Genomic DNA, 115,343 nt, shown 5'->3' with positions numbered 1-115,343 from the left:
CATCGGCAGCTCGCCCCGCCCACACGGGAACAGAATGCTAAATATGGGGCATGAGGGAAAATTTCCGGCGGAACGGTGGCGGGTCGCAGGGCTCGTCGTCGTCCGCCGGGGGCCGCCTCCGGGCGCTGCTGACGGCGCACAGCGTGGCGGGCCAGGTGTTCGTGGTGCAGTTCGCCCTCGTGCTGCTGTTGATCGTCGCCGCCGTGGTGGCGATGGTCCTCCAGGCGCAGAGTGCGGTGATGGACGATGCGCGGCAGCGTTCACTCGTCGAGGCGGAGAGCTTCGCGCACACACCGGGCACCCTCGCCGCCATGAAGTCCACGGATCCGAGCGCGGTGCTGCAGCCCCAGGCGGAGGCGACCCGGAAGGCGACCGGGGTCGACTACATCGTGGCGTTCCGGCCCGACGGGGTCCGCTGGACGCATCCCGACCCCCGGCTGATCGGGAAACGCGTGGCCGGCCCCGGCTTCAAGGAGGCGCTGAAGGGCAAGACGCTCACCGCCACCTTCACCTCCGCCGTGGGGCCCACCGTGGCCACCGTGGTGCCGGTCGAGGACACCGACCGATCGGTGGTGGGGCTGGTGTCCGTGGGGATCCGGGCCGAGCGGGCGAACCAGCGGGTGGAGCACCAACTGCCGCTGCTGCTCGGGTCCGCCGCGGGGGCGCTGCTGCTGGTCGGCGCCGGGGCGGTACTGGTCAACCGCCGGTTGCAGCGGCAGACGCACGGCCTGGACCCGGCCGAGATGCGGCGGATGTACGACCACCACGACGCGGTGCTGCACGCCGTACGGGAGGGCGTGCTGATCATCGACAGTGACGGGCGGCTGGTGCTGGCCAACGACGAGGCGCGGCGGCTGCTCGATCTGCCCGCGGACGCGGACCAGGAACGGCGGCCGCTCGCGGAGCTGGGACTGGAGCCCCGGCTCGGCGCCCTGCTGGCGTCCGGCCGGAAGGCCACCGACGAGGTGTATCTGGCGGGTGACCGGCTGCTCGCGGTCAACGTCCGGCCGACCGCGCCGTTCGGCGGTCCGGCCGGGTCGGCGGTGACGCTGCGGGACACCACCGAACTGCGGGCGCTGGCCGGGCGCGCCGAGGTGGCCCAGGAGCGGCTGAGGCTGATCTACGACGCGGGGCTGCGGATCGGTACGACGCTGGACGTCGGGCGGACCGCGGCGGAGCTGGCCGATGTGGCGGTGCCGCGGTTCGCCGACGTGGTCACCGTCGAACTGCTGGAGCCGGTGCTGCGCGGCGACGAACCGGAGGCCGCGCTGACCACCGAACTGCGGCGGATGGCGGTCCGGGGCGTGCCGGAGGGCTCGGCGATCTACCGGGTCGGGGAGGTGCTGCGGTTCGTGCCCGGTACGCCGATGGCGACGAGCCTGGCGAGTCGCCGGACCGTGCTCGTGCCCGATCTGCGCCGGTCGGAGGAGTGGCGGCGGCAGGACCTGGAGGGCAGCCGGCGGGTGCTGGACGCCCGGATCCGCTCGCTGATCAGCGTGCCGCTGCAGGCACGGGGCGTGGTGCTGGGGGTGGTCAGCTTCTGGCGCTCGGACGACTCCGACGACTTCGAGGACGAGGACCTGACCTTCGCCGAGGAGCTCGCCGCACGGGCCGCGATCTCCATCGACAACGCCCGCCGCTACACCCGCGAGCACACCACGGCCGTCACCCTGCAGCGCAGCCTGCTCCCGCAGGCCCTCCCCGAGCAGTCCGCGCTGGAGGTGGCCCACCGCTACCTGCCCGCGCAGGCGGGGGTCGGCGGCGACTGGTTCGATGTGATCCCGCTGCCCGGCACCCGGGTCGCGCTGGTCGTCGGCGACGTCGTCGGGCACGGGCTGCACGCCGCCGCGACCATGGGCCGGCTGCGCACCGCCGTGCACAACTTCTCCGCCCTCGACCTGCCGCCCGACGAGCTGCTCAACCATCTGGACGAGCTGGTCAGCCATATCGACACGGACGAGGCCCGGGCGGCGGGCCGGCGGCTCGGGGACACGGACGGCGACGCGGTGGCCTGGCCGGGCATCGGCAGCGACACGGAAGGGGTCCGGCCGGACGGCGGCGGGACCGGGATCACCGGCGCCACCTGTCTGTACGCCATCTACGACCCGGTGGCCGGCCGGGCGACCGTGGCCCGGGCGGGGCACCCGGGGCCGGCGCTGGTGCACCCGGACGGGTCCGTCACGTACCCCGACGTGCCGGTCTCGCCGCCGCTGGGGCTGGGGGCGAGCGTGCCCGTGGAGACCGCGGAACTGACGCTGGCGGAGGGTTCGCGGCTGGTGCTGTACACCGACGGGCTGGTGGAGGACCGCGACCGCGACATCGACACGGGGCTGGCGATGCTGCACACCGCCCTGGAGTCCGCTGGCCGGCGGGACCCGGACCAGATCTGCGCGGCGGTCCTCGACGCGATGCTGCCCGAGCACCCCAGCGATGACATCGCCCTGCTGGTGGCCCGTACGCGGCTGCTGGGCCCCTCCCGGGTGGCCGAATGGGACGTGCCCTCCGACCCGGCCGCGGTGGCGCCCATCCGGGCCGCCTGCATGCGGCAGCTGGAGTCGTGGGGGCTTGCGGCGATCGAGTTCACCACCGAGCTGATCCTCAGTGAGCTGATCACCAACGCCATCCGGTACGGCGCCCAGCCCATCCGGGTGCGGCTGCTGCACGACCGCGCGCTGATCTGCGAGGTCTCCGACGGGACCAGCGCCTCGCCGCACCTGCGCCGGGCCGCCACCACCGACGAGGGCGGCCGCGGGCTGTTCCTCGTCGCCCAGTTCGCCCAGCGCTGGGGCACCCGTTACACCCCGGGCGGCAAGGTCATCTGGACCGAGCAGTCCCTCGACGGGCAGCAGGAGGGCGGCCCGGACTCGGCCGAGGACGTCCTCGACCAGTGGGACGACGTACCGGCGCTGTGACCCGGGGGACGGACGGCCCGGCAGGTGCCCGGATGCCCGTCCGTGGGCCCGTGGCTAAGCTCGGTCGGGGGGCCGACGACCCGATCACGGAGGCTCCGATGGTGCTGCTGCCCGACGTGCGTGATGTGGCCCCGCGCCTGGCCACCGGCGCGTTCATCCTGAATGCCGGGCTGACGATGCTGAAGGCCGACCGGGCGACCGCCGAGGGCCTGCACGGAATGGCCTGCACCGCGTACCCCTTCCTGCGGAGGATTCCCGCCGAGCGGTTCACCCGGCTGCTGGCGTGCTCGGAGGTCGCGGTCGGCGGTGCGCTCCTGGCGCCCTTCGTGCCCACCCGGCTGGCCGGGCTGGCGCTGACCGGGTTCTCCGGCGGGCTGGTCGGGATGTACCTGCGCACCCCGGGGATGCACGAGCCGGGCAGCCCGCGGCCGACCGACGAAGGGCTCGCGCTGGCCAAGGACGTCTGGATGCTGGGGACCGGGCTTGGGCTCCTGTCCGCACCGGGCAAGCGGCGGCGCGCCGCCCGGGGCCACCGCTGCGGCCACGGCCACCACCGCTACGGCCACAAGGCGGCACGCCGGCACGTCCGGTGCCGCTGCTGGTGACGTCCCCGGCCCCCGCCCACGGGTGCCGTCGTACGGCCCGCGGCACGGCGGCGCGGCCCGCGCCCGCGAGCGCGGTGAGCAGGCGGACCAGCAGGCCGGCGTGACCGTCCTGCTGCTGACCGGCGGCCTGCTGGCCCACCCCCGCGGTCGCACGGGCCTGCCGCCGGCGTGCGCGCCGGAGCAGAGATGAGACCGCCGTGTCGGGTGCTTTGACGCCGTGTCTACGGGCCGCGGCAGCATATTGACGCGTTCCTGACGCCGGGTTGGCGTACCGGGCGGGCAGAAGTGGCCAGGGTGGCAGAAACGGGCGATAGCCGGTGATGCATACTCGCTCCTCGTTGCCCGAACCGACGACCGATGGATGACAGGACGACCCGCATGAGCACGCGTACCGAGGCGGAGCCCCCGCCTGCCGCCCCGGCCGTCCCCGGCCCGCGGTGGCGCAGCTGGCTGCTGGACGGGCTGAGCAGCCGGACCGCCCGCCACCCCGGGCCGCACGGCACGCCGCCGGCCGAGCACAAGGGGCACCACTGGTGGCGGGTCATGTGCCTCACCGGTGTCGACTACTTCTCGACGCTCGGCTACCAGCCGGGTATCGCCGCGTTGGCGGCCGGGCTGCTCTCGCCGTTCGCCACCCTCGTGCTGATCGCGCTGACCCTGCTCGGTGCCCTGCCGGTGTACCGCAGGGTGGCCAAGGAAAGCCCGAACGGCGAGGGTTCGATCGCCATGCTGGAGCGGCTGCTGCCCTGGTGGGCGGGGAAGCTGCTGGTCCTGGTGCTGCTGGGGTTCGCCGCCACGGACTTCGTCATCACGATGACGTTGTCGGCCGCCGACGCCTCGGCGCACGTGGTGGAGAACCCGTTCGCGCCGTCGGCGTTGCACGGTGCGAACCTGTGGATCACCTTGCTGCTGCTGGCCGCGCTGGGCGCGGTGTTCCTCAAGGGTTTCCGCGAGGCGATCGGCATCGCGGTCGGGCTGGTCGGGCTGTATCTGACGCTGAACGTCGTCGTGCTGTCCACCGCGGCCTGGCATGTGCTGGCGCACCCGGTGGTGGTCGGTGACTGGTGGGGGGCGATGTCCGCCGAGCACTCCTCGCCGCTGGCGATCGTCGGAGTGGCGCTGCTGGTCTTCCCGAAGCTGGCGCTGGGCATGTCCGGCTTCGAGACCGGTGTGGCGGTGATGCCGCAGATCCGCGGTGAGGCCACCGACACCGCGGCCAAACCGGCCGGCCGGATCCGCGGCACCCGCCGGCTGCTGACCACCGCGGCGCTGATCATGAGCGGCTTCCTGCTGCTGTCGAGCCTGGCCACCACCCTGCTGATCCCGCAGAAGGAGTTCGAGTCCGGCGGTTCGGCGAACGGCCGCGCGCTGGCCTATCTGGCGCACGAGTACCTGGGCGAGGCGTTCGGCACGGTCTACGACATCTCCACCATCGCCATCCTCTGGTTCGCCGGGGCCTCGGCGATGGCCGGGCTGCTGAATCTCGTACCGCGTTACCTGCCGCGCTACGGCATGGCCCCGGAGTGGACCCGGGCGGTGCGCCCGCTGGTGCTGATCTTCCTGGCCATCGCCTTCGGCATCACCGTCGTCTTCAACGCCAGCGTCGACGACCAGAGCGGGGCGTACGCGACGGGTGTGCTGGTGCTGATGCTGTCGGCGTCGTTCGCCTCCACCGTCGCGGCCCGGCACCGGCGGCACCGGGCGGCCGCCGTCGGCTTCGGCGCGATCACCCTGGTCTTCGGCTACACCCTGGTCACCAATGTCATCGAGCGGCCGGACGGTCTGAAGATCGCGTTGCTGTTCATCCTCGGGATGCTGCTGACCTCGTTCGCGTCCCGGGTGCACCGCGCCTTCGAACTGCGCGCCGTGCAGGTCGACTTCGACGAGACCGCGACCCGGCTGATCGACACCGCGATCGCGGCCGGACCGCTGCGGGTCATCGCGAACGAGCCGCAGGAGCGGGACGCGCAGGAGTACCGGCAGAAGGAGTACAGCCAGCGCGAGGAGACCCACATACCCGACGGGCGGCCGGTGCTGTTCCTGGAGGTGACGGTCACCGACTCCTCGGACTTCACCGCGAACCTGCATGTGCGGGGCGCGGAGGAGTACGGCGCGCAGATCCTGCGGGTGGAGGGTGCGGGCGTGGCGAACACCATCGCCGCCGTGCTGATGCAGCTGCGCGAGCGCACCGGTGAGGTGCCGCATGCGTACTTCAACTGGACCGAGGGCCATCCGCTGAGCCATCTGCTGCGGTTCCTGGTCTTCGGTGACGGTGAGGTCGCGCCGGTGACCCGCGAGGTCCTGCGCCGCGCCGAGCCGGACCCGCGCCGCCGTCCGCGGGTCCACGTGGGCTAGCGGTCGCCCGAGGAAACGTCTGACGCCCGGCCCTCATGCACCATGGGGCCGGGCGTCTGGCATGACGGCACCGTCAGCCGCGCCGGCCGAGGGCCTTGGCGCGGGTATGGGACCAGCCGGTCAGCAGCAGGCCCACCGCGACGAGCAGCCCGTGGGCGGCCAGCGTGCCGCCGAAGCCGGTGCCGAGCCAGCCGAGCAGTCCGGTGTTCCGGTGGTCGACGAGCAGGCGGATCGCGCCCTGCGTGAACACCACCGTCACGGGCCCCGCGGCCGGCGCTGTACTGCTCCCGCAGCTGCCAGGCCAAGGCGTACCGGCGGCGCAAACAGCCGCCCGCTCCCCCGGCCGCGCCGCCGGCCGGTTCCGCCGCACACGCCCGGCGCCGCCGGCAGACGGCCGAGGCGCTCTGGCGGACCGCCGCCGGGCTCGACCCGTGGCGCGAGGCCGATCTGCTGGTCTCGGGGGCGATCGGGCTCGGCGGCGACGTACTGCACCGCCGCCGCTCGCTGGCGGACGTCCGGCGCACCCTCGACTACCACCTGGACCGGATCTTCGCCGGGGACCGGGCACCTGCGGCGCAGGTCCCCGGCGGAGGTCCGGGAGAGGGCGGTCAGCGTGCCGCGGCGGGCTCGGGATAGAACTCGCGCGGCCGTCCGCGGCCGTCCTTGAGCCGGCCGAGCAGGCTCGCCGGGTACTCGACGAGCCAGTAGCTCGCCGCGGCCACCGGCAGCGCCGCGAGGAACACGATCAGCAGGGCGGGCCAGAAGCCCGCCTGCCCGCCGGGCAGCAGCCCCGCGTGGTGCAGTTGGAGCATCACCGGTTCGTGCCAGATGAACAGGCTGTAGCTGACCAGTCCGACGGCGGTCAGCCAGCGGGCGGTCAACAGGCGGTGCCAGAACGGGGGTTGGCGTACATGGAGGGTGCTGAAGATCAGCACCACCCACAGCACCGAGGCGATCGGGTGGTAGAAGGTGAAGGTGAGGTTCTCCGGACCGGAGTCCAGGGAGAGCGCGAACAGTCCGGCCAGCGCGAGCCCGGCCGGCAGCAGCGCGGCGCGCGGGCCGAGCCGCCCCCGGTCACCGAGCGCGGCCGTCGCGACGGCCAGCCCCATCCCGGCCGCGAACCCGCCGAAGCGGGCCTGCGGCCCGAAGTACACCACCCAGTCGGTGTGCGGCACCCCGAACCCGTAGTGGGCGACGGCGATCCAGGCGAGCGGTGCGGCGTAGAGCACCGCGCAGCCGGCCGCGCACAGCGCCACCCGGCTGCCGCGCCGCCGCAGCGGCCGGCAGGCCCGTACGGCCAGCGGCCCCAGCGCCACCAGCACGGCGTAGAACAGCACCTCCAGCGACAGCGACCAGGTGGGGCCCAGGGTGTAGAAGATCCGCTGCTGGTCGAAGACGTGGGTGAAGGTGAGGTGTTCCACCAGGTCCCGCCAGTTGCCCGGGAGGGACGGGTTGCGGCTCGCCCAGACGACCAGGACCGCCAGGACGTACAGCGGCAGGGTCCGGATGGCGCGCCGGAAGAGGAACAGCCGGGCCGGGCGGAGCGAGCGCCCGTCGATCGCGGCCCGCGCGTACGACAGCGTCAGCAGGTAGGCGGACAGCACGAAGAACAGGTCGATGACTTCGAGCGAAAGGGCCGCGCCCACCAGCGGGTTGTCGACCGGCGGGTGACTGCCCCCGGCGTCGTGGCGGACGTACTGCTGCCAGACGTGGAAGGCGACGGTGCTCAACGCGGCCAGTCCGCGGAAGCCGTCGATGGCGCCGGCCCGGTTGCGGGGCGGCGCGGCGGCCGTGCTGCTCATCGGGGGGCCACCGCCTTGGCGGCGGCGCGCGGGGTGACCCGCCACTGCCGGTCCCCCAGCGCCTCCTTGAGGTGCGCCTGCCGGGCCACCATGTTCTTGAAGTGGCTGTAGAAGACGGTCGACACGAGGAGGTACGACCAGAACCAGCCGCGGCGCGACCGGAGTTCGGGCACCGCCAGCCGCCACGCGAAGAGCGCCTGCACGGGGCCGGCCGCCAGGGTGAAGAGCACGGCCAGCACGCACACCGGCACGGCCCAGTCGAGGTGCGTGAAGCCGCCGGCCTTCCACGCCGAGTACAGCAGGATGGGCAGGATCTGCAGGGTCAGCCAGGGCTGCACCTCGCGCCAGCCCAGCAGCACGAACAGGCCCAGCTTCTGGCGGGCCGTGAACACCGGTGACCGCAGGCCCCGCCACAGGTGTTTGAGGGAGACCTGGAGCCAGCCCTGGGCCCAGCGGGAGCGCTGGTTCCACAGCGCCTTGAGGGTGGTGGGCGCCAACTCGCGGGAGATCAGGGTGCGGTCGACCGCGAACCGGGCGCCCTCGCCCAGGGCGCGCAGTGTCGAGTCGATGTCCTCGGTGAGCATCGAGCCGTGCATCCGGGTGCGGGCGAGCAGGTCGGTGCGCCAGAAGCCGTTCGAGCCGCCGAAGACGCCGAAGCCGTAGAGCCGGGTGCGGCCCGGGTGGCTGACCGCGTAGATCGCCTCGAACTCGACCGCCACCAGTTCGGCGACCCGGGAGCTCTCGCCGTTGCGGATCACGCAGTGGCCCTGGACCACGTCGTGGCCGTTGGACAGCCAGTGCCAGGCGTCCTTGAAGGCGGTGGGCGCGGGGTGGTGGTCGGCGTCGAAGATGCCGACGAACTCACCGCGGACCCGGGTGACCGCGGCGTTGATGTTCTGCGCCTTGGAGGTCGAGCCGGCGACCGGCAGCAGCACCAGCCGCGGGTCGCGGGCGGCGATCTCGCGCAGGGTGTCCTCGACGGGCAGCGGGTGCGGCGTGTTGTACGCCAGCACGATCTCCAGCTCGTCGGGGTAGTCGAGGCGGAGGAACGACTCGACGGTGTCGACGATGGTGGCGGCCTCGTTGGGCAGGTACGCCGCGATGACCGCGCTGGCCGGCGGGTAGGGTGCGCCGGGTTCCTCCGGCCGGCCCGCCGCGTCGAGCGAGAAGAGGCACTCCAGGACGATCAGTAACGCGGAGAGCACGAGTCCGGCCACCACCACCCAGTACATGCCCGAGCCCAGGTCCCAACCGAGCGTGTACGCCTGCCGGTAGAGCACGAACGGCACCGCGACGCCGAGCAGCAGCGCCAGGACCGGGGAGAGCGCCGAGAGGGCGGGCCGGAGCAGGGTGCCGAGCGGCGGCCGGCGGCGCCGGTGGGGTGTGCCGCGCATCCAGGGCGCGTACCGCACCGGCCGCAGGTCCCGGTGGCGGAGCGCTTCCTGTACGGCATCGAGGGCGTGGGCGGTGGCCTGGGTGCCGGCCGCGCAGCCGGTGAGCGGCAGCCAGCCGATGGCCGGGGTGAGGCGGACGTTCTCGTCGGCGACGATGAAGCGGGTGCCGGCCACGGTGGCGGCGAACTTCGTCAGGCCCCGGTGGGCGGTCTCCTCGTCGACGCCGGGCAGCAGCATCAGCAGATGGCCGTCGTCGTCCCAGCCGAGCCGGTCGCAGAAGCTGCCGAGCCGTTCGGCCACCCCGGCCAGCCGCTCGGCGACCTCCCGGCGGACCCGCGGTCCGAGCCGGGCCTCCAGGGCGGCCATCTCGGCGACCCCGACGACGGCGAGCACCCCGCCGTGCCGGGCGGCCTCCGGCCGCTGGAGCTCGCGGTCGAGCTCGTCGAGGAAGTGCGGCTGGGAGTAGAGGCCGGTGCGCGGGTCGCGCAGCAGGTTCTCGACGGGCACCGGGACGCGGCGGAGCTTGGCCTCGATCCGGGCGGAGAGTTCGACCGGGTCGGAGGCCTCCGGTATGCAGTCGTCGGCGCCCTGGCGGAGCATGTCGACGACGTCGGCGGGCTCCGGGGTGGCGGTGACCATGAGCAGCGGCAGCGCCCGCCCGGCCGGGGCGGTGCGGACCTCGCGGATCACCTCCAGGCCGGTGTCGAGGTCGCCGACCACACCGGGGCCGGCGTACCCGTCGGGGGCGTCGAGGGCGACCACGGCGTCCGGGTGGGCCTGGCCCATCCGGCGGTCGACGTCGCCGGGCGGGGCGTGGGTGACGGCGTGGCCGGTGGCGCGCAGGGTCCGGGTGAGGCGCTCCAGGCGCGGTCCTGGGGCGCCGACGACGAGTACGTGCGTCGTCGGGTCGAGTGCGTCGTCGAGCAGGGCCGTGGGTGAGCCCTGGTGGTTGTCGTGGTGCGAAGTGAGCACCTGGGATGTCCTTTCGTGCAAGGAGACATGCGAAAGCGGGCCCGGGCGCCGTACGTGCGGCGGTCCCGGACCGTCAGCCGGTTCAGTCGGCCGTCAGATGCATGACATGCGCAGCGCCGCGGTCGTTCTGGTCGTCCGTCTCTCCGCGGGACGGACGACGACGCGCGGACGCACGGCTGCTGACGCAGCCTCCAAGCCTCGGAACGCAGCACGGCGTTCCTGCAGTGATCGCATATGAAGGGTCCCATCCTGATCGGATTGTGGGGGAGGACCGGATGTCAGGTGTGCAGCCGGCCGGCCCGCCATGCGGTCCGGTCGGCAACGCCAGCCTCGGGGTTCACTGTGACACCCCACCCTCATCCGCGTAACGCTCTTATTACGCCGCACCGTCCAAGCCGATTCATTGTGCGCTACCACCCGGTAAGCACCGGCCTATCGGCTATACCCGGTAAGCGAGTTGATGGGGGAAAGGGGACAGATCGTGCGCATCTGATGCATCGACGCCCCGCACGGTTCCGGCACCTTCGGGTCGAAGGGGAAATGGAGCTTCGTACCTATAAACGATCTGTTAATCTGCCCGCTCCTGGATGTTCCTCCATCCCTTCTCCCCCCAAAGCACCCTCCAGCGCCGGTGCAGCGAGGTGTCCCGTTCGTGTACAGCACTCCGTTTTCCCCCGCCGAGGCCAGATCCGCGCGGGCCCGGGTGGGCCTGACGACGGTTCAGGTCGCCCAGGCCATGACGGCCTGCGGTGCACCGGTCCGGCCCGAGCTCATCGAGGCCTGGGAGTACGGCTCCCAGGTGCCCACCGAGGCACAGCTGTTCGCCCTGGCGGACGTCCTGTGGTGCCCGCCGACCGTGCTGATGGGCGTCGAGCCGCGGACCCTGGCCGAACACCGGATGGCCCGACAGGTCGGGGTGGAGCGGCTGGCCCAGCTGATCGGCATGGACCCGGCGGTCTACCGGGCGGCGGAGGCCGCGAACCGGTGGAACGGCGACTACCGGCAGACCAAGGCGCTGGTGGAGGCGCTGGGACTGTCGCTGCGGAAGCTGATCGGTGTGATGGGACGGGACGAGGAACTGGCCGGGCACCTGCGGTCGGCCATCGAGGGCCGCTGGAAGGCGCACGTCGGACCGGTCATCGAGATCACCACGCTGAACAAGACCCGGGTGAGCGACGCACTGCGCACCATGCACGCGGAGTTCGCGGAGTTCTCCGAGCGCTACATGGGACATCTGGTGGCGCGCAACGACGACTCCCGCCTCAAGGAGGTCGCGGCCGAGCGGTCGGCGTATCTGCGCCGGCTGGCCGACCACTTCTGGGAGCTGATCGGCGAGGCCGGCGAGGCGCCGCCGTTCAACACCGTGTCCACCTACTAGACGGCTCCGGGGGCGCGGCGGGCGGGCAGGGGTGCGGGCCCTTCCCGCCCGCCGCGCCCCCGGCGGCCGTGCTCAGCGGGTCGGCGTGCCCCAGTGCGGATCCTGGGGGTCCTGCGGGTACTGCGGGCCGCGCGGGAAGTGCCGGCCCGGGCCGGGCGGGAGATGCGTGGTCGGTCCGGGCGGGAAATGCGGGGCCGGGCCCTGCGGGTCGTACGGGGCGCCCGCCGGGCCGGGGACGCCCAGCGGGTCGGCGGCGGCCACCGGCTCCGGGTCGGCCGGCGACGGGTACCCGGCGTCCGCCGGCTCCGCCTCGTCCTCGATCTCGTCCCAGTCGATCTCCACCGAGTTGCGGCGGGTGAAGACGTTGAAGAGCAGGTTGAGCAGGATCGCGGTCAGACCGCCCAGGGTGATCCCGCTGTTGAGGACGGCCCGGAGGCCCTCCGGCATCCGCTCGAAGAACGGGGCGACGGCGGTCGGCAGCATCGCGGCACCGAGGCTGACCGCGAGGATCAGCGCATTGCGCTCCTCGCGCAGGTCCACCTTGCCGAGGATCTGGATGCCGACGGTGGCGACCATGCCGAACATGGAGATCGCCGCACCGCCGAGCACCGGATGCGGGATGGCGGCGACCAGACTGCCGACCTTCGGCAGCAGACCCAGGGCGATCATGAAGACACCGGCCGCGACCACCACGAACCGGCTCATGACCTTGGACATCCGCACCAGACCGATGTTCTCGGCGAATGCCACGTAGGGGAAGGAATTGAAAAGGCCGCCGAGGAGGGTCGCGACACCGTCGGCGCGCAGCGCGCGGGCGACCGTGTCGTTGTCCACCCGCTTCCGGGTGATCTCCCCGATGGCATAGACGTCACCGGTGGTTTCCACCATCGTGATCAGCATGACGACGACCATCGCGATGATGGGGAACGGCTCGAACTTCGGCATTCCGTAGTGGAACGGCGTGCTGACCCCGAACCAGTCGGCGTTCTGCACCGCGCTGAAATCCACATCGCCGAAGGCCCAGGCGACCGCGGTGCCGCCGACGAGGCCGAGCAGCACGGCGAGACTGCTCAGGTACGGCTTGCCGATCCGGACCACGGCGAGGATGAACAGCAGGGTGCCCAGCGCGTATCCGAGGTTCTTCAGGTCGCCGTATTCCGGCTTCCCGATCAACTGCGCACCGCCGGCCGCGTCCTGCAGGGCCTGCGGTATCAGCGTCATGCCGATGATGGTGAGGATGGTGCCGATGACGACCGGCGGGAAGTACTTCACCAGCTTGCTGAAGAACGGCGCGAAGAGGAAGGTCGCGATGCCCGCGGTGATCACCGCGCCGTAGACGACGAGCAGCCCCGCGGTGCCGCCGCCCGCCCCCTGGCCGATGGCGATCATCGGGGAGACGGCGGTGAAGGTGACGCCCTGCACCAGCGGCATCCTGGCGCCGATCTTCCAGACGCCGAGCGCCTGGATGATCGAGGCGATGCCACAGGTCAGCAGGTCCGCGTTGATCAAATAGACGAGCTGTTCGTGGGAGAGTTCCAGGGCGTTCCCGAGCAGGATCGGGACGATGACCGCGGCCGCGTAGAAGGCGAGGACGTGCTGGAAGCCGTAGAGGGAAAGTTTGCCGACGGGGAGCACCTCGTCGACCGGATGCGTTGCCTGGTTCGGGAACTGCGCGTGATGCTGTCGGGAGACTCGTACCATCTCTGCCTTGCCTTCACGAGGTAGGTGAATAAGAAGGACCGGCGCCGTCGCGCCCCGGTGGGCGGACGGGCCGGCTGGGTCTTACAAAGCCGACGTTGACCGGTGTTGCCGACACCACGTAGACCTGCGCGCACATTGGTCCTGGTTCGGCAGGACTTCCTTCGATCGGCGCAGCAAAGTCCGGCATTTCCTTGGAATTTGCGGGTGGCGGCCCATCGGATCGCTCACCTTAGTTGACCTTCGGCCTTCCTCGCGAGTAACCGACGGCGTTCGCTCGCATAAAGCCCCCATAAAGGCCGCCTTCGCGGATATAAAGCGGGATCACCGGGCGAATTACCGTTTTGGGCGGCCGTCTTGCCGGGTTTTTTGTGGGTGAGGGCGGCGATATGGGAGGAGGGGCGCGGAGGTGCGTGGACGGGCGGGGCCCGGGCCGCCGCCGTAAGATTCTGGTATGGCTGAGCGGCCGGAGACGCCCACCGCGCCCGAGCTCGTCGTCGAGTCCGACGGCGGCACCCAGGTCATGAATCCCGGCCGGGTCTACCACGTGGGACGGGACCCGCAGAGCGAGGTCGTGCTCAGCGACGCCCGGGTCTCCTGGCACCACGCGGTGCTGCGGGCCGATGAAGGCCACTGGACGGTACGGGACGAGGGCAGTACGAACGGCACCTTCACGGACGGGCGGCGGGTCCAGGAGTCCGGGGTCGGGCCGGGCAGCGTGATCCGGTTCGGCAACCCCGCCGACGGTCCGTGCGCGGTGCTGTCCCCGGTGCCCCGCCCGGAGCCGGTCGAGCGGCCGTCCGCCGTGTCGCACCCCGCCGGCACCCGCACCTTCCGCAGCCCCAGTTCCGTACGGCCGCTGCCGGCCGCCCGGACCACGCGGATCGGGCGCGCACCCGACAACGACCTGATCGTCGACGATCTGACGGTCTCCCGCCGGCACGCCGAGCTGCGGGCCGGCCCCGAAGGCTTCGAGATCGTCGACCTGGGCAGCCACAACGGCACCTACCTCAACGGCCAGCCGGTCGACCGGGCCCCGCTGATCCCCGGTGACATCGTCGGCATCGGCCACTCCGCGTTCGCGCTGGTCGGCGACGAACTGCAGGAGTTCATCGACACCGGCGAGGTCTCGCTGGACGTCCAGGACCTGACCGTCCGGGTCGACGGCGGCCGGCGGCCGGAGAAGACGCTGCTGGACCGGGTGTCGTTCCCGGTCGGTGAGAAGACGCTGCTCGCCGTGGTCGGTCCCAGCGGCGCGGGCAAGTCGACGCTGCTCAACGCGCTGACCGGGCTGCGGCCCGCGGACGACGGCACGGTGCTCTACGACGGCCGCGACCTCTACCGGGACTACGCCGAGCTGCGCCAGCGCATCGGACTCGTACCGCAGGACGACATCCTGCACCTGCAGCTGACCGTGCGCCGGGCGCTCGGTTACGCCGCGCAGCTGCGCTTCCCCGAGGACACCGCGAAGGCCGAACGGCAGGCCCGGGTGGACGAGGTGATCCACGAACTGGGCCTGGACGCCCGGGCGGACCAGCCGATCCACAGCCTCTCGGGCGGACAGCGCAAGCGGGTCAGCGTGGCGCTGGAGCTGCTCACCAAGCCGTCGCTGCTCTTCCTCGACGAGCCGACCTCCGGGCTCGACCCCGGGATGGACCGGTCGGTGATGCACATGCTGCGCGGCCTGGCGGACGACGGCCGGACAGTCATCGTCGTCACCCACAGCGTGCTCAGCCTGGACGTCTGCGACCGGCTGCTGGTCCTGGCGCCGGGCGGCACCATCGCGTACTACGGACCGCCGGAGGAGGCGCTGCCGTACTTCGGGTTCAGCCAGTGGCCGGAGGCGTTCGAGGCCTTCGAGAACGAACAGGACCGGGACTGGGCGAGCACCTACCGGGCCTCGCCGCAGCACCGCCGCTACATCGCGATGGACACCCACCAGCCGCCGCGCGCCCCGGAGGCGCCGGCCGGGTCGGTGGCCGCGCACAAACCGCAGAGCTGGGGCGCCCAGCTGCGCACGCTGGTGCGCCGGTACGCGGCGGCGCTGACCGCGGACCGGACCTTCCTGATCATCATGGTCGCGCTGCCGTTCGTGATGGGCGCGATGGCGCACGCCCTGGCCGGCTCCGAGCTCACGCCGGACACCGCGCTCAACGCCCTGCTGATCCTGTGCGTCGGGGCGGTGCTGACCGGCGCCGCCAACGCGGTGCGCGAACTGGTCAAGGAACGGACGATCTACCAACGGGAGAGAGCCGTCGGCCTGTCCCGCTCGGCGTATCTGATGTCCAAGGTGCTGGTGCTCGGGCTGATCACGGTCGTCCAGGCGGTGGTGCTGACGCTGGTCGCACTGACCGGGGTGAAGCTGAACGTGCCCGGCGGAAAAGGGGTGTTGCTACCGGCCCTGGTCGAAATCATCCTCGCGGTCGCGCTGTTGGCGTTCACCGCCATGATGCTCGGCCTGCTGGTGTCCGCGCTGGTGCGCAAGGAGGAGGTCACCATGCCGCTGCTGGTCCTCCTCGCGATCGTGCAGGTCGTGTTCTGCGGTGCGCTGCTCAAGCTGAACGGCGTACCGGGGCTGGAGCAGCTGGCGTGGCTGGTGCCCTCACGGTGGGCGCTGGGCGCCATGGCGGGCACCATCGACCTGCACCGGCTGCTGCCGGACTCCAGCACCGCGGACCCGCTGTTCCGGCACACCGCCGGGATCTGGCTGCTCGACATGGGCATGATGGTCGTGCTCTCGCTGGTCGCGGGCTTCGTGGTCACCCTGCTGCTGCGGCGGCACGAACCTGAGATCATGCGCAAGTAGCAGCGAGGAGCCGCCTGTGACCGCCCCCGTGTTCCTCCCCAGCCATGTCGTCCCGCCGGAGGGTATGGCGACGTGGTCGGCCCCCGACGCGACGATGCCGAGCGCACCGCTCGACCCGCTGCTGCCCGTCCAGGTCCTGGAGCGGCGCGGCGACTGGGCGCTGGCGCTGTGTTCCAACGGCTGGTCGGCCTGGGTGGACGGGCGGCTGCTGCTGTCGATCCCGCGCGATCCGCCGTCCGCCACGCAGCCCGCCGCCCGGACCGCGGACCCGCGGCCACTCCTGGGCGCGGCCGAGGGCGCACTGGTCCGCTACCGGCGGCTGGTCGAGGAGTTGGCGTCCGGCCAGCTGGACGGGGAATCGTTCGCCGAGCGGACCCGGGGCCACCGGATCGGGGTGGTCGTGGACGGTGACGCGATCTGGCTGTACGACGCCCGGCACGAGCGGTGGTGCTACTGCGACGGTGTGTCGTTGCAGACGTACGCGGTGGGTTCCCGGCCCTCGTCGCGGGGCAGCGGGGACGACACCCCGGCCACCTCCCAGTCGACCACTCCCCCGCCGGGTGAGCACCTGTGAACGGCGCACCGGGCGAGCGGGACCGGTCGCGCACCACCGCGCCCGACTCGTCGGGGCTGCGCGGGCGCCGGATCGCCGAGTACCTGCTGCAGGACGAGATCGGCCGGGGCGGAATGGCGGTGGTCTACCGGGCGGAGGACCTGCGGCTGGGCCGGACCGTGGCGGTGAAGCTGCTGGCGCCCGAGCTCGCCCGCAACGACACCTTCCGGCAGCGGTTCGTGCACGAGTCGCGGGTGGCCGCGGCGATCGACCACCCGCACATCGTGCCGGTCTTCGAGGCCGGTGAGACCGAGGGCATGCTCTACATCGCCATGCGGTACGTCCAGGGCAGGGACCTGGCGGCGCTGCTGGCCCGGGACGGGCCGCTGTCGCTGGAGACCGCGTGCCGGATCGGCCTGCAGGTGGCCTCCGCGCTGGACGCCGCGCATGCGCACGACCTGGTGCACCGGGACGTCAAGCCGGGCAACATCCTGATCGCCGAGGGGACCGACAGCGACCGTCCCGAGCACGCCTATCTGACCGACTTCGGGTTGACGAAGAAGTCGCTGTCGCTGACCGGCTTCACCAGCGTCGGGCAGTTCGTCGGCACGCTGGACTACGTGGCGCCCGAGCAGATCTCGGGCCGTCCGGTGGACGGCCGGTGCGACGTCTACAGCCTGGCCTGTGTGGTCTTCGAGATGCTGACCGGGGCGCCGCCGTTCCGGCGGGAGGACGACATGGCGCTGCTGTGGGCCCACCAGTACGACCCGCCGCCGGTCCTCACCACGATGCGGCCGGACCTGCCGCCGGCCGTCGACCCGGTCTTCGCCCGCTCGCTGGCCAAGACGCCGGACGACCGGTACGAGACCTGCCGGGGCTTCGTGGCGGCGCTGCGGGCGGCCGGGCGGACCGAGCGCCCCGCCCCGGAACCGCAGACTCCGCAGAGTCATCCGCTGACCCAGGTGGACACCGGCGCCGCCGCGTCCGGCGGGCAGCCGGCACCGGTCGGCCGGCGCAGCGCGGCACCGCCGCCCCCGCCGCGCTGGGCGGCCCCGGTGTTCCGGGGCCGGACGCCCTAGCGGCCCGAAGGGCGGCGTCCCTGGCCGTCGTCCGCTACCTCGCCGCGGTGCCGTACGCCGCGGGCCAGGAGGCTGCCGAGGAAGCCGGTGACCAGGCCCCAGGCGAGGCCCACGCCCACCAGCCGGAGGAGCTGGGGCTGCAGGGTGACCTCGCCGCCCAGGTTGCCGCCGAGGTCGCCGATGCCGATCAGGGAGAGCCCGTAGTGGGCGTAGATCCGGGTGAGCATGCCGACGGTGAACAGGGTCAGTGCGAGGGCCACCGCCAGCTCCACGGCGTGCCGCCAGGCCGGCAGCCGGGCCGGGGAGCGGACCGCGGCCAGGAACGCGGCGGTCAGCAGGACCACCGCCGCCACCACCGGCAGCCACCAGACGCGGCCGTCCTGTTCGGCGAGCGAGCCGAGGTCGACGGTGCCCTGCTCGTGGGTGCGCAGCACCCGGTCCAGGACCTCCGGCAGGGGCAGCCCGATCGCTTTGTCGACATGCCCGGTCCAGCCGCCGCCGGTCCCGATGCCGAGTGCCATCCAGGCGAGGTTGGGCAGTCCGAGGAAGAGCACCGCGAGGGTGGCCCCGGGGTGGTCGCCGGTGATCAGCTCGATGACGACGACGACCAGCGCGATCGCCACGTAGACCAGCAGGGTCAGCACCATGGCGAAGGCGGGCGGCCGGAGCGAGTCCTGGTAGTGCAGCAGCGGGGAGGAGAGCGGGGCGCGGCGGGAGACCAGGAAGGTCAGCACGAGCACCGCCAGCACCCACAGCAGCCCGAAGCCCAGGGTCGCGCCGAGGTCGGGGCGGAAGCCGACGGTGGGGGTGGTGCCCAGTTCGGCGCCGATTTCGTCGGCGAGCTCGTTGCCCACCGAGATCCGGAAGCCGTGCCGGGCGGCGAGCGCGATCAGCAGCAACAGGACCAGCCAGCACACTGCCGTACGGGCGACCCGGGCGAGCAGTTCCGCGGTGCCGGCCACCGCCCGGTGGCGCAGCGGCAGCAGGAAGACGGCGGCGGTCACCAGCGCACCGGCCAGGGTGACGGAGAGCGGTACGACGTCGAGCGCGGCGGCCGCCTCGGCGAGGGCCCCGGCGTCCCCGGTCAGTTCGATCGAGCCGCCGGCGGCCACCACGACGGTGGCCGCGACCACCGAGGGGAACGCCCCGCCCGGCAGGTTCGTGGCGCCGGCCGCCCACAGTCCGAGCGCGGCGACCACGAGCATGGTCACGAGGCCGGCCGCGGCCGCACCGAGGGCCTGCGCCCAGGCCCGGAGGGCGGGCGGTACGCCGCCGGGGCGGACCGGTCCGGGACCGGCCGGGGCGGGGCCTCGGATCTGGCTCACGCGCTGCCTCCTCACCTTCCCCGGCGTTCCGTCATCGCGACAACTGCCGCAATTACCTCATCAGTCGAACCCGCCCGCCACCGTAGGCAGGCCCCCGCCGGCCCCCGGTCGCCCGTGAGCCCTCCCGCCCCGCTTGCGGACGACGCCGACCTGATGCAGACAATTGCCTATAAGGGGAACAAACAGCACCACATCGGGAACAAAAAGCACCACCTCTGCGTGGCCGGATGGCCCTGTGCCGGAAGAGGGACCCGTGACATCTTCACCGCCGCCCGACAGCCACCCCACGGGGCCGCCCACGGGCCCGCTCTCGGGCCGGCCGTCCGGTCCCTCGCCCGAACCGACGCAGGTGGGCTCCGGGGGCTGGCGCCCCCAGCCACAACCCAGCGGACCGGAAGGGCCCAGGCCCCCGGGCGGTCGCGGCCGGGGCGGCGGGGGCGGCGGCTGGGGCGGCGGAACCGGGGGCGGCGGTCCCTGGTGGCGCTCCGCGCCCCGGGTCGCCATCGTGGCTGCCGCCGTCGTCGCGGCAGTGATCCTCACCATCGTCCTCACCCGGCCGGGCGGCGGCTCCGCCCCGGCCGAGGTGTACGCCCAGCCGGCCGCCACGACCGGCCCGAACCCGGTCACCAAATCCACGGCGATCGAGTCCAGCGCGGCCCCGTCGGTCCGCCCCGCGAGAACCTCCCAGGGCACCAACAGTCAGATCCCCGGCTCGATGCCGGGCCTGTACGGCGGGACCGAGCACACCGCGAGCTGCGACGTCGAGAAACAGATCAAGTACCTGCAGGACCAGCCGGCGAAACGGCAGGCGTTCGCCGAGGTGCTGGACAAGGCACCCGGTGACATCCCGTCGTACCTGCGGTCGATGACGCCGGTACAGCTGGGTTACGACACCCGGGTCACCAACCACGGCTACAAGGACGGCAAGGCGTACCCCTTCCAGGCGGTCCTGCAGGCCGGTACCGCCGTCCTGGTCGACAGCTACGGGGTCCCGCGGGTGCGCTGCAAGTGCGGCAACCCGCTGACCGAGCCGGAGCCGCTGGCGCACGACGCCAAGACGACCGGGCAGACCTGGCCCGGCTACCGGCCCACCAACGCGGTCGTCGTCAAGCCCGCCAATGCCCCGGTCAAGGAATTCACCCTGCACGACCCGAAGACCGGCCAGTGGTTCAAGCGGCCCAAGGGCGACACCGCCGCGGCCGGGGACCACCCGTCGGCGCCGCCGAAGGAGACGCCCAGCGGCCCGCCGTCCTCGATGCGCCCGTACGGACCGCCGTCACCGGGCGAGACGGCGCCGGGCTCCCCGACGACGGAACCCGGCACGCCGCCCCCAGGTGGTTCGTCACCGCCGGAGAGCAGCACCGGCGGCTCCAGCTCCGAGGGCGGGACGACGCCCGAGACACCGAGCGCCCCCAGTGAGGGCACGATCGGCGGCGAATCGTCCACGGGCGGCGAGACGCCCGGCGGGTCCTCACCGGGCGGCTCCACCCCGGGCGGTTCCTCCACCGGTGGCGGATCGTCGGGCAGCGAGTCCCAGCCCGGCGGGAGCGGACAGACCCCGGCCCCGGCCTCCTGACGCGGCCACCGCACACCGCTCGATATCGAACCGTGTCCTGAAAATCACGGCGCGACGGACAACCTCCACAGCGGACACACCCTCTGCATAGGCGGCGGGTGCATGGGCAGCCTTTGACGGTTCCCCCCTTCCCAGGGCCGGGCCCCGCCACTGTCAGCGTTCTGCTTTGGAGGGACCCCCGTGCACTCCGCACTCCGCCGCCACCCCGCCCGGTTCATACCCGCCCTCGCAGCGGCGGCCGGTCTGCTGACCGCGTGCGGCGGCGGCGCCGGCGCCGGCGCCACGAAGGCCGACGAGCCGCCGGCCAAGGTGACCGTCACACCGGCCGCGGGCAGCAAGGCGGCCAAGCTCGGCTCGGCGATATCCGTGCGGGCCGCCGGCGGCAAGCTGACCTCGGTCGAGGTCAAGGACGACAAGGGCGGCACGGTCGACGGCCGGATCTCCGGTGACGGCACGTCATGGACCTCCAACGGCAAGGTCAAGCCGGCGACGACCTACACCGTACGGACCCGGACGACCTCCGACCAGGGCCGGAAGGCCGCGGCCAGCTCGACCTTCACCACCGAGAAGGCCGACAAGATCAACAAGCTCACCAACACCCCGGGCGGCGGCCAGACCGTCGGCACCGGAATGCCGATATCGATCCTCTTCGACCACCCGATAGCCCAGGACCGGCGGGCCGAGATCGAGAAGGCGCTGAAGGTCACCACCCAGCCGAAGGTCACCGGCGCCTGGGGCTGGGTCAAGGACTACTCCGGCAAGGACCGGATCGACTGGCGCCCCAAGGACTACTGGCCGAGCGGCACCAAGGTCTCGGTGAAGGGCGGGCTGTCCGGCATCAACTCGGGCGACGCCGGCGGCTGGTTCGCCCGCGACTACGACTTCGGCTTCACCATCGGCAAGGACCGCAAGGCCGTCATCGACGTACCGGCGCACCGCCTGACGATGTACGAGGACGGCAAGAACGTCGGCAGCATCACCGGCTCGGCCGGCTCCCCGCAGGACCCGACCCGCGGCGGCGTGCACACCGTGCGCAGCAAGAACGCCGCCGAGACGATGGACTCCGCCACCATCGGCCACGGCGACGAGTGGATGCTGGACTCGCAGTGGGTCACCCACCTCACCGCGTCGGGGACCTTCCTGCACTCCGCCCCGTGGAACAAGTCCCTCGGCGTCGTCAACAACAGCCACGGCTGCTTCGGCATGACCACCTCGGACGCCAAGAAGGTCTACGACTTCCTGACCATCGGCTCCACGGTCGAGGTGAAGGGCACCTCCAACCCCAACAAGACCGACGTCGGCAACGGTCTGGAGGTCTGGCAGGAGAGCTGGCAGCAGTGGCAGCAGCGGAGCGCCCTGAAGTAGTCACGGGGGACACGGTGCCTTCCGGCCTCGGCCGGGCCGGAAGGCGGGCCGGTCAGCGGATCCCGTCGGCCGTACGGCGGTAGGTCGAGCGCCGGTCGTCGATGGCCGGCCAGCGGTCGCCGTACACGGTGTCCAGGATGCCCGGCTCCCGGAGGAAGTCGTGCGGGAAGCCCAGCGGCACCGCGCTCACCCGGTCGAGCCAGGCCCGGGCGTCCGCGTCCAGCTCGACGTCGACACTGGCGAGGTTGTCGGCGAGCTGGCTCTCCTTGGTGGCGCCGATGATCGGGATGATGTTGCCGGGCCGGCCGCGCAGCCAGGCCAGCGCCACCTGCGCCGGGCTCCAGCCGCCCCGCTCGGCGACCTCCAGCACCGTGCCGACGGTCTCCTCCTCGTTGTAGTCGCGGGTGACCTCGGAGTCGACGGTGGTGAGCCGGCCCTCTTCGCCGCGGCGGTACTTGCCGGTGAGCTTGCCGGCCGCCAGCGGCGCCCAGGCCAGTACGGCCAGGTCGAAGGCGCGGGCCTGCGGCAGGAGTTCCCGTTCGGGGGTCCGCTCCAGCAGGTTGTAGCGCAGCTGTGAGCCCGCGAAGGCGGTCCAGCCGCGCAGTTCGGCAAGGGTGTTGGCCTGGGCGATCTCCCAGGCCGCCCAGTCGGAGACGCCGACGTAGAGCACCTTGCCGGCCCGCACCACGTCGTCGAGCGCCCGCATGACCTCCTCGACCGGGGTGAAGTTGTCCCGGGCGTGCACCCACAGCACGTCGAGGCGGTCGGTCCGCAGCCGGGCGAGGCTGGCCTCCACCGAGCCGATCAGGTTCTTGCGGTGGTTGCCCGCCGCGTTCGCGTCACCCTTACGGGTGACACAGGTGTACTTGCTCGCCAGGACGAAGGCGTCCCGGCGGCCCTCCAGGAGTTCCCCCAGCATCCGCTCGGAGGAGCCCCCGGTGTAGTTGTTGGCGGTGTCGAGGAAGTTGCCGCCCGCGTCGGCGTAGGCGTCCAGGATCCGGGCGCTGGTCTCCTTGGGGGTGCCCCAGCCCCATTCCTCGCCGAACGTCATCGTCCCCAGGCTCAGCTCGCTCACCCGCAGGCCGGTCCTGCCGAACAGTGTGTAGCGCACGTGGCTCCCTTCGGTCCGCTCTGGCCGCTTGTGGTCGCCACGCTAGGAGCTGACGGTCCGTCGGGGGCAGGCCATCGGCGCGTACGGGCCCGCGTGTCACCGTGCGTCGCCCCGGTGGACGGTGCCGTGCCGGGGCGCCCGCGCGTGCGGCGGGCGCCCCGTCCGGGTTTCGGTCAGCCGGTGATGATGGCCGGGTCGCTGACGCCGACCTCGCCGTTCTCCACATGGCCGGCGAACCGGCGCAGGAAGGTCTTGTCGGTGTCGGAGGTGATCGACAGGTCGTACCAGCGCTTGCTGGCCCGCAGGTCGATCTCCTGCTTGACGGTGGCTCCGGCGCGGACCGGGTAGGTCTGCGAGGCTCCGCCGTAGGCGTTGGTGACCGTGAGGTGGACGTCGGTGCTGCCGTGGTTGGTCAGGGTGAGGACCAGGCGGCCGGCGGTCCCGTCATGACGGGCGGTCACCTCGGGGCCGGTCTTCTTGCCGTCGCCCTTGAAGGTGCGCAGGAAGCCGTTCGGCCCGAAGACGGACAGGTCGTAGACGCCCTTGGAGTAGGAGGTGTTCCAGGTGTCGGAGATCTTCTTGCCGGCCTCCGTGGTGTACGTCCAGGGGCCGTCGGTGCGGTTGCCCGCGGTGACGGTGAAGCATGCCCCGGCCCGGTCGCCGGCGCTGAAGGTGAGCGTGTAGCGCCCGGTGGAGGCGGTGCCGGCGCCGTCGACGAGCGGTGCGTACGGCAGCGGGCGGGACGGCCGGGAGCCGGGCTCCTGCTTGGGCAGCACCGGGTTGGCGGGCGGCTTGGGGACGTAGCTTTCGTGCCGGTTCTTGTCCGGCGGCTGGTAGCCGTCGGTGTCCGGGAGGGTGGCGGGCTTGGTGTTCTCCAGGGAGAAGTCGAAGGCCGAGGTCAGGTCGCCGCAGATGGCCCGCCGCCAGGGCGAGATGTTGGGCTCGTGCACCCCGAAGCGGCGCTCCAGGAACCGGATGATGGAGGTGTGGTCGAAGGTCTCGGAGCAGACGTAACCACCGGTGCTCCAGGGGGAGACGACGAGCATCGGCACGCGCTGGCCGAGTCCGTAGGGGCCCGCCGAGTAGGAGGCGTTGCCGCCGAAGTAGTCGAGCTTGGTGTCCACGGTGGACAGGCCCTGGTCGGCGGAGGCCGGCGGGTAGGGCGGGATGATGTGGTCGAAGTAGCCGTCGTTCTCGTCGTACGTGATGAACAGGGCGGTCTTGCTCCACACCTCGGGGTTGGAGGTGAGCGCGTCCAGGACCTGGGAGACGTACCAGGCGCCGTAGTTGGCGGGCCAGTTGGGGTGCTCGGAGAAGGCCTCGGGGGCGGCGATCCAGGAGACCTGGGGCAGCTTGCCGGCCTTGACGTCGGCCTTGAGCCGGTCGAAGTAGCCGTCGCCCTGCTTGGCGTTGGTGCCGGTGCGGGCCTTGTCGTAGAGCGGGTCGCCGGGCTTGGCGTTGCGGTACTGGTTGAAGAAGAGCAGCGAGTTGTCGCCGTAGTTGCCGCGGTAGGCGTCCTCGATCCAGCCCCACTTGCCGTTCGCGTCCAGGCCGTCACCGATGTCCTGGTAGACCTTCCAGGAGATCCCGGCCTTCTCCAGCCGCTCCGGGTACGTCGTCCAGCTGTAGCCGGCCTCTTCGTTGCCCAGGACCGGGCCGCCGCCGGAGCCGTCGTTGCCGACGTGGCCGGAGAACATGTAGTAGCGGTTGGGGTCGGTGGCCCCGATGATCGAGCAGTGGTACGCGTCGCAGATGGTGAACGCGTCGGCCAGCGCGTAGTGGAACGGGATGTCCTTGCGGGTCAGATAGGCCATCGTGCCGGTGCCCTTGGCGGGGATCCAGCTGTCGTAGTTGCCGTTGTTCCAGGCCTGGTGGCCGCCCGCCCAGTCGTGGTTGAGGCCCTCGATGAACTGCATGCCGAGGTCGTCGGCGTCGGGGTGGTAGGGCAGGACGTCCTTGCCGCCGTCCGGCTGGTGCCACACGGACTTGCCGCTCTCCAGGATGACCGGGCGCGGGTCGCCGAAGCCCCGGACGCCCTTCAGGGAGCCGAAGTAGTGGTCGAAGGAACGGTTCTCCTGCATGAGCACCACGACGTGCTCGATGTCCTTGATGGACCCGGAGCTGCGGGTGGCGGGGATGGCAGCGGCGCGGGCGATGCTGCTGGACAGTGCCGAAATACCCGCGGTGGCGCCGGCGATCTGAAGGAATCGCCGCCGATTGAGTTCAGGCATGAGTCTGGGGACCTCGCGATACGTGGGGTGCTGCTAATGGGGGGACGGTGCTGTTCGGTTGTGTGAGGTGCTGTGCGATGACAGCGTCAGCAGAGTGTTCCAAGAGGAACGAGCATCAGGGAAGGGGGGGTGTCGGATGTGTGACGGATCGCCGTACGGGCAGCGAACTCCCAGGTGGGAGCGGTCGGGTGAAACGGCGCAAGACCCGTTCGGTGAACGCCGCGAGGCCTCTTCGGTGCACGGCCCCGGTGGCCGCCCGGTCCGTACCGGGAGACGGGCGGCCACCGGCGTTCCTCAGCCCGGCAGCACCGCCGGGCAGCCGTGGCGGGTCAGCCGGCCGGTGCGGTGCGGCCCGAGGAGGACCGCGCCGCACGCCGGGCCCGGCGCGGGGAGGGTGAGCCAGGGCAGTGCGGGCAGTCCGGCCGGCCGGGACGCGTCCAGGGCGGCACGGTCAACACCTTGCTCAGGGTGATACCGATCCCGCAGAAGGTGTTGTGGAGCCCGTCATGCGTGGCGGCGAGGCGGTCACCGGAGAGCCGGACGACGGTGTCCCTCTCGAACGGGTAGGTCCGGAAATGCCCGGAATTCAGACCTGCCGCACCACGGAGGCGGGGCGCCGCCGGGTCGCGGAAGGGCGGCGGGGCGCCGGAAAGGCGGCCGCCGTGGACCGGTACCGGCGCGGGGTGGGACGGGCCGGTCAGCGGGCGGGCGCACGGGGAGGCCGGGGCGCCCTGCCGGGGCCGGCCGGAGAGGCAGAGCTCGTCGGAGTGGTGGCCGCCGGGTGGTGCGGATGCTCCGCAGGTCCGGCGGCTTCGGGCGCGAGCCGGGTGCCGGGACCGGCGGTCGCGGAGGCCGCGACCGGCACCGCGGTCACCGGTCGGCCCTCGGGGGCTCTCCGCCCGCGCGCCGTGCGCGACGAGCACGCCGAGCCGCAGCGCGGCCAGCCACAGCAGCCGGAACGGGACCGCCGAAGGGCGGTGCCGTCGCCCGAAGTTGAGGCTCCGGGCCGTTGCCATGCCGTGAGCGCAACCGCAGCGGACGGCCGGCGTCCGGGGCAACGGCCCCTAAAGGGGCGGATATCGGCCGATGGGCGAGGCGTGCCGGGGCGTGCCGGGGAGGACACCCCGCCGGGTTCGGTGACCGGGGCCCCGCCCTGTCGCGGCCGTATCAGGCGAGGCGGGCGGGCTCGGCGAGCGGTTCGGCGGGTACGGCCGGCACGGCGGGTACGGCCGGCGGGACCGCCGGCTGGCCCTTCTCGTCGGGCACGCTGCGCAGCGGGGTGCGGCCGGTCAGCCGCGTCTTGCGGGCCGCCTCGATGCGCCGGGTGAACCAGATGACCTTGCCGTCGGGGGTACCGCAGGTGCCCCAGCTGTCGCTGAGCGCGGCGACCCGGGAGAGCCCGCCGCCGGCGGCGCTCATCAGCTTCGGCAGCCGCGGGCCCTCGTCGGCGACGGAGGTGGTCAGATTGCGGCCGGACCAGCGGAGTTCGACGACGCAGCGGGCCTCGGGGCCGATGTGGCGATGGACGTTGGTCAGGAGTTCCGCCACTCCCCGGCATACGGGCGGGATATGGAGCTCAAGGTCCCAATACCTCAGGTGCGCGGCCAGGATCCGCTGGATCTGCGGCACGCGTTCCGCCGAAGCATGCAGTTCGACCGTGTAGTGCCGGTCGCTGGGAAGTGTCATGTCGTGGCTCCTCACCGCGAGAGGCTCACGTCCTTCACCTCGTTGGACCAACGAACCCCGAACACGAAGAGTGAGCATCTGGTACGTATGGGTCATCTGTCATGCTGGCCCGGCCACCCGGGGCCCGCAACAGCTCAGCAGCCCCGGAGCCCCCGGCGCTCACCTGATACGGCCCTCTCACAAGTGGGGCAGCACCTTGTCGGGGGTGAGCGGGATGTCGCGCAGCCTTACTCCAGTCGCGTGCCAGACGGCGTTGGTGACGGCCGCCGCGGTGCCCACGATGCCGATCTCGCCGATGCCCTTGCTGCCCATGGGGTTGAGGTGCGGATCCTCCTCCTCGACCCAGTAGGCCTCGATCCGCGGCACGTCGGCACAGGCCGGCACGTGGTAGCCGGCCAGATCGCACCCCGCGAAGCCGCCGAACTCCGGGTCCACCTCGCTGCCCTCGGTGAGCGCCATGCCCAACCCCATGGTCATCCCGCCGATGAACTGGGAGCGCGCGGTACGGGGGTTGAGGATCCTCCCGGTCGCGAACACGCCCATCAGGCGCCGCACCCGGACCTCCCCGGTGACCGTGTCGACCTGCACCTCGGCGAAGGTGGCGCCGAAGGAGTGCCGGGCGTACGGGGACCGCTCGGAGGTCTCCTGGCGGGTGTCCGCGGCGACCGTGAACCCGTCGGCGGGGAGCGGCCCGACATGGTCCCGCAGCCGCGCCCGCAGCGCCGTGCACGCCTTGTGGACCACCCAGCCCCAGGAGCCGATGCCGGCCGAGCCGCCGGCCAGCATCGCGGGCGGCAGATCGCTGTTGCCGATCTCGATCCGCACCCGGTCCTCGGGGACCATCAGCGCACCGGCGGCGATCTGGGCGAGGACGGTACGGGCGCCGGTGCCGATGTCGGTGGCGTTCACCCGGATCCGGAAGGTGCCGTCGCGGTCGGCGTGCGCCTCGGCGTCGGACCCGGCGATCAGGACCGGGTAGGTGGACGCGGCGACTCCGGTGCCGAGCAGCAGATCGCCCTCGCGGCGCACGCCGGGCCGCGGGTCGCGCGGCAGCCAGCCGAACCGCTCGGCGCCGTCGCGCAGACAGCCCACGAGGTGCCGGCTGCTGAAGGCCCGGTCGCTGTCCGGCTCGGTGTCCGGTTCGTTGCGCATCCGCAGTTCGAGGGGGTCCATGCCCAGTTGGACGGCGAGTTCGTCCATGGCGGACTCCAGGGCGTACATGCCGGGGCACTCGCCCGGGGCGCGCATCCACGAGGGGGTGGGCACGTCGAGCGGGACGACGCGGTGCACGGTGCGGCTGTTCGGCGAGGTGTACATGACGCGGGCGGGCACCGCGGCCTGCTCGACGAACTCCGCGACGGTGGAGGTGTGGGTGGCGCTCTCGTGGGACAGCGCGGTGATCACGCCGTCGTTGCCGGTGCCCAGCCGGACCCGCTGGATCGTCGGGGCGCGGTGGCCGACCACCGCGGGCATCTCCCGGCGCGGCAACGAGACCTTGACCGGCCGCCCGGTGTGGCGCGCGGCCATCACGGCGAGGACGACCTGCGGGCGCGGCGTCCCCTTGGAGCCGAAGCCCCCGCCGACGTGCTCGGAGACCACGGTGATCTCGCTCTTGTCCAGCTTGAAGAGGGCGGCCAGGTCCTCACACACCTTGGTGGCCCCCTGGCTGGAGTCGTACACCGTCAGATGCCCCTCGCTCCAATGGGCGGTCGAGGCGTGCGGCTCCATCGGGTGGTTGTGCAGCGGGGGCACGTGGTAGGTCGCGTCCACGGTGACCGGCGCGGCGGCGAACGCCTCCTCGAAGTCGCCGCGTTCCCGCGTCCCCGGATACCCGCCGTTGGCCTTCTCCGGCTCGTACAGCCGCGGGTGGTCGGCCCGCAGCAGGACGTCGCAGCCGTCGTCGGTCTCGTACGTCACCCGGACGGCCTCGGCGGCCGCGCGGGCCGTTTCGATGGTGTCGGCGACCGCGAGCGCCACGTACCAGCCGCGGTGCGGCACCCGGTCCTCCTGGAGCAGCGACAGCGTGGGGTCCTCGGCGGCGGCGAGCCGGGGCGCGTTCTCGTGCGTCAGCACGGTGATCACACCGGGCAGTGCGAGTGCCTCCGCGGTGTCCACGGCGGCGACCCGGCCGCGCGGGATGCCCGCGGCGACCGGCCAGCCGTAGGCGCAGCCCGGCGGCGTGTGTTCGGCCGCGTAACGGGCGGCACCGGTGACTTTCTGCCGGCCCTCCCGCCGGACGAGCGGTTCGCCCAGAGGGTACGGGGGTGGGCCGAGCGGGAAGGTGTGGGGGCTCATGAGCGGGTCCTTCGGACGAGCGGGGGATGGGACGCGGTGACGGGGAGGTCAGCCGCGGGCGGGTGGGGCCGCCAGTTCGGTCAGGACCGCGACGGCGAGGTTGCGGGCCAGCGGGACCTTGAAGCCGTTGTCGCGCAGCGGCTCGGCGGCCGCGAGTTCCGCCTCGGCGGCGCGGGCGAAGGTGTCCTCGGTGGCGGGGGCGTCCCGCAGCACCTCTTCGGCCGCGCGGGCCCGCCACGGCCGGTGCGCGAGCCCGCCGAACGCCAGCGCGGCCCGCCGTACGACACCGTCCCGGACGTCCAGTACGGCCGCGACGGAGGCGAGCGCGAAGGCGAACGACGCGCGGTCGCGGGCCTTGCGGTAACGGGACCGCACTCCGCCGTCCGCGGGCGGCAGTTGCACGGCGGTGATCAGTTCACCGGGCCGGATCACGGTGTCCTGTTCGGGGTGGTCGCCGGGCAGCCGGTGGAACTCGGTCACCGGCACGCTCCGCTCGCCGTCCGGGCCGTGCAGATGGACGGTCGCGTCGAGTGCGGCCAGCGCCACCGCCATGTCGGAGGGCTGGGTGGCGACGCAGTGCGCGGAGTGGCCCAGTACGGCGAGGTCGCGGTGGATGCCCTCACGGGCCGGACAGCCGGTTCCCGGCTCGCGCTTGTTGCAGGGCTTGGAGACGTCCTGGAAATACAGGCAGCGGGTGCGCTGCAGCAGATTGCCCCCGGTGGTCGCGGTGTTGCGCAGCTGGCCCGAGGCACCGGACAGCACCGCCTGCGACAGCACCGGGTAGCGCTCCCGCACGGGGACCGCCGCGGCCAGGGCGCTGTTGCTGACCATCGCCCCGATGCGGAGCCCGCCGTCCGGCAGTTCCTCGATGTGGTCCAGCGGCAGCCGGGTGACGTCGATGAGCAGACCGGGCTGCTCCACGCCCAGTTTCATCAGGTCGACGAGGTTGGTGCCCCCGCCGAGGAAGCGGGCTCCCGGTTGCCCCTCGGCGGCCCGTACGGCCTCCTCGACGCTGGTCGCCCGCACGTATCCGAACGGCTTCATGACGTCACCCCCTGGTCGGTGGACACGTCATGGACCGCCTCGACGATCCGTGGGTACGCCCCGCAGCGGCACAGGTTCCCGCTCATCCGCTCGCGGATCTCCTCGGCGGTCAGCTCCACCGGCCCGCCCGAGGGCGCGTCGGCGGGGGTGACGTGGGACGGGAAGCCGTCGGCCGCCTCCTGGAGCACTCCGGCGGCCGAGCAGATCTGGCCCGGGGTGCAGTAACCGCACTGCAGCGCGTCCCGCTCCACGAAGGCCTCCTGGAGCGGATGCAACCGCTCCCCGTCCGCGAGCCCCTCGATAGTGGTGATGTGCCGCCCGTCCTGGGCCACGGCCAGCATCAGACAGCTGTTGGCGCGCCGGCCGTCGACGAGCACCGTGCAGGCGCCGCACTGGCCGTGGTCGCAGCCCTTCTTGGCCCCGGTGAGACCGAGGTGCTCACGGAGCACGTCCAGGATCGTGGTCCGGTGGTCCAGGGTCAGCTCGTAGGCGGTTCCGTTGACGTGCAGAACCAGCGCGGAGCGCTGCTCGGCCGCCGCTTCGGCGGGCCGCTCGGACGGGGCGGGCCGGGCGGTGGCCGTCCCGGCGTGCGTTCCGGCACCGGTCCCGGAACGCGCGGCGCCCGCCGCCCGCGCCCCTCCGGCATCCGCCGGTCGATTGGTGGGCTGCACTCGCTTCTGCCTTTCCTCGCTCCGTTCCCCCCTTGCGTGTCCCCCGGTCCCCGGTCCTCCGGTCCCCCGGTCCCCCGGTCCCCCGGTCCCCCGGTCCCCCGGTGACGTACACCCGGGGCGTTGCCCTGCTGGGGTGCCCCCTTGCTGCCGGGTCCTGTTTTGTTGCCGGGTCCTGTTTTGTTGCCGGGTCCTGCTTTGTTGCCGGTCCCGTTGTTGCTGGGTCCTGTTTTGTTGCCGGCTCCCGTTGTTGTGGGCTCTCGCTACGGGGTTCCGCTGGCGCTTGGCCTCCTTCTCGGCCCGCTGGCGCTTGCCCCTCTTTTGGTTTTCCCCGCCGCCCACCCCCCTTCGGGGGGTGGGCGGGTGAGGACGGCCGGTCGCCCCACCAGCGGGGCCAGTCGCCCCACCAGCGGGGCCAGTCGCCCCACCAGCGGGGCCAGTCGCCCCACCAGCGGGGCCGGTCGCCCTTGCCCGGGCGTTCGGGCGCCGTCCCGGCCTTCGGGCTCCGCCCTGGGCTCCGGGTGACGTCCTGAGCTCCGCATGCCGCCCTGGACTCCGCATGCCGCCCTGGGCTTCGGATATCGCCCTGGGCGGGCCCGGTGGCCGGGCTAGCGGGACTCCAGGCGGAGTTCGACCTCCTTCTCCTGGTCACCGGCGGCCATGCCGAGGATGTGCACGGTGAACGCCGGCTCCAGGCCCTTGCACAGCTGGTCGACCGCCCAGTAGCCGCCCTGGAGGCTGACCAGCACCGGCGCGGTCAGTCTGCGGGGCTCGGCCTCCGCCTTGTGTGCGCTCACGTCGATGGTCGAGGTCCACACCGTCGGCCCGGCCCCCGCCACTTCCTCGGGCACGTCGTCGGCGGCCCGGTCGGAGGCGAAGGTGGTCCGCAGGGCGCTGAAGACGGCGTGCGCGTCCTGCGTCGCGCAGCTTTCCAGCTCCACCACCACCTCGGCCGATACATGTTCCGCGTGTGACGCCTGTTCCGCGCTGTTCACTGTGGGGCCTTCCTCTGTGGGCCTTCCTCTGGGAGCCGAACGCTTCCAGGCTCGCCCCCCGGCTCGCTCTGTGCGACCCGAGGCTCGAACGAGTGGTTTAAACGGGCGCAACGGCGCGGCGCGCACCAGGGGAATTACGCTGAGTAATCACAGCGAGCATTCTGTAACCGCCCACGGCCGCCGGCGCCGCGCACCCCTTGTTCCCGCTGCCTCTTGTTTCCCGTTGCGCTGCCGGCAATCCACCGCAGTCCGTCCCCGAGCAGTCCAACGGTCCAGCAGAAGTCCCTGAGCAGCCCCTAAGCAGTCGACGAGCACTCCCTGAGCAGCCCCTGAGCAGTCCGGGAGGGCGTCCGTCCTCTGTCGGCTTCCTCGATCCCTCTCCCAAGGAGCCCACGTTGACCAGCACCGTCATCGACCAGAAGGTCACCAGCTACAGCGTCCGCCATGCGCTCTGTATGGCGCGCGCCGCCGAGCTCGCGTACAAGGATGAGCCGGCCATCGACGAAGCCGCCCGGAATTGGGGCTTCGAGCGGGTGCGCCACCACCACACCACGTTCCGCCCGCCCTTCCCGCTGGAGGACACCCAGGCGTACACCCTGGGCGGCCGCGACATGATCATTACTGCCTTCCGGGGCACCGATCCGGCGAACATGCGCGACTGGCTGTCGGACACGACGACCCCGCCCTGGCCGGGCCCCGGCGGCAAGGGGTACATCCACTACGGCTTCGGCGAGGCGCTGGCGTCCGTATGGCCGCAGGTGCACGCCGCGATCCACGAGTTCCGCGACAACGGCCAGACCGTCTGGTTCACCGGCCACAGCCTGGGCGGCGCGCTGGCCATGCTGGCCGGTGCCCGGCTGCATTTCGAAGAGCCGTATCTGACGGCCACCGGTGTCTACACCTTCGGTCAGCCGCGGACCTGCGACCGGCTGCTGACGGAGGAGTTCGACGCGGCCTTCACCGACCGCATGTACCGCTTCGTCAACAACAACGACATCGTGCCCCAGCTCCCTCCGGAGCCCGCGTTCCACCACGTGTCCGCGCCGCGCTACATCGACTCCAAGGGCAAGATCCACACCGGTATGCCGGTGATCACCGGCCTCTTCGACCACGCCAAGGGATACATCGCCGACCTGCTCGCGCCCACGTCCGACGGTGTCCGGGACCACTTCATGGCCGCGTACATCACCGCATTGGAGAAGAACCAGAACTGATCACCGCGCTGGAGAAGAACCAGAAACAACGGCGGCTCCTCGGCGCGGAGCCCGCCCCGCCAGGTCACCCGCCCCGCCAGGTCACCCGCCCCGCCAGGTCACCGCTCCCTACGGGCCACCTGTCGCACCGGCCACCGCTCCCTACGGGCCATCCGTCGCGCCGGTCATCGCTCCCTACGGGCCATCCGTCGCACCGGTCATCGTTCCCGGCGGGTGCGGGCCGGAGCGGTGAACGGGACGTCGGCGGCGCGGGCGACGATCTCGACCTCGTCGCCCAATGCCCATTCGGCGGCGCGGGAGTTCATCGCGGCCGGCACGACGTCGCTGATGCCCGGGGCCGCGGGGATGTCGTAGGTGGCGTGTGCGTCGTGCGGCAGGACCACGCGGTAGTCGTGGGCCAGGGCCGTACGGGCGGTCGCGCTGACGCACATCTCGGAGAGCACCCCGCAGATCGCCAGCCCCTCGACGTCCGCCGCCTCCAGCAGGTCGCCCAGTGCCGTGCCCTCGAAGCCGTCGTCCTGCGTCTTGCGGACCACGGTCTCGCGTGGCCCCGGCTCGACGGGGAGGTGGAGTTCCCAGCCGGGGGTGTGCGGGGCGTCGACGGTCCCGGGCTCGCCGTCGTTCTGGAGGTGGATGACGAGGGCCCCGGCCGCCCGGGCCCGGGCGAGCAGGTCACGGCTCCGGTCGAGCACCCGCGCCGCGTCCGGCACCGCGGCCTCGCCCGCCACGAAGGCCGACTGGATGTCGACGAGGATCAGCGCCTCGACGGCGCCGACCGGCGCGCCGGCGGCCGCACCCCCGCCGCCCTCCAGGGTGTCGGCGTCGCCCGTGGTGCCGGCGCCCGTGGCGGCGTCGTCAATGGTCCTGGTGCAGGTCTCGTCGGCCGCGTCGGCAGTGGTGGTCATGATGACCATGGTGTGGGGGGAGCGTGCCCGTCCGTACCGGCGGGGGCTCGATCCGGCCACGGGCCGCCTCCCCGGCGTCCCGGTTTCCCCCGGCCTCTCCGCCTTTCTGACACGCCGCCCTCAGCCGTCCGGACCCATATGGTTGCCACGGGCATCGAACCGGGCGGATCATCCCATAGGGACGCCGTTTCGCAGGTACAGGAGTACGTACGTTCACCCCTGCGTACGGGACGGAGCGCACCGGGCGACGCGAGAAGAGGCAGCCGTGGGACCAGCCAGCGTCAACGTCAAGGGCCACTGTGCACCGGAGTTCGCGGGCGTGCAGGAGGCTTTCGAGCGGAATTTCCGGCGGCACGGAGAGGTCGGGGCCGCGGTCACGGTGACCCTGGACGGGGAGCCGGTGGTCGACCTGTGGGGCGGCCACCGGGACGCGGACCGGACGCAGGACTGGGAGCGCGACACCCTGGTCAACGTCTACTCGACGTCCAAGGGGATGACCGCGCTCTGCGCCCATCTGCTCGTCGACCGCGGGGAGTTGGACCTCGATGCGCCGGTCGCCCGATACTGGCCGGAGTTCGCCCAGGCCGGCAAGCAGGACGTGCCCGTCCGCTGGCTGCTCAGCCACCGTTCCGGTCTGATCGCCCCGCGCACGCCGCTGCCACCCGGCCGCGCCTACGACTGGGACGAGGTCTGCGCGGTGCTGGCGGCGACCGAGCCGTGGTGGGAGCCGGGGACCGCGCAGGGCTATCACGCGGTGACCTTCGGCTATCTCGTCGGCGAGGTCGTCCGGCGGATCACCGGGCAGTCGCTGGGCTCGTTCCTGCGCAGCGAGATCGCGGAGCCGCTGGGGGCCAGGGTGTTCATCGGGACCCCGGCCGAGGAGCACGCCTCCTGCGCGGACATGGTCGGGCAGTTGGACGAGGCGCTGCTCGCCGAGCGGCTCCCCGGTGCGCCGAGGCCGCCGTTCCGGTCACTGGACGACCATCCGCTGGCGGTCGTGCTGCTCTCCCTGATGTCCATCCCGACCGGCGACGTCAACAGCGCGGCCTACCGCTCGGCGGAGCTCCCGGGCGGCAACGCGCACGCCTCCGCGCACGGGCTCGCAACGGTGTACGGGGCGCTTTCGGCGGGCCGGCTGGTCGGCGCCGCGACGCTGGAGGCGATGCGCCGGTCGCAGAGCCGGCCCGGGGAGCCCGATCTGGCCATAGGGACGCTCGCCCCGCCCGGCTTCGAGCTGCGCTGGGGCCTCGGTTACATGCTCAACCACCAGTGCCGGCTGGGCCCCAACCCGCGGGCGTTCGGGCACGGCGGGGCCGGCGGCTCCTACGCCTTCGTGGACCCGGAGAACCGGCTGTCGTACGCGTACACCATGAACAAGTACGGCGGCGGGACGGCGGGCGACGACCCGCGCAACGGCGGTCTGGTCAGGGCGGTGTACCGGGCGTTGGAGGGCCGGCGCGGCTGAGCTGGGACGGGACGGACAGGGACGTGGGGTGCACCGCCCCGCGGCGCCCGGCCCGCTAGGGAGCGGCCGGTTCCGGCGGTGGCGCCGGCCGGGGCGGCACCATCGGTTCGTCCGCGGCGTCGGCGAGGGCGCGCAGCGAGCGGACCAGCCCGGCGCGCTGGCCGGCCGGCAGCCGGGCCACGATCTCGGCGATCTCGGAGTGCCGGTGGGCCAGGACCTGCGCGACGAGGTCCCGGCCCTCGGCGGTCAGTTCCAGGACGACCTCCCGGCGGTTGCCGGGGTTGGCTCTGCGGGTGACGCTGCCGGCCGCCGCCAGCCGGTCGACCATCCGCATCGCGGTGGACGGATTGACCCCGAGCGCGGCGGCCAGGGCGGCGAGCTTGACCGGGCCCTGGCTGTCGAGCACGACCAGGGTGCGCAGCTGGGGCAGGGTGAGCGAGGGGTCGATCCGGGCCAGCGCCCGGGCCGAGATCGCGACCAGCAGGCGGGAGGCGGTCAGCACCGCGGCGATGACCTCTTCGACGTCCTGGTCGAGGTCCTGGCCGTCGTCCGGTGCGCGCTCGTCACCGGGCACGGCCGACTCGCCCGGTCGCATGATGCGGTGTGCCTCGTTCCCCATGGCGCCTTTATACCTGTCCCGGCATCATGCCTGGTCACGGCCGGTACGGACGGACGCGGACCGGTCGGCGCCGCGGCCCGGCGCGGCCCGGAAATCCGGCCCCGCGCTTCCCTTTGCACGGCGCAATAATGGGAGGTACGGCATGGCCGGGACCGGCGTGCATCCGGCGCTGCCGCCCGCGCGGCGGGGCCGGGGAGAGGGCGTGGTGACCATGGAACGGGACACCGAGACGGTTCACGAGGCGTACTCATTCGTCTGTCTGCACTGCGGACACGGCTGGGAGGAGGAGTACGAGATCCGGCACACCACGGATCTGGCGGGCCACCGACGGGCCGACTATTTCTCGCGCGGTGCCCGGGTTCCGTCCCCGCTGACCCGCAACGAATGCCCGTCCTGCAACCTCGGCCCGATCCGCATCCTGCGCCCCGGCCGGGTGAACTCGGCAAGGACGTATCTGGCCTGACGGCCTGACGGTCTGCGGCCTGACGATCTCCGGCCTGACGGTCTCCGGCCTGACGGGGCCGCTCTGCGGGGGCTGCGGCCGGGATGCTTCCGGCGCGCCGGTCCGCGCCGTCACCAGCCGGTGTACAGCAGGTGGTTGACCAGCAGCGGCAGCACGGCCTGGGCCGTGAGCCAGGGGCGGCGGTGGGCCGCGGGCAGCAGGGCGCAGGCGGCCAGCAGCCAGGGCGCGAAGGGGAGCCAGATGCGCTCGGTCTCCGCCTTGCTCATTCCGGAGAGGTCGGCCACCAGAAGGGCGAGCAGCGCAGCCAGGACGAGCACGGCCAGGCGGTCGGCGGGCATGGCCGGCGGGCCGGTGGGCGCGGCGGAGCGCGGGCGGAGGCGTCGCAGGGCGGCCGGGGTGGCCGCGAGGGTGCGTCGCAGCGCGGCGACGGTGGCGAGACCGGTGATCAGCACGGCGCAGGCCAGGTTGCCCCACACCCAGTACGCGTACGGGCGGACCGCAGCGGCGCCCTGGTAGTAACGCCGGACCAGCAGCCGGTACCCCTCCCACCAGTCGAAACCGGAGAGCGTGAAGGCCACCGCAACCGCCGCCGCCCCGGCCGCCACGAACGGCAGCGGGCGGGCGCTCCGGGCGAGCAGCAGGACCGCGGCGCCGATCAGGACGATCAGGGTGAGGCCGTAGGAGAGGTAGCAGGTCAGGCCGAGGAGGAGCCCCGAGCCGAGGGCGGCGGCCACGGGGACGGGGTCACTCCCCCGCCTCCCGCCCGGGGCGCTCCCGCCCAGCGGGCGCCGGGGGAGGGTGCTCCGGGTGGCGGCGAGCGCGAGCAGGGCGAGTGACCAGGCGGCGACCGCGGCGAAGTAGCCGTCGGCGGAGGTGCCCATCCATACGGCGGCGGGGGCCAGGACGAGGTAGGGCGCGGCCCGGCGTGCGGTGGGCTCGTCGGTGAGCGCGCGCAGGGCGATGAGGACCGCGGCCGCGGTGGAGGCGCCGGTGACCAGGCACCAGACGCCGGCCCAGGCCCCTCCGCCCAGGCCGAGGCGGTCCAGCCCGACGAAGGTGAGGATCGCGGCCGGCGGGTGCCCGGCGACGTGGGCGGGCCAGTGGTCCGGGGCGTTGTTGAGGATGTGTCCGGTGAAGCCGCGCAGCGCCGGGCCCAGGTCGTCGAAGCGGTGGATGACCGTCAGGTACTCGTAGGCGGTGGTGAGCCGGCCGGCGACACCGGTGTGCCAGCCGTCGATCAGGGCCAGTGCGGTCGTCCAGGCGAGGGAGGCCGCCCAGCCGGTGAGGAGCAGGGCCCGCCAGGGCAGCCGGGCGGCGAGCGGTGGACCGTAGGCGATCACGAGGACGGCGACGGTGAGGGCGGCGGGGGTGCCGGGGCCCAGGTGCGGGAACCACGAGGCGTACAGCGGCGGCCAGTTCACGTGCAGGCTGCCGTTGGCGTGCTCGATGACCCTGCCGACGGCGGCGGCGAGCGCGACGAGGAGGGCGCCGGCCGCGGCGGCCAGCAGATCGGCGCGACGCTCGGCGCGCTCGTCGGGCTCCGGACGGAAGGCCGCCCGGCCCGGCCGGATCTCACGGTGGGTCACCCCGGCACGCTAAGCCGCGGCGGGTGGCCCGGGGCGGCGCCGTTCCGCCGACGTCAGACTTTCGTCATGCGTTGCGGTCCGCTCGGGGCGCCGGTCCCGGCATACCGTCGCCGCATGGACGCATCCCGCCCGGTTTCGCCCACCTCACCGTCGTTCTGGCGCAGTCCGCTGCGCGGCCCGCGGCTGACCGCGCTGCTCGGCGTGGTCCTGCTGGCGGGGATCACCCTGCTGTTCGTCACCGGTCTGCTGTCGTACGCCGCGTACAACCCCGACCTGGCCGGTGGGGTCAACGACCAGACGCCGGGGAAGGGCCTGCTGGGGTTCTACCTCTTCAGCTGGCCCACCGGCCCGCGCTGGCTCTACCGCCTGACCCAGGGGGTGCACGTCACCCTCGGCGTGGTCCTCGTGCCCGTGTTGCTGGCGAAGCTGTGGTCGGTGATCCCGAAGCTGTTCCGGATGCCGCCGGCACGGTCGGCGGGGGATGCGCTGGAGCGGCTGTCGTTGCTGCTGCTGGTCGGCGGGGCACTGTTCGAGTTCGTCACCGGGCTGCTCAACGTCCAGCTGGCGTACCTCTTCCCCGGGTCGTTCTACCGGCTGCACTTCTACGGCGCGTGGGTGTTCATCGGCGCGTTCGTGGCCCATGTGGTGCTGCGGCTGCCGCGGACGGTACGGGCGCTGCGGGAGCGGGCCGATCCGGCGGCACAGGAGGACGAGACCGGGCTGGTGGCGGCCCGTCCGGACCGGCCGACGGTGAGCCGGCGGGGCGCGCTGGGGCTGGTCGGCGCCGGTTCGCTGCTGTTGCTGGTGACGACGGCGGGGCAGAGCCTGGGCGGGTGGTGGCGGCGCACCGCGCTGCTGGCGCCGCACGGGGGCGCGGATCCGGGCCCCGGTCCGAACGGGTTCCAGATCAACAAGACCGCGGCGGCCGTCGGCATCCGGGCGCGGGACACCGGTGACGACTGGCGGCTGACGGTGGAGGGCGGCGGGCGCCGGGTGCGGCTCACCCGCGCCGACCTGCTGCGGTTGCCGCAGCACGAGGCGGCGCTGCCGATCGCCTGTGTGGAGGGCTGGTCGACGGACGACCAGTTGTGGAGCGGGGTGCGGTTGCGGGAGCTCGCCGCGTTGGTGGGCCTCGGCGACCGGCCGCCGGGCGTGCTGGTGGAGTCGCTCCAGTTGCACGGCGCGTTCCGCCGGGCCGCGCTGAGCGGCAGCCAGGTGCGCGATCCGCGGTCGCTGCTCGCGCTGCGGGTGGGCGGTGCGGAGCTGTCCCTGGACCACGGCCGTCCGGCGCGGATCATCGTGCCGGCGGCGCCGGGGGTGCTCAACACCAAGTGGGTGGAGCGGCTTTCGTTCGGGGAGGAGTGAGCGGCGTGCGACGGGTACGGATGCCGGGGCGGGACGCCGTGGTCCGCGGGTGGCGGCGGCTGCGCCGGCACCGCTGGTACGGCGAAGGGCCGTTGCACCTGGTGCTGATGCTCGGGTCGTTCGCGCTCACCGGTTATGCGGGGGTGCGGCTGCTGGCCGGCGGGCGGTGGCCGCTGGTGGTGGTCTGGTTCGCGGGGGCGGCGCTGCTGCACGATCTGGTGCTGCTGCCGCTGTACGCGCTCGCCGACCGTGCGGTGGTCCGGTGCACGGCGGGGACCGGTCGGCACCGGCCCTGGACGGCCTTCGTACGGGTCCCCGCCGCGCTGTCGGGGCTGCTGTTGCTGGTGTGGTTCCCGCTGATCGCCTATTCGGCGGGCGGTGCCTCGGCGGAGCATTACGCGCTCGCGACCGGGTTGCCGGCCGGGGTGTTCCTGGGCCGCTGGCTGCTGATCACCGCGGTGCTGTTCGCGGTCTCCGCCCTGTGGTTGCTGTGCCGTGCGGTTCAGCCCCGGCGCGCGGTGGGGAGGCTGCGGCGCCGCCGCAGGGCGACGAAGCAGCGCACGGCCGACGGTGACTGACCGGCCGGGCCGGTGACGGTCCACCGCTCTACAGGTGTCCAGCCCGTGGCGTCGGCGTACCGCAGCAGCGCGGGCGTCCCCACCCGGGCCCAGGGGAACGGGTCGGCGCTGTGGTGGCCCGCGTACGGGTCACCGGCGACGCTGACCCGGGCCCGTTCGTCGACGTCCGCGGGGACGGTCTCCACGACGAGCAGCCCGGTCCGGTGGACCAGAGTGGCGGCGCGGGCGAGCAGGGCGCGGGGGTCGCCGCCGATGCCGATGTTGCCGTCGAGGAGCAGCGCGGTGCCCCAACTACCCTCCTCGGGAAGGGGATCGAAGACCGAGCGGCGCAGTGCGGCGCCCCCGGCCGCGGCGGTCCGGGCGACCGCTGCCGGGCTGACGTCGATGCCGAGCACCCGCCTGCCCTGTGAGGTGAGCGCGGCGACCAGCCGTCCGGGGCCGCAGCCGATGTCCAGGACGCCGCCCTCGCAGCGGCGCAGCGCCGCGAGGTCGGCGGCGTCCGCCGCGGCGCACCAGCGTTCGACGTCCAGCGGCAGCAACCAGCCGTCGGTACGGCGCAGATAGAGCGGTCCGCGGCCGCGGTGCAGCGCCTCGGCGTAGGCGTCCGCGCCCCAGGCCGGCGGCTGCGGCGGGGCGGCCGGGACGGTGGTGCTCATCGGTCGGTCACCGGTGTCAGCCGGGCGAGGGTGGCGGCGAAGCGGCCGGTGGGAGCCTGGGCGGCGACCCGGTGGGCGTCGGCGGCGGTGTCGACGTCGCGGAGGGCCGGCAGGTCGCCGATCCGGAGGCCGGCCGCGGTCAGGCGGGCGCGCTGGGCGGCGCCGGTGCCCGGGGTGGACATCGGGACGCCGCGCAGCAGTCGGGGGTCGGGGTCGGCCAGGCCGAGCGCCCAGAACCCGCCGTCCTCGGCCGGGCCGAACCAGGCGTCACGGTCTTCCCAGGCGGTCGACTCCAGTGCGGGGGCCAGGAGTTCGGCGGTCACCTGGGGGGTGTCCATGCCGAGGAGCAGGGTGGGGCCCGGGCTGGCGGCGAAGGCCGCGGCGAGCCGTTCGTCGAGGCCGCCGGCGCACTGCGGCCGGATCTCGAAGCCGTCCGGCAGCCAGTCCCCGGCCCGCCCGTCGAGCACCACGATCCGCCGCCGGGCGGGCATCGCGCGGACGGCGAGGAGGGTGTCGTGCAGGGCCGCGGCGGCCAACCGGGCGGCCTCCTCGGGGCTGTAGGGCGGGGTCAGCCGGGTCTTGACCCGGCCGGGCACCGGTTCCTTGGCGATGACCAGGACCGCGGTCGGTCCGTTCGGGGGCGGCGTACGGTCCGCTGGGCGGGTCATCGGGCCGTCCCCCGCGCCGGGGCGGTCAGCGGAGGCTGGCTGAGGACGGCCCGCATGTCGCGGACCGTCTGCCAGGTGCCCCGCCAGGTGCCGGTGACCTTCGAACGGCCGGTGCGCGGCCGGTAGGGCACCGGGCGCTCCTCGATCCGCCAGCCGGCGTCGGCGGCCCGCACCACCATCTGCAGGGGGTAGCCGCTGCGGCGGTCGGTGAGGCCGAGCCCGAGAAGGTCGGTGCGCCGGGCGGCGCGCAGCGGGCCGAGGTCGTGCAGCCGCAGTCCGGTGCGCCGGCGCAGCAGGTGGGCCAGGGCGAGGTTGCCCGCCCGGGCGTGCGGCGGCCAGGCGCCGCGCCCCTGGGGGCGTCGGCGGCCCAGCACCAGATCGCGGTCGCCGTCGCGCACCGCACGGACGAACGGGACGAGCAGCGCCGGGTCCAGGGAGGCGTCGCAGTCGCAGAAGCAGACGATGTCCGCGTCGGCGGCCAGCAGTCCGGCGTGGCAGGCGGCGCCGAAGCCGCGGCGCGGTTCCCGGACGACGGTGGCGCCCAGTTCGCGGGCGAGCTCGGCGGAGCCGTCGGTGGAGCCGTTGTCCACCACGATCGCGCGCCAGCCGGCCGGGATGCGTGCCAGCACCCATGGGAGCGCGGCGGCCTCGTCCAGGCAGGGCAGGACGACGTCCACCGGGGCGGGCCGGGGGGCGACGGGGAAGGGTGTGCTCGGCCCGGTGGGTGCGGTGGCCCGCATCTCCTCCCGGGCGAACTCGGCCATTCCCTCCTCGAATCCGGTCGCCGCCCGCCAGCCGAGGTCCTCGGCGATCCGCTGCGACGACGCGGTGATGTGGCGCACGTCGCCGAGCCGGTACTCCCCCGTCACCACCGGCTCGGGTCCGCCGTACGCGGCGGCCAGCGTCCGGGCCATCTCGCCCACGGTGTGCGGGACGCCGCTGCCGGTGTTGTACGCGGTCAGGGTGGCGGCCGCCCGGTCCGGCAGGGCGGTCAGGGCCAGCGCGTTGGCGGCCGCGACGTCCCGGACATGGACGAAGTCCCGCCGCTGGCCGCCGTCCTCGTACACGGTCGGTGGCTCGCCGCGGGCGAGGGCGGAGCGGAAGAAGGAGGCCACCCCGGCGTAGGGGGTGTCGCGCGGCATGCCGGGCCCGTAGACGTTGTGGTAGCGCAGCGCGACGGCCCGGCCGCCGGTCGCCCGGGCCCAGGAGGCGGCGAGGTGCTCCTGGGCGAGCTTGGTGGCCGCGTAGACGTTGCGCGGATCGGCGGGCGCGGTCTCGTCGACGAGGCCGGGCCGCAGTACGGAGCGGCAGTGCGGGCAGCGGGGTTCGAACCGCCCGGCGTCGAGGTCCGCCACCGCGCGCGGGCCCGGGCGTACCGCCCCGTGTGCGGGGCAGGTGTAGCGGCCCTCCCCGTAGACCACCATGGATCCGGCGAGGACCAGGTGCCGCACCCCGGCCGTGGCCATCGCCGCCAGCAGGACGGCGGTTCCCAGGTCGTTGCAGCCGACGTAGTCGGGGGCGTCGGCGAAGTGCTTGCCCAGGCCGACCATGGCGGCCTGGTGGCAGACCGCGTCGATGCCGCGCAGGGCGGACTCGACGGCCGGCCGGTCCCGTACGTCGGCGACGATGCGGTGTGTGCCGGGCCGTGCCGGCGGGGGTTCGCGGTGTGCCGTGGACAGCAGTGCGTCGAGGACGACGGGCTCGTGGCCGCGGGCCAGGAGGGCGTCGACGACCTGCGATCCGATGAATCCGGCGCCGCCGGTGACCAGTACGCGCATGCCGGTCACGCTAAGCGCGGCGGGGCGGCGCGGCCCGCGCCACGACGGCCGTGTCATGGGTCCGTAAGATCCGGGCCTTTGTGACCGGCGGCTGCCCGCGCCGCTGCGATTCGGTAACGGGCCCGGGCGAGGTATTTCGATACGGCATATGTTGCATATGCTCAGGTCGGGGGTCTGGGGGCCGTTTTCGGACAGTCCGACGGCCGACGGCCCCCACCCGATCACTCACACCACACCGTCGGAGAACCCCTTGGCCGTGGAGAACGGGGAGCGCTGCACCGGCTCCCGTGTGTTGTCCGTGCTCCCCTACACGGTCATGGCCGTGGTCACCGCCGTCGATCTGACCGCGGGGCCCGGTGTGGGTTTCCTGCCGCTGGTGTCCCTGGGCCCCGCGTTCGCCGGGCTGGTCGGCGGCTGGCGGCGGACCGCGCTGGCCGGGCTGACCGCGTTCGTGCTCTGCCTCGGGCTGGGCGTCTACAACGGGGTGTACGAGAGCCGGCGGGGGCTGACCGCGCTGTTGTCGGTGGCCGGGGTGACCGCCGCCGGGGTGGTCGCCGCGGTGATGCGGCAGCGCCGGGAGGCCGAACTGGCCAGTGTCCGCTCGATCGCCGAGGTGGCCCAGCGGGTGCTGCTGCGGCCGGTGCCGCGCAGCGCCGGCCCGCTGCGGATCGCGGTCTCCTACACGTCGGCGCTGGCCGAGGCCCGGATCGGCGGGGACCTGTACGAGGTGGTGACCTCGCCGGCCGGTGTCCGGATCATCGTCGGGGACGTCCAGGGCAAGGGGCTGGAGGCCGTGGAGAGCGCGGCGGTGGTGCTCGGCGCGTTCCGCGAGGCGGCGTACGACGAACCCGATCTGCCGGCCGTCGGCGAGCGGGTCGAACGGGCCCTGAACCGCCATCTGTCCGGCGATCGCTTCGTCACGGCCGTGCTCGCCGAGATCGGTGACGGCCCGCACGCCACCCTGCTCAACTACGGCCATCCGGCGCCGCTGGTCGCCCGCCCCGCCGGCACGGTCGGTTTCGCCGCCCCGCCGGAGCGGTCCCTTCCGCTCGGCCTCACCTGGCACGCCGCGGACGCCCCGCTTCCCTACGAAGTGCCGTTCAGCCCCGGCGACCAGCTGCTCTTCTACACCGACGGGGTCAGCGAGGCGCGCGACGCGTTCGGCCGGTTCTATCCGCTCGACGACCGGGCGGCGCTGCTCAAGGACGCCGACCCGGAGGCGGCCCTGCGCGCGGTGCGCGAGGACCTGGTCGAGCACGCCGAGGGCCCGCTGCACGACGACGCGGCGATGCTGCTGGTCCGCTACCGCGACGAGCGGCCCGCCGGGATCGCGGGGAGCGGCAGTCCGGTGTAGTTCTCGGCGAGTTCGGCCGCGGCGTGCGGTGCGGTGGCGATCCGGTCGAGCTGGGCGAGCTGCAGCCGGGTGTCGAACGGCGACTGGTCCGGGGCGGTGTGCAGGGTCGTCGTCATGAAGGCCGAGAAGTGTTCGGCACGCCAGACCCGGCGCAGGCAGGTGGCGGAGTAGGCGTCCAGCAGCTCCGCCGAGCCGGTCGTGTGCAGGTGGTCGAGGGCGCGGGCGAGGACGGTGACGTCGGCGACGGCGAGGTTGAGGCCCTTGGCCCCGGTGGGCGGCACGATGTGCGCCGCATCGCCCGCCAGCAGCAGCCGCCCGTACCGCATCGGTTCGGTGACGGAACTGCGCATGGGCAGGACGGACTTGGCGGTGATCGGCCCGCGCGCCAGCTTCCAGGGGGCGGCGCCGGTGGCCGGGTCGACGGCCGCGCGGGTCTCCAGTTCCTCCCAGATCCGGTCGTCGGTCCAGTCCGCCGGGTCGGTGCCGTTGGGCACCTGGAGGTAGAGCCGGCTGACGGTCGGGCCGCGCATGCTGAACAGGGCGAAGCCGCGCGCGGAGTGGGCGTAGATCAGTTCGTCGGCGGAGGGCGGGACGTCGGCGAGCACACCGAGCCAGGAGTACGGGTAGCCGCGCTCGTAGGTGCGGCGTTCGCCCTCCGGGACCGCCCGGCGTGCCACGCCGTGGAAGCCGTCGCAGCCGACCACGTAGTCGCAGTGCAGGGTGTGCACGCGGCCCCGGTACCGGTAGTGGACGGCGGGGCGGTCCCCGTCCGCCCCCTCGACGGTGAGTGCCTCCGCGCCGAACAACAGCGGTGCACCGTCCGCGAGTTGGAGAGCGATGAGGTCCTTGACGACCTCCGTCTGGGCGTAGACCGTCACCCGGCGGCCGCCGGTGAGCGACGGGAAGTCGAGGCGGTGGGACCGCCCGGCGAAGCGCAGCTCGATGCCGTCGTGGACCAGGCCCTCGCGGTCCAGCCGTGCCCCGGCTCCGCAGCCGCGCAGCACGTCGACGGTGCCCTGTTCGAGGATGCCGGCGCGCTGCCGCCGCTCCACGTAACCGCGGTCGCGGCTCTCCAGGACGGCGCAGTCGATGCCGGCACGGTGCAGCAGACGGGCCAGCAGCAGTCCGGCGGGGCCGCCGCCGATGATGCCGACGGTGGTGCGGCGGACGGGCGGTGGGGGTGTCACGGCGCGGTTCCTTCCGAGGGGTACGGGACGGGGACGCGGAGCGCCCCCGGGGCGTCCGGCGGTGCGGTGAGGTGGCCGAGGAGGGCGGCCAGGACGGCGGCGGGACGTTCGACGTTGGCGAGGTGCGCGGCGCCGGGCAGTTCGAGGAGGCCGGCACCGGGGATGCCGTCGACGAGTTCCCGGGCGTGCGGGGGTGGGGTGGCCGGATCGGTGCGGCCGGCGACGACGAGGGTGGGGGCGGTGATGCGGGCGAGGTCGCCGCGCAGGTCGTAGCCGGCGAGGGCGTCGCAGCAGGCCGCGTAGCCGGCGGGGGCGATACGCCGCCGCAGGGTGCCGAGCAGCGCGGCGGCCTCCGGGGAGGCCGCGAAGTCCGGCGTGAACCAGCGGCCGGCGGCGGTGTCGGCGACCGGCCCGAGCCCCGACTCCCGCACCAGCGCGGCCCGTTCGCGCCAGGCGTCCGGTTCGCCGAACCGGGCGGAGGAACAGATCAGGACGAGCGAGGCGACCCGCTCGGGGTGGTGGGCGGCGAGCCAGGCACCGACCGCGCCACCGAGCGAGATCCCCGCGTAGCGGAAACGGCCGATGCCGAGGCCGTCGGCGAGCGCGAGGACGCCGCGGGCGAGGGCCGGGACGGTGGTGGTGGCGACGGAGGGTGCGCCTCCGTGCCCCGGGAGGTCCCAGCGAACGACGCGGAACCGCCGTGACAGCGCGTCCAGTTGAGGCTCCCAGACGGCGAGTTCGGTACCGAGGGAGGGCCCCAGGACGAGCGGTGGAGCGCCGTCCGGACCGTCAAGGGCGTGGTACGGCGGCGGGCCGGCGGGCGGACGGGTCATACGGGCTCCTGCGGGGTGTGCACGGTACGTTCCAGCGCCCGGTCCACGAGGACACCGGCGGAGCCCAGGTAGGCGGTCGGGTCGAGGAGTTGGTCCAGTAGGTGAAGCTGGTCGAGGTCTTCCGGCAGCCGGTCCGGCGGCGGGGCGTCGCGCAGTGCCCCAGCCAGGGGGACGCCCCGCTCGGCGGCGCGGCGGGCCGCGGCGTCCAGGAGGCGGCGGGCCTCGGCGCGGCCGGTCCGGGCGGTGAGGGCCGCGACCAGCCGTTCGCTGACGACCAGACCACCGGTGGCGTCGAGGTTGTGCCGCATGCGGTCCGGATGCACCCGGAGGTCACCGGTCAGCTCGGCGGCGTCCCGGGCGGCGCCGCCCACCAGCCGCAGGGCGTCCCGCAGCGGCTGCCACTCGGCGTGCCAGGCGCCGGCCGGACGCTCGTCCTCCGCGGCCAGCGCACCGTACAGCACCGCGGCGAGCGCCGGGACCTGACGGGCGGCGGCCGCGATCAGCGTGGCGCGCACCGGGTTGGCCTTGTGCGGCATGGCGGACGATCCACCGCCGCTGCCCTCCGACAGCTCGCCGATCTCGGTGCGGGAGAGGGTCAGGACGTCTGCGGCGAGCTTGCCGAGGGCACCCGCGGTGAAGGCGAGCGCCCCGGCGAGATCGGCGACCGGCGTACGCAGGGTGTGCCAGGGCAGGGCCGGTTCGGCGAGCCCGGTCTCGGCGGCGTAGGCGGCGAGCAGCCGGGTGCCGGGGTTGCGGGTCGGGTTGGGGTCGGGGTTGGGGTCCGGGTCGGGGCTGGGGTCCGGGTCGGGGTCGGAGTCCGTGGCGGCGGGTGTGTGCTCGGCCTCGGCGTACGCGTGGAACGCGGCCAGGGTGCCGGCTGCGCCGCCCAGTTGGACGGGCAGGGCGGCGCGGACGGCCGCGAGCCGGTCGTGGGCGTCGAGCACCAGGCTGCGCCAGCCCGCGGCCTTGAGGCCGAAGGTCGTCGGCACCGCGTGCTGGGTGAGGGTCCGGCCGGCCATCGGGGTGTCCCGGTGCGCGGCGGCGATACGGCGCAGCGCCTCGGCCGTCCGGGCCAGGTCCGCCAGCACCGGCTCCAACGCCCGCTTGCAGAGCAGCATGGTGGCGGTGTCGAGGATGTCCTGGCTGGTGGCGCCCCGATGGACATGGCCGGCGGCCTCCGGCGCACGGGCGGCGACCGCGGCGGTCAGGTCGGCGACGAGCGGGACGACGGGGTTGCCCGCGGCCCGGGCCCGCCGGGCGAGCGTGCCGGGGTCGTGGCGGCCGGGCTCGGCGGCCGCGGCGGCGACGGCAGCGGCCGCGTCCTCCGGCGCCTGCCCGACGGTGGCCTGGGCGCGGGTCAGTGCGACCTCGGCGTCGAGCAGGGCGCGCAGATATGCGGCGTCCCCGGTGGCGGAGGCCACGGCGGAGCCGGCTCGGGACGGCGCGAGGAGCCCCACGTCGGCTTCTTCGTAAGGGAGTTGAGGTGCCGGGGTGGGCGGAGCGGGCGGAGCAGGCAGGGCGGCGGAACGCCGGTCGTCGGAACGGGCGCGGTCGTCGGAGCGGAGCCCGTCATCGGAACGAGCGCGGTCGTCGGAGCGGAGCCCGTCATCGGAACGAGCGCGGTCGTCGGAGCGGAGCCCGTCATCGGAGCGGAGCCCGTCATCGGAGCGGAGCCGGTCATCGGAACGCAAGGAAGACCGTCTCCTCGTGGGTGCCGTCGGCGGTCTGCTGCAACTGGACGTCGAAGCGGTAGCGGTCCGGGCCGTCCGGGCGGGCGAGCAGGGTGCGGGCCCGGTCGGCGGGCAGTCGTGCCAGCAGCGGGTCGGCGGCGTGGGCCTCGGTGTGCTCGGGGAAGTAGACGCGGGTGAAGAGGTGGTGCAGCAGCCCGCGGGCGAAGACGCAGACCGCAAGGTAGGGAGCGGCGCCGGGGTGGCCGGCCGGGGCGGTGGCGGGCAGCGTGTGCAGGACGTAGCGGCCGTCGGCGTCGGTGGGGACCCGGCCGAATCCCGTGAAGTCCAGGCCGTGCCGGCCGATGACGGCGCCGGTGACCGGGTCACGGCGCAGCGAGCCGGGCGCGCCGGTGAGGCTTCCGTCCGGGCCGGCCTGCCAGAACTCCAGCAGGGCGTCCGGCACCGGGGCGCCATCCCCGTCCCGCACCCGGCCGTGGAGGGTGATCGCGCCGGGCCGTCCGGCCGGCGCGATCTGTTCGCCGCCGGGGAACGGGAGGGCGTAGCCGTAGAACGGGCCGATGGTCTGCGAGGGCGTCGGGGGCAGCGGCGGGGTGGCGGTATCAGCCGGGTCGGCGGCGGGGGCGGTCCCGGGAGCGGTAGCCGGGTCGGCGGCAGAGGCGGGTCCGGGAGCGGTAGCCGGGTCGGCGGCAGAGGCGGGTCCGGGAGCGGTAGCCGGGTCGGGGGCGGTGGCCGGGTCAGGGGCGGTGGCCGGGTGGTCGGTGCCGGCCGGTTCGGTGGTGGCCGGTTCGGTGGTGGCCGGTTCGGTGGTGGCCGGTTCGGTGGTGGCGCGGGGCATCAGCGGCCTTCCTCGGTCCAGGTGGCGGACGGGCCGTCCAGGACGATGTCCCAGTGGTAGCCCAGGGTCCGTTCGGGGCGGGAGAGTCGGTGGTCGTAGGCGGCGACGAGGCGGGCGCGGGCGGCGGGGTCGGTGACCGACTGGAGGATCGGGTCGTAGGGGAAGAGCGGGTCGCCGGGGAAGTACATCTGGGTGATCAGCCGCTGGGTGAAGGCCGTGCCGAAGAGCGAGAAGTGGATGTGGGCCGGGCGCCAGGCATTGTCGTGATTGCGCCAGGGGTAGGCGCCGGGCTTGATGGTGGTGAAGGTGTAGCGCCCCTGATCATCCGTCAGACAGCGGCCCACGCCGGTGAAGTTGGGGTCGAGCGGGGCCGGGTGCTGGTCGCGCCGGTGGGCGTACCGGCCGGAGGCGTTGGCCTGCCAGATCTCGACGAGCTGACCGCGTACCGGGCGGCCGGTGCGGTCGAGGACGCGCCCGGTGACGGTGATCCGCTCGCCGAGCGGCTCGCCCGGGTGCTGCCGGGTGAGGTCGGCGTCCAGGTCGGTGACGTCCGTGACGCCGAACGCCGGGCCGGTCAGCTCGACGGCTTCAGGGTTGGCCAGGTGGTCGATCTCGACCGGTGGCCGCTGGGGGTGACGGGGGGTGCTGCTGCGGTACGGGGTGTAGTCCCGTGCGGGGTGCACGGGGGCGGGCGCGCCGCCGGCACGGTCCCGGTCGGCGGCGGCGGACCGGGCGGCGATCTCCCGGCTGATGTCGGCCTGGGTGGGGAGGGGAGGTACGGGCGCGACGAGCGGCCGGGGACCGGGAAGCGGTGCGCCTGGCACGAACGCCGGCGGGGCGGGGGTGAAGGGGGTCAGGGTCATGGATGCCCTCTCCGTGCGGGTGGTCGGGTCCGTATGAGCGGTCGGGCGGGTGCGGGTGGCCGATCCCGGGAAGGGTGGCCGGGGCGGTGCGGGCGGTCGTCCGTCCGCGCGGTCGGCGCGTCCGCACAGTGGGATCCGTGCGGGCGGTCGGGTCCGTACGGGTGCTCGGGTCCGTACGGGTGCTCGGGTCCGTACGGGTGCTCGGGTCCGTGCGGGCAGTCGGTCCGTCCGCACAGTGGGATCCGTGCGGGCGGTCGGGTCCGTGCGGGCCACGGGACGCTGTGGCGCCTCCGGCGCGCGGCGCCCCCTGCAGGATGCGGCGCCCGACGCCCGCCGGGTAACTACCTTTCGAGCACCATCGCCAACCCCTGCCCGACGCCGATGCACAGTGTCGCGAGGCCCGTTCCGGAGCGGGCGGCCGCCAGTTGGTGGGCGACCGCGCCGACGAGCCGTGCCCCGGAGGCGCCGAGCGGGTGGCCGAGAGCGATCGCACCGCCCCGCGGATTGACGATGCCGGGGTCGAGCTCCGGCCAGCGGGCCAGACAGCCGAGCGCCTGGGCGGCGAACGCCTCGTTGAGCTCGACGGTGTGCAGCTCGTCGAAGCCGCGTCCGGCCTTCTCCAGGGCCCGGGCGGCCGCCTCGACCGGACCGAGCCCGAAATACTGCGGCTCGATGCCGGTGACCGCACTGCTGCGGATACGGGCGAGCGGCGGGCAGCCGGAGGCGCGCAGCCCTTGCTCGTCCATCAGCAGCAATGCGGCCGCACCGTCGCTGAGCGGTGAGGAGTTGCCGGCCGTGACGGTGCCCGCGCCGGCCTCCGGCCCGGTGGCCCCGCGCGCCGCCTCGCCTCCCGTACGGAAGGCCGGCCGCAGCCTCCCCAGCGCCGCCAACGAGGTGTCCTCCCGGATGCCTTCGTCGTGTGCCACGTCCCCGTACGGCACGATCTCCGCGTCGAAGGCGCCGTCCTTCCGGGCCCGGGCCGCCTTCTCGTGGCTGGCCAGCGCGAAGGCGTCCTGCCGGTCGCGGGTGATCCGGTCGCGGTCGGCGATCAGCTCGGCGCCCTCGCCCAGGGCGATGGTCCACTCGCCGGGCATCCTGGGGTTGGTCAGCCGCCAGCCCAGGGTGGTGGAGTGCAGGGTCTGCGGTCCAGCGGGGAAGGCGCGTTCCGGCTTGGGCAGCACCCAGGGCGCCCGGCTCATCGACTCCACACCACCGGCGACGGCCACCGAGGCGTCCCCCAGCGCCACGGCCCGGGCGGCCTGGATGACGGCCTCCATGCCGGAGCCGCAGAGGCGGTTGACGGTGACGCCGGGTACGGACACCGGCAGCCCGGCGAGCAGCGCCGCCATCCGGGCCACATCGCGGTTCTCCTCGCCCGCGCCATTGGCGTTGCCGAACCAGACGTCGTCGATCGTGGCCGGATCCAGGCCTGGTGCGCGGTCCACCAGGGCCTTGACGACATGTGCGGCGAGGTCGTCGGGACGGGCGCCGGCGAGCGCGCCGCCGTATTTGCCGAAGGGGGTACGGACGGCGTCGACGACATACACGTCCCGGGGCCGCTCGGTGATCATCGGGTGGCGGTGTCCTTCCGTGCGCCGGCCGCCTCGGGCGTACCGGATGCGGGCGTGGCCTGCGGCGTGGCGGATGTGGGGGTGGCCTGGGGCGTACCGGAGGCGGGGGTGGCCTGGGGGGTACGGGAGGCGGGGGTGGCCTGGGGCGTACCGGATGTGGGGGTGGCTTGGGGGTTGCCGGAGGCGGAGGTGGTCTGGGGGGTGGCGGCCTTGAGGGCGCGTAGGGCGGCGAGTTCGGCGGCGGTGGGCGGGGCCGTGACGCCGATCCGGTCGGCCTCCTTGAGGTCCCAGCCGGTGGCCGCCCGTACCTGTTCGACCGTCACGCCCGGGTGCAGATCGGTCAGCACGAGCTCGGCGGTGCCGGGGTCGGGGCGCAGTACGCCGAGGTCGGTGATGACGGCGGTCGGTCCGGCGCCGGGCAGCCCGAGCGCGGCGCGGTCCCGGGGGCCGCTGCCGTGGCCGAGCGTGGTCACGAAGTCCAGCGCGCCGACGAAGTTCCGGCGGCTGTGCCGCAGGACCAGCAGCACCTGGCCGCAGTTGGCGGCGATCTCCGGTGCGCCGCCGGCACCCGGCAGCCGGCCCTCCGGTTTGCCCGGGCCCCGGTCGACGACGGTGGTGTTGATGTTGGCGAACCGGTCGACCTGCGCGGCGCCGAGGAAGCCGACGTCGATCCGGCCGCCCTGCAGCCAGTAGTTGAACATCTCGGGCACGGACACCACCGCATCGGCGGTGTCCGCCAGCTCGCCGTCCCCGATGGACAGCGGCAGCCGGGTCGGTTTCGAACCGATGGTGCCGGACTCGTAGATCAACACCAGGTCCGGATTGACGGTGCGGCGGGCGAGGTTGGCGGCCGTACTGGGCAGCCCGATCCCCACGAAACAGGTCTGCGCACCGGCCAGCGCCCGGGCCGCGTTGACCTCCATGAGCTCATCGGGGGTGCAGGGCGGGGCGGGGGTGGGTGCGGTGACGGGGGCCGTTACGGGCGGGGGCGCCGACGCGGGCGTGGGCGCGGGCGCATGGGCGGATGCGGGCGCGAGCACGCCGGCGGATGCGGGCCGGGGCGCGGCCACGATGGCGGGGCCGGGGACGAGGCCCGGGCCGGGCTCGGTAATGCTTGCCGCGTGTGTCAGGGGGCCGCCGTCGCCGCCCCTGATCCCCTCCAGCCACCGCCCGAACGCCGCGCGGTCCCGCGAAATCCCGTCCCAGCGGCGGTAGAAGGCGTTGTCACGGACCGAGTACCCGGCCGCGTACGAGGGATGGGCGCCGCCGGGGACGACCGCCACCGCGTCGACGACCCAGGTGGGCAGGACGATGCCGCCGGGGCGCGGCTCCAGGGTGTCGACGAGTTCCTCGACCGTGACCAGGACGCGCCGGGCGGCCAGCGCCGCCTCCTTCTGCACGCCGGTCAGGCCCCACAGCTGGACGTTGCCGGCCCGGTCGGCCTGCTGGGCGTGGATGACCGTGACGTCCGGGTTGAGGGCGGCGACGGCGGCCAGTTCCTCGCCGGTGAACGGGCAGGTGACGGTGGCGACCGTGGGTGTACGAGAGGGGATGTCGCTGCCGCGGTAACCGCGCAGCACGGCGAACGAGAGCCCGGCCGCGCCCGCGGCGTAGCGGTTGGCCATGCCGGCGTGGCTGTGCTCGTCGGTCTCCAGCGGGCCGGGCCAGCCGTTCTCGACCGCGTCCCGGAAGCGGTGCAGCGAGCCGACGCCCGGGTTGCCTCCCCAGGAGAAGACCAGCTTCGCCGCCACGCCCGCGCCGATCAGCTGGTCGTAGACCACGTCGGGGGTCATCCGGGCGAGCGTGAGGCCGGTGCGGCCCTGGCGGATGATCTCGTGCGCCGCGGCGAACGGGATGAGGTGGGTGAACCCCTCCAGCGCCACGGTGTCCCCGTCGTGGATCAGCTCCGCGACGGCCTCGTGCAACGAACGGATGTCGGCCATATCGGCCATGCCCTCCAGCCTCTGTCGAAGACGAAGATCCGGGCGCTGGGGATGGTGGATCGCCCCGCCTTCGTTCTTGCGATGTTCGCCCAGTGAACTTATGTTCATAATGGAGCCGCTCTGAGTCTGGACCCCGCCCCCGGCCCTGTCAACGGTCCGCCCGGTACGGTTCGGACGAGATCACCGCACGAGGGAGAGGCCATGACCCACCCCGCCCCCGCCGCACCGCCCTCCCCGGCCACGCCGCCGGAAGCGGTGGGTCCGCTGATCCGCTGCCTGACCGTGCTGCGGGAGCTGTCGGCCGGCCACGGCCGCCAGGCGGTGGGCGATCTGGTGCGGGCCACCGGCCTGGCCCGCTCCACCGTCGACCGGGTGCTGAGCACCCTCGCCCGGCTCGGCTACGTACGCGTCGAGGGCCGGGACGCGGTGCTCGCGCCGCGGCTGCTGGAGCTGGGCAACACCTATCTCGCCGCGTCCGGGCTCCCGGACCGGCTGGGCCCGCTCGCCGACCGGCTGGCCGACGAGCTCGACGAGTCGGTCTCGCTCGCGGTCCCGGACGGCGACGGGGTGCGCTTCGTCCACCAGGCCACCCGCCGCCGCGCGATGTCCCTCGCCTTCCGCATCGGCGATCTGCTGCCCGCCGAACGCGGCGCGCCCGGGGCGCTGTTCGCGGACGCCTGGGACGCGGCGGACTGGGAGCGCTGGCGGCGGCGCCGCGCGGCCGACCCGACGGACGCGGGCTTCCCGGCCGTCCCCCCGCGCACCGGGGACGAGGCCGATCCGAGTGCGCCCGCAACCCTCGCCCCCTCGACCACCTCCTCCTCGACCGTCTCCTCCTCGACCGTCTCCCCCACAATCACTTCCTCCTCGACCGCCACCTCCTCAACTGCTGCCTTCCAGGCGCGAGTTGACACCGCGCGAGCCGCCGGCTGGTCCCTGGACGACCAGCTCATCGAACCGGGCCTGGTCGCGGTCGCGATGCCCGTACGGGACCCCGACGGCCGGGCCGTCTGCGCGGTCAGCGTCGTCAGCCACACCAGCCGACTGTCCGCCACCGAGCTGCCGGGGGCGGTCCTCCCCCGGCTGCGCGACACGGTCGCGGCGATGGAACTCGCCCTGACCGCCCCGCAGCAGCCCACGACCGGCCCTGCGCCCCACACAGCCGACACAACCGAAGCAACCGAGACAACCGAGAAAACCGACAGAGGCGACACAGCCGACAGAGGCGACACCGCCGACACCGCAGGGCCCCGCCCCGCCGACTCCTCCCACGCCTCCTGGATGCGGGCCTCCAAGCAGGAACTGGGCCCCGAGTTCGTCGAGTCGATGGCCCGCGGGCTGATCACCCTCACCGCCTTCGGCGCCGGCCGCACCGCGCTCCCGCTCACCGCCGTCGCGGAGGCCACCGGCCTGGCCCGGGCCACCGCCCGGCGGGCCCTGATCACCCTGGAGCACCTCGGCTATCTCACCTCCGACGGCAAGCTCTTCCGGCTCACGCCGAAGGTGCTGGAGCTGGGCTTCGCGCATCTCTCGGGCCTGACCCTGCCGGCCATCGCCCAACCCCATCTGGCCACGCTGGTCGAGCGGGTGCACGACTCCGCCTCGATGGCAGTGCTCTCCGGCGACGACATCCAGTACGTCGCCCGGGTCCCCACCGTGCGCATCATGAGCGTCAACATCACCCTGGGCACCCGCTTTCCGGCGTATGCGACGTCCATGGGCCGGGCCCTGCTGGCCGGTCTGCCGCCGGCCGAGGTGTCCGCCCGGCTGTCCCTCACCGACCTCCGGCCGTTCACCCGGCACACCGTCACCGACCCGGAGGCCCTGCTCGCCGTCCTCCAGCAGGTCCGCACCGACGGATACGCCCTGGTCGACGAGGAACTGGAGGAGGGCCTGCGCTCGCTCGCGGTCCCCGTGCACGACCGCACCGGCGAGGTCGTCGCCGCCGTCAACGTCTCCACCCATGCGGGCCGCACCACTGCCGCCGGCGCCCGCGACGCGATCCTCCCTGCGCTGCGCGAGACGGCCACCGCCATCGAGGCGGACCTGGCGGTGGCCGGCCGCTACGTCCGGATCCCGGTCCTGTGACGGCGCTCTCCGTCCCGCCACCGGAGCCGGGCTGGGAGCCGGCCCCGGCCTATCAGGGCGGGAAGCGCAATCCGGCCTTCCAGAACAGCGCATGGGAGTACGCCGCCGCGAACTTCCGGCTGGTGGCCGGGCTGCGGGTCCCCCTGGAGGCACTCACCGCCCGTCTCCGTCTGACCCTCGAACCGAGCTGGGACGACCTGGGCGCGATGCAGATCGCCGTGTTCCGCGTCCGGACCACCGACTTCGCCCTGACCCGGCACGACGGGCAGGAGGTCGTCCTGGTATGGCTCGGCCGCGCGGCCCCCGAGGAGGACGCCGCCCTGCAACTGCTGCTGGACGTGTGCGGCCTCGACCGCCGCGCCATATGGTTCCGCGGCAATCCGACGAGCGGCCTCACACACGTCGCCGAGCCGCCCGCCTGACCTGACCGCCGCCCCGGGGCCATGCGCGGGCCGGCGCCGGGACCATACGCGGGCCGGCCCCGACTACTCCGGTCGCGCCCGGCCGTGCGCCGGCCCAACGAGCCGCCCGCCGGACGTCAGCCACCCGACGTCAGCCACCGGGCCCGGGCGGCCGTCGATCGGCGGCTGATCGCCGGGGGCGGCGAGGGCCGGTGGCGGACGACCAGCCCCGGGCGCCGCCCCTCCCCCGCTACTCCGCCCCCGCCGGGGCCTCTGCCTGTGCCCCCACCGGTGCCGGCGAGGCCGTCCCGCTGCCGATACGGCGGGCCACCGGCACCAGGACGATGGCGAGGGCACCCACCAGGCCCGCCAACGCGAAGGCCACGAAGCCGAGTTGCTCGTTGCCGCCGGCGGCGAGGATGCCGCCCAGCCAGGGGCCGACCACGGCGCCGGTGCGGCCGATGCCGGTGACCCAGCCCATGCCGGTGGCGCGGTCGGCGGGCGGGTAGACGCGGTCGGCGGCCGCGTAGACCATCACCTGGGCGCTGAAGAGCCAGATGCCGGTGACCGCGACCACGGCGTAGGTGAGGGCGAGCGGCAGATGCGCCCTCAGGAGCAGGGCGCCGGCGGCGGTGAGCAGGAACCAGAGGGCGGAGACCCGCACCGGGCCGTAGCGGTCGGCGGTGCGGCCGGCGATGAACATGCCGACGACGGCACCGATGTTGATGACCAGCAGGAAGCTGACCGAGGAGCTGAGGCCGTATCCGGAGGCGCGCATCATCTGGGGCAGCCAGGTGCCGACGCCGTAGACCAGGAGCAGCCCGCAGAACGAGGCGAGCCAGAGAAGTGGCGTGGCCCAGCGGGCGTCGCGGCGGAAGAGCGCCAGGACGGCGGACGGCCGGCCGCCGGTTCCGTGGGCCGGGGCGTCGGCGGGGGCGGGGCGGGCCATGCCGTAGTGGTCGGCGATCGCATGGGCCTCGGCGGTACGGCCCTTGGCGAGCAGCACACCGGGGGACTCCGGCAGCAGGCGCAGCAGCAGCGGGACGGCGATCAGCGCGGGCAGCACACCGGCCCAGAAGACCGAGCGCCAGCCGAGCGCGGGGGCGAGCGTCAGCCCGAGGCCGGTCGCGACCATGCCTCCCACGTGGTACGAGGTCATGAGCAGGCCGGTGGCCAGTGCGGCCCGGCGCGGCGGGGCGAACTCCAGCACCATGGACAGGCAGATGGGCAGCAGGGAGCCGAAGCCGAGGCCGGCCAGGAAGCGTCCGGCACCGAACGGCGCGGGGGTGCCGGAGAGCGCGCAGATCGCCGAGCCGACGGAGAAGAGGGCGACGCTGACGGCGAGGACCGGGCGGCGGCCGAGGCGGTCGGTCACGGGCCCGATGACGAGGGCGGCGACCAGCATGCCGAGGGTGGTCCAGCTGCCGACGGTGCCGGCCGTGGCGGGGCCGAGGCCGAGCCCGGGGTCGTCGAGCATCCGCGGCATGACGGCGCCGTAGACGTTGACGTCCATCCCCTCGAAGAAGACGGCGAGCCAGCACAGCGCCAGAACGGGCGCGACGGAGCGGAAGGTATGGCGCGGGGCGGTGGGTGTCATGGGCACCTCGTCTTGGGATGCGGCGAGCGGACCGCCGGACCGTCGATCGATCTCTCCGCGGCACTCGTTCGCCTGGTGAACTTTCGTTCGCGCGTGGGCCAGGATCATCTGTGCCCATCCGGGGAGGTGTCAATGGTTCGCACGGGTAGGGCCATCACGCGGGCGCGGTCACCCGCGACCCGTCACCTGTTTTCCGGTCCCCCCGGTCCCCCTGGTCCCCCCGGCCCCTCATGTCCCGCCGGCTCCTCCGCACCGTCCTCGTCCCGCTTCCGCGACTCCGCGGCCCGCTTCTCCGCCAGCCGTCGCGCCATCTCCTCGCGGGCCTCGGCGGTGGCGGCCGACGGCCAGACCCGGTCGAGCGAGGCGTTCATCGCGGCGCCGACCAGCACCGCGAAGGCCGAGACGCCGATCCACAGCAGCACCGCGACCGGCGCCGCCAACGAGCCGTAGATGGTGGGTCCCTCGACCGTCGAGACCAGGTACAGCCGCAGCAGGAAACTGCCCAGCACCCAGATGCCGAGCGCCACCACCGCCCCGGGGATGTCCTCCGGCCAGGGCGACCGGACCGGCACGGAGAGGTGGTAGAGGGTAGTGAGGAAGGCGACCGACAGCAGCAGGACGACCGGCCAGTACAGCGCCCGGACGACGTGTTCGCTGGCCGGCAGCAGGCTCACCACGGCGTCCGGCCCGGCCACCATCAGCGGCAGCGCGACCGCGCCGACCAGCAGCCCGGCGAGGTACAGCGTGAACGACAGCAGTCGCGTCTTGACGATGCCGCGGCGGCCGTCGAGCCCGTACATGATCGTGATGGTGTCGACGAACACGTTCAGGGCGCGGGAGCCGGACCACAGGGCGATGGCGAAGCCGAGCGAGATGACGTCGGGGCGGCGGCCGGTGAAGACGTCGTTCAGCAGCGGACGGGCGATCTCGTCGACGCCCTTGTCGGAGAGCACCGTGCCGGCCACGCCGAGGATGTGCTGCCGGACGTTGTCGAGAGTGTCGTGCCCGATCCAGGCCTGCGTGTAGCCGAGCACGCCGAGGAGCCCGAGGATCAGCGGCGGCAGTGACAGCAGGCACCAGAAGGCCGCCTCGGCGGCCAGTCCGGTGACGCGGTAGGTCATGCAGGAGTGGACGATGTCCTTGAGCAACAACCAGGCCAGCCGGCGCGTGGAGACGTTGCGGTAGAGCACACGGGCCCTGGTCAGACGGCCCGCGTGGTGCTCGGGTGGTTCGTTTACCGGCTGCACCTCCTTACCGTATCTGCATGGCAGCCACCACTCACACGGTCACGAACCAGCCCCCGCCGCTGGTCGGATACGACGTGTTCGCGAGCGACCCGGCCCTCACCGAGGGCGTCACCCGGCACATCGCCGCCGACCGGCTGGACGAGGTCCGCCAGGAACTGGGCCGGCTGGGGGAAGCCGCCGGTTCCGCACACGCTCAGCAGTGGGGCGAGCAGGCCAACGCCCATCCCCCGGTGCTGCACACCCACGACCGCTACGGCCACCGGATCGACGAGGTGGAGTTCCACCCGGCCTGGCACCGGCTGCTGGGCCATGCCGTCGGCGCCGGGCTGAACGACGCCTGGTCGCGGCCGGACGGCCATCTGCGCCGCACCGCGGGCTTCATCGTGTGGACCCAGGCCGAGGCGGGCCACGGCTGCCCCCTGTCGATGACCCATGCGGCGGTGCCCGCACTGCGCCACGAGCCGGAACTGGCCGCCGAGTGGGAGCCGCTGCTGACCTCGTGGATCTATGAGCAGGAGCTGCGGCCGGCGGCCGAGAAGGGCGGAGCCCTGGCGGGCATGGCCATGACGGAGAAGCAGGGCGGCAGCGACGTACGCGCCAACACCACGCGCGCCGAACCGCTGTCGGCCCCCGGCGAGTACGTGCTGACCGGGCACAAGTGGTTCTGCTCGGCACCGATGTCCGACGCGTTCCTGGTGCTGGCCCAGGTGCCTGGGGACGCTTCCCGGGCGGCGGCCGGCGGAGGGCTGACCTGCTTCCTGCTGCCGCGGGTGCTGCCGGACGGCACCCGCAACTCCTTCCGCATCCAGCGGCTCAAGGACAAGCTCGGCAACCGGTCCAACGCCTCGGCGGAGGTCGAGTTCGACGGGCGGACGTGGGCGCGCCGGGTCGGCGAGGAGGGGCGCGGGGTGGCGACGATCATCGAGATGGTCGCGGCCACCCGGCTGGACTGCGTCAGCGCGTCGGCGGCGGTGATGCGGCAGGCGGTGGCGCAGGCGCTGCACCACACCGCGTACCGCGAGGCGTTCGGCCGCCGGCTGACCGACCAGCCGCTGATGCGCAACGTACTGGCCGACCTGGCGCTGGAGTCGGAGGCGGCGACCACCCTCGCGCTGCGGCTGGCGGCGGCGTACGACGGCGGCACCGAACAGGACCGGCACCTGCTGCGGCTGGCGGTTCCGGCGGCGAAGTACTGGGTGACCAAGCGCTGCACGCCGGTGGTGGCCGAGGCACTGGAGTGCCTGGGCGGCAACGGCTACGTCGAGGAGTCGGGCCTGCCGCGGCTGCTGCGCGAGGCGCCGCTGAACTCGATCTGGGAGGGCTCGGGGAACATCCAGGCGCTGGACGTCCTGCGCGCCCTGCAACGCGAACCCGGGGCGCTGGACGCGTACTTGGCCGAGATCGGTACGGCGCGCGGCGCGGACCACCGGCTGGACCGGGCGATCAAGGGGATGCTCACCGAACTCGCCGACCTGGAGGGCATCGAGGCCCGGGCCCGCCGCCTGGTGGAGCGGATGGCACTGGTGCTCCAGGGCTCGCTCCTGGTACGCCACGCCCCACCCGCGGTCGCCGACGCCTTCTGCGCCTCCCGCCTGGGCGGCGACTCCGGCACAGCCTTCGGCACACTGCCGCACACACTGGACCTGGCGGCGGTGGTGGACCGGTCGCGTCCGGTGCTGGATCGCTGAGGGCGGTGGGTGGCGGGCTGGATCGCTGAGGAAGGGCGGCGGGCTGGGTCGCTGAGGGGATGTCTCTTCGGCCTCGCGTCCGGGGACGTCTCTAGGTCCGCGCCGGGGATGTCTCTTCGGCCTCGCGCCCGGGGATGTCTCTTCGGCCTCGCGTCCGGGGACGTCTCTAGGTCCGCGCCGGGGATGTCTCTTCGGCCTCGTGCCCGGGGATGTCTCTTCGGCCTCGCGCCCGGGGATGTCTCTTCGGCCTCGCGCCCGGGGACATCTCTTGGCCCGTGCCCGGAAACACCTCTTGGCCCGTGCCCCGGGGATACCTCTTGGCCCGTGCCCGGGAATATCCCTCTCCCCCGCCACGTTGTGGCCCCGCAGGGGGCGCTCGTGTCCCCTACGGGATCCGTTCGACCAACCCCTACGGGCCTCTCCCCCAAGTAGCGGCCGCGGCCTCTCCCTCAAGTGCCGGCCACCAAAGTCGCGACGCGGCGGCGGCTCCCCGTCACTCCGGGCCGTGGCCTCGCGGAGGGACGGGGACAGGGGGAAGCCGCCGCCGCGCCGGTCGGGGAGCGGTGCCGCGCCGACTCGGCGCCGCTCCCGGTCTTACAGCCGCCAGGACGTACCGGGCGGGCCTTCCGGGTCGCCGCGCCCGCGGAGCGCCGCGTCGATGACCAGGATGATCTCGTCGTCGGGGGTGTCCGCCCCTACGGTCAGCAGCGCCCCGCGCGCCTCGTAGTAGCGCAGCACCCGGCGGGTCTCGTCCGTGCCGTTCCGCCCCGGCCCGGGCAGCAGCACCACGAGGTCGGCGAGGGCCAGTACGGACAGCAGACCGCCGACCCCGGCCACCCGGTCGAGCAGTTGCGGCGGACTGTCGATCACATAGCCGTCGAACGACAGCGGCTGACGTTTGATCAGGAGGTCGACCGCAGGCAGGAGGGGGATCCCGTAGTGTTCGGCCAGCCGGGCGGCCCGTGCCCTTCGTACCCCCTCACCCGCTCCGATCACCACGACGCGCGGAGCAGCGGCCACCATGGAGCCCCCTCCCCCGCACCGTGCCGACGTCGCGCGGCGGCCGATGGAATCCCCGGCGACAACCGGCGGGTTCTCCGACGGGTGACCGGCGAATCCGCGGTGGCGAGATGCCATCGGCCGCTCGGCACAGAGTCCCGTTTACCCGTCATAGGCCACAACGGTTGCAGTGCGTTGCACTTCCCGAGTGCCCAGGACTGCATTTTCCGAGTTCCGGCGGCTGCGCTACCCGAGTTCCGGCGGCTGCACTTCCCGAGGGTCCATGGCTGCACTCCCTGCGTACCGATGGCCGCATTTCCTGGGTGTCAGTGGCCGCATTTTCCTGGGGGTCGATGGCCGCATTTTCCCGGGTGCCGATGTGGGCAATGGCCCCTCCGCCACGGCGTGGTGACGGCACGATGGGCGTACAGGCCCGGAGGGTGCCTCCCCTGGGTCAGGCCGACCCGTGAACCCCTGAACCCGTGCACCCGAGAGCCCCGGCATGATCGAGGGGGAACGCCCCCAGGGGACAGTGCACAACGGAGAGCAGCGTGAGCGACAGCACGATCGACAGCGCCATCTGGTCGGCGCAGGAAATCCGCGCCACCGCCCGCCGGCTCGCCACCGTCCGCGAGGCCGCACTCGCCGGTGGGACGCCCGGCAGCCCGGCCGACGCTCCCCGCGCGGTGATCGGCGAGTCGTGGCGCCGGGCGCTGGACTCCGGAATGGACCCGGACGTCGATCCGCCCCAACACCCGCTGTCCGTAGCAGAGTTGGAGCACCGGCGGCAGAAGTCGCGGCTGGCGCCGGTACTGCCGGTGCTGAACGAGGGGCTGCTGGCGGCCGCCGACGCGGCGCAGCAGATCATGGTCGTCACCGACGCCGAGGGCCGGGTCCTGTGGCGGGAGGGCAGCGCGCCGGTACGGCGGATGGCCGACCGGCTCGGCTTCGACAAGGGCGCCGACTGGACGGAGCAGGTCGTCGGCACCAACGCCATCGGCACCGCCCTGGTGGCCCGCCGGCCGTTGCTGGTGCACTCCGCCGAGCACTTCGTGCGCAGCCACCGCCAGTGGACCTGTGCCGCGGCGCCGCTGCACGACCCGCGGGACGGGCGGCTGCTCGGCACCGTGGACGTCAGCGGCCCGGCCCACGCCTTCCACCCCACCACGCTCTCACTGGTGTCCGCGGTCGCCCGGCTCGCCGAGGGTGAGCTGCGCACCCGTCACCACCGGGCTCTGGAACGACTGCGGTCGAGTGCGGCACCGGTGCTGGCGCGGCTCGACGGGCAGGCGCTGGCCGTCGATCCGAACGGCTGGGTCGTGGGCGTGACGGGGCTGACGCCCCTGGACCGGGTCGCGCTGCCGAAGGCGCCGGAGGCCGGGCCGCTGTGGTTGCCGCGCTACGGCATGTGCGCGCTGGAGCCGCTGCCGGGCGGCTGGCTGATCCGGGTCGGGCGGCGGGAACGGGAACCGGCACCGAGCCGGGTCGTACTGGACGTCAGCCGGCGGGACGGTTCGACGGTCACGGTCAGCGGGCCGGTCGGCAGCTGGTCGCACGAGCTGTCGCCGCGCCATGCCGAGCTGCTCTTCGTGCTGGCCGCGCAGCCGCAGGGGCGCACCGCTGCCGAACTCGCCCAGGACCTCTTCGGGGACGCCGGCCGTACGGTGACGGTGCGCGCCGAACTGTCCCGGCTGCGCCGCCACCTGGGGAGCGTGCTCGCGCACCGCCCGTACCGCTTCGCCGACGGTGTGGAGGTGGAACTGCGACTGCCGGCCCGGCCCGGCCGGCTGCTGCCGCACTCGCTGGCGCCGGCGGTGGCGGCGGCCCGGCGGGGACGGCAGACCTCGTGAGGCAACGGCCCGGCGGGGGCCGCAGGCGTGCTGAGGCAACGGCCCGGCGGGGACGGCACACCTCGTGAGGCGCGGCGCCACAACGAGCCTCCGGGCGGGGATGCGCCGCGGCGAGAAAATCGGATGCGGTCCCGCCCTTCGCCGCCCTAGAGTGAGCGCACTCTGACTTCAGCTCTCCAGAAGGACGTCGCAGAACGGGAGCAGCCGGCGCGGTAGCCGCGCGCGGCCGAATGAGTGGGCGACAACGACGATCCGCGATCGTCCCTGCCTGGACGACGCGTGCGCCGGTGACGAGCGCGCGGCCGGCGGGTGCCCTTCCTTCTGGAGGACTTCCTTGTCCGTAGGACTCGGCCTTCCCATCGGCGACCCCGCGCAGCTGCTGAGCTGGGCCCGGCGCGCCGAAGCCACCCCGTTCACCACCCTCGCCCTGCTCGACCGGCTGGTGTTCACCAACCCCGAGCCGCTGATCACGTTGGCCACCCTGGCCGGCGCCACCTCACGGATCCGGCTGCAGACCGAGGTGCTGCTCGCCCCGCTGCACCGCACCGCGCTGCTCGCCAAGCAGGCCGCCACGCTCGATCTGCTCTCCGGTTCCCGCTTCACCCTCGGCATCGGCATCGGCGGCCGGGACGACGACTATCTGGCCGCCGGTGTCGACCTCCGTAGCCGCGGCCGGCGGCTCGACGCGCAGATGGCGACCCTGCGGCGCCTCTGGGCCGGTGAGCCGCTCTCCGCGGACGTCGGCCCGGTGGGACCTGCGCCGGCCCGGACCGGCGGGCCCGAGGTGCTCTTCGGCGGATTCGTGCCGGCCGTGAGGGAACGCGTGGCCCGCTGGGGCGACGGCTTCCTCGGGGCCGCGCTGTCCCCGCAGCACATGGACGGTCTGTTCCGGAACGTGGAGGCGGCCTGGTCACGGGCCGGCCGCGACGGCCGGCCGCGGCTGGTGGCCCAGGTCAACGCGGCCCTCGGCCCCGAGGAGACACTCGACCGCGCCCGCCGCGAACTGCACGCGTACTACAGCCCCAGCGACTATGTGGAACACGTAGTGAAGGGGTTGCTCACCACACCGGCGGCGATCCGCGAGGCGGTGGCCGCCTTCCGGGCGATCGGTGCGGACGAGGTGATGCTCTACTGCTGGTCGCCCGATGCCGACCAGGTCGAACGCCTCGCCGACGCGGTGTTCGGCCCGGCATAACCGACCGGTCCGGCGTGACCGACCCGGCGTGACCGGTCCGGCGCGCCCGCGGCGGCCTCTCCCGGTACCGACACAGGCACCAACACAGGCACAGGCACCCGTTCGGCCGTTCGGTGTCGCCGCCGGGGCCGGCACCGCTTAGCGTGCCGACCGGACCAGGTGCAGGTCGTGGTCACCGCGTGCGGGAGGTGAGCGATGAGCCCGACGGATCCGCCGGAGGCGGCCCCGGGAGAGGCCGCCGCGGTCGCGCGCCGGCCGAGGTGGGGCGTGCTCGCGCTGGCCGGGCTCGTGGGCTTCGGGATGCTGCGGCAGGGGCTGTCGGACGACCCGGACGGGCCGCCGCAGCCGGGGGCCGCCACCTCGGTCGTCCCCGGTGGCGGGGGCGGCCCCGCGGCCGCGCCACTGCCGCGCTCGGCCCCGGCCGAGGTCGACATCCCGTCGCTCGCGGTGTCCGCGCCGGTGCTGCCGCTGGGCCTGGACAAGGACGGCTGGATCGAGGCCCCGCCGGACGGGAACCCGAATCTGGCGGGCTGGTACGCGGACGCCCCCTCCCCGGGGGAGCGGGGCACCGCCGTCCTCGTCGGGCACGTCGACACCCACAGCGGTCCCGCGGTCTTCTACGGGCTGGGCCGTCTTGCGCAGGGCAGCACGATCCGGGTGATCCGCGAGGACGGACGGACCGCGGTCTTCGAGGTCTACGGCGTCCGGGTCTTCGACAAGCGCGACTTCCCCGCCCGGAAGGTCTACGGCAGCACCGGGCGCCCCGAGCTGCGCGTGCTGACCTGCGGCGGTCCGTACGCGGCGGGGTCCGGGTACACGGGCAATGTGGTGGTCTTCGCCAGGATGACCGGGAGCCTGTGAGGGGATACGGCCCCGCGACAAGCCGCCCGACAAGCCCCGCGACATGCCCCGCGACGAGCCTCCGACAATCCCCGCCAACGACCTCAGCGCCGGCAGTGCCCCACGATGCGAACCACCGTCTCACCATCCGGAACGACGGAAAGCCGCAACACCCGGAGCGGCGGAAGGGCGGCACGGCGGAACGGCAGAACGCTGCAGCGCCGCAACGACGGATGCCCCCCTCCCCGCACCCCCGCCCCCCGCCCGACGTCACACGCCCCCTCGGCCCCGACCCCCGGCCCTCGCCCCCACCCGCCTCCGCCCGTCTCCCTCCCCCCGTCCCGGTGTGATGTGCTGGCCGCATGAGCATCTCGGTCACCACCTGGTACCTCGAACAGACGTCGCGCGCCGATCTTTCCCCCGGGCAGGAACCGCCGGCCGGGCAGGGCGTCCGGATCGCCCGGGCCGAGGTGCCGTCGCCGGAATTCAGCCGCTTCCTCTATACGGCGGTGGGCGGGGACGTCACCTGGACCGACCGGCTGCCGTGGTCGCACGCGCAGTGGGCGGAGTACCTGGGGCGGCCGGGGACCGAGACCTGGGTGGCGTACGAGCGCGGTACGCCCGCGGGATTCATCGAGCTGGCCGCCGGTCCGGAGGCATCCGTCGAGATCGCCTACTTCGGGCTGATACCGGCCTTCCGGGGCCGCCGGATCGGCGGCCATCTGCTGACGTACGGCATCGAGCGGGCCTGGGACCTGGCCGAACGGTGGCCGGAGCGGCCGTCGACGCAGCGGGTCTGGGTGCACACCTGCAGCAAGGACGGTGCGCACGCGATGGCCAACTACGAACGCCGCGGCTTCCGGGTGTACGACACCACGGTGACCGAGGAGCCCGAGGTGCCGGCGCCGGGCCCGTGGCCGGGTGCCGGGCCGCTCGCGCCGTTGACGCGGCAGCCCGCCGGACAGTGACCGAGCTCACTCTGTCTCATTAAGCGGGACCGGGGTGTCCATATCTTGGATAGCGGTGGACTGGCCAGAGAGCGGCGTGCCACGCTTCCGTCATGTCCAGAGCTGGAATTGCCTTGGTGAGTCGGCGGCACGTCGACCTCGGCCGCATGTCCAGCGCCATTTGTCGGGCGGGCTGAGGCTGTTTTCAGCCAGGGCCCATGGCCCTGGACAGCACCCGGCACCACCGATCACCCGCCGTCCCCATCGTCGCGGACGCGCCGGAACCCCCTTCGACCCGCAGCTGTCACCGACGCGTTGCCCACGCGCCGCGCTTCGGTGTGTCCGCGCAGGTCAGCAGGGACGTCCGGCGCCGGTCCCGATCCCTGAGCCCGCCCAGAAGGACGTACACCCATGGCCGCCTCCCCCGACCGACCCGCAGCCGCTTCGACCCGCCGCAAGGCCGGACGCCACCGCGGCGAGGGCCAGTGGGCCGTAGGTCATTTCACGCCGCTCAACGGAAACGAGCAGTTCAAGAAGGACGACGACGGTCTCAATGTGCGGACACGCATTGAGACGATCTACTCCAAGGCCGGCTTCGACTCGATCGACCCCAACGACCTGCGCGGGCGCATGCGTTGGTGGGGCCTCTACACCCAGCGCAAGCCCGGGATCGACGGCGGCAAGACCGCGATCCTGGAGCCGGAGGAGCTGGACGACAAGTACTTCATGCTGCGGGTCCGGGTCGACGGCGGCCGGCTGACGGTCGCCCAGCTCCGGGCCATCGGCGAGGTCTCCGAGCAGTACGCCCGCGGCACCGCGGACATCACCGACCGGCAGAACATCCAGCTGCACTGGGTCCGGATCGAGGACGTCCCCGCCATCTGGGAGAAGCTGGAGGGCGTCGGGCTCTCGACGACCGAGGCGTGCGGCGACTGCCCGCGCGTGATCATCGGCTCCCCGGTGGCCGGCATCGCCGAGGACGAGATCATCGACGGCACCCCGGCCGTGGAGGAGATCCACGAGCGCTACATCGGCAGCAAGGAATTCTCCAACCTGCCGCGCAAGTTCAAGACCGCGATCTCCGGCTCCCCGGTCCAGGACGTGGTCCACGAGATCAACGACGTGGCGTTCGTCGGTGTCGTCCACCCCGAGCACGGCCCGGGCTTCGACCTGTGGGTCGGCGGCGGGCTGTCCACCAACCCCAAGCTCGCCCAGCGGCTGGGCACCTGGGTCCCGCTGGACGAGGTCGCGGACGTCTGGGCCGGCGTGGTCGGCATCTTCCGCGACTACGGCTACCGCCGGCTGCGCAACCGCGCCCGGCTGAAGTTCCTGGTGGCCGACTGGGGCACGGAGAAGTTCCGCCAGGTGCTGGAGGACGAGTACCTGAACCGGAAGCTGATCGACGGCCCGGCGCCCGAGGAGCCCGTCCAGAAGTGGCGTGACCACGTCGGCGTGCACCGCCAGCAGGACGGCCGCTTCTACGTGGGCTTCGCCCCGCGCGTCGGCCGGGTCGACGGTGCCACCCTCACGAAGGTCGCCGAACTCGCCGCCGCACACGGCTCGGACCGCCTGCGCACCACCGTCGAGCAGAAGATGATCATCCTCGACGTCGAGCAGGACCAGGTCGACGCGCTGGTCGCGGGCCTGGAGGCGCTGGACTTCCAGGTCAATCCCTCGCCGTTCCGCCGCGGCACGATGGCCTGCACCGGCATCGAGTTCTGCAAGCTGGCGATCGTGGAGACCAAGGGCCGCGGCGCGTCCCTGATCGACGAACTGGAGCGCCGCCTCCCGGACTTCGACGAGCCGCTGACCATCAACCTCAACGGCTGCCCCAATGCCTGCGCCCGCATCCAGACCGCGGACATCGGCCTCAAGGGCCAGCTGGTCCTCGACGACGACGGCAACCAGGTCGAGGGCTACCAGGTGCACCTGGGCGGCGCGCTGGGCCTGGAGGCCGGCTTCGGCCGCAAGGTCCGCGGCCTGAAGGTCACCGCCGACGAACTCCCCGACTACGTCGAGCGGGTGCTGCGCAACTTCCAGGAGCAGCGCGAGGACGGCGAGCGCTTCGCCACCTGGGCCGCCCGGGCGGAAGAGGGTGCCCTGAAGTGAGCGGACGCCACACAGTCGAGCGGGAGGCACCGTGAGCGAGCGAGCAGCGCCGTTCTACTGCCCGTACTGCGGGGACGAGGACCTGCGGCCCTCGGAAGAGGGACACGGTGCCTGGGAATGCCGGTCCTGCAGCCGTGCGTTCCGGCTGACGTTCCTGGGGCTGCTGGCCCCCGGGGCTTCCGCCAACTCCCCTGCCACAGACGGAGGTACGTCGTGACCACCGCTACCGATCTTCAGCAGCTCGCCGAGCAGGCGGGCCGCGACCTGGAGGACGCGTCCGCCCTGGAGATCCTCACCTGGGCCGCCGAGACCTTCGGTCCGCGCTTCTGCGTCACCTCCTCGATGGAGGACGCGGTCGTCGCGCACCTGGCCTCGCGGGCCTTCCCGGGCGTGGACGTGGTCTTCCTGGACACCGGCTACCACTTCCCCGAGACGATCGGGACCCGGGACGCGGTCGCCGAGGTGATGGACGTCAACGTCATCACCCTGACGCCCCGTCAGACGGTGGCCGAGCAGGACGCCGAGTACGGGCCGAAGCTGCACGACCGCAACCCGGACCTGTGCTGCGCGCTGCGCAAGGTCAAGCCGCTCGAAGAGGGCCTGACCGGCTACGACGCCTGGGCGACCGGGCTGCGCCGGGACGAGTCGCCGACCCGGGCGAACACCCCGGTCGTCGGCTGGGACACCAAGCGGCAGAAGGTGAAGGTCTCGCCGATCGCCCGCTGGACGCAGGCCGACGTGGACGCGTACGTAGCCGAACACGGCGTGCTCACCAACCCGCTGCTGATGGACGGCTACGCCTCCGTCGGCTGCGCGCCCTGCACCCGGCGGGTGCTGGAGGGTGAGGACGCCAGGGCCGGCCGCTGGGCCGGGAGCAACAAGACCGAGTGCGGGCTGCACGGATGACGACGCATCAGGAGATATCCATGACGGGCGCCACGATCTGGCTGACCGGTCTGCCGAGCGCGGGAAAGACGACCCTCGCGCGCGAGCTGGCCGGAAAGCTGCGCGGCGAGGGCCACCGCGTCGAGGTGCTCGACGGCGACGAGATCCGCGAGTTCCTCTCCGCGGGCCTCGGTTTCACCCGCGAGGACCGGCACACCAACGTCCAGCGGATCGGCTTCGTCGCCGAACTGCTGGCCAGCAACGGCGTCAAGGCGCTGGTGCCGGTGATCGCGCCGTACGCGGACAGCCGCGAGGCGGTGCGCAAGCGCCACCAGACCGAGGGCACCGCGTACCTGGAGGTGCATGTGGCGACGCCGGTCGAGGTGTGCTCCGAGCGCGATGTGAAGGGCCTGTACGCCAAGCAGGCGGCCGGCGAGATCTCCGGGCTGACCGGTGTGGACGACCCGTACGAGGCTCCCGAGTCGCCCGATCTGCGCATCGAGTCGCACACCCAGACCGTGCAGGAGTCCGCCGCGGCGCTGTACGAGCTGCTCACCGAAAGGGGACTGGCGTGACCACGGCCGCTTCCATCACCGAGACCGGTCCGGGCCACGAGGGCGACTCCCCGTACGCCCTCTCCCACCTGGACGCGCTGGAGTCCGAGGCGGTGCACATCTTCCGCGAGGTGGCGGGCGAGTTCGAGCGGCCGGTGATCCTGTTCTCCGGCGGCAAGGACTCCATCGTCATGCTGCACCTGGCGCTGAAGGCGTTCGCGCCGGCCGCGGTGCCGTTCTCGCTGCTGCACGTCGACACCGGGCACAACTTCCCCGAGGTCCTGGACTACCGCGACCGCACCGTCGCCCAGCACGGCCTGCGGCTGCACGTGGCCTCCGTGCAGGACTTCATCGACCGCGGTGAGCTGCGCGAACGCCCGGACGGTACGCGTAACCCGCTGCAGACCGTGCCGCTGCTGGACGCCATCGAGAAGAACCGCTTCGACGCGGTCTTCGGCGGCGGCCGCCGGGACGAAGAGAAGGCGCGCGCCAAGGAGCGGGTGTTCTCGCTGCGCGACGAGTTCGGCGGCTGGGACCCGCGCCGGCAGCGCCCGGAGCTGTGGCAGCTCTACAACGGCCGGCACTCGCCCGGTGAGCACGTCCGGGTGTTCCCGCTGTCCAACTGGACCGAGCTGGACGTCTGGCAGTACATCGCCCGCGAGAAGATCGAACTGCCCGCGATCTACTACGCCCACGAGCGCGAGGTCTTCGCCCGCAGCGGCATGTGGCTGGCGCCGGGCGAGTGGGGCGGCCCGAAGGACGGCGAGACGGTCGAGACCCGTCTGGTGCGCTACCGCACCGTCGGTGACATGTCCTGCACCGGTGCGGTCGATTCGGATGCCGACACCATCGAGAAGGTGATCGCCGAGATCGCCGCGTCCCGGCTGACCGAGCGGGGCGCGACGAGGGCCGACGACAAGCTGTCCGAGGCCGCCATGGAGGACCGCAAGCGCGAGGGGTACTTCTAACCATGAGCACCACCACCAATGCCATTGAGAGCGCCGTGGACGCCGGCGCCACCTCGCTGCTGCGCTTCGCCACCGCCGGTTCCGTCGACGACGGCAAGTCCACGCTGGTGGGCCGGCTGCTGCACGACTCCAAGTCGGTGCTGGCCGACCAGTTGGAGGCCGTCGAGCGGGCCTCGCTGGGCCGCGGGCAGGAGACGCCGGACCTGGCGCTGCTGACCGACGGGCTGCGCGCCGAGCGTGAGCAGGGCATCACCATCGACGTCGCCTACCGCTACTTCGCCACGCCGCGCCGCCGGTTCATCCTGGCGGACACCCCGGGGCACGTGCAGTACACCCGCAACATGGTCACCGGCGCCTCCACCGCCGAGCTGGCCGTGGTGCTGGTCGACGCCCGCAACGGCGTGGTCGAGCAGACCCGCCGGCACGCCGCGGTCGCCGCCCTGCTGCGCGTCCCGCACGTGGTCCTGGCCGTCAACAAGATGGACCTGGTCGGCTACGAGGAGTCGGTGTTCGCCGCGATCGCCGAGGAGTTCACGGCCTACGCGGGTTCGCTGGGCGTCCCGGAGATCACCGCGATCCCGATCTCGGCGCTGGCCGGTGACAACGTGGTGTCCCCGTCGGCCCACATGGACTGGTACGGCGGTCCGACGGTGCTGGAGCACCTGGAGACCGTGCCGGTGGTCGCCGACCCGTCGGACGACCCGGCCCGTTTCCCGGTGCAGTACGTGATCCGGCCGCAGACCGCCGAGCACCCCGACTACCGCGGCTACGCGGGCCAGATCGCCGCCGGTGTGCTGCGCGTCGGCGATGCCGTGACCGTGCTGCCCTCGGGGCGTACGAGCACCATCGAGGGGATCGACGCGCTCGGCGAGGCCGTGGACGTCGCCTGGGCGCCGCAGTCGGTGACCGTGCGGCTCGCCGACGACATCGACGTCTCGCGCGGTGATCTGATCGCCCCGACCGCGGCCGCGCCGACCGCCACGCAGGACATCGAGGCGACCGTGTGCCATGTGGCGGACCGTCCGCTGACCGTCGGACAGCGGGTGCTGCTCAAGCACACCACCCGCACCGTCAAGGCGATCGTCAAGGACATTCCGTCCCGGCTGACGCTGGACGACCTCTCGCAGCACCCGGCGCCCGGTGAGCTGGCCGCCAACGACATCGGCCGGGTGGTGGTCCGGACGGCCGAGCCGCTGGCCCTGGACGCGTACGCGGACTCCCGGCGCACCGGCTCGTTCCTGCTGATCGACCCGGCGGACGGGACGACGCTGACCGCGGGGATGGCGGGCACGGCGTTCGCGGAGGCGGCTGCCGAGGCGGCGCCGGCCGGCGGGACGGACGACGACGGATGGGACTTCTGAACATGGCCAAAGACGTGTTCTCGACCTTCGCCAAGGAGGGCGGCCGCATCGGCAGCGGCGTCCTGGGGAGCGGACAGGGCGGAGTCGGCCGATGTGTGTGCTGACGATGCCCGACTCCGTACCCCCCACGCCCCCTTTCCGAAGATCCATCGCTCCGCCGGGCGCGCCTTAGAGGGCGCGTAGTCTCCCGGCCCTCCGAGAGGAAACACCTCCGTGTCTGCCGTTCGACACCGCCTGCTGGCGGCCGCCGTCTCCGTCCCCGTGCTGATCGGCGCGCTGGGCGCCTGCGGTTACGGCTCCGAGGCCAAGAAGGACACCTCCTCCTCGGTCGCCCCCAAGGGGCCCAAGACCGACGGGCTCGACCAGGTCAAGCTCGGCTACTTCGGCAACACCACGCACGCCACTCCGCTGATCGGCCTCCAGAACGGCCAATTCCAGAAGGAACTGGGCGGCACCGAGGTGAAGACCTCCCTCTTCAACGCGGGCCCCGCCGAGATCGAGGCGCTCAACTCCGGCGCGATCGACATCGGCTGGATCGGCCCCTCCCCCGCCATCAACGGCTACGCCAAGTCGCACGGCACGAGCCTGAAGATCATCTCCGGTTCGGCGTCCGGCGGTGTCTCGCTCGTCGTCAACCCCAAGAAGGTCAAGGGGCTGGGCGATCTCAAGGGCAAGAAGATCGCGACCCCGCAGCTCGGCAACACGCAGGACGTGGCGCTGCTCAACTTCCTTGCGGACAAGGGCTACAAGGTCGACGCCACGACCGGCAAGGGCGACGTCACCGTCCAGCGCACCGACAACAAGGTGACGCCGACGGCCTTCGAGCAGGGCTCCATCGACGGTGCCTGGGTGCCCGAGCCCACCGCCTCCAAGCTCGTCGCGGCGGGCGGCAAGACCATCCTGGACGAGAAGAAGCTGTGGAAGGACGGCAAGTTCGTCATCACGAACGTGATCGTCTCGCAGAAGTTCCTCAAGGAACACCCGAAGGCCGTCGAGGCGGTGCTGCGCGCCTCGGTGAAGACCAACGCCTGGATCCGGTCGCACCCGGACGAGGCGAAGAAGGCGCTCAACGCCAAGCTCGCCGAGCCGGACGTGGCCGGTAAGGCGCTGCCGACCGACGTCCTCGACCCGGCCTTCAAGAACATCGACATCACCGACGACCCGCTGGCCGCCACCCTCCAGGAGGAGGCCGACCACGCCGTCAGGGCGGGCCTGCTGAAGAAGCCGGACCTGAAGGGCATCTACGACCTCACGCTGCTGAACAAGGTCCTGAAGTCCCAGGGCAAGCAGCCGGTCGACGACGCCGGTCTCGGCAGCAAGTAAGCCCGTAGCACCGCACTCCCCCAGGAGGTGACACCGATGACGACCAGCACGCTCACCAAGCAGCAGCCCGCCACGGCGGACACGGTCAGCACCGTGCCGTACGCGGCTCGCATCGATCACGTTTCGAAGTCGTTCGGCCGCCCGGGCGCGCAGCAGCACGTGCTGGACGACATCGACATCGAGGTGGCGCCCGGCGAGTTCGTCTGCCTCCTGGGGGCGTCCGGCTGCGGCAAGTCCACCCTGCTCAACCTCGTGGCCGGCCTGGACGCGCCGTCCGCCGGCAGTATCGAGACGCCGGGCGGCCGGCCGGCCCTGATGTTCCAGGAGCACGCGCTGTTCCCGTGGCTGACCGCGGGCCGCAACATCGAACTGGCGCTGCGGCTGCGCGGGGTGCCGCGGGCCGAGCGCCGCGACGAGGCCGAGCGGCTGCTCGAACTCGTCCGCCTCAAGGGTGCCTACGGCAAGCGGGTCCACGAGCTGTCGGGCGGTATGCGCCAGCGTGTGGCGATGGCCCGGGCGCTCGCCCAGGACAGTCAACTGCTGCTGATGGACGAGCCGTTCGCGGCGCTGGACGCGATCACCCGGGACGTGCTGCACGACGAGCTGACCCGCATCTGGCAGGAGACGCAGCTGTCGGTCCTGTTCGTCACGCACAACGTCCGCGAGGCGGTGCGGCTGGCCCAGCGGGTGGTCCTGTTGTCCTCCCGTCCGGGCCGGGTCGCCCGCGAGTGGCAGGTGGACATCCCGCAGCCGCGGCGCATCGAGGACGCCGCGGTCGCCGACCTGTCCATCGAGATCACCGAACAGCTGCGTGGGGAGATCCGCCGCCATGGCCAGCACTGAGACCCAGGCCGAGTCCACGACCCCCCGGGCCGGCGACGACCCGGCCGCCCCCGGCACCACCGCTGCCAAGGGCGGTGACGCCGCGGACCTCGCAGGTCTGGAGGCCGGGCTCGACGCCCTGGAAGCCGGCGTCGTGCACCGGCAGCCCTGGCTGCGCACCGCCGTGTCGAAGGCGGTCCCGCCGATCGTCGCGATCGCCATCGTGCTGGCGCTGTGGCAGCTCGCCTACCACTTCCAGCTCAAGCCGCACTACCTGCTGCCCAGTCCCGTCGACGTCGGCCGCTCGCTGCAGCAGAAGTGGCTGGAGGGCACGCTGCTGGGCTTCGTGTGGACCAGCATCTCGCGCGGTGCGCTGGGCTTCGTGGCCTCGGTCGCGATCGGTACGGTGCTCGGGCTGATCGTCGCCCGGGTCAAGGCCGTCCGGGCCGCGATCGGGCCGATCCTGAGCGGTCTGCAGTCGCTGCCTTCGGTGGCCTGGGTGCCGGCCGCGATCATCTGGTTCGGGCTGAGCGACGCCACGATCTACGCGGTGGTGCTGCTCGGCGCCGTCCCCTCGATCGCCAACGGCCTGGTGGCCGGCGTCGACCAGATCTCACCGCTCTACCTGCGCGCGGGCCGCACCATCGGCGCGACGGGTCTGTCCGGGGTGCGTCATGTGCTGCTGCCGGCCGCGCTGCCGGGCTACCTGGCGGGCCTGAAGCAGGGCTGGGCGTTCTCCTGGCGTTCCCTGATGGCCGCCGAACTGATCGTCAACGCGCCCGACCTGGGCACCGGTCTGGGCCAGTTGCTGGAGCAGGGCCGGGAGCTGCAGGACATGTCCTGGGTGCTCGCCGCGATCTTCCTCATCCTCGTCGTCGGCATCGGCATCGAGCTGCTGATCTTCGCGCCGATCGAGCGGCGGGTGCTGCGCAGCCGCGGTCTCCTGGTCAAGAACTGATCCCATGAGCGCACGTCCCACTCTCCTCGTCATCGCCCACGGCAGCCGCGACCCACGGCACGCGGCGACCGTCGCCGCGCTCTGCGCGCGGATCCGGTCGCTGCGGCCGGGGCTGCGCGTCGAGGTCGGCCACCTGGACTTCAACGCACCGCGGGTCGGTCGAGTGCTGGAGCGGCTGGCGGGCGAGGGAGTGCGGGACGTGGTGGCGCTGCCGTTGTTGCTGACGCGGGCGTTCCATGCGAAGTCCGACATCCCGGCGGTGCTGCGCGAGGCGGCCGCCCGGCTGCCGCTGATGACGATCCGTCAGGCCGAGGTGCTCGGCCCGTCCCCCCTCCTGACCGCCGCGCTGGAGCGGCGGCTGGCGGAGGCCGGGCTGCGGCCCGGGGACCGTCGCTCGACCGGGGTCGTGCTGGCCTCGGCGGGCTCCTCAGACCCGGAGGCGATCGCAGTGATCGCTGAAATCGCGCGGGAGTGGCGGCGCACCGCTGGTTGGTGTGCCGTGCGACCTGCGTTCGCCTCCGCATCCCTGCCCCGTACGGCCGAGGCCGTGCGGGAGCTGCGGGCCGAGGGCGTGGCGCGGGTGGCCGTCGCCCCCTACGTCATCGCCCCCGGCTTCCTCCCGGACCGGATCGCGGCCGGCGCCCGGGAGGCCCGGGCCGACGTCCTCGCGCCGGTCCTCGGCGACGCCCCCGAGCTGGCCCGGCTGCTGCTGCGGCGCTACGACCGGTCGCTGGTGGCCCGGGCCCGCGGCGATCTGTCGTCCCTGATCGCCTGATGAGGGCCGCGAGCCACCGTCCGGGCACGGTGGTTCAGCCGTCCGTCCGTACCCAGGCCGTCGTCCACGGGGGCAGCCGGTCGCCGCTCAGCGGTGCGGAGGACAGCAGCACCGCACCGTCGGGCAGCGAGCGGGCGGTGTCCGAGAGGTTGGTCAGGCACTGCCAGCCGCCGGGAGGTCATGCCCGAGACGATCGAGCGGCGGAAGATCACGACCAGGACACCGATCGGCGGGGCGGACGCAACGGCCCCGCGAACAGCGTCCCGTAGGGGACCTGCACCGGCTCCTGGAAAACGCGATTCCGACCGGAACCGTGCGGTCGCCGTCCTCGCTGGTGAACGCCGGCACCAGCAGGAACTCCGACCACGTCGCGGTCGGGGCGAAGGTCCCGGCGGTGAACGGTCCGGCCGGGCCGGCGGCGCGATCACGGCCACCACCGTCCGCAGCGCCCCTGCGCCCTCGACGGTGGCCGCGTTCCCCCGTTCCCGCGGGATGCCGACCGGGTAGTGGGGCATGACCCAGATCGCGAACGGGAGGATGAGCGCCGCATAGGGGACGACCAGGCCCGCGTAGCTGACGCCGTCGCCGCGCAGTGATCAGCTCGGCCACCACCGGGCCGTTCGGGGAAGGGATTTCGGCCACCCGCCAGGTGAGGGCGGCCGGAGGTACCCGGGACGTGCACGGCCTGGGTCGGCAGCATGTCCAGGGGCTCGCCCGTACGACCCCTGGTGGGTCCGGACCCGCGGAGAGGCCGTCGGCGAACAGGGTTCTGCGGCTCAAGGCCATGAGTGCCCCTCACGTCTCGACTGTCTTCATGACAGCGCTTGCAGGCTAGAAGTGGGCCCGTTGTCAGGTCAACGGCCGGTGAAGCGCAGGTTTCTCAGGTGATCTCCTGCCAGCGCTGTCATCGCCCGTCTGTGCTAGCGTCCCGGCATGTCCTCAGCTCGCAGCGAGGCCACGATGGCCGATGTGGCCCATCGGGCGGGGGTTTCGGTGTCGACCGTCTCGCGCACCCTGCGCGGCCTGCCGACCGTGTCGGAGACCACCCGGGCCCGGGTGGAGGCAGCCGCCCGCGAGCTCTCCTTCGCCATCACCCGCAGCGCCTCCAGCCTCGCCACCGGCCGCACCGGCCGGGTGGCCGTCCTGATGCCCCACCTGGAGTCGTGGTTCCTGAGCGCCACCCTGTCCGGCATGGCCCCCGCCCTGCGCGACGCCGGCCTGGAACTGCTGGTCTACAGCGTGACCGACGTCCGGGAACGCGCCGACTTCTTCGACCGGTTGCCCGCCCGCCGCAACGCCGACGCCCTCCTCGTGGTGAGCTTCGCCCTCTCCCCCGCCGAACGCGCCCGCCTCGACGATCTCGGCATGCCGCTGGTCTTCGTCAGCCAGCACGCCCCCGGTCGGCCCAGCGTCTACGTGGACGACGAGGAGGCCGCCCTGCGCGGCACCCGCCATCTGCTCAACCTCGGGCACCGGCGGATCGCCTTCCTCCAGACGACCGACGAGACGGGCTTCGCCTGGAGCAGCAAGAACCGGCTCGCCGGCCATCTGCGCGCCCTCACCGAGGCGGGCATCGAGCACGACGACGACCTCATCATGAGCGTGCCCGACTGGAAGGGCAGCGGCATGGCTGCCGCGGTGGGCCGGCTGCTGAGCCTCCAGGCCCCGCCGACCGCACTCTTCACCGAGACCGACGACCTGGCCTTCCGCCTCCTGGCCGCCCTCCGCGAGGCCAACATCCCGGTACCCGGCCGGGTTTCCGTCATGGGCTTCGACGACCACGTCATGTCCGCCGTCATGGGCCTGACCACGCTCGCGCAACCCGCCGTCGAACTGGGCCGCACCGCCGTCCGCCTCACCCGCTCGGTGATCGACGACACCGACGGCGATGCCCCACGCCACATCATCCTCCCCACCGAACTCGTCCCCCGCCGCACCACGGCACCGCCGCCGGCGGGAGCGTAGAAGGCCAGGGGCCTGAAGGCGGGCCCTCGCTACCCCGCCCCGGCGGGAGCCGTTCGTACCGTGCGCCCCGTGGGGGTGTCCGCTCGGCCCTTTTCGTACACCGTGAGGCCGCGGGCCAGGTGGAGGGGGACCAGGATCAGTTCGACCACGAGGGCCTTCCAGGCGTAGAGGAGGTTGACGGTCTTGGTGGCGTAGACACAGGGGAGGTTCAACAGGACGCCACCGAGCGGGAGTTTGCGGCGGTGGGCGGCGTAGACCAGAGGTGGAGCGGTCAGGAGGAGTTCGGCTCCGGCCCACCAGGTGAGGGTGACGGCAAGGGGCTCGCCGGTGGCCGAGGAGGTCAGGAAGGGGGTCGCCCACCAGAACGGTGCGGTGATGATCTCCAGCAGCGCAAGGAGCACCCAGAGGGCCAGGAGGGGTTTGCGGCGGATCAGGCTGCCCAGGTGGAGGCGGACGTTCTGGCAGAAGCCGGCCATCCAGCGCCAGACCTGTTTGCGGAGATAGGTGAGGTCTTCCGGGTCGGCGGCGAGGGCGACGGCGTCGGAGACGTAGACCGCACGTCTGCCGGCGATCTGCTGGGACCAGGTGTAATCCATGTCCTCGACGATGGTCCGTTCCGGGAATCCGCCGAAGGACATCAGGTCGTCGCGGCGGAAGACCGAGCAGCAACCCGAGCACACCATGGGGCTGTCGGCGCGGGCCTGGATGGGGCGGTGCCAGTGGAAGCCGAAGAGGTATTCCGTGGACCGTCCGCGTTCCCAGAGGGTGCGGGTGTGGCGGGTGCGGACCGTGCCGGCCGCTACCGAGACGGTGGGGTCGTCGAAGGCGGGCAGAACGGTTTCGAGGTAGTCCGGGGCGAGAACGGTGTCCGCGTCGACGGCCAGGACGAGGTCGGTGGTGCAGTGCGGAAGGGCGTAGTTCTGGGCCTTGGCCTTACTGCCGAGGTTGCGTGGCGGACGTAAGACCGTGACGCCGTGTGACGCCGCCACCTCGCCCGTGCGGTCCGTGGAGGCATCGTCCACCACCAGGACGCGGTCGGGCGGGACCGTTTGCCGGGCGAGTGACTCCAGTGTGGCCGGCAGGCCCTCCTCCTCGTTATGAGCTGGAACGATGGCGGTGACGGTGCGCATGACGGGCTCCCCCCTTGGTGCGGATCGCGGTGATGACGACACCGGTCAGACCGATGACGCCGTAGACGATGGTGCTGATGCCGATGAACGGCAGTCCTCCGTGCATGTCACCGACGGTAGTCGGAGGGAGCGGATCGCGGTTCCGGAGGGTTCCTCCTGTGGATAACTTTTCTTTCAGCTGACGCGAGTTGGGGATGTCGCTTCCTTCGTGTCCTTCGTGTCGTTGCGGACGGTGCGGAGGGGGAGTCCGCATGCCGCAAAGGCGCCGGTTGCGGCCACGGCGGCCAGAGCGAGGAGCGTGGTGCCCCGCGCGGAGGTGAGGGTGGTCAGCATCGTCGCGAGGGCAACGCCGAGCGTCGGGCCGATGTTCATCGCGGTCTGCTGGAGTCCGCCGGCCACTCCCGCGTGGTCCAGGGGGACATGGCGCACGATGACCGCCGTCGCGGTGACCATCACCGTGCCGAACCCCGCCCCGAGCAAGGCGAAACTCGTCCCGATCGCCAACGGCCCGGCGGATGTGGTGAGTTGGGAGAGGAGGACGATGCCGGCGGCCAGGAGGATCATGGCCGTGAGGCTTGTCCGGCGGGGGCCGTAGCGGCGCTGCAGTACGGCCGAGGCAGGCGCGCTCAGCACCATCATGACGGCCAGCGGCAGGACGCGCAGACCGCTCTGCAGCGGGTCGAGCCCGAGGACGTCCTGCAGGAAGTAGGAGCCGACGAAGAGTGCGCCGAACAGGCCGGCGGAGGCGCACAACAGGACGGAGAGACCCGCGACCACGGCTCGTGAGGTGAGGACCGTCGGCGGGATGAGGGGGCTTGCAGTGCGGGTCTCGTGACGGATGAAGGCGCCACAGGCGGCCGCCCCCGCGCCGGCGGTGAGCACGGTGACCACGGTCCAGCCGGATTCCGGGAGCGCGACGAGGGTGTGGACCAGGCCCAGGAGGGCGAGGGAGAGGAGGGCGGCCCCGGGGAGGTCAAGAGGGCTGCGCAGGGGCGGGGTTGAGGTGGGCGTTGAGAGGGGCGTTGAGGGTTGCGCGCCGGCATCGGTGGCGTCGTACGGGCGCCGGGGCGTCGGCATGCGGGCGACGAGGGCCAGGACGCCGACGAGCAGTGCGGGCGGGACGTTGAGGAAGAAGACGGCGCGCCAGCCGAAGTGGGCGGAGAGTGCCCCGCCGAGGACCGGCCCGGCGGCGGCCGCGAGGCCGATGGCGCTGGTGCGGAGCGCCAGGGGCATGGCGAGCTGATCCGGTGGATACGTGGCGCGCAGCATGCCCAGGGTGGCCGGTTGCAGCAGCGCGCCGAAGACGCCTTGCGCGATGCGCAGTGCGATCACCCAGCCGACTCCGGGCGCCAGTCCGATCCCCGCGGACGCGGCGCCGAAGCCCAGGATGCCGAGGGCGAACATTCGTTGGTGGCCGTAGCGGTCGCCGAGCCGGCCGGCGAGGACGAGCAGGCTCGCCACGGCGATGAGGTAGCCGGTGCTGGTCCATTGGACCTGTGCGAACGAGGCGTGCAGGTCCCGTCGGAGGGCGGGCTGGGCGATGGTCAATACGGTGCCGTCCAGCGCGACGATCACGGCTCCGGTGACGCTCCCGGCGAGGATCAGCCGGCGGTGACGGGCGGAGGCGAGGCAGCGGGGCCGGCGGTCGCTGCGCGAGTCGGCGGGCGGGTGGCGCGTGTCGCCCGCATCTCGGTTTCCTTCAGGCTTTATTGACGAATCGTCAGCTACATTGCGATCCCGCGAAGGGAGTGAGGGGGCGGTCATCGGGCCTCCGGTCCGAGGTGCGCGTCCAGGGTGGCGCGCAGCAGCGGTTCGATGTCGTCGGAGCCGGTGGCCAGCGGGAGGCTGTCCCATGCCCACAACTGGGCGACGCCGTGCAGGTTCCCCCACAGGGCGCCCGCGGTCATCGAGGGCGGCGTATCCGCGGACGGGCGTATCTGGACGATCAGGTCGACGAGCACCTGGAAGAGCGGGAGGCTGGTGTCCCGAAGGCCGAGCCGGTCGCTCGCCAACAGGTCATGACGGAACATCAGCTCATACATGCCGCGCTCGGTCAGGGCGAAGTCGAGGTAGGTCCGGGCGAGCGAGGTGAGCCGGGCGCGGGGGGACGCGTCGTCGCCGTCGAGCGCCTCGGCGGTACGGGCGGCCAGGTCGGCGAAGCCCCGGCGGGCGATCGCGGAGAGCAGGTCGAGGTGCGTCGGGAAGTAGCGGCGCGGGGCGCCGTGCGAAACCCCTGCCCGGCGGGCGATTTCCCGCAGTGACAGCGCTTGCACGCCCTCTCTGGCCACCAGCTCGACACCGACCTCGACCAACCGGGCCCGCAGACCCGCGTCCTGGGCGGGTCCCTCGCTCGTGGCGTGCACAGGGACGCTCGCGGAGTTCGCAGGGACGCTCATGGCGTGCGCAGGGGCGTTGGCGGAGTTCGCAGGGGCGTTCGCGGAGTTCGCGGGGGTGTTCGTGGCGCGCGCAGGGGCGTTGGCGGTGCGCGCAGGGCCGTTCGCGGCGTTCGCAGGGGGAGGTGGAGCAGGCATAGACAGTGTCTACCAGGGCTGGTAGACAGTGTCTACCGACCCAGGTCCCCGGTAGTCAGTGACTACTTCGCCGGGGGCGTCCACACACGACGACGCCGGCCGCCGCGCCCCGTGGGGGCGAGCGCGACGGCCGGCATGGAGAACGGGAACCCGAGGTCCTACTCGACGACCTTCAGCAGCTTGTTGGGCGTGCCCTGGCTCGGGTTGCTGATCTTGTCGGCGGTGGCACCGTCGGTCAGCGCCTTCTCGACGTCGGCCGGCTTGGCGTCCTTGTGGCCCGCCAGGTAGACCGCGGCGGCACCGACCACGTGCGGGGTCGCCATCGACGTACCCGAGATGGTCTTGGTGGCGTCATCGCCGCTGTTCCAGTCCGAGGTGATGTCGGAGCCGGGGGCGTAGAGGTCCACCACGCTACCGAAGTTGGAGAAGTCGGACTGCTCGTCCTTGTTGGTGCTGGAGGCCACGGTGATGGCTTCCTTGACGCGCGCCGGGGAGCTCTGGCCCGCGTCGCTGGACTCGTTGCCCGCCGCGACACCGAAGGTGACACCGGAGGCGATGGCCTTCTTCACGGCCGCGTCGAGCGCCTCGTCCACGCCGCCACCCAGGGACATGTTGGCGACCGAGGGGCCCTTGTGGTTCTTGGTGACCCAGTCGATACCGGCGACGACCTGCTCGGTGGTGCCGGAGCCCTGGCCGTCCAGGACCTTGACGGCCACGATCTTGGCCTTCTTGGCGACACCATGCTTCTCACCGGCGATGGTGCCGGAGACATGGGTGCCGTGGCCGTTGTCGTCCTCGGCCTTGTCGCTGCCGTCGATGGCGTTGAAGCCGTACGACGCGCGGCCGCCGAAGTCCTTGTGGCTGATGTGCACGCCGGTGTCGATGACGTACGCGGTGACGCCCTCACCCGCGCTGTCGGGGTAGTTGTACTTCTTGTCGCCCTGGGTGTCCTTCTGGTCGATGCGGTCCAGGCCCCACGACGGCGGGTTGTCCTGGGTGGCGTCGATGTGGAACTTCTTGTTCTGGACGACCTTGTCGACGGCCGGGTCGGCGGCGAGGCGCTTGGCCTCCTCGGCGCTGAGGTCATTGGCCGAGAAGCCGTCGATGGCGGAGGAGAAGGTGCGCTTCACCTTGCCGCCGTACTTGGCGGCGAGGTCGCCGCTCTCGGCCGTGCGGATGGACTTCTTCAGCATGACGATGTAGCTGCCGTTGACGGCGCCCTTGGCCTGGGCACCGTAGATCTTGCCTTCGGCGGGCGCGGGCGAGGCGCCCGCCGTCACCGCGGTGACGGTGGCGATACCAGTCGCGGCAACCGCGGCGGCTATCGCCGTGACGAGCCGCTTCTTGCTGGAACGCTTGTGAGCCATTGCGAGGGTTCTCCTCGTTCGTGGTGTGGGGGGAAAGCGTTGCGCCAACAGCCCTTGGACGCAGGAAAATCTGCGTCGGGCTGACTCGAAACCCTGTCTGATTGATGGGACCAATTCAAGGGAGACCCCGTCGTGTGAGATAGGCAACAAGCTTCTAAAAATGCAAAAGGGCCCAGAATTGGGCAAAGGAAGCCGCCGACTTGAAGCAGGGCGACTCAACTCCGTTTACGTTCGCGTAATGGAGGGAAAGCGGGGCGGGATTTGAGGCGCGGGTCCGCCGCCTGGCGGGTGCCACCCCTCGACCGCGATCCGCTGCCGCAACTCGTCCGCCCGGTTGGCGACTTGGTCAGTTCCTTCAGCGCTGATACCGCGCCAGCACCAGATTGCCGTCCCGGATCAGCCGCTTGCGGAGGGTGACGAGGTCGATCGCGCCGCTGTAGTACTCCTGTAGACCCGGAGTGGCGATCTTGTCCTTCCACTCCGGATAGCCGCGGACGGACTGAGCCGGGGCGGAGCGCAGGGTTCCGGCGAGCGCGGTGCCGGTCGCCCAGCCGTACCGACTTACCCGGAGTGCGGGGTCCCGTAGCGCCTCCTGACCCGTCGGCAACAACCAGTCCCCCAGGGCCAGTCGGACCATGTTCGGCGGCCGGAGGAAGAAGTCGATGAAGGCCATCGCCTCTTCCTTGTACGGACAGTCCGCGGCGATCGACAGGGTCTGCGGGCTCACACCCTGCTCCTGCGTCGCCCCCTTGGGTGCCGGCAGCACCGTCCAGTCGAAGCCCTTGGGTGCCTGCTGGGCGATCTGCTGCCGGTACGAGAAACCGAGCGGCACCATCGCGTAGCGCCCGGCGAAGAAGCCGGGGAGAGTGTCGGAGCCGCCCATGCCCAGCGTCGTACGGGCAGCGCTGCGGTCGACGTTCACCTGGTCGTGGATGATCCGCGGCACCACCTGGTCGACGGCGTCGAAGCGGACCTGCACCGTGCCGTCCGGGCGGCGGTGGAAGACCCGGCCGCCGGTGGACAGCGAGAGGTTGAGGGTGGCCGAGACCGGTTCCTTGAGCGGCCAGGCCACGCCATGCTCGGTGCCACGGGTCAGCCGCTGGGCTACCTCCGCGAACTCCTCCCAGCTCCAGGGCTCCTCCGGGGTGGGGACGCGGACGCCGGAGCGGTGCAGCTTCGCGCGGTTGGCCACCAGTACGCGGGGTTCCTGGAGGAACGGGACGCCGTGGACCCGGCCGTCGAAGGTGGCGGTCTGCCAACTGTGGTCGGGAATATCCGCCTTGAGGCGGGGCGGCAGGAGGGGGGTGAGGTCGGCCAGGTCGCCACCGTAGGCGAAGTCCGCGAGGTCGTCGGAGGCGTCATGGATGATGTCCGGTGCCTCGCCGCCCTCGAAGGAGGTCAGCAGCTGGTCGTGGACGGTCGGCCAGGCGCCCTGGACGTACTGCACCTGGACGGCGGGGTGCCGGCTGTTCCACTCGGCGACCAGCTGCTTGTTGGCCTTGACGGAGTCCTGCTGCCAGGCCAGCGACTGGAAGCGCAGGGTGATCCGGCCACCGGCTCCGCGCCGCGGGCGGCCGGCCGAGCAGCCCGGGAGCAGGGTCGCGGCGGGCAGCGCGGCGGCGGCCGTCAGCAGTCCGCGGCGGCTCCATCGGGCCGGGCGGGTCGGCGTACGGGCGGCGGGCATCAGCTCTTCACCGCCCCGGCGAGCATGCCACCGGTGATCCGGCGCTGGATGACGGCGAAGAGCAGCAGACCGGGGAGGGTGGCGAGGAGTGCGGCGGCGGCCAGCGGTCCGAGGTCGGCGACGCCCTCCGCCCCGAGGAAGTGGGTCAGCACCACCGGAAGGGTCTGTTTTTCGGGCGACTTGAGCAGGACCAGGGCGAAGAAGAACTCGTTCCAGGCGGTGATGAAGGCGAACAGGGCGGTGGCCACGATGCCCGGTGCGAGCAGCGGCCCGGTGACGGACAGCAGCGTACGGAGCCGGCCGGCGCCGTCCACGGCCGCCGCCTCCTCCAGTTCGCGGGGGACGGCCCGGACGTATCCGGTGAGCATCCACAGCGCGAAGGGCAGCGACCAGACCACGTAGACCAGGATCAGGCCGATCCGGGAGTCGACCAGGTGGAGTCCCTTGAGGATCAGGAACAGCGGGATGATCACCAGCACCAGGGGGAACGCCTGGCTGACGACGACCCAGCCGGTGGCCGCCCGGGCGAGGCGGGTGCGGTGACGGGCGAGGACGTACGCCATCGGGGTCGCCAGTACGACGGCGAGCAGCGCGGAAACCGCGGCGGCCAGCAGGCTGTTGCCGGCGGCGGCCAGGAGGGGCTGCTGCGCGAAGGACTGCCGGAAGTTCTCCAGCGTGGGCGCCTCGGGGATCCAGGTGGGGTGGGCGGCGGCCAGCTCGCGGGGTGGCTTGAAGGCGGTGGAGACCAGCCAGAGGAAGGGGAAGGCGAGGAAGGCGAGATAGCCGAGGAGCGCGGCGTACTGGCCGGTGCGGGTCGCGGTGCGGCGGGCGGTCATCGGTCCTCGTCCCCCTTCAGCCGGCCGGCCAGATAGAGGGCCAGCAGGACGGAGATCACCGCGACCATCGCCAGGCCCATCGCGGCGGCGTACCCGAACTGCCCGTAGCGGAACGCCTCTTCGTACGCGAAGAGCATCGGCAGTCTCGTGCGGCCGCCGGGGCCGCCGTCGGTCAGCACGAAGACCAGGGCGAAGGAGTTGAAGTTCCAGATGAAGTTCAGGGCGGTGACGGTCAGGGCGACCGGTCGGAGGGCGGGCCAGGTGACGGTGCGGAACCGGCGCCAGGCGCCCGCGCCGTCGAGGGCGGCGGCCTCGTGCAGTTCGCGCGGCACGTTCTGCAGACCGGCCAGCAGTGTGACGGTGGTCTGCGGCATCCCGGCCCAGACACCGACGACCAGGACCGCGGGCAGCGCGGTGGCCAGGCCGCTGAGCCAGTCCCGCCCCTCGGCTCCGGACAGGCCGAGGCCGCGCAGGGTCTCGTTCAGCACACCGGCGTCCGGGTGGTAGACCAGCCGCCACATGATGCCGACGACGACCTCGGGCATCGCCCACGGAATGATCGCCAGTGCCCTGGCCAGCCAGCGCAGCCGGAGGTCGAGGTTGAGCAGCAGGGCCAGGCCGAGGGCGAGCAGGAACTGCGGGACGGTGACGCCGAACGCCCAGATCAGGCCGATCCGGAAGGAGTCCCAGAACAGGGAGTCGTGGAGGAGGTCGGAGAAGTTCAGCAGTCCGACGAACCCGGTGGCCTGGGTGCGGCCCGACTGGGCGTCGGTGAACGACAGGCCGATGCCGTACAGCAGCGGTCCGACGCTCAGGGCCAGGATCGGGAGCAGAGCGGGCAGCACGAGGAACCAGACGCCGTGGTCCCGCCGGGGCCGGCCGGCCCGGCCGGGGCCTGCCGTGGCGGACCGCCGCGCCACCGCGGTCGGCGCTGCTGCCATCAGGTCCCCCGTCCCCGTTCCCCGGTGGCCGCTCCCCACCCGGCCGCCGTCATCGTCGTGAGGCCGGCGGCCGCCGTCAAGGTCCTGGCTGGTTTCCGTGAAGGATCTCCCCACCCGGGGCGCCGGGGGCACCTGCGACACTGGGGGCCGGCACCCATCGCAGGAGGCAGCACCATGACCGAACCGAGCCCGGCAGCCTTCACGGAGGCGCGCGCCCGGGAGGTCCTCGCCGCGGCCGGGCGACCGGAGGCGGCGGCCGACGCCCGGCTGCTCGCGCTCGGTGAGAACGCCGTCTTCGCCCTCGGCGGGCGCGGCCCGGTCGTACGGGTGGGCCGCAGCGCCGACCTGCTGGCGCGCGCCGAGCGGGAACTGGCCGTGGCGCAGTGGCTGGCAGCCGAGGGCGTGCCGGCTGTGCGGGCCGCGGAGCCGGTGGCCACGCTCGTCGACGGGCACCCCGTGACGTACTGGCAGCGGCTGCCGGAGGCGGTCCGGCCGGCCGGTCCGGAGGACCTCGCCGCGCTGCTCAAGCTCGTCCACGCCCTGCCGGAACCGCCCTTCGCACTCCCACGCCGCGAGCTGCTGGACGGCGTCGAGCGGTGGCTGCGGCTGGCGGGTGACGCCGTATCGGCGCCGGATGCGGAGTATCTGCGCGGGCGCCGGGATGCCTTCGCGGCGGCCGCCACGGCGCTGGAGCCGCATCTGCCGCGCGGGCCGATCCACGGCGATGCGCTGACCCGCAACGTCCATGTCGGGCCCGACGGGCCGGTGCTCGTCGACCTGGAGACCTTCTCCTTCGACCTGCGGGAGCACGATCTGGTCGTGATGGCGCTGAGCCGGGACCGCTACGGGCTGGCCCCGGACGCCTACGACACCTTCGTGTCCGTCTACGGCTGGGACGTACGGGACTGGGAGGGCTGCGCCGTGCTGCGCGGCGCGCGGGAGACCGCGAGCTGCGCCTGGGTGTCCCAGCACGCGCCCGCAAACCCGGCGGCCCTGAAGGAATTCCGGCGCCGGATCGCCTCCCTGCGCGAGAAGGACGCGACCGTGCGGTGGTACCCCTTCTGACCCGGCGTCGCGGCGGCCGGCTGCCTCCTGCTCCTGCTCCTGCTCCTGCTCCTGCTCCTGCTCCTGCTCCTGCTCAGCGTCGCAGCGGCCGGCTGTCCCTTGCCCCTGCTCGGCGTCGCTGCGGCCGGCCCGCCCCTGCCCCTGCCCGGCGGTCGCCGGATCAGACCCTCGTCGCCTGATACGGGATCAGCGGCCAGGCCGGCTCGACTATCGCCTCCGGGTCGCCGGTGCGCCGCAGATACGCCTGGAACGAGGCGGCCTGCTCGGCGGCCGCCTGCTCCTGAAGGGCGTGCAGCGCACGCGGCGACGGCAGGGCGACGGCCGGATACCGCTCGCCGATGCGCCGGGCGACCCCGGCCGCGGCCGCCGCGTCGGCGCCCGCCTCGTGCGCCCCCTCCAGCCGGACGCCGTAGTGACCGCAGAGCGCCTGCAACGCGCGGCGTCCCTTGCGGTAGCGGTCCACGTGCTTGTCGAGCACCAGCGGGTCGATGACCGGTGCGGGCGCCCGTCCGAGCCGCTCGGTCAGGGTCCGTACGCCATGGCGGCGGCACTCGCGGTCCAGGAGGGAGAGGTCGTAGCGGGCGTTCATCACCACGAGGGGGATGTCCGCGCGCAGGGCCTCGGCCAGCGCTTCGGTGATCTCCTCTATCGCGGTCGCGGGCGGGCGACCGTGCGCCTGGACATATGCGGTCGAAATGCCGTGAATGGCCGCCGCTTCGTCCGGTATCGGTACTCCCGGGTCGAGCAGCCAGGTCTGCTTCCCGGTCGCCCGGCCGTCCCCCTCCAGCCGGATCAGGGCGGCGGTGACGATGCGGTCCTGCTCGACGTCCGTGCCCGTGGTCTCCAGGTCGAAACCGACCAGCAGCTTCTGATGCCAGCTCATGCCGGTACCTCGCTTCGCCCGATCCGGCACGCGCCCGGCGCGTCCCAGACGGTGCCGAGCTCGCCACGCTCGCTCATGCGACCTCCTTCGGTGGTACTTCCCCCGTTGCCCGCCCACTCTCCCACGCACCACTGACAATCGACCGGCCGCCCGTCCCCGCCCGGCGCACCGGGGCCCACAGAGAAGAACCGCGAGCCGCGCACGAGCGGGGCGGCGCCCCCTAGGCTGGCCGCATGGACCTACGGCTGGCAGGGCGCGGGGCGCTGGTGACGGGCAGCAGTTCGGGGATCGGGGCGACGATCGCCGAGACACTGGCGGACGAGGGGTGCGAAGTCCTCGTCCACGGCCGGAACGCGGGGGCCGCGGCCGCCGTCGCCGAGCGGGTCGCGGCCCGCGGCGTACGGACGGAAGTGGTGCTCGGGGACCTGATGGAACCGGGCGTGGCCGAGCAGGTCGCCCTGACCGCACGGGACTTCGGCGTCCAGATCCTCGTCAACAACGCCGGTCCGTTCGCCGAGCACGACTGGGAGAGCTCCCGGGCGGCCGACTGGCGGGCCGCCTTCGAGGGGAACGTGCTGCCCACGGTGCGGGTCAGCCAGACGCTGCTGCCGTCCTTGCGCGCACACAGCTGGGGCCGGGTCATCACCATCGGCAGCCGGGCCGTGCGGACACCGCTGCCCAACATGGTGACGTACTCCGCCGCCAAGGCCGCCGTGGTGAACATGACCACGAGCCTGGCCCGGCATCTCGCCGGGACGGGGGTCACCGCGAACTGCGTGAGTCCGGGGGTGATCGTCAGCCCGTCGATGTACCGGATGTTCGAGGAACGGGCGGCGGACACGGCGGACCAGGGGAACGGCGCCCCGCCTGCCGAGGAGACGGCGGGCCCCGTCGACGAGGCGGACATCGTTGCCGCGTACGCCGCGAACCCGACCGGGCGGCTGGGGCGCCCGGAGGACATCGCCTCCGCGGTCGCCTATCTGGCGAGCCCGCGCGCCGATTACGTCAACGGGATCGAACTGCGGGTGGACGGCGGGATCACGGGGACTCCGTAAGGCGGTCTTCCCCTGGCGCACCGCCACCTCACCACCGCGCCACCTCACCACCGCGCCACGGCCGCCCCCTCGGTCACGTCCGGCCCCTCGGTCACCTCCGCCACCAGTTCCTCCGGGGTCGTCTCCGCCCCGCGCGCGTACGCCGCCCCGAAGGCCGTCGCGCCCAGCCCGCGGCGGGCGGCGGTCGTGCTGCGGGTCACGTCCGCGCGTTCGGCGGCCGGCCGGGGTGCCCCGGCGGCGGCGCGGAGCGCGTCCGCCGCACCGAGCAGCCGGGCCGTGGAGGTGAGCCGGCCGGTCAGCGCCCGGGCGCCGGCCAGGCCCTCCAGTGCGAGGGCGACCGCGCGGGGGTCGCCGGTGGCTCGGGCCGCGGCGAACCCGTCGAGGTGGCGCTCGTGGGCGGTGGCGGCGTCCCCGCGGAGTTCGGCGATGAAGCCCAGTTCGGCCAGGACGAACGCGGTTCCCGGGTCGCCCTCCCGGCCGCGGCACCACTCCAGCCAGGGCAGCAGATGCGCCTCGGCCTCGTCGAGCCGGCCCTCCCTCCTGGCACCGAGGGCCAGTCCGCACTCGGCGAACATCTCGCCGCGCCGGTGGGACTGTTCGGCGGCCAGCCGCAGCGCCCGTTCGTGGTGGTCCCGGGCGGCCGCCAGGTCGCCGGTCAGCAGCGCGATCCGGCCGAGCCCGGAGAGCTTGTAGGAGGCCTGGATCCGCAGGCCCAGCTCCTCGGCACTGCGCAGTCCCTCCTGGTGGAGCCGGGCCGCGCGGTCGTAGTCGCCGGTGATCTCGGCGATCGCGGCCAGCGCGTCGGTGGCCTGCAACTGGCCCCAGCGGTCGCCCAGTTCGGCGAAGAGGGCGGCGCTCTCCTCGGCGGCGCGGCGGCGGGCGGGCAGGTCCTCGCCGCCGGTGCCCTGGGCGCGGCTGCTCAGCGCCGCCGCGGTGCCCCAGCGGTCGCCGAGCGCCCGGAAGGCGGTCAGCGCCTGCCCCATCCGGTCCGCCGCGACGCCCGGGTCACCGAGGCCCACTTGGGCGTAACCGAGGAACCACTGGGCCCAGGCGCGTTCGCCGGGGTCGTGATGGGTTTCGTAGCGGCGGAGGACGGCGGCCGCCCGGGTGACCGGGTCGGCGTCCCCGCCCGCCAGTGAGGCCATGCCGACCTGCCAGGCGGCAGCCCGCAGCCGCCGGCCCTCCGGGACGTCCGGATGCTCCCCTTCGGCGGCGGCCAGCGCCGCCTCCAGCGAGCGGTCCGCCTCCGCGAGCCGGCCGCGCAGGAACCAGTACCAGGCCAGGGCGTTCACCAGCCCAAGTGCCCGGTCCGTGGCGCCGTCGAGGACCGCGCCGTCCAGGGCGGCGCGCAGGTTCGCGGTCTCCTGGTCGAGCCGCTCCAGCCACTCCCGCTGGGCCGCCCCGTACAGCAACGGCGCGGCGTGCTCGGCCAGTTCGGTGTAGTGGAGCTGGTGCCGGCGGCGCACCGGGGACAGTTCGCCGGCCTCCCGGAGCCGTTCCAGGCAGTACGCGGCGACGGTCTCAAGGAGGCGGTAGCGGGTCCCGTACGGCGTCCGGGCGACGGTCACCAGCGAGCGGTCGACGAGCCGGGCCAGCAGCTCCAGCACGTCCTCGCGGGCGATGTCGCCGTCCGCGCAGACCGCTTCGGCGGCCTCCAGGGTGCAGCCGTCGGCGTGGACGGCCAGCCGGCGCAGCACGGTGCGTTCGGGGGCGGGCAGCAGCTCCCAGCTCCAGTCGATCATGGCGCGGAGCGTCTGCTGGCGGCGCGGGGCGCCGCGTCGGCCGGCCGCCAGCAGCCGGAACCGGTCGTCCAGGCGGGCGCTCAACTCCCTTGCGCCCAGCGCGCGGACGCGGGTGGCGGCGAGTTCCAGGGCCAGCGGGATGCCGTCCAGCCGGCGGCAGATCTCGGCGACGGCGGGGGCGCTGTCGGCGTCCAGGACGAAGCCGGGGTCGGCGGCGCCCGCACGGGCCGTGAACAGGGCGATCGCGCCGTCCGGAGCCAGCGGCGGTACCGGCCGGATCCGCTCGCCCGCGAGGCCCAGCGGTTCCTGGCCGGTCACCAGTATGCGCAACTCGGATGCGGCGGCCAGGAGTTCGGCGGTGACCTCGGCCGCCGCGTCGACGAGGTGCTCGCAGTTGTCCAGGACCAGCAGCAGGCGTTTGCCGCGGACCGCCGCGACCAGGCGTGCGGCCACCGGTCCGGCCGCCGTGCCCTCCTGGACGCCGAGCACGGCCAGCACCGCCTCGGCGACCTCCGCGGCGGTGCACTTGGCGCGGCGGCCGCGATCCGTGTCGTCCGGGCGGCCGAGGGCGGCCAGCTCCACCAGCCAGCTGCCGTCCGGGAAGTCGTCGGCCAGCCGGCCGGCGCTCTCCAGGGCGAGGCGGGTCTTGCCGACGCCGCCGGGTCCGGTGAGCGTCACCAGGCGGTGCGCTGTCAGGGCCTGCTGGACCTGGCGCACCTCGTCCTCGCGGCCGAGGAGTTCGGTGAGAGCAGTGGGGAGATTGGTGCGCGGGCGGGGGTGCCGGGCCGGCTGTGCGCCCGGGGTGTGCGCCGGTGTCGTAGGGGCCGCAGAGTGGGGGTGCCAGGGTTCCTGGCGCAGGATCGCCCGGTGGACCGCGGTCAGTTCGGTGCCGGGGTCGACGCCCAGTTCGTCGGCCAGCCGGGTGCGGGTCTCGTCGTACGCGGCCAGCGCCTCGCTCTGCCGGCCGGAGCGGTACAGGGCGGTCAGCTGGAGCGCGCGCAGCCGCTCGCGCAGCGGGTGCCGGGCCACGAGGGCGGCCAGTTCGCCGGTCAGCGCGGTGTGCTCGCCCAGGTGCAGGCGGGCCTCGGCGTGCTCCTCCAGGGCGGCCAGCCGCTGCTCCTCCAGGCCCTCGGCCACCGGGCGGATCAGGTCGTCGTCCGCGAAGCCGGCGAACGCCGGGCCCTGCCACAGGTCCAGCGCCTCGGCGAGCAGCCCGGCCCGTTCCACCGGGGAACGGGCGGCCTGGGCGCGGGTGGTGAGCGCGGTGAAGCGGCCGGCGTCGAGGGCGTCGGCGGTGATGTCCAGCCGGTAGCCGGGCGGGACGGTTGCCACCAGTCCGCGCGCGCCGGGTTCGGCGGTGTCCAGGGAACGGCGGAGCTGGGAGACCTTGCTCTGGAGGGACGCGGTGGGGTTGGCGGGCGGCCGCGGGCCCCAGAGGTGCGCGATGAGCCGGCCGGCGGACACCGGACGGCCGTGGTGCGCCAGGAGAGCGGCGAGCAGGGCCCGTACCTTCTTCTCCGGGACGGGGGCGGGGCGGCCGTCGGCGGACCGCACGTCCAGAGGGGCCAGTACACGGAACTGCATACGCACAACCGTACGAGGTGCCTCAGGAAACCGGCCGGGAGTCCGCCCAGGTGCCCTCGAACTCCTCCCGGTAGGTCTCGAACAGGCCGTGGTCGCCGTCGCGTCCGTCCCGGGCGTCCTGGCGGACGAGGTCCCGGGAGCCGCCGCGCAGCACGAAGACCGGCGACTCCATGCCGCGGCTCTTGCGGAGGTACGGCTGGACGACGGCCAGACCGTCCGCCCCGTCGCCGTCGACGAGGTAGGCGGTGAACCGCGGGGTCTCGTCGAAGACCTGGATCTCGAAGGCGCCGGGGTCGCGCAGCCGGGCGCGCACCCGCCGCATGTGCAGGATGTTCATCTCGATGGAGCGGCTCATCTCGCCCTTCTTCAGGCCGATTTCCCGCTCCCGGCGGCGGACCGCGCTGCTCGCCGGGTTGAGGAAGAGCAGCCGGATCCGGCAGCCGGATTCGGCGAGCCGGACCAGGCGGCGGCCGGAGTAGTTCTGGACGAGGAGGTTGAGCCCGATGCCGACGGCGTCGAGCCGGCGGGCGCCGCCGAAGAGGTCCTCGGCGGGCAGCTGGCGCTGGAGGCGGACCCGGTCGGGGTGGACGCCGATGACGTCGGCGTAGCGGTCCCCGACGAGGTCCTCGACGGCGTCGATGGGCAGCCGCCCGGAAATACGGGTGCCGGCACCGGAGCCGAGTATGTCCAGCAGGCGGGCGGAGGCGCGCTCGGCCTGGGCGAGGACGGTCTCGGACAGCGCGCGGTTGCGGGAGACGATGTTGCGGGCGACCTCCAGCTCGTCGAGGGCCAGCTCGACCTCCCGGCGGTCGTCGAAGTACGGCTCGAAGCAGGGCCAGTGCTGGACCATCAGTTCGCGGAGTTGCGGCAGCGTCAGGAAGCTGACGATGTTGTCGTCCGCGGGGTCGAGGAGGTACCCCTTGCGGCGGCTGACCTCGCGGACCGCGACCGCCCGCTGCACCCATTCCTGCCCTGCGGGTCCGGCCGCGGCGATCACCCATTCGTCGCCGTGCACCGGCTCGTAGATGGGGCGCAGCACGGCCGCCACCACGGCCCGCAGCCGCTGCTCGACGAGATTCAGCCAGATGTAGGCGCGTCCGGCCCGGCGGGCACGGGTGCGCACCTCGCTCCACGCCTCGGCGCCCCAGTCCAGTTCCGCCCCGATCTCCAGCGGTCGTGCCAGGGACACCGCGCCGGGTGGTGCGTCGACGGAGCCGCCTTCATGCCCCTCGTGACTCTCGTCACCAGGGGGCAACTCCAGCCCGCCGCTCACCTGCCACCGCCTTCCGAACCCCCGTGCCAACGATCAAGGCAGACTACTGCGGTGCGGGAGGCGGTGCAGCAGGATGGGTCGAGTCGTCTGCCAACTCCCCTTATCCATAGTGTCCGTTGTGACCGGCGAGGGTGGGCGGAGTGAGCGGATTCATAGCCGTGACGTCGCGCGGGACCAGCTGGAAGCCCTGCCAGTGGACGGGCATCGGCTCCTGGTCCTCGTCCCTGGCGATGTGGTGGAACCCGATGTTGACCCACGCGATGGGGTGTTTCAGCGGCTGCCCGTTGACCCAGGTGTTCACGCTCCGCCCGGCGTGCGGACCGCAGTTGGCCAGGTTGTTGCTGGCGAACCGCTCGCAGGTGTTGTAGTCGGTGAAATAGACGTCGTGCCGGGTGTAGCTGCGGCCGGTGTATTTGCTGGTGTGGCCCGGCACGATCTCGTACGAGCGCGGATGGCCGTCCTTGTTGCGGCCGTTGGGGCTGACCACCCGCCACCAGCGCATCGGTCCGGCGTCGCCGGCCAGTTCCCGGGTGACGGGGGTACGGGTGGTGCGGATGGTGGGTGTGCGGCCACCGGGGCGAGTGGTGGTGGCCGAATCGAACTGCTCGACCTTGTTGACGGAGGATCCGTCCAGGCCGAAGTCGAGGCGCCAGAAGACGTTGTGGCTGTGGCTGGTGGCGTAGTCCTTGGCGCCCTTGCCGAGCGGCATGCCGCGGCCGTCGCCGGCGTCGTAGTCGCCGGGCGAGACGGTGCCGGTGGCGCCGACCTGGAACGTCATGGTGCCGTCGCCGGAGAACCGCCATTCGGTGAGGTACTCGTACCAGCCGACCTTGTTGACGGTGTAGACCAGCAGGTCCTGGCCCTGGAGCTGGTAGGTCGGGGCGTCCTCGCCGGGATAGGGGCCCATGCGGTAGGCGTGGCCGCGGGCGCGGGTGGTGGTGCACAGGCCGCTGACGTCCGGGTGGGCGGGGTCGTAGGCGCCGGGAACCCGGACGGTCTTGACGGTGCCGCCGGGGCATTCGGCGGGGGTGAGTTTCTGCAGGCCCTGGGCGAAGCCCTGGCCGGTGAGGTCGTCGTACTCGTTCTTGCCGTCGTCGTAGGGGACGTGGATCTGGCCGAGCCGGGCGCTGCTGAGCACCTTGACCGGGGCCGGTTCGCCCTTGGGCTGGTAGGAGACGTCGTCCAGGACCAGCCCGGCGTTGCCCTCGTAGTGCCAGCACATCCGCCAGGTGGTGCCGCCGTCCAGCGTCCGGGTGATGCGGTACGCAGCGGAGCAGGGCGGGGCGGGCGCGGCGGCGCGGGCGGCGGGGGCGGCAGGGGTTTCGGGGGCGGCCTGGACGGCCGGGGCAGTCAGCAGGGCGGTCGTGGCGAGCAGTACGGGGGCGGCGGCGAGGGCGGCGGTGCGTCGGCGGGGGCGGGCGCCGGCGGTGCGTCGTCCGGGCATGGTGGCGGCTCCGGGGGTGAAGAGGGCGTCGGTGGCGGGCGCGGTCAGCCGAGGCGGGCGACGGTGCGGGCGCTGAGGTCGATCACCAGGCGGCGGGTGTCGATCCAGGGGCCGTTCCTGACCTTGGTGAAGAGGCGGACGCAGCGGTGCCGTCCGCAGGCGGCCAGGGCGCCGGGGGCGTCGCCCTCGGCGCGGCCGCGGTAGACGAAGCCGGTGACCGCGAGCGGGTCCGGGCCGGTGAGGGCACGGCCGGTGGCGCGGCGGTAGTCCTGCCGCAGTCCGGCGCCGAGCGGGTCGGCGATCAGCAGCCGGGCCGCCTGGACCGCCTCGGCGTGGCTGGGCGGCGGCTGGACGCCGTGCTGGGTGTCGGTGGCCTCGACCGTGGAGGTGGTCAGATTGACCGTCGTGGTGACGTAGCCGTCGGTCGCGTAGTCGTAGAAGGAGACCAGGGCGCGGCGCGGCGGGTCGGCCAGGCCGGCTTCCGGGGGGCGGCGTTCGGCCAGATCGGTGAGGAGCGGTTCGGGCCCCGGGCGGCCGGTGACGTTCCTGGCGGCGGTGCGCAGAGCGCGCGGCTGCGCCAGGTCCCGGGCGCGCCGGAGCTCGTCATCGGTGAGCGGATCGCGTCCGTGGCCGCGTTCCCCCTGGGTGCCGGCCGGCTCGACGACGCCCGGCGGCGGCGCGCCCGGATCGCGTCCCGGGGCGGCGGCGCCTGCCGCGGCGGGCCGGGTGCCCGTCGTGCCGGTGGCACCGGCGCCGGCGGGCAGGGTGACGGCGGTCATGACGGCGGTGCCGGTCAGTGCCAGGGCGGCGCCGGCCACGGCCTTCCCGACGTGGCGGTGCAGCAGTCGGTGCACGGTTCCCCCCTGCTGTCACGTCCGTGACATGCGGTAGCGGTCCCCCGTCGGTCCTCCGGTAGGACGACCATTAGGACGATCCGACATCCCTACGGGTTGCCACCATTCAGCGGGAATCTCGCGAAAATCCCTCTGTGAGGGACAAGTTGCGACAAGTTGGGGAAGGAATTCCCCTCGGTCCGCGGACGTGTGTCGTGGAGTCGCCGCAGCGCCCGACGAGAAAGTGGAAGAGTCTACGCATGCAGGTCTGGCCGGGACAGATGTATCCGCTGGGTGCCACCTATGACGGGGCGGGCACCAACTTCGCGGTGTTCTCCGAAGCCGCGAACCGCATCGAACTGTGTCTGCTGCACGACGACGGCTCGGAGACCGCCGTCGAGCTGCGCGAGAGTGACGCCTTTGTGCGGCACGCCTATCTTCCGGGGGTGATGCCGGGGCAGCGCTACGGATTCCGGGCGCACGGCCCCTACGAACCGCAGCGGGGGCACCGCTGCAACTCCGCGAAACTGCTGCTCGACCCGTACGCCCGGGCCATGAGCGGGGTGATCGACTGGGACGAGGCGGTCTACGGCTACCACTTCGGGCGGCCCGAGGTCCGCAACGACCTGGACTCGGCGCCGCACACCATGGCCTCCGTGGTGGTCAACCCGTACTTCGACTGGGGCGACGACCGTCCGCCGCGCACCGCGTACCACGAGACCGTGCTCTACGAGGCCCATGTGAAGGGCCTGACGATGTGCCATCCGGAGCTCCCCGAGGAGCTGCGCGGCACCTATGCCGCGCTGGCGCATCCGGCGATCATCGAGCATCTGACGAAGCTCGGGGTGACCGCCCTGGAGCTGATGCCGGTGCACCAGTTCGTCCAGGACCACCGGCTGGTGGACGCCGGGCTGACGAACTACTGGGGCTACAACACCATCGGTTTCTTCGCCCCGCACAACGCCTACGCCTCCTGGGGCGACCGGGGGCAGCAGGTGCTGGAGTTCAAGACCGCGGTGCGAGCACTGCACCAGGCCGGTATCGAGGTGATCCTCGACGTGGTCTACAACCACACGGCCGAGGGCAGCCACCTGGGCCCGACGCTGTCGTTCCGGGGGCTGGACAACGCCTCGTACTACCGGCTCTGCGACGACCGGCAGTACTACATGGACACCACCGGCACCGGGAATTCCCTGCTGATGCGCAGTCCGCACGTGCTGCAGCTGGTGATGGACTCGCTGCGCTACTGGGTGCAGGAGATGCGGGTGGACGGCTTCCGCTTCGATCTGGCGGCGACGCTGGCCCGCCAGTTCCACGAGGTGGACCGGCTGTCGTCGTTCTTCGACCTGGTGCACCAGGACCCGGTCGTCAGCCAGGTGAAGCTGATCGCCGAGCCGTGGGACGTCGGCGAGGGCGGCTACCAGGTGGGGAACTTCCCGCCGCTGTGGACGGAGTGGAACGGGAAGTACCGCGACACCGTGCGGGACCTGTGGCGGGGCGAGCCCCGCACCCTCGCGGAGTTCGGGTCCCGGCTGACGGGCTCGTCGGACCTCTATCAGGAGGACGGCCGCCGCCCGCTGGCCTCGGTCAACTTCGTGACCTGCCACGACGGCTTCACGCTGCGGGACCTGGTCTCGTACAACGACAAGCACAACCAGGCCAACGGCGAGGACAACCGCGACGGTGAGCGCTACAACCGGTCCTGGAACTGCGGCGCCGAGGGGCCGACCGACGACCCCGGCGTGCGGCGGCTGCGGGCCCGGCAGATGCGGAACTTCATCGCCACGCTGATGTTGTCGCAGGGCGTCCCGATGCTCAGCCACGGCGACGAGTTCGGCCGCAGCCAGGACGGCAACAACAACGCGTACTGCCAGGACAACGAGCTGTCGTGGGTGCACTGGCCGGAGCCCGCGGGCCCGGAGGAGGGCACCTACAGGACGGACGAGGCGGAGGAGGACGACGAGGAAGCGCAGGAGGAGCCGGGCGAGGCGGCCGCGGAGTGGGGCGACGAGGACCAGCTGGAGCTGCTGGAGTTCGTCCGGCAGATGGTGTGGCTGCGCCGCGACCACCCGGTGTTCCGGCGCCGGCGGTTCTTCCAGGGTCACCCGATCGAGGGCACCCACGACGAGCTGTCGGACATCGCCTGGTTCACCGCGGGCGGCCGGGAGATGGGACCGCGGGACTGGCAGTCGGCGCACGCCAAGTCGCTGGCGGTCTTCCTCAACGGCAGCTCGATCTCCGAGCCGGGGCCCCGCGGTGAACCGGTCACCGACGACTCGTTCCTGCTGATGTTCAACGCCCACGACCAGGAGAAGGAGTTCACCGTTCCGGAGCACCTCGGCCGGCAGTGGCAGGTCGTGGTGGACACCGACCGGCCGCGGACGGCGGCGGACGGCGGCGGTGCGAAGGTCAAGGCGGGCGACCGGCTGATGCTCACCGACCGGAGCCTGCTGGTGCTGCAGCGGCCCGCGTAGCGGCCGTGGGCGCCGGGTCCGGGCCGCGGGTGGTGACGGCGGTGCCGAGGAGGAGTACGGCGGCGCCGACGGCCACCGCGAAGGCGGCGGACGGGCCGTACGCCTCGGCGAGCCGCCCGGCGGCGGCCAGGGAGAGCGCCTGGCCGCCGACCACCGCGCTGGTGAGGAAGGCCATCGCTTCGGCCAGCCGGGTGGCCGGTACCAGCCGCTCGGTCAGCCCGAAGACGGTGATCAGATGCGGGGCGATGGCCGCCCCGAGCACCACGACGACCAGATAGAGCGCCCCCGGCGTCCGTACCCACAACAGCGGCACGGACAGCACGATCAGCGCCGCGGCGGCCCCGGCCAGCAGGGCGAGCAGCACCAGCGGCAGGGTCCCGGCCCGGGCGAGGGCGGCGGCCACCAGGGCGGCCACGGCGAGCGCGTCGCACCAGCAGGCGGCCAGCACCACCGGACGCTGGCCGTGCCGGTCGGCGAGCCGGCCGAGCAGCGGCCCGCCGACCGTCTGACCCGCCGCCAGGGCCCCGCCGACGAGGCCGGCGGTGGTCAGCGAGCCGCTGGTGTCGGCCACCATCAGCAGGCTGCCGAGCTGGCACATCGCGGTCGGGTGCCGGCCGAGGAAGGAGACGACGGGCAGCAGCGGCCCGCTCAGGGCGCACACCCGGCGGTAGGCGGTCACGGCGGTCATCGCCCGACGCTATTCGCCGCAGGAGCGCGCTTCGTACGCACCGGATGTACGACGCGGTCTGCCGCGCCGGCACACCGCGTCGGAGGAAACGACGACGCGAATGCCGCCCGGCGATGACAGAACGGGCGCTGGGCGGGGTACGGGTGTTCCCATGACGCAGCCCTTCCGTCCGTCGCCGACCGCCACCTACCGGCTGCAGCTCCAGCCGGACTTCCCGTTCTCCGCCGCCGAGCGGATGGTCCCCCATCTGGCCGCGCTGGGCGTCTCCCATCTGCACCTGTCTCCGGTGCTGGAGGCGGTGCCGGGGTCCACGCACGGCTACGACGTCGTCGACCACACGGCGGTACGGGCCGAACTGGGCGGTGAGCCGGGTCTGCGGGCGCTGGCGGCGACGGCCCGGGCGCACGGCCTCGGACTGGTCGTCGACATCGTGCCGAACCACATGGCGGTGCCGGGGCCGGTGGCCCTGAACCCACCGCTGTGGGAGGTGCTGCGGGACGGCCCGGCGTCCCCGTACGCCCGCTGGTTCGACGTCGACTGGGACGGCGGGCACGGCGGCCGGCTGCTGCTGCCGGTGCTGGGCGGGCGGATCGGCGACGAGGCACAGCACCTCCGCGTCGATCCGGAGGACGGGGTGCTGTACTACTACGACAAGGTCTTCCCGCTGCGCCCCGGTACCGAGGAGCTGCCGCTGGCGCGCCTGCTGGAGGCGCAGTGGTACCGCCTCGCCTGGTGGCGGCTGGCCCGCAGCGAGCTGAACTACCGCCGTTTCTTCACCATTTCGGACCTCATCGGGGTGCGCGTCGAGGAACCGGAGGTCTTCGAGGCGACGCACGCGACGGTGCTGCGGCTGATCCGCGAGGGCGTCATCGACGGACTGCGCATCGACCACCCGGACGGACTGGCCGATCCCGCCGGTTATCTGACGCGGCTGGCCGAGGCCACCGGCGGGCGCTGGACGGTCGTCGAGAAGATCCTCACCGGCGAGGAGCGGCTGCCTGCCAGCTGGGCGTGCGCCGGCACCACCGGCTATGACGCGCTGCGCCACATCGACGGGCTGTTCGTCTGCCCGCAGGGCGCCGGCCGGCTCTTCTCCCATTACCGGGACTTCGTCACGCCGCTGGCCGACGAGGGCGGCGACTGGGAGGAGACGGTGCGCCGGGCCGCCTACGAGGTGGTCAGCCATGACCTGGCCGCCGAGGTGGAGCGGCTGGTGCGCACCGCGGCCCGGATCAGTGCGCGCGATCCGCGGCCGGGCGACCATGCGCCGTGGGCGCTGCGGCAGGCGATCCGGGAGGTACTGGTCCGGCTGCCGGTCTACCGGCCGTACGCCGGCGATGCCTCGCGGGCGGCGCAGGACGTGGCGATGCTGGGCCGGGCGGCGGTCGGGGCGCGCACCGCGTTCCGGGTGCCCGAGGAGGCCCGGGCGGTGGACCTGGTCCACGACCTGGCGCTGGGGGTCGGTGCGGACGGTGGCGCTGCGCTTGCGGAGGCCACGGAGGCCACGGACCCTGGAGACCCTGCCGACCGCCGCGACCGGGCCGACTTCGCCGCCCGGTTCGCCCAGACCGCGTCCGCGCTGCACGCCAAGTCCGTGGAGGACACCGCCTTCTACCGCTACCCCGTGCTGCTGTCGGCCTGTGAGGTGGGCGGCGACCCGGGTGAGCCCGCGCTCGGCCCGGAGGCGTTCCACGCGTACTGCGCCCGCATCCAGCGGGACTGGCCGGCGACCGGCACGGTGCTCTCCACGCACGACACCAAGCGCAGCGCCGACGTGCGGGCGCGGATCGCGGTGCTGTCGGAGTGCCCGGACCGGTGGCGGGACGTGCTGGCCGGGATCGGCGAGGACGCGGTGTGCGGTGCCGGGGCGGCTTTGCTGCCCGGTGCCGGGCCGGCCGATCCGATGGTCTCCTGGCTGGCCTGGCAGACCGCCTTCGGCCTGGGCGCGCCCGCCGACGGACCCGCAACCGTGGGGGCACCGCACAGCGATGGCTGGGGGAGGGTGGGGCCCGCGGTCCTCAAGGCGGTGCGGGAGGCCGGGCTGCGCACCTCGTGGACGGAACCGAACGCGGAGTACGAGGAGGCGGTGACGGAGTTCGTACGGACCGGGCCGTGCGGTGCCACGGCCGCGCCGCTGGCCGCACTGGCGGAGCAGCTCGCGCCGTACATCCGCGCCAACGTCCTGGGCGCGGCGCTGCTGCATCTGACGATGCCGGGCGTCCCGGACCTCTACCAGGGGACCGAACTCACCTACTCCGCGCTGGTCGACCCGGACAACCGGCGGCCCGCGGCCTTCCGCCCCGAGCTGCTCGCCGAACTGGACGGCGGGGTGGCGGGCGCGCCGCTCGATCTGGCCGGTGAGAAGCTGCGGCTGACCGTCGCGGCGCTGCGGCTGCGGCGTGCGCATCCGGAGTGGTTCGGCGCGGCCGGCTCGTACACCCCGGTGTACGCGGAGGGGCCGGCGGCCGAGCACTGTGTCGCCTTCTGCCGCAGCGGGCGGGTGCTGACGGTGGTGACCCGGCTGTCGCTGCGCCTGGTGGAGACCGGCGGCTGGTGGGACACCGGGCTGCGGATGCCGCCGGGCGGCCCCTGGCGCGATGCACTGACCAAGCGAGCCGGGCAGGAGGTGCCGGGCGGCGAGGTGGTGGGGCTGAGCGAGCTGCTGTCCCGGTCGCCGGTGGGGTTGTTCGTACGGGAGTGAGGGCCCGGTGTCCGGGAGTGAGGGCCCGGTGTCAGGGAGGGTCCGGCGGGTCGGCGGCCGCGGGGCCGGTCGTGCGCAGGAGTTCGGTGAACTCGGCGGCCGCGCCGGTCAGCCGGACCCGTGAGAAGACCGTGATGTCGCGGCGCCACGGCGGGTCGGTGGGCACCGAGGCACAGTCCAGGCCGGTCAGTTCGTGGGCCGCGGTGAGCAGCACCCCGACGCCCGCCGAGGCCATCCGGACGGCCGTCGAGGTGTGCTGGGTGCGGACCGCGGTGCGCGGGGTGAAGCCGACCCGCTCGCACTCCAGGTCCAGCCAGCGCCGGCCGTCGACCACCGGCTCCAGGCTGCAGCGCACCCAGGGGCGGTCCGCGAGGTCCGCCAGCCTCACCGAGGGCCGGGCGGCGAGCGGATCGCCGTGCGGGACGACGAGCACCATGCGCTCGCGTCCGACGACGGTGACCGGTCCCGGCCAGTCCTTGGGGCGGGGCCCCAGCGCCATGTCGGCCACCCCGCGCACCATGTGCTCCTCCAGCTCATCGGTGGTGGCGTACTCGTGCAGCACCAGGCGTACGCCGGGCCGGGACCGGGCCCAGCGGGCACAGACCTCCGGCAGCACTCCGAGGGCGTGCGCGTGCACCGTCGCGATGTGGAGTTCTCCGGTGCGGGCGCCACCGGCGGCCAGTGCGGCACGCCGGGCCTGCCGGGCGCTGCGCACGGCGAGTTCGGCGTGCGGGAAGTAGGCCCGGCCCATCGCGGTCAGCCGTACGCCGCGCGGCATCCGCTCCAGCAGCGGGCCGCCGACCTCCCGTTCCAGGGCCTTGATCTGGTGCGAGAGGGCGGACTGGGTGACGTGCAGGGTCTCGGCGGCGCGGGTGAAGGACTCTTCTTCGACGACGGCTACCAGGTATTCCATCTGTCGCAGGCTCATGGCTGGGCCTTCGCCTTCCCACGTTCTCGGCTTCCCGGTGTGCATCCCGGTGGCCCGGTATGACGGTTCCTCATCAGCACCATAAAAACATTGCCTTGGACTCATGAGTGCAGGTGGGCGGAGGCTGGGGGCATGAGTGAGAGGGACCAATTCACCGACGTCATCGTGATCGGCGGGGGCACCGGCGGGTACAGCACGGCGCTGCGGGCCGCTTCTCTGGGGCTGCGGGTGGTGCTGGCCGAGCGGGATCTGATCGGCGGCACCTGTCTGCACCGCGGCTGCATCCCCAGCAAGGCGATGCTGCACGCCGCTGAGCTGGTGGACGGGATCGCGGAGGCCCGTGAGCGGTGGGGCGTCAAGGCCAGTGTCGACGCCCTGGACTGGCCGGCGCTGGTGGCCACCAGGGACGACATCGTCTCGCGCAACCACCAGGGCGTGGAGGGGCATCTGCGGACCGCGGGGGTACGGGTGCTGCGGGGCGGCGCCCGGCTGACCGGGCCGCGGACCGTGCAGGTGGAGGGCGCCGGGGAGTTCACGGCGGGGCGCGGCATCGTGCTGGCCACCGGGTCCCGGCCGCGGTTGCTGCCGGGGCTGGTGGCGGACGGGCGGACCGTCGTGACGAGCGATGATGCGCTGTTCGCCGAGGAGCTTCCGGGGTCGGTGCTGGTGCTGGGCGGGGGCGCGATCGGTGTCGAGTACGCGTCGTTCCACCGGTCCATGGGGGCCGAGGTCACCCTCGTCGAGGCGGCCGAGCGGCTGCTGCCGTTGGAGGACGCCGATGTGGGCCGCCATCTGGCGCGCGGGCTGAAGAAGCGCGGCATCGCGGTCCGGACGGGGTCCATGGTCGTCGGTACCGAGGTGGGTGCGGACGGGGTCCGGGCGACCGTGCGGTCCTCCAAGGGGGAGGAGGTGGTCGTCGAGGCGGAGCGGCTGCTGGTGGCGGTGGGGCGGGCGCCGGTGACGGACGGGCTGGGGCTGGAGGCGGCCGGACTGGCCACCGATGAGCGGGGGTTCGTGGTGCCGGCGGACTGGTCGCGGCTGGAGACCGCGGTCCCGGGCATCCATGTGGTGGGTGACCTGCTGCCGCCGCCGTCCCCAGGGCTGGCCCATGCCTCGTTCGCCGAGGGGCTGTTGGTGGCCGAGACGCTGGCGGGGGTGCCGACCCGGCCGGTGGACTACGCGGCGGTGCCGCGGGTGACGTACTCCTCGCCGCAGACCGCCTCGGTCGGTCTGACGGAGGAGGAGGCGCGGGCCCGGGGGCTGGCGGTGCAGGTCAACACCCTGCCGCTGACCGCGACCGCGAAGGGGATGGTGCACGGCAAGGGCGGCATGGTGAAGGTGATCGCGGCGGCCGAGGGGGCGGCGGGGGCGGCCACCGGGCCGGTGCTGGGCGTGCATCTCGTGGGCCCGCACGTCTCGGAGATGATCGCTGAGGGCCAGCTGATCGTGGCCTGGGACGCCGAACCGTCCGATGTGGCGCAGCTCGTGCACGCCCATCCGACGCTCTCGGAGGCGGTCGGCGAGACGTTCCTGACGCTGGCGGGCCGGGGGCTGCACCAGCACTGAGCGCCGGTACCCGTGGGCCGGGCCGGCCGGGTAATTCGGTTGCGGTCCGGCGCACGGCTGCCACCATGGCCCGGTACGCAGGGATGACTGAACAGGAGCAACGGAATGCGCGGATTCCTCGGAACGACCCATCGCCCCATCCGGACGACTGTCTTCGAGGACGCCCCCTTCCATGCACCTTTCGCACACCCTGAACATCGGGATTCTCGCCCACGTCGACGCGGGTAAGACCAGCCTCACCGAGCGGCTGCTGTTCGACACCGGCGCCATCGACCGGCTCGGCAGTGTGGACGCCGGTGACACCCGGACCGACACCGGCGAGCTGGAGCGGCAGCGCGGCATCACGATCCGCTCGGCGGTCGCCTCCTTCACCGTCGGCGACGTCCAGGTCAATCTGATCGACACCCCCGGCCACTCGGACTTCATCGCCGAGGTCGAGCGGGCCCTCGGCGTGCTCGACGGCGCCGTGCTGCTGCTGTCCGCGGTGGAGGGCGTGCAGGCCAGGACCCGGGTGCTGATGCGGACGCTGCGGCGGCTGCGGATGCCCACCCTGCTCTTCGTCAACAAGATCGACCGGCGCGGCGCCCGCGGGGCGGAGCTGGTGGCGGACATCCGCCGGCTGCTGACCCCGGCCGTCGTGCCCCTGACGTCCGTGACCGGGCTCGGCACCCCGCAGGCCCGCGCGGTGCCGTACGCGCTGACGGACCGGGAGGCGCGCGAGCGGATCGCGGAGGCCGTGGCGGAGGTGGACGAGTCGGTGCTGGCCCGGCTCGTCGACGGGCCGCCGCCGCATGCGGAGCAGGTGCGGGCCGCGCTGTCCGCCCGGACCGCCGACGGTTCGCTGCATCCGCTGTTCTTCGGTTCGGCGCTCGGCGGTCAGGGCGTCCGGGCGCTGGTGGACGGCATGGTCGGGTTGATCCCGCCGGCTGCGGTGGCGCCGGGCGGCCCGCCGCGCGGCACGGTCTTCGCCGTGCACCAGCCGCCGCGGGGCGAACGGACCGCGTACCTCCGGTTGTTCGCGGGCGAGGTGCGGGCCCGGCAGCTGATCGAGCTGCGCCGCGCCGGCGGCGCGCCGCTCGCCGGGCGGATCACCGCGCTCGACGTCGTCGGGCGGCCGCCCGGGGACGACGGGCCGCTGACCGCCGGCAACATCGCGGTGGTCCGCGGGCTGCCCGGCGTCCGTACCGGCGACCGGCTGGGCCCGCCCGGGAACACCGCGGACGGCCCCGCCCACTTCCCCTCCCCCACCCTCGAATCCGTGGTGCGGGCCCGGGCCCCGGAGCGCGCCGCGGCGCTGCGCGCGGCACTGCTGACGCTGGCCGACCAGGACCCGCTGCTGGCCGTCCGCCCGGCGCCGGACGGCGCGACGTCGGTGCTGCTGCACGGCGAGGTGCAAAAGGAGGTCCTGGCGGCGACGCTGCGTCAGGAGTACGGCATCGAGGTGGACTTCGCGCCGAGCCGGGTGGTGTGCGTGGAACGGCCCTGCGGGGTCGGCGAGGCGTTGGCGGAGATCGCCCGGCGCGGGCACACCGGGCCGTGGGCCACGGTCGGGCTGCGGGTCGAGCCGGGCGCCCGCGGCTCCGGCCCGGTCTTCACCTACGAGACCGAACTGGGCGCCCTGCCGCACGGCTTCCACCAGGCCGTCGAGGAGACCGTGCTGGCCACCCTGCGCAGCGGGCCGCGCGGCCGGGCGGTGACGGACTGCCGGGTGGTGCTGACCCGGTCCGGATTCATCGGTCCGATGAGCACGGCCGGGGACTTCCGGGCGGTCACCCCGGGTGTCCTGCTGCGGGCGCTCGACCGGGCCGGTACGCGGGTCTACGAGCCGTACCACGCCTTCGAGGCGGAGGTTCCGGTGGACGCGCTGGCGCCGGTGACCGCCCGGCTGGCGGCGCTCGGCGCGGAGCTCGCGGAGACCACCGGCGGCCGGCGGTCCTGGCTGATCAGCGGAGCCCTCGCGGCCCGGCATGTGCCGGAGATCCAGCGGGAGTTGCCCGGGCTGACGCACGGTGAGGGCGTGTGGACGTCCAGCCCGTCGGGGGACCGTCCGGTGCGCTCCGACGTTCCGGAGGCGGGGGTTCAGCGCTCCGTCAGGACGTAGTCCACATGGCCGAAGGTGATGTGGTCGCCGGGGCCGACCGGGATCTCGCCGACCACCCGGCGGCCGTTGACGCAGGTGCCGTTGGTGGAGCCGAGGTCGCGCAGCAGCCAGCCCTTGCCGGCGCTGCGCAGCTCGGCGTGGGCGCGGGAGACCGTCTCGTGGTTGAGCCGCAGACCGACGCCCGGTGCCCGCCCTATGACCAGCGGGAGGGGGCTCGGTTCGGGCAGCAGCAGCTTGGGCAGCCGCTCCATCCGCCAGGCCCGGCGCACCCGGAGGTGGAACGCCGAGACCCGGCCGACCATCCGCAGCATGGTGCCCTGGACCTTGCCGCGGCCCGCCAAGTCGGCGGTGAGCAGGTCGAGTTCGTCGTTCGCCTCGGCGGTGAGCACGAGTTCCAGCCGCCGCAGGAAGGTGTCCTGGGACAGCCGCCCCTGCGCCGCGCCGTCCCGCAGCAGGTCAAGGGCGCGTTCCCGGTCGGCGTCCGACGGCCGCGCCGGTCGCGCGGGGAACTCCAGCGAAGTCATGCCGTGATTGTCGGGCCACCGCGAGCCGCTGTCCAGGCGAGACCGGTGCGCGGCACCGGGCGGCTCCGGCCGGCGCCGACGGGCCGTCACCTCGCCGGAACGGACCAGCGCAGTGGCGCGATGTGGGCCCGTGCCGCCACGTCGGGCTGTCGGGCGGCGGGCGGGCATGCTTGGGTCGTCCGGACCGGGTGCGAACGAAGGAGGACGCCGTGCTGTTCGAGGTGTGGGCGCCGCGCGCCGGGCGGGTGGCTCTCCGGTGGGCGGGCGACCGGGCTGCGGAACCGGAGGTTCCGATGGAGCCGGACGACGCCCGCGCGGGCTGGTGGCGTACCGAGGTGCCGGCCCGCGACGGCGACCGCTACGCCTTCCGGCTCGACGACGGGCCGCCGCTGCCCGATCCCCGTGCGGTCCGGCTGCCGGAGGGTCCCGGCGGCCCGGCCGCGGTCGTCGAGCACGACCGGTTCGGCTGGCGCCATCCGTGGTCCGGCCGCCCGCTGCCCGGCGCGGTCCTGTACGAGCTGCACATCGGGACGTACACCCCGGAGGGCACCTTCGACGCCGCCGCCGCGCGCCTGCGGCACCTGGCCGACCTGGGCGTCACCCACGTCGAACTGATGCCGGTCTGCCCGTTCCCCGGCACCCACGGGTGGGGTTACGACGGGATCGCGCCCTGGGCGGTGCACGAGCCGTACGGCGGGCCCGAGGGGCTGAAGCGGTTCGTGGACGCGGCACACGGCCTGGGCCTGGGCGTGGTCCTCGACGTGGTGCACAACCACCTCGGCCCGTCCGGCAACCATCTCCCGGAATTCGGCCCGTACTTCACCGAGACCCACCACACGCCGTGGGGCGCGGCGGTCAATCTCGACGCGCCCGGTTCCGACGAGGTGCGCGCCTACTTCCTGGGGAGCGCGCTGTCCTGGCTGCGCGACTACCGGCTCGACGGGCTGCGGCTGGACGCCGTGCACGCCCTGCACGACGACCGGACCCCGCACTTCCTGGCGCAGCTGTCCGCCGCCGTGGACGCGCTGGCCGGCCGGCTGCACCGCCCGCTGTTCCTGATCGGCGAGTCCGATCTGAACGATCCACGCACCATCGCGCCGCGCAGCAGCGGCGGCCAGGGTCTGCACGCCCAGTGGAACGACGACTTCCACCACGCCCTGCACACCGCGCTCACCGGTGAGTCCCAGGGCTACTACGCGGACTTCGCACGGGCCCCGCTCGCCGCCCTCGCCAAGACCCTGACCGGCGGCTTCTTCCACGACGGTACGTACTCCAGCTTCCGCGGCCGGCCGCACGGCGCACCGCTGGACCTGCGGGTGACCCCCGCGTACCGGCTGCTGGCCTACGCCCAGACGCACGACCAGATCGGCAACCGGGCGCTCGGCGACCGGCTCGCCGCCGGCCTCTCCCCCGGCCTGCTGGCCTGCGCCGGTGCGCTGGTGCTGTGCGCGCCGTTCACCCCGATGCTGTTCATGGGCGAGGAGTGGGGGGCGCGCACGCCCTGGCAGTACTTCACCGACCACACCGATCCCGAGCTGGCGGAGGCGGTACGGGCCGGGCGGCGGCGGGAGTTCGCCGAGCACGCCTGGGCGGGCGACAGCGCCGAGTGGCCCGACCCGCAGGATCCGGCCACCCGCGACCGCTGTGTCCTGGACTGGTCCGAGCCGGCGGTGGCCCCGCACGCCGGGCTGCTGGCCTGGTACCGCACGCTGCTGACGCTCCGCCGTGAACTGCCCGCGCTGACCGATCCGGATCCCCGGCACACCTCGGTCCGCTTCGACGAGGAAGCGCGCTGGCTGCTGCTGTGCCGTGGTCCGCTGCGGGTGGCGGTCAATCTCTCGCCGGAGGCGACGGCCGCGGTGCCGCTCCCGGCCGGGGACGGCGGCCGGCAGCCGGCCCTGGAGGCCCTGGCGGGCTGGCCGGCGGCCCGGCTTCCGGGGGCGGACGGCATCCTCCGGCTGCCCCCGGAGTCGGTGGTGGTCCTGGGGCCGTGAGCCGGCCCGGACGGGGCTGCGGGCGTCCGCGGGCACGTCGGTGCGCCACGCCGCCGGGGCTCGATCGACCGGTCGTCCATCCGTTGGACATGTGGGGGACACTGTGTCTGTGCCGCTGCATCTCTCGGACCTGCTGGACCGGCCCGACCTCCGTCTCTCGGTCACCTACGACGTGCCGCCGCACCTGCTGGCCCGCACGATCGAGGCCGCGACCGTCTCGGACCTGCTGACGCCCGGCAAGTGGCTGCAGGGCGGCGAGTTGCTGATGACCATCGGCCTGCTGCTGCCCATGGAACCGGCCGCCTGCCGGGCGTACGTCCGCGATGTCGCCGAGGGCGGGGCGGCCTGTCTGGCGCTCGGGCTGGGGCAGGGCCTGCCGTACCAGGAGGCACCGGAGCCGCTGGTCACCGCGGCCGCGGAGGCCGGGCTGCCGCTGCTGACCGTGCCGGACGAGGTGCCGTTCATCGCGGTCACCAAGGCGGTCTTCGACGCCCGGGCCACCGAGCAGCGCGAGGCGCTGCACCGGGCGTTCGCCACCCAGCGGCGGCTGACCGCGGCGGCGGCCGGCGACGGGCTGCGGCCGATGCTGGAGGAGTGGACGGCCGCCACCGGCGTGGGCGCCGCGGTGCTCGATCCGCTCGGGCGGCTGCTGGCGGCGGGCGAGCGGGAGCCGCGCACCCCGCTGGACCGGGCCCGCGACCTGCTCGACCGGGTCGCCGCGCGCGGGCTGCGCGGCAGCGCGTCCAGTACGGCCGGCGGGCAGCAGCTGGAGGTGCAGCCGCTGGGCGCGCGGCGGCTGCGCGGTCTGCTGCTGCTCACCGGCCGTCCGGACGAGGCCGCCCGGTCGGTGGTCCCCGGGCTGGTCTCGTTGCTCTCGCTGGAGCTGGAGCGCCGCCATCTGCGCGACGAGCCGGAGCGCCGGCGCCGGTCGGCGCTGCTGTCGGAGCTGCTGGCCGAGGAGCATCCGGCGCCCGGCCGGGCCCGGGACATGCTGCACTCGGTGGGGCTGACGACCGAGCGGGTGCGCGGCGTGGTGGTGGAGGCGGTGAGCGGGGACGACGCCCGCAAACGGGGGGCGGGAGCCGGTTCCGGTGCGGCGGCGCCGAAGACCGCCGACGGGTCCGCCGAGTCCGCCGCCCAGGAGATGGCCGCCGATCTCGCGCTGGCGGTGCCGGGCGGGCTGGTCCGGGTGGTGGGCGGGGCCCCCGACGGCACCCCGGCCGGCACCCCGGGTGGGCCGTCCGGCCGGACGGTCGAGGCGGTGGTCGGCGAGGACCTGGACATCCGGGACGTCCTGGCCCGCTTCGCCCCGCGCCGGCCGGCCGGCATCGGGCCGGTCACCGCCCCCGAAGCGGTGCGGGTGTCGCTGCGGCAGGCGGCCGGCCTGCTGGCCGTCAGCCGGGCATCGGGCGAGCCGGCCGAGGCCCGGCAGAGCCAGGCCAGCCGGCTGCTGCTCGACCTCGGCGACCGCCGCACGCTGCAGGGCTACGCCGACACCGTGCTCGGCCCGATCGACCTCGCGGACAACGGCGAGGAGTTGATCGCGACCCTGGCGGCCTGGCTGGAGACCGGCGGGGCCTGGGACGCCACCAGCCGCCGGCTCGGCGTGCACCGGCACACCGTGCGCAACCGCCTCGACAAGGCCATGGACCTGACGGGGCGTCGGCTGGACGACCCGGACGACCGCTTCGACCTGTGGCTGGCCACCCGTATCCGCCGCGGCGGCACGCCGTCCCCCGGGACCGCCGGCCGGACCGCCGCCGCGCCGCCCCCCACACGCCCGGACCGGTGACACACCGCCCGTCCCCCGGCCCGCCCTTCACTCTCCCCGGCGCACCGTCTTTACTGCGAGGGTGACCTACGAGATCCGCACCCCCGCCGCGGGTGCCGACGCGCCGTCCCCGGCCCCCGCCCCGCCCCCGCACACCGCACCGCTCCCCGGGCCCGGCACCCTGGTCGCGGTCAGCGATCTGCACGTCCGCTATGCCGAGAACCGCGAGATCGTCGAGCGGTTAAGACCGGAGTCCGCCGACGACTGGCTGCTGGTCGCCGGCGACGTGGGCGAGTACGTCGCCGACATCCGCTGGGCGCTCGGCCTGCTCAGCGAACGCTTCGCCAAGGTGGTGTGGGTGCCCGGCAACCACGAACTGTGGACCCCGCCCGACGATCCGGTGCAGCTGCGCGGGGTGGCGCGGTACGAGCACCTGGTGGAGATCTGCCGGGAGTTGGGCGTGCTGACCCCCGAGGACCCGTACCCGGTCTGGGAGGGGGCCGGCGGCCCGGTCGTCCTCGCCCCGCTGTTCCTGCTCTACGACTACACCTTCCGGCAGCCCGGCGCGACGTCCAAGGAGGAGGCGCTGGCCCAGGCCGAGCGGGCCGGGGTGGTGTGCACGGACGAGTTCCATCTGCACCCGGACCCGTATCCGACCCGGGAGGACTGGTGCCGGGCGCGGGTGGCGGCCACCGAGGCCCGGCTGGCGGCCCTGCCGGAGGACCTGCCGACCATCCTGATCAACCACTGGCCGGTGGTCCGGGAACCCACCGACCCGCTGTGGTACCCGGACTTCGCGCTGTGGTGCGGTACGGAGGCGACCGCCGACTGGCCGCGCCGGTTCCGCGCCGCCACCGTCGTCTACGGCCATCTGCACATCCCCCGCCTGCTGATCTGCGACGGCGTGCCGCACCAGGAGGTCTCGCTCGGCTATCCCCGGGAGTGGCGGCGCCGCTCCGCCGCGCCCGGGCGCCCGGTGCAGATCCTGCCGGGCCCGGCCACCGTCGGCTCCGGCACCACGGGGGCCCGGGCATGATCGACAAGCTGCTCCCGGCGCCGATCGTGACCGCCGAGGCCTTCGAGGACGCCCCGCTGTCCGAGATGTTCCCCGAGGAATGGGCGCTGGTGGAAGGCGCCGTACCCAAGCGCCAGCGGGAGTTCGGCACGGTACGCGGCTGCGCCCGGGCCGCGCTGTCCCGGCTGGGCATCGCCCCGGCGCCGCTGCTCCCCGGCCGCGACCGGGCGCCGGAATGGCCGGACGGCATCGTCGGCGCGATGACGCACTGCACCGGTTACCGCGCCGCCGCGGTGGCCCGCCAACGGGACGTGCTCACCGTCGGCCTGGACGCCGAGCCCAACCTCCCGGTCTCCGACCCGGGCGTCATGGACCTCGTCGCCCTCCCCGAGGAACGGGCCCAGCTCCACCATCTGGCCGAGCTGGAACCGGAGATCGCCTGGGACCGCCTGCTCTTCAGCGCGAAGGAGAGCGTGTACAAGGCGTGGTACCCGCTCGCCCACCGCTGGCTCGGCTTCGAGGACGCACTGCTCACCCTCGACCCCACCGACGCCACCTTCACCGCCCGCCTCCTCGTCCCCGGCCCGCCCGTCAACGGCACCGAACTCACCGAGTTCACCGGCCGCTGGCTGGTCGAGGAGAACCTGGTGGTCACCGCCATCACCATGCCGGCGTGACCCGGGGCCCTTCCGGGCCGGACCTCCGCGCGCACAGCGGCAGCCCCAGGTCACTGACCTGGGGCTGCCGTATGACCCACGCTGCGGCCAACTACCTCAGCTGGGGCTGGAGTTACCGCACTTGGTGGCGCGCTCCTCGTCGCTCATGGGGCGGGACTGGACCCTGATGACCTTGTAGCTGATGTCCGACTCGACATCCGTGAACTCGTGCGGCCCGTACTTGTTGTGCGCGTTCACAATGGCCACCGGATTGGACTTGTCGACTCCTGCCAGCTGCCAGTTCCCCTTCGCCTTGCGGCTGACCGTCACCTCGTCGAGCCAGCCGACCTCACCGGGCTTCAGCGTGCCCGTGGTCACGGTGCTCTCCGTGTTCTGGGTGAACCAGTTGTGCTCGATCTTCGGCAGCAGCGAGACCGGGTTCGCACCGAGCGACAGGCCGACGATCGTCGTCTCGCCGGTGGTCTCCGACTCTCCGTAGTTGAAGTCGACGTTCTCGGTGGTGCAGTTCTCGCGGGGCTTGCCCAGTATCGTCGGCGTGCCCTCGGAGGGCTCACCGACCCATGCGGTGGGCGTGAAGGTGCAGTCCTGGCCGCAATCGGAGAGGAACTTCGCGATCGCCTCGGGAGTGCTCCAGTCGGGGCCCGGGTCGGGCGTGTATCCAGCAGGGGGCGTCGTTATCCAGCCGCCTCCGCCGCCGTCCGCCTGCGCCGGGCCGACGGCCAGGCACAGCGTCGCCGCGAGGGCCATCGACCCCACCGCGGCCGCCCTCGCCCGCCAGCCCCTGCTGGACGGGAGACCCTTGCGTACTCGTCCGTTCATCACTGCTTCCCTTACTTCCACCTGAAGCGCGGATTGCGTACTGCGCTTCCGTTCACCACTCGGGGCGCGGCCGTCCTGGGAAGGCGGCTTCCGTGGTGAGCGGGGATGTGCGCAAGCTCCGAACCGGCCGGAACGGAGTGCCACCGGCCACGCGGTACGAAGGACCTGCCGCTGCGACCGGCACACCACGAGGCTCGACCTCCTCGCTCATGTTCGGCTCACAAACCGCTCATGTTCGGTCTACAAGCCGCTCATGCCGGGCCACCCGCTCGACGGGCCGATCCGGGAAGGGGCCGATCAGCCCGCCTCGCGTCGTACGGCCCGCCTCGCGTCGTACGGCCCGCCTCAGGGCGTACGGCCTGCGTCCGGACGTGCAAGGGATTCCGTCAGCCGTTCCAGGCGCATGGCGAAGGCGGCGGCCTCGCCCGGCGGCCACGTCGCCATCTCCGCGGCCAGGAAGGATTCCATCGCCTCGCGCAGCGCCGCGACCGCCCGCTCACCCTCTGCGGTGAGCACCAGTTGGGTGGCGCGGGCGTCGGACGGGTCGGGACGGCGGGCGATCAGCCCGGCCTCCTGCAACCGGGTCGCGTAGCGGGTGGTGACGGTGCGGTCCATGCCGATCGCCTCGGCGAGCCTGGTGGCGGTGGCGGGCCCGACCCGGTCGAGCCCGGACAGGACCGGGTAGGTCGTGGCGTCCACGCCCTTCACCCCGGCCGTCAGCCGGCCGTAGAGCCCGGCACGGGTGGCCCGCAGGGTCAGCGCTCCGATGGCTGCGGCCACGCGCGCGGCGGAAGTGCTGGCACGGTTCGGTTCGGGTTCACTCACCCCACGATGATACGTGCAAAAAACACGGAAGCCTGCTAGGGCCCGTATCGAGTCGTGATCAATCTGCGTGATGTGCCTTCGTGGCGCGGTCTGGTCCGGTAGACCTTCGTACATGACGCGAGTGCAACTGAGCGACCCGGAGTGGGAGTTCATCGAGCCGTACCTGCCGATCGGCGAGTACGGCCCGTACCCCGCGCGGCTGCGGCAGCAGTTCGAGGGCGTGATCTGGCGGTTCAAGACGGGCGGGCAGTGGCGGGAGATGCCGGCAGAGTTCGGTGCATGGTCGACCGTCCACAACCGCTTCCGGCAGTGGCGTGACGCCGGTGTCTTCGAGGCCCTGCTGGAGGGCCTGATCGCGGAAGCTGCGAAGCGCGGTGAGGTGGACCTGTCCCTGGTCAGCATCGACTCCACCACCGCCCGTGCCCACCACGACGCGGCCGGGATGCACCTCGGCGAGGACGTCGTCACCGCCCTGGAGAAAGCCGCCGCCGAGGAGGAGAAGGCCAGATCAAAAGGGGCGGCCTCGAAGAACAAAGCGGGCAGGAGCCCGAAAGCGACCCCGCGCGGGAAGAACGACGACGCGTCCGGCGTCGGCGGAAACTCCGGCTGAAGGCCGCCCTCCTCGGACGCTCCAGAGGCGGGCAGACCAGCAAGGTCCACCTCGCCGCCGACCGCAAGTGCCGCCCACTGGCGTTCATCCTGACCGCGGGCCAGGCAGCGGACAGCCCGCAGTTCATCCCCGTCCTGAAGAAGGTGCGGGTACGCGGGCCCATCGGCCGCCCCCGCACCCGGCCGGACGCAGTCGCCGGAGACAAGGCTTACTCGTCCCGCGGCAACCGTGCCCACCTGCGCAAACGCCGTATCAAGGCGGTCATCCCGGAGAAGAAGGACCAGGC

At 73.2% G+C, this 115,343-nt stretch carries 89 protein-coding genes and 7 pseudogenes; 46 read left to right on the top strand and 50 right to left on the bottom strand.

Annotation, left to right across the window (positions count from 1 at the left end; translation table 11 throughout):
- Nucleotides 1-50: 50 nt before the first annotated feature.
- The 4 genes from AB0G35_RS19825 (at nt 51) to AB0G35_RS19810 (ending at nt 5,872) form a co-directional block, all read left to right on the top strand.
- The gene (locus tag AB0G35_RS19825) at nt 51-2,912 is read left to right on the top strand and encodes a SpoIIE family protein phosphatase (RefSeq protein WP_360950669.1); all 2,862 of its coding nucleotides are present in this window, start codon (nt 51-53) and stop codon (nt 2,910-2,912) included.
- A gap of 98 nt (nt 2,913-3,010) precedes the next feature.
- On the top strand, nt 3,011-3,517 hold the full coding sequence (locus AB0G35_RS19820; protein ID WP_360950756.1) for a hypothetical protein: 507 nt from the start codon (nt 3,011-3,013) through the stop codon (nt 3,515-3,517).
- Nucleotides 3,518-3,539: 22 nt separating this feature from the next.
- The gene (locus AB0G35_RS19815; protein WP_360950666.1) at nt 3,540-3,707 is read left to right on the top strand and encodes a hypothetical protein; all 168 of its coding nucleotides are present in this window, start codon (nt 3,540-3,542) and stop codon (nt 3,705-3,707) included.
- Between the two features lie 188 nt (nt 3,708-3,895).
- On the top strand, nt 3,896-5,872 hold the full coding sequence (locus AB0G35_RS19810) for an amino acid transporter (protein ID WP_360950663.1): 1,977 nt from the start codon (nt 3,896-3,898) through the stop codon (nt 5,870-5,872).
- A 73-nt stretch (nt 5,873-5,945) separates the two neighbouring features.
- Here AB0G35_RS19810 and AB0G35_RS19805 read toward each other — a convergent pair whose 3' ends face one another.
- The 3 genes from AB0G35_RS19805 to AB0G35_RS19795 all read right to left on the bottom strand — a co-directional run bounded on the left by AB0G35_RS19805 (nt 5,946) and on the right by AB0G35_RS19795 (nt 10,040).
- Nucleotides 5,946-6,125, bottom strand: coding sequence for a hypothetical protein (locus AB0G35_RS19805; protein ID WP_360950660.1), 180 nt, complete (start codon nt 6,123-6,125; stop codon nt 5,946-5,948).
- 355 nt (nt 6,126-6,480) lie between these two features.
- Entirely contained in the window at nt 6,481-7,674 is a 1,194-nt protein-coding gene (locus AB0G35_RS19800) for an acyltransferase (RefSeq protein ID WP_360950657.1), read from the bottom strand.
- Nucleotides 7,671-10,040, bottom strand: a complete 2,370-nt coding sequence (locus AB0G35_RS19795) for a glycosyltransferase (protein ID WP_360950654.1) — start codon at nt 10,038-10,040, stop codon at nt 7,671-7,673. The genes AB0G35_RS19800 and AB0G35_RS19795 overlap by 4 nt, the downstream gene beginning before the upstream one ends.
- Before the next feature lie 652 nt (nt 10,041-10,692).
- On the opposite strand from AB0G35_RS19795, the gene AB0G35_RS19790 reads away from it, so the two are divergent.
- Nucleotides 10,693-11,418: a transcriptional regulator gene (locus AB0G35_RS19790; protein ID WP_360950651.1), complete on the top strand. Its 726-nt coding sequence runs from the start codon at nt 10,693-10,695 to the stop codon at nt 11,416-11,418.
- Nucleotides 11,419-11,490: 72 nt separating this feature from the next.
- Here AB0G35_RS19790 and AB0G35_RS19785 read toward each other — a convergent pair whose 3' ends face one another.
- Nucleotides 11,491-13,119 carry a solute carrier family 23 protein gene (locus AB0G35_RS19785; RefSeq protein ID WP_360950648.1) on the bottom strand — a complete coding sequence of 543 codons (1,629 nt, stop codon included), beginning with the start codon at nt 13,117-13,119 and terminating at the stop codon, nt 11,491-11,493.
- A gap of 451 nt (nt 13,120-13,570) precedes the next feature.
- Here AB0G35_RS19785 and AB0G35_RS19780 point away from each other — a divergent pair, with 451 nt between their 5' ends.
- From AB0G35_RS19780 to AB0G35_RS19770, 3 genes are read left to right on the top strand one after another with little or no spacing between them, the layout of a single operon-like run.
- Nucleotides 13,571-15,922 (top strand): FHA domain-containing protein, encoded by a 2,352-nt coding sequence (locus tag AB0G35_RS19780; RefSeq protein ID WP_360950645.1) that lies wholly within the window; start codon nt 13,571-13,573, stop codon nt 15,920-15,922.
- A gap of 16 nt (nt 15,923-15,938) precedes the next feature.
- Complete coding sequence (locus AB0G35_RS19775; protein ID WP_360950642.1) at nt 15,939-16,496, top strand: hypothetical protein; 558 nt, start codon at nt 15,939-15,941, stop codon at nt 16,494-16,496.
- The gene (locus tag AB0G35_RS19770; protein ID WP_360950639.1) at nt 16,493-17,554 is read left to right on the top strand and encodes a serine/threonine-protein kinase; all 1,062 of its coding nucleotides are present in this window, start codon (nt 16,493-16,495) and stop codon (nt 17,552-17,554) included. The genes AB0G35_RS19775 and AB0G35_RS19770 overlap by 4 nt, the downstream gene beginning before the upstream one ends.
- On the opposite strand, the gene AB0G35_RS19765 is transcribed toward AB0G35_RS19770, so the two are convergent.
- The gene (locus AB0G35_RS19765; RefSeq protein ID WP_360950636.1) at nt 17,551-18,879 is read right to left on the bottom strand and encodes a streptophobe family protein; all 1,329 of its coding nucleotides are present in this window, start codon (nt 18,877-18,879) and stop codon (nt 17,551-17,553) included. The two genes, AB0G35_RS19770 and AB0G35_RS19765, sit on opposite strands and share 4 nt — an antisense overlap.
- Before the next feature lie 505 nt (nt 18,880-19,384).
- Between AB0G35_RS19765 and AB0G35_RS19760 the strand changes: the two genes are divergently transcribed.
- Nucleotides 19,385-20,455: a DUF6777 domain-containing protein gene (locus tag AB0G35_RS19760; RefSeq protein WP_360950633.1), complete on the top strand. Its 1,071-nt coding sequence runs from the start codon at nt 19,385-19,387 to the stop codon at nt 20,453-20,455.
- A gap of 180 nt (nt 20,456-20,635) precedes the next feature.
- Nucleotides 20,636-21,820, top strand: coding sequence for an Ig-like domain-containing protein (locus AB0G35_RS19755; protein ID WP_360950630.1), 1,185 nt, complete (start codon nt 20,636-20,638; stop codon nt 21,818-21,820).
- A 52-nt stretch (nt 21,821-21,872) separates the two neighbouring features.
- On the opposite strand, the gene AB0G35_RS19750 is transcribed toward AB0G35_RS19755, so the two are convergent.
- From AB0G35_RS19750 to AB0G35_RS19715, 8 genes and pseudogenes are all read right to left on the bottom strand, one after another.
- Nucleotides 21,873-22,931 carry an aldo/keto reductase gene (locus tag AB0G35_RS19750; protein WP_360950627.1) on the bottom strand — a complete coding sequence of 353 codons (1,059 nt, stop codon included), beginning with the start codon at nt 22,929-22,931 and terminating at the stop codon, nt 21,873-21,875.
- A 173-nt stretch (nt 22,932-23,104) separates the two neighbouring features.
- Entirely contained in the window at nt 23,105-25,162 is a 2,058-nt protein-coding gene (locus AB0G35_RS19745; protein ID WP_360950624.1) for a phosphocholine-specific phospholipase C, read from the bottom strand.
- A 294-nt stretch (nt 25,163-25,456) separates the two neighbouring features.
- Nucleotides 25,457-25,728 (bottom strand): annotated as a pseudogene (locus AB0G35_RS19740) (MFS transporter); the annotation flags it as partial.
- Between the two features lie 601 nt (nt 25,729-26,329).
- On the bottom strand, nt 26,330-26,848 hold the full coding sequence (locus AB0G35_RS19735; protein ID WP_360950621.1) for an ATP-binding protein: 519 nt from the start codon (nt 26,846-26,848) through the stop codon (nt 26,330-26,332).
- A 177-nt stretch (nt 26,849-27,025) separates the two neighbouring features.
- Nucleotides 27,026-29,143, bottom strand: a complete 2,118-nt coding sequence (locus tag AB0G35_RS19730) for a xanthine dehydrogenase family protein molybdopterin-binding subunit (RefSeq protein ID WP_360950618.1) — start codon at nt 29,141-29,143, stop codon at nt 27,026-27,028.
- A 48-nt stretch (nt 29,144-29,191) separates the two neighbouring features.
- A complete protein-coding gene (locus tag AB0G35_RS19725) occupies nt 29,192-30,187 on the bottom strand; it encodes a xanthine dehydrogenase family protein subunit M (protein WP_360950615.1) in 996 nt (331 codons plus the stop codon).
- Complete coding sequence (locus AB0G35_RS19720) at nt 30,184-30,858, bottom strand: 2Fe-2S iron-sulfur cluster-binding protein (RefSeq protein ID WP_360950612.1); 675 nt, start codon at nt 30,856-30,858, stop codon at nt 30,184-30,186. Before AB0G35_RS19720 ends, AB0G35_RS19725 begins: the two co-directional genes overlap by 4 nt.
- Before the next feature lie 605 nt (nt 30,859-31,463).
- Nucleotides 31,464-31,850, bottom strand: coding sequence for a hypothetical protein (locus tag AB0G35_RS19715; RefSeq protein ID WP_360950609.1), 387 nt, complete (start codon nt 31,848-31,850; stop codon nt 31,464-31,466).
- Between the two features lie 395 nt (nt 31,851-32,245).
- On the opposite strand from AB0G35_RS19715, the gene AB0G35_RS19710 reads away from it, so the two are divergent.
- Nucleotides 32,246-33,064 (top strand): lipase family protein, encoded by an 819-nt coding sequence (locus AB0G35_RS19710; protein ID WP_360950606.1) that lies wholly within the window; start codon nt 32,246-32,248, stop codon nt 33,062-33,064.
- Between the two features lie 197 nt (nt 33,065-33,261).
- Here the strand turns inward: AB0G35_RS19710 and AB0G35_RS19705 are convergent, their stop codons facing one another.
- Complete coding sequence (locus AB0G35_RS19705; protein ID WP_360950603.1) at nt 33,262-33,969, bottom strand: isochorismatase family protein; 708 nt, start codon at nt 33,967-33,969, stop codon at nt 33,262-33,264.
- 265 nt (nt 33,970-34,234) lie between these two features.
- On the opposite strand from AB0G35_RS19705, the gene AB0G35_RS19700 reads away from it, so the two are divergent.
- Nucleotides 34,235-35,434 carry a serine hydrolase domain-containing protein gene (locus AB0G35_RS19700; protein WP_360950600.1) on the top strand — a complete coding sequence of 400 codons (1,200 nt, stop codon included), beginning with the start codon at nt 34,235-34,237 and terminating at the stop codon, nt 35,432-35,434.
- Nucleotides 35,435-35,489: 55 nt separating this feature from the next.
- Here the strand turns inward: AB0G35_RS19700 and AB0G35_RS19695 are convergent, their stop codons facing one another.
- A complete protein-coding gene (locus tag AB0G35_RS19695) occupies nt 35,490-36,053 on the bottom strand; it encodes a MarR family transcriptional regulator (RefSeq protein WP_360950598.1) in 564 nt (187 codons plus the stop codon).
- 142 nt (nt 36,054-36,195) lie between these two features.
- On the opposite strand from AB0G35_RS19695, the gene AB0G35_RS19690 reads away from it, so the two are divergent.
- A complete protein-coding gene (locus tag AB0G35_RS19690) occupies nt 36,196-36,516 on the top strand; it encodes a hypothetical protein (protein WP_360950595.1) in 321 nt (106 codons plus the stop codon).
- A gap of 110 nt (nt 36,517-36,626) precedes the next feature.
- Here AB0G35_RS19690 and AB0G35_RS19685 read toward each other — a convergent pair whose 3' ends face one another.
- Nucleotides 36,627-38,102 carry a hypothetical protein gene (locus AB0G35_RS19685; protein ID WP_360950592.1) on the bottom strand — a complete coding sequence of 492 codons (1,476 nt, stop codon included), beginning with the start codon at nt 38,100-38,102 and terminating at the stop codon, nt 36,627-36,629.
- Nucleotides 38,103-38,216: 114 nt separating this feature from the next.
- Here AB0G35_RS19685 and AB0G35_RS19680 point away from each other — a divergent pair, with 114 nt between their 5' ends.
- Together AB0G35_RS19680 and AB0G35_RS19675 are read left to right on the top strand one after the other, a co-directional pair.
- Nucleotides 38,217-39,467, top strand: coding sequence for a molybdopterin-dependent oxidoreductase (locus AB0G35_RS19680; protein WP_360950589.1), 1,251 nt, complete (start codon nt 38,217-38,219; stop codon nt 39,465-39,467).
- 107 nt (nt 39,468-39,574) lie between these two features.
- Nucleotides 39,575-40,045, top strand: coding sequence for a hypothetical protein (locus AB0G35_RS19675; RefSeq protein WP_360950753.1), 471 nt, complete (start codon nt 39,575-39,577; stop codon nt 40,043-40,045).
- On the opposite strand, the gene AB0G35_RS19670 is transcribed toward AB0G35_RS19675, so the two are convergent.
- From AB0G35_RS19670 to AB0G35_RS19655, 4 genes and pseudogenes are all read right to left on the bottom strand, one after another.
- Complete coding sequence (locus tag AB0G35_RS19670; RefSeq protein ID WP_360950586.1) at nt 39,970-40,701, bottom strand: class I SAM-dependent methyltransferase; 732 nt, start codon at nt 40,699-40,701, stop codon at nt 39,970-39,972. The genes AB0G35_RS19675 and AB0G35_RS19670 overlap by 76 nt on opposite strands.
- Complete coding sequence (locus tag AB0G35_RS19665) at nt 40,698-41,369, bottom strand: DUF2064 domain-containing protein (protein WP_360950583.1); 672 nt, start codon at nt 41,367-41,369, stop codon at nt 40,698-40,700. Before AB0G35_RS19665 ends, AB0G35_RS19670 begins: the two co-directional genes overlap by 4 nt.
- Nucleotides 41,366-42,028, bottom strand: a pseudogene (locus AB0G35_RS19660) (glycosyltransferase family 2 protein); the annotation flags it as partial. The pseudogene AB0G35_RS19660 and the gene AB0G35_RS19665, both read right to left, overlap by 4 nt.
- Nucleotides 42,029-42,103: 75 nt before the next feature.
- A pseudogene (locus tag AB0G35_RS19655) lies at nt 42,104-43,147 on the bottom strand (NAD-dependent epimerase/dehydratase family protein); the annotation flags it as partial.
- Nucleotides 43,148-43,463: 316 nt separating this feature from the next.
- Here AB0G35_RS19655 and AB0G35_RS19650 point away from each other — a divergent pair.
- Nucleotides 43,464-44,501 carry a PP2C family protein-serine/threonine phosphatase gene (locus AB0G35_RS19650; protein WP_360950750.1) on the top strand — a complete coding sequence of 346 codons (1,038 nt, stop codon included), beginning with the start codon at nt 43,464-43,466 and terminating at the stop codon, nt 44,499-44,501.
- Here AB0G35_RS19650 and AB0G35_RS19645 read toward each other — a convergent pair.
- The 8 genes and pseudogenes from AB0G35_RS19645 to AB0G35_RS19610 form a co-directional block, all read right to left on the bottom strand.
- Nucleotides 44,450-45,688, bottom strand: coding sequence for a 4-hydroxybenzoate 3-monooxygenase (locus AB0G35_RS19645; RefSeq protein ID WP_360950580.1), 1,239 nt, complete (start codon nt 45,686-45,688; stop codon nt 44,450-44,452). The genes AB0G35_RS19650 and AB0G35_RS19645 overlap by 52 nt on opposite strands.
- Complete coding sequence (gene pcaD, locus AB0G35_RS19640) at nt 45,685-46,521, bottom strand: 3-oxoadipate enol-lactonase (RefSeq protein ID WP_360950577.1); 837 nt, start codon at nt 46,519-46,521, stop codon at nt 45,685-45,687. Before pcaD ends, AB0G35_RS19645 begins: the two co-directional genes overlap by 4 nt.
- The gene (gene pcaB, locus AB0G35_RS19635; RefSeq protein ID WP_360950574.1) at nt 46,518-47,978 is read right to left on the bottom strand and encodes a 3-carboxy-cis,cis-muconate cycloisomerase; all 1,461 of its coding nucleotides are present in this window, start codon (nt 47,976-47,978) and stop codon (nt 46,518-46,520) included. The genes pcaD and pcaB overlap by 4 nt, the downstream gene beginning before the upstream one ends.
- Before the next feature lie 220 nt (nt 47,979-48,198).
- The gene (gene pcaG, locus AB0G35_RS19630; RefSeq protein WP_360950747.1) at nt 48,199-48,795 is read right to left on the bottom strand and encodes a protocatechuate 3,4-dioxygenase subunit alpha; all 597 of its coding nucleotides are present in this window, start codon (nt 48,793-48,795) and stop codon (nt 48,199-48,201) included.
- A gap of 251 nt (nt 48,796-49,046) precedes the next feature.
- The gene (gene pcaH, locus AB0G35_RS19625; RefSeq protein WP_360950571.1) at nt 49,047-49,910 is read right to left on the bottom strand and encodes a protocatechuate 3,4-dioxygenase subunit beta; all 864 of its coding nucleotides are present in this window, start codon (nt 49,908-49,910) and stop codon (nt 49,047-49,049) included.
- Nucleotides 49,911-50,251: 341 nt separating this feature from the next.
- Complete coding sequence (locus tag AB0G35_RS19620) at nt 50,252-51,481, bottom strand: thiolase family protein (RefSeq protein ID WP_360950568.1); 1,230 nt, start codon at nt 51,479-51,481, stop codon at nt 50,252-50,254.
- A 176-nt stretch (nt 51,482-51,657) separates the two neighbouring features.
- Nucleotides 51,658-52,404: pseudogene (locus AB0G35_RS19615) on the bottom strand (CoA-transferase); the annotation flags it as partial.
- Nucleotides 52,405-52,629: 225 nt separating this feature from the next.
- A pseudogene (locus tag AB0G35_RS19610) lies at nt 52,630-53,424 on the bottom strand (CoA-transferase); the annotation flags it as partial.
- A gap of 201 nt (nt 53,425-53,625) precedes the next feature.
- Here AB0G35_RS19610 and AB0G35_RS19605 point away from each other — a divergent pair.
- Both AB0G35_RS19605 and AB0G35_RS19600 read left to right on the top strand, forming a co-directional pair.
- Complete coding sequence (locus AB0G35_RS19605) at nt 53,626-55,512, top strand: IclR family transcriptional regulator C-terminal domain-containing protein (protein ID WP_360950565.1); 1,887 nt, start codon at nt 53,626-53,628, stop codon at nt 55,510-55,512.
- Complete coding sequence (locus tag AB0G35_RS19600; RefSeq protein WP_360950562.1) at nt 55,509-55,934, top strand: hypothetical protein; 426 nt, start codon at nt 55,509-55,511, stop codon at nt 55,932-55,934. Before AB0G35_RS19605 ends, AB0G35_RS19600 begins: the two co-directional genes overlap by 4 nt.
- Before the next feature lie 229 nt (nt 55,935-56,163).
- On the opposite strand, the gene AB0G35_RS19595 is transcribed toward AB0G35_RS19600, so the two are convergent.
- Nucleotides 56,164-57,510, bottom strand: coding sequence for an aromatic acid/H+ symport family MFS transporter (locus AB0G35_RS19595; RefSeq protein WP_360950559.1), 1,347 nt, complete (start codon nt 57,508-57,510; stop codon nt 56,164-56,166).
- A gap of 182 nt (nt 57,511-57,692) precedes the next feature.
- Complete coding sequence (locus AB0G35_RS19590) at nt 57,693-58,757, bottom strand: YihY/virulence factor BrkB family protein (RefSeq protein ID WP_360950556.1); 1,065 nt, start codon at nt 58,755-58,757, stop codon at nt 57,693-57,695.
- Nucleotides 58,758-58,774: 17 nt separating this feature from the next.
- Between AB0G35_RS19590 and AB0G35_RS19585 the strand changes: the two genes are divergently transcribed.
- Nucleotides 58,775-60,445, top strand: a complete 1,671-nt coding sequence (locus tag AB0G35_RS19585) for an acyl-CoA dehydrogenase family protein (RefSeq protein ID WP_360950553.1) — start codon at nt 58,775-58,777, stop codon at nt 60,443-60,445.
- A gap of 594 nt (nt 60,446-61,039) precedes the next feature.
- Here the strand turns inward: AB0G35_RS19585 and AB0G35_RS19580 are convergent.
- Nucleotides 61,040-61,468, bottom strand: coding sequence for a hypothetical protein (locus tag AB0G35_RS19580; protein ID WP_360950550.1), 429 nt, complete (start codon nt 61,466-61,468; stop codon nt 61,040-61,042).
- Between the two features lie 527 nt (nt 61,469-61,995).
- Between AB0G35_RS19580 and AB0G35_RS19575 the strand changes: the two genes are divergently transcribed.
- From AB0G35_RS19575 to AB0G35_RS19505, 15 genes are all read left to right on the top strand, one after another.
- On the top strand, nt 61,996-63,294 hold the full coding sequence (locus tag AB0G35_RS19575; protein ID WP_360950547.1) for a GAF domain-containing protein: 1,299 nt from the start codon (nt 61,996-61,998) through the stop codon (nt 63,292-63,294).
- Between the two features lie 334 nt (nt 63,295-63,628).
- Nucleotides 63,629-64,489 carry an LLM class flavin-dependent oxidoreductase gene (locus AB0G35_RS19570; protein WP_360950544.1) on the top strand — a complete coding sequence of 287 codons (861 nt, stop codon included), beginning with the start codon at nt 63,629-63,631 and terminating at the stop codon, nt 64,487-64,489.
- Between the two features lie 195 nt (nt 64,490-64,684).
- Nucleotides 64,685-65,350, top strand: a complete 666-nt coding sequence (locus tag AB0G35_RS19565; RefSeq protein WP_360950541.1) for a class F sortase — start codon at nt 64,685-64,687, stop codon at nt 65,348-65,350.
- Between the two features lie 341 nt (nt 65,351-65,691).
- Nucleotides 65,692-66,297, top strand: coding sequence for a GNAT family N-acetyltransferase (locus AB0G35_RS19560; protein ID WP_360950538.1), 606 nt, complete (start codon nt 65,692-65,694; stop codon nt 66,295-66,297).
- Nucleotides 66,298-66,389: 92 nt separating this feature from the next.
- The gene (locus AB0G35_RS19555; protein WP_350257049.1) at nt 66,390-66,473 is read left to right on the top strand and encodes a putative leader peptide; all 84 of its coding nucleotides are present in this window, start codon (nt 66,390-66,392) and stop codon (nt 66,471-66,473) included.
- A gap of 214 nt (nt 66,474-66,687) precedes the next feature.
- On the top strand, nt 66,688-68,385 hold the full coding sequence (locus tag AB0G35_RS19550) for a nitrite/sulfite reductase (protein WP_360950535.1): 1,698 nt from the start codon (nt 66,688-66,690) through the stop codon (nt 68,383-68,385).
- Nucleotides 68,386-68,416: 31 nt separating this feature from the next.
- Nucleotides 68,417-68,602 carry a hypothetical protein gene (locus AB0G35_RS19545; protein WP_360950532.1) on the top strand — a complete coding sequence of 62 codons (186 nt, stop codon included), beginning with the start codon at nt 68,417-68,419 and terminating at the stop codon, nt 68,600-68,602.
- Nucleotides 68,599-69,291: a phosphoadenylyl-sulfate reductase gene (locus AB0G35_RS19540; RefSeq protein WP_360950530.1), complete on the top strand. Its 693-nt coding sequence runs from the start codon at nt 68,599-68,601 to the stop codon at nt 69,289-69,291. The genes AB0G35_RS19545 and AB0G35_RS19540 overlap by 4 nt, the downstream gene beginning before the upstream one ends.
- The gene (gene cysC / locus AB0G35_RS19535; RefSeq protein WP_360950527.1) at nt 69,288-69,845 is read left to right on the top strand and encodes an adenylyl-sulfate kinase; all 558 of its coding nucleotides are present in this window, start codon (nt 69,288-69,290) and stop codon (nt 69,843-69,845) included. The genes AB0G35_RS19540 and cysC overlap by 4 nt, the downstream gene beginning before the upstream one ends.
- Entirely contained in the window at nt 69,842-70,792 is a 951-nt protein-coding gene (cysD, locus tag AB0G35_RS19530; protein WP_360950525.1) for a sulfate adenylyltransferase subunit CysD, read from the top strand. Before cysC ends, cysD begins: the two co-directional genes overlap by 4 nt.
- Before the next feature lie 2 nt (nt 70,793-70,794).
- Nucleotides 70,795-72,153 (top strand): GTP-binding protein, encoded by a 1,359-nt coding sequence (locus AB0G35_RS19525; protein ID WP_360950522.1) that lies wholly within the window; start codon nt 70,795-70,797, stop codon nt 72,151-72,153.
- Between the two features lie 213 nt (nt 72,154-72,366).
- Nucleotides 72,367-73,476, top strand: a complete 1,110-nt coding sequence (locus AB0G35_RS19520) for an aliphatic sulfonate ABC transporter substrate-binding protein (RefSeq protein WP_360950519.1) — start codon at nt 72,367-72,369, stop codon at nt 73,474-73,476.
- A 36-nt stretch (nt 73,477-73,512) separates the two neighbouring features.
- The gene (locus tag AB0G35_RS19515; protein ID WP_360950516.1) at nt 73,513-74,319 is read left to right on the top strand and encodes an ABC transporter ATP-binding protein; all 807 of its coding nucleotides are present in this window, start codon (nt 73,513-73,515) and stop codon (nt 74,317-74,319) included.
- Nucleotides 74,306-75,256, top strand: a complete 951-nt coding sequence (locus AB0G35_RS19510; protein WP_360950513.1) for an ABC transporter permease — start codon at nt 74,306-74,308, stop codon at nt 75,254-75,256. Before AB0G35_RS19515 ends, AB0G35_RS19510 begins: the two co-directional genes overlap by 14 nt.
- Nucleotides 75,257-75,260: 4 nt before the next feature.
- On the top strand, nt 75,261-76,031 hold the full coding sequence (locus tag AB0G35_RS19505; protein WP_360950510.1) for a sirohydrochlorin chelatase: 771 nt from the start codon (nt 75,261-75,263) through the stop codon (nt 76,029-76,031).
- Nucleotides 76,032-76,065: 34 nt separating this feature from the next.
- On the opposite strand, the pseudogene AB0G35_RS19500 reads toward AB0G35_RS19505, so the two are convergent.
- Nucleotides 76,066-76,200 (bottom strand): annotated as a pseudogene (locus AB0G35_RS19500) (DUF3459 domain-containing protein); the annotation flags it as partial.
- A gap of 764 nt (nt 76,201-76,964) precedes the next feature.
- On the opposite strand from AB0G35_RS19500, the gene AB0G35_RS19495 reads away from it, so the two are divergent.
- Entirely contained in the window at nt 76,965-77,996 is a 1,032-nt protein-coding gene (locus tag AB0G35_RS19495; protein WP_360950507.1) for a LacI family DNA-binding transcriptional regulator, read from the top strand.
- 29 nt (nt 77,997-78,025) lie between these two features.
- Here the strand turns inward: AB0G35_RS19495 and AB0G35_RS19490 are convergent, their stop codons facing one another.
- The 8 genes from AB0G35_RS19490 to AB0G35_RS19455 all read right to left on the bottom strand — a co-directional run bounded on the left by AB0G35_RS19490 (nt 78,026) and on the right by AB0G35_RS19455 (nt 86,485).
- Nucleotides 78,026-79,126: a glycosyltransferase family 2 protein gene (locus AB0G35_RS19490; RefSeq protein ID WP_360950504.1), complete on the bottom strand. Its 1,101-nt coding sequence runs from the start codon at nt 79,124-79,126 to the stop codon at nt 78,026-78,028.
- A complete protein-coding gene (locus AB0G35_RS19485; protein ID WP_360950501.1) occupies nt 79,092-79,232 on the bottom strand; it encodes a hypothetical protein in 141 nt (46 codons plus the stop codon). The genes AB0G35_RS19490 and AB0G35_RS19485 overlap by 35 nt, the downstream gene beginning before the upstream one ends.
- A 68-nt stretch (nt 79,233-79,300) precedes the next feature.
- Nucleotides 79,301-80,701 carry an MFS transporter gene (locus AB0G35_RS19480; protein ID WP_360950498.1) on the bottom strand — a complete coding sequence of 467 codons (1,401 nt, stop codon included), beginning with the start codon at nt 80,699-80,701 and terminating at the stop codon, nt 79,301-79,303.
- 185 nt (nt 80,702-80,886) lie between these two features.
- Nucleotides 80,887-81,522, bottom strand: coding sequence for a TetR/AcrR family transcriptional regulator (locus tag AB0G35_RS19475; RefSeq protein WP_360950495.1), 636 nt, complete (start codon nt 81,520-81,522; stop codon nt 80,887-80,889).
- 293 nt (nt 81,523-81,815) lie between these two features.
- Nucleotides 81,816-83,024, bottom strand: coding sequence for a S8 family peptidase (locus AB0G35_RS19470; protein ID WP_360950492.1), 1,209 nt, complete (start codon nt 83,022-83,024; stop codon nt 81,816-81,818).
- A gap of 355 nt (nt 83,025-83,379) precedes the next feature.
- Entirely contained in the window at nt 83,380-84,708 is a 1,329-nt protein-coding gene (locus AB0G35_RS19465) for an extracellular solute-binding protein (RefSeq protein ID WP_360950489.1), read from the bottom strand.
- The gene (locus AB0G35_RS19460; protein ID WP_360950486.1) at nt 84,708-85,544 is read right to left on the bottom strand and encodes a carbohydrate ABC transporter permease; all 837 of its coding nucleotides are present in this window, start codon (nt 85,542-85,544) and stop codon (nt 84,708-84,710) included. Before AB0G35_RS19460 ends, AB0G35_RS19465 begins: the two co-directional genes overlap by 1 nt.
- Nucleotides 85,541-86,485: a sugar ABC transporter permease gene (locus AB0G35_RS19455; RefSeq protein WP_360950483.1), complete on the bottom strand. Its 945-nt coding sequence runs from the start codon at nt 86,483-86,485 to the stop codon at nt 85,541-85,543. Before AB0G35_RS19455 ends, AB0G35_RS19460 begins: the two co-directional genes overlap by 4 nt.
- 174 nt (nt 86,486-86,659) lie before the next feature.
- Here AB0G35_RS19455 and AB0G35_RS19450 point away from each other — a divergent pair, with 174 nt between their 5' ends.
- Nucleotides 86,660-87,550 (top strand): aminoglycoside phosphotransferase family protein, encoded by an 891-nt coding sequence (locus AB0G35_RS19450; RefSeq protein WP_360950480.1) that lies wholly within the window; start codon nt 86,660-86,662, stop codon nt 87,548-87,550.
- 160 nt (nt 87,551-87,710) lie between these two features.
- Here AB0G35_RS19450 and AB0G35_RS19445 read toward each other — a convergent pair whose 3' ends face one another.
- Nucleotides 87,711-88,433, bottom strand: a complete 723-nt coding sequence (locus AB0G35_RS19445; RefSeq protein ID WP_360950477.1) for an exonuclease domain-containing protein — start codon at nt 88,431-88,433, stop codon at nt 87,711-87,713.
- A 233-nt stretch (nt 88,434-88,666) separates the two neighbouring features.
- Between AB0G35_RS19445 and AB0G35_RS19440 the strand changes: the two genes are divergently transcribed.
- A complete protein-coding gene (locus tag AB0G35_RS19440; protein WP_360950474.1) occupies nt 88,667-89,488 on the top strand; it encodes an SDR family NAD(P)-dependent oxidoreductase in 822 nt (273 codons plus the stop codon).
- A gap of 44 nt (nt 89,489-89,532) precedes the next feature.
- Here AB0G35_RS19440 and AB0G35_RS19435 read toward each other — a convergent pair whose 3' ends face one another.
- The 4 genes from AB0G35_RS19435 to AB0G35_RS19420 form a co-directional block, all read right to left on the bottom strand.
- Entirely contained in the window at nt 89,533-92,814 is a 3,282-nt protein-coding gene (locus AB0G35_RS19435) for a BTAD domain-containing putative transcriptional regulator (RefSeq protein ID WP_360950471.1), read from the bottom strand.
- A gap of 22 nt (nt 92,815-92,836) precedes the next feature.
- Entirely contained in the window at nt 92,837-94,087 is a 1,251-nt protein-coding gene (locus AB0G35_RS19430; RefSeq protein WP_360950468.1) for an SAV2148 family HEPN domain-containing protein, read from the bottom strand.
- 100 nt (nt 94,088-94,187) lie between these two features.
- Nucleotides 94,188-95,531: a copper amine oxidase gene (locus AB0G35_RS19425; protein ID WP_360950465.1), complete on the bottom strand. Its 1,344-nt coding sequence runs from the start codon at nt 95,529-95,531 to the stop codon at nt 94,188-94,190.
- Nucleotides 95,532-95,575: 44 nt separating this feature from the next.
- Nucleotides 95,576-96,385, bottom strand: coding sequence for a Tat pathway signal sequence domain protein (locus AB0G35_RS19420; RefSeq protein ID WP_360950462.1), 810 nt, complete (start codon nt 96,383-96,385; stop codon nt 95,576-95,578).
- Nucleotides 96,386-96,624: 239 nt separating this feature from the next.
- Here AB0G35_RS19420 and glgX point away from each other — a divergent pair, with 239 nt between their 5' ends.
- Nucleotides 96,625-98,838: a glycogen debranching protein GlgX gene (gene glgX / locus AB0G35_RS19415; protein ID WP_360950459.1), complete on the top strand. Its 2,214-nt coding sequence runs from the start codon at nt 96,625-96,627 to the stop codon at nt 98,836-98,838.
- On the opposite strand, the gene AB0G35_RS19410 is transcribed toward glgX, so the two are convergent.
- Nucleotides 98,798-99,526, bottom strand: coding sequence for a hypothetical protein (locus tag AB0G35_RS19410; protein ID WP_360950456.1), 729 nt, complete (start codon nt 99,524-99,526; stop codon nt 98,798-98,800). The genes glgX and AB0G35_RS19410 overlap by 41 nt on opposite strands.
- Nucleotides 99,527-99,677: 151 nt before the next feature.
- Here AB0G35_RS19410 and treY point away from each other — a divergent pair, with 151 nt between their 5' ends.
- Complete coding sequence (treY, locus tag AB0G35_RS19405; RefSeq protein WP_360950453.1) at nt 99,678-102,227, top strand: malto-oligosyltrehalose synthase; 2,550 nt, start codon at nt 99,678-99,680, stop codon at nt 102,225-102,227.
- Nucleotides 102,228-102,258: 31 nt separating this feature from the next.
- Here treY and AB0G35_RS19400 read toward each other — a convergent pair whose 3' ends face one another.
- Nucleotides 102,259-103,155, bottom strand: a complete 897-nt coding sequence (locus AB0G35_RS19400; RefSeq protein ID WP_360950450.1) for a LysR family transcriptional regulator — start codon at nt 103,153-103,155, stop codon at nt 102,259-102,261.
- Between the two features lie 132 nt (nt 103,156-103,287).
- Between AB0G35_RS19400 and lpdA the strand changes: the two genes are divergently transcribed.
- Nucleotides 103,288-104,721 carry a dihydrolipoyl dehydrogenase gene (gene lpdA, locus AB0G35_RS19395; RefSeq protein WP_360950447.1) on the top strand — a complete coding sequence of 478 codons (1,434 nt, stop codon included), beginning with the start codon at nt 103,288-103,290 and terminating at the stop codon, nt 104,719-104,721.
- A gap of 172 nt (nt 104,722-104,893) precedes the next feature.
- Nucleotides 104,894-106,822 (top strand): tetracycline resistance ribosomal protection protein Otr(A), encoded by a 1,929-nt coding sequence (gene otr(A), locus AB0G35_RS19390; protein WP_360950444.1) that lies wholly within the window; start codon nt 104,894-104,896, stop codon nt 106,820-106,822.
- On the opposite strand, the gene AB0G35_RS19385 is transcribed toward otr(A), so the two are convergent.
- Nucleotides 106,801-107,346 carry a DUF1707 and FHA domain-containing protein gene (locus AB0G35_RS19385; protein ID WP_360950441.1) on the bottom strand — a complete coding sequence of 182 codons (546 nt, stop codon included), beginning with the start codon at nt 107,344-107,346 and terminating at the stop codon, nt 106,801-106,803. The two genes, otr(A) and AB0G35_RS19385, sit on opposite strands and share 22 nt — an antisense overlap.
- Nucleotides 107,347-107,555: 209 nt before the next feature.
- Between AB0G35_RS19385 and treZ the strand changes: the two genes are divergently transcribed.
- The 4 genes from treZ (at nt 107,556) to AB0G35_RS19365 (ending at nt 112,803) form a co-directional block, all read left to right on the top strand.
- Entirely contained in the window at nt 107,556-109,340 is a 1,785-nt protein-coding gene (gene treZ / locus AB0G35_RS19380; RefSeq protein ID WP_360950438.1) for a malto-oligosyltrehalose trehalohydrolase, read from the top strand.
- 109 nt (nt 109,341-109,449) lie between these two features.
- Nucleotides 109,450-111,132 (top strand): PucR family transcriptional regulator, encoded by a 1,683-nt coding sequence (locus AB0G35_RS19375; RefSeq protein ID WP_360950436.1) that lies wholly within the window; start codon nt 109,450-109,452, stop codon nt 111,130-111,132.
- A gap of 61 nt (nt 111,133-111,193) precedes the next feature.
- The gene (locus tag AB0G35_RS19370; RefSeq protein ID WP_360950433.1) at nt 111,194-112,147 is read left to right on the top strand and encodes a metallophosphoesterase; all 954 of its coding nucleotides are present in this window, start codon (nt 111,194-111,196) and stop codon (nt 112,145-112,147) included.
- Complete coding sequence (locus AB0G35_RS19365; protein ID WP_360950430.1) at nt 112,144-112,803, top strand: 4'-phosphopantetheinyl transferase superfamily protein; 660 nt, start codon at nt 112,144-112,146, stop codon at nt 112,801-112,803. The genes AB0G35_RS19370 and AB0G35_RS19365 overlap by 4 nt, the downstream gene beginning before the upstream one ends.
- Before the next feature lie 96 nt (nt 112,804-112,899).
- Here AB0G35_RS19365 and AB0G35_RS19360 read toward each other — a convergent pair whose 3' ends face one another.
- Both AB0G35_RS19360 and AB0G35_RS19355 read right to left on the bottom strand, forming a co-directional pair.
- Nucleotides 112,900-113,622, bottom strand: a complete 723-nt coding sequence (locus AB0G35_RS19360; RefSeq protein ID WP_360950427.1) for a hypothetical protein — start codon at nt 113,620-113,622, stop codon at nt 112,900-112,902.
- A 345-nt stretch (nt 113,623-113,967) separates the two neighbouring features.
- Nucleotides 113,968-114,447 carry a MarR family transcriptional regulator gene (locus AB0G35_RS19355; RefSeq protein WP_360950424.1) on the bottom strand — a complete coding sequence of 160 codons (480 nt, stop codon included), beginning with the start codon at nt 114,445-114,447 and terminating at the stop codon, nt 113,968-113,970.
- Between the two features lie 112 nt (nt 114,448-114,559).
- Between AB0G35_RS19355 and AB0G35_RS19350 the strand changes: the two are divergent.
- A pseudogene (locus tag AB0G35_RS19350) lies at nt 114,560-115,343 on the top strand (IS5 family transposase); the annotation flags it as partial.

Source organism: Streptomyces sp. NPDC021749, from assembly GCF_040640655.1.
In the GTDB taxonomy this organism is placed as follows: Bacteria; Actinomycetota; Actinomycetes; order Streptomycetales; family Streptomycetaceae; genus Streptomyces.
The sequence above is the reverse complement of the archived record's forward strand: the minus strand, read 5'-3'. Positions and strand labels throughout refer to the sequence as shown.

Excerpts from the sequence above, each read along its gene's own strand:
- AB0G35_RS19825 (WP_360950669.1), top strand. The coding sequence starts at position 51 with ATGAGGGAAAATTTCCGGCGGAACGGTGGCGGGTCGCAGGGCTCGTCG.
- AB0G35_RS19820 (WP_360950756.1), top strand. The coding sequence starts at position 3,011 with ATGGTGCTGCTGCCCGACGTGCGTGATGTGGCCCCGCGCCTGGCCACC.
- AB0G35_RS19810 (WP_360950663.1), top strand. The coding sequence starts at position 3,896 with ATGAGCACGCGTACCGAGGCGGAGCCCCCGCCTGCCGCCCCGGCCGTC.
- AB0G35_RS19800 (WP_360950657.1), bottom strand. The coding sequence starts at position 7,674 with ATGAGCAGCACGGCCGCCGCGCCGCCCCGCAACCGGGCCGGCGCCATC.
- AB0G35_RS19785 (WP_360950648.1), bottom strand. The coding sequence starts at position 13,119 with ATGGTACGAGTCTCCCGACAGCATCACGCGCAGTTCCCGAACCAGGCA.
- AB0G35_RS19780 (WP_360950645.1), top strand. The coding sequence starts at position 13,571 with ATGGCTGAGCGGCCGGAGACGCCCACCGCGCCCGAGCTCGTCGTCGAG.
- AB0G35_RS19745 (WP_360950624.1), bottom strand. The coding sequence starts at position 25,162 with ATGCCTGAACTCAATCGGCGGCGATTCCTTCAGATCGCCGGCGCCACC.
- AB0G35_RS19735 (WP_360950621.1), bottom strand. The coding sequence starts at position 26,848 with ATGACACTTCCCAGCGACCGGCACTACACGGTCGAACTGCATGCTTCG.
- AB0G35_RS19730 (WP_360950618.1), bottom strand. The coding sequence starts at position 29,143 with ATGAGCCCCCACACCTTCCCGCTCGGCCCACCCCCGTACCCTCTGGGC.
- AB0G35_RS19725 (WP_360950615.1), bottom strand. The coding sequence starts at position 30,187 with ATGAAGCCGTTCGGATACGTGCGGGCGACCAGCGTCGAGGAGGCCGTA.
- AB0G35_RS19705 (WP_360950603.1), bottom strand. The coding sequence starts at position 33,969 with ATGACCACCACTGCCGACGCGGCCGACGAGACCTGCACCAGGACCATT.
- AB0G35_RS19695 (WP_360950598.1), bottom strand. The coding sequence starts at position 36,053 with ATGGGGAACGAGGCACACCGCATCATGCGACCGGGCGAGTCGGCCGTG.
- AB0G35_RS19690 (WP_360950595.1), top strand. The coding sequence starts at position 36,196 with ATGGCCGGGACCGGCGTGCATCCGGCGCTGCCGCCCGCGCGGCGGGGC.
- AB0G35_RS19680 (WP_360950589.1), top strand. The coding sequence starts at position 38,217 with ATGGACGCATCCCGCCCGGTTTCGCCCACCTCACCGTCGTTCTGGCGC.
- AB0G35_RS19675 (WP_360950753.1), top strand. The coding sequence starts at position 39,575 with ATGCTCGGGTCGTTCGCGCTCACCGGTTATGCGGGGGTGCGGCTGCTG.
- AB0G35_RS19670 (WP_360950586.1), bottom strand. The coding sequence starts at position 40,701 with ATGAGCACCACCGTCCCGGCCGCCCCGCCGCAGCCGCCGGCCTGGGGC.
- AB0G35_RS19665 (WP_360950583.1), bottom strand. The coding sequence starts at position 41,369 with ATGACCCGCCCAGCGGACCGTACGCCGCCCCCGAACGGACCGACCGCG.
- AB0G35_RS19650 (WP_360950750.1), top strand. The coding sequence starts at position 43,464 with ATGGCCGTGGTCACCGCCGTCGATCTGACCGCGGGGCCCGGTGTGGGT.
- pcaD (WP_360950577.1), bottom strand. The coding sequence starts at position 46,521 with ATGACCCGTCCGCCCGCCGGCCCGCCGCCGTACCACGCCCTTGACGGT.
- pcaH (WP_360950571.1), bottom strand. The coding sequence starts at position 49,910 with ATGACCCTGACCCCCTTCACCCCCGCCCCGCCGGCGTTCGTGCCAGGC.
- AB0G35_RS19620 (WP_360950568.1), bottom strand. The coding sequence starts at position 51,481 with ATGATCACCGAGCGGCCCCGGGACGTGTATGTCGTCGACGCCGTCCGT.
- AB0G35_RS19605 (WP_360950565.1), top strand. The coding sequence starts at position 53,626 with ATGACCCACCCCGCCCCCGCCGCACCGCCCTCCCCGGCCACGCCGCCG.
- AB0G35_RS19595 (WP_360950559.1), bottom strand. The coding sequence starts at position 57,510 with ATGACACCCACCGCCCCGCGCCATACCTTCCGCTCCGTCGCGCCCGTT.
- AB0G35_RS19585 (WP_360950553.1), top strand. The coding sequence starts at position 58,775 with ATGGCAGCCACCACTCACACGGTCACGAACCAGCCCCCGCCGCTGGTC.
- AB0G35_RS19580 (WP_360950550.1), bottom strand. The coding sequence starts at position 61,468 with ATGGTGGCCGCTGCTCCGCGCGTCGTGGTGATCGGAGCGGGTGAGGGG.
- AB0G35_RS19565 (WP_360950541.1), top strand. The coding sequence starts at position 64,685 with ATGAGCCCGACGGATCCGCCGGAGGCGGCCCCGGGAGAGGCCGCCGCG.
- AB0G35_RS19560 (WP_360950538.1), top strand. The coding sequence starts at position 65,692 with ATGAGCATCTCGGTCACCACCTGGTACCTCGAACAGACGTCGCGCGCC.
- AB0G35_RS19555 (WP_350257049.1), top strand. The coding sequence starts at position 66,390 with ATGTCCAGAGCTGGAATTGCCTTGGTGAGTCGGCGGCACGTCGACCTC.
- AB0G35_RS19550 (WP_360950535.1), top strand. The coding sequence starts at position 66,688 with ATGGCCGCCTCCCCCGACCGACCCGCAGCCGCTTCGACCCGCCGCAAG.
- cysC (WP_360950527.1), top strand. The coding sequence starts at position 69,288 with ATGACGACGCATCAGGAGATATCCATGACGGGCGCCACGATCTGGCTG.
- AB0G35_RS19525 (WP_360950522.1), top strand. The coding sequence starts at position 70,795 with ATGAGCACCACCACCAATGCCATTGAGAGCGCCGTGGACGCCGGCGCC.
- AB0G35_RS19515 (WP_360950516.1), top strand. The coding sequence starts at position 73,513 with ATGACGACCAGCACGCTCACCAAGCAGCAGCCCGCCACGGCGGACACG.
- AB0G35_RS19510 (WP_360950513.1), top strand. The coding sequence starts at position 74,306 with ATGGCCAGCACTGAGACCCAGGCCGAGTCCACGACCCCCCGGGCCGGC.
- AB0G35_RS19505 (WP_360950510.1), top strand. The coding sequence starts at position 75,261 with ATGAGCGCACGTCCCACTCTCCTCGTCATCGCCCACGGCAGCCGCGAC.
- AB0G35_RS19495 (WP_360950507.1), top strand. The coding sequence starts at position 76,965 with ATGTCCTCAGCTCGCAGCGAGGCCACGATGGCCGATGTGGCCCATCGG.
- AB0G35_RS19490 (WP_360950504.1), bottom strand. The coding sequence starts at position 79,126 with ATGCGCACCGTCACCGCCATCGTTCCAGCTCATAACGAGGAGGAGGGC.
- AB0G35_RS19485 (WP_360950501.1), bottom strand. The coding sequence starts at position 79,232 with ATGCACGGAGGACTGCCGTTCATCGGCATCAGCACCATCGTCTACGGC.
- AB0G35_RS19475 (WP_360950495.1), bottom strand. The coding sequence starts at position 81,522 with ATGAGCGTCCCTGCGAACTCCGCGAGCGTCCCTGTGCACGCCACGAGC.
- AB0G35_RS19470 (WP_360950492.1), bottom strand. The coding sequence starts at position 83,024 with ATGGCTCACAAGCGTTCCAGCAAGAAGCGGCTCGTCACGGCGATAGCC.
- AB0G35_RS19465 (WP_360950489.1), bottom strand. The coding sequence starts at position 84,708 with ATGCCCGCCGCCCGTACGCCGACCCGCCCGGCCCGATGGAGCCGCCGC.
- AB0G35_RS19460 (WP_360950486.1), bottom strand. The coding sequence starts at position 85,544 with ATGACCGCCCGCCGCACCGCGACCCGCACCGGCCAGTACGCCGCGCTC.
- AB0G35_RS19455 (WP_360950483.1), bottom strand. The coding sequence starts at position 86,485 with ATGGCAGCAGCGCCGACCGCGGTGGCGCGGCGGTCCGCCACGGCAGGC.
- AB0G35_RS19450 (WP_360950480.1), top strand. The coding sequence starts at position 86,660 with ATGACCGAACCGAGCCCGGCAGCCTTCACGGAGGCGCGCGCCCGGGAG.
- AB0G35_RS19445 (WP_360950477.1), bottom strand. The coding sequence starts at position 88,433 with ATGAGCTGGCATCAGAAGCTGCTGGTCGGTTTCGACCTGGAGACCACG.
- AB0G35_RS19440 (WP_360950474.1), top strand. The coding sequence starts at position 88,667 with ATGGACCTACGGCTGGCAGGGCGCGGGGCGCTGGTGACGGGCAGCAGT.
- AB0G35_RS19435 (WP_360950471.1), bottom strand. The coding sequence starts at position 92,814 with ATGCAGTTCCGTGTACTGGCCCCTCTGGACGTGCGGTCCGCCGACGGC.
- AB0G35_RS19425 (WP_360950465.1), bottom strand. The coding sequence starts at position 95,531 with ATGCCCGGACGACGCACCGCCGGCGCCCGCCCCCGCCGACGCACCGCC.
- glgX (WP_360950459.1), top strand. The coding sequence starts at position 96,625 with ATGCAGGTCTGGCCGGGACAGATGTATCCGCTGGGTGCCACCTATGAC.
- AB0G35_RS19410 (WP_360950456.1), bottom strand. The coding sequence starts at position 99,526 with ATGACCGCCGTGACCGCCTACCGCCGGGTGTGCGCCCTGAGCGGGCCG.
- treY (WP_360950453.1), top strand. The coding sequence starts at position 99,678 with ATGACGCAGCCCTTCCGTCCGTCGCCGACCGCCACCTACCGGCTGCAG.
- AB0G35_RS19400 (WP_360950450.1), bottom strand. The coding sequence starts at position 103,155 with ATGAGCCTGCGACAGATGGAATACCTGGTAGCCGTCGTCGAAGAAGAG.
- lpdA (WP_360950447.1), top strand. The coding sequence starts at position 103,288 with ATGAGTGAGAGGGACCAATTCACCGACGTCATCGTGATCGGCGGGGGC.
- AB0G35_RS19385 (WP_360950441.1), bottom strand. The coding sequence starts at position 107,346 with ATGACTTCGCTGGAGTTCCCCGCGCGACCGGCGCGGCCGTCGGACGCC.
- AB0G35_RS19365 (WP_360950430.1), top strand. The coding sequence starts at position 112,144 with ATGATCGACAAGCTGCTCCCGGCGCCGATCGTGACCGCCGAGGCCTTC.
- AB0G35_RS19360 (WP_360950427.1), bottom strand. The coding sequence starts at position 113,622 with ATGAACGGACGAGTACGCAAGGGTCTCCCGTCCAGCAGGGGCTGGCGG.